Here is a 111,936-nt window from a genome sequence, read left to right as displayed (position 1 = left end):
GTTAAAATGCTGTGCTGCTTTTCGCACAGACATTTTATCTCTAGCCATAATTTCTATGACTTTGTCTTTAAAATCTTTTGAATATCCCATGTTTCTATTGTTCTATATTTTTGAGTATTTGGCTATAGGACTGCGGTTAAAAGGTCATCCACCTGGAGATATGGATGACCAGACCATGAAGCACGCTTCAATCAAAAGCGTCTGATCAATTTATCGGTCTAAATAGACCAAACAAGAAACATACAGCGCGATGTATCTTAAATTTATATATGTGGATGGTTTGCCTATTTTTCAAGGAAATTGAATTAAAAACAGACTATCCATTTTAAAAATAATTAAAAAATTATTCAATTATTTTAAATCCAGAATCTAAATACAACAAAAGAGCACCGAAGTGCTCTTTTGAGATGTTCTATGCTTAAAGCAGAGTAACTTGCTTAATGACGTGCGGCTTTGCCTGCTGCTACTGGCTTCACAATCGGTGCCTTGGTTAAAGGCTTAGGCATACTGGTCAGTGCCAAAGGCAAGATTTCATCAATGCTTTTCACAGCCTTGATTTCCAAACCTTCTTTGACATTGTCTGGAATTTCAGACAAGTCACGCACGTTTTCCTGTGGGATAAATACCAGTTTGATACCACCACGATGTGCCGCAAGAAGTTTCTCTTTCAAGCCACCAATGCGCATTGCACGACCACGTAAGCTGGTTTCGCCTGTCATGGCAATATCAGGACGAATTGGAATATCTGTAAATGCAGATACCAATGCCGTAGTCAATGCCAAACCTGCAGATGGACCATCTTTAGGTGTTGCACCTTCTGGCAAGTGTACGTGTACATCGGTTTCGGCAAATACATTGGCTTCAATGCCTAAACTGTCGGCACGGGTACGCACAACGGTCATCGCGGCTTTGATTGACTCTTGCATCACATCACCCAATGAACCTGTGGTGATGAAATTACCTTTGCCTTTCATGGTTGCCACTTCAATGGTGAGTAATTCACCACCCACTGAAGTCCAAGCCAAGCCATTTACACGACCCACTTCGGCTTCTTCTTCTGCCATACCATAGTCAAATTTGTGTGGACCAAGGTAGTCAGGCAAGTTTTGTGAAGTCACATCTACCTGTAGGTTTTTGGCTTTTTTGCTGACTGCTTCTTTCACCACCTTACGGGCAATTTTTGACACTTCACGTTCCAGACTACGCACACCTGCTTCACGTGTATAGCGCTGCACAATGTCACGAATCGCTTCTTCATGAACCGTCAATTCTTTAGCACGCAAGCCATTATTTTTGATGGCTTTAGGGACAAGATAGCGTTCTGCAATATTCACTTTTTCATCTTCGGTATAACCCGGTAGACGAATTACTTCCATACGATCTAACAGAGCTTCTGGAATATTCATGCTGTTGGCAGTACAAATGAACATCACTTCAGACAAGTCTAAGTCTAGATCTAAATAGTGATCATTAAACTTGTTGTTTTGTGATGGATCAAGTACTTCTAACAAAGCAGATGCAGGGTCGCCACGGTAATCCTGTGCCATTTTGTCAATTTCATCGAGCAAGAACAGTGGGTTCTTCACACCAACTTTAGTCAATGACTGCACAATTTTACCCGGCATCGCACCAATATAGGTACGGCGGTGACCGCGAATTTCCGCTTCATCACGTACGCCGCCTAGCGCCATGCGCACGAACTCACGTCCAGTGGCTTTTGCAACCGATTCACCCAGTGAGGTTTTACCTACACCCGGAGGACCGACTAAGCACAGAATTGGACCTTTGAGTTTTTTCACGCGCGACTGCACAGCAAGGTATTCCACAATACGGTCTTTGACTTCATCTAAACCGTAATGGTCGGCATCTAAAATTTCTTGTGCTTTCGCCAAGTTAATGCTGACTTTGCTGGCTTTGTTCCATGGCGTATCTAAAATTACTTCCAGATAGTTACGTACCACAGCCGCTTCGCTAGATGCAGGTTGCATGGCTTTTAGCTTACGGAACTCAGCTTCTGCTTTTTTGCGGACATGTTCTGGCAAGTCTGCTTCGGCCAGACGTTTTTCAATTTCAGCGACATCATCTTCCGCACCGCCGTTCATATCGGACAGTTCGCGTTGAATGACTTTCATCTTCTCATTCAAGAAGTATTCACGCTGATTTTTTTCCATCTGGCGTTTAACAGAGTCATGCAAGGTTTGCTCAATCTGCTGTTCTTCAGACTGTTGCAATAAATAAGTCATTAACTCGGTCAAGTGAGCTTCAAACTCATCGTGCTCAAGGAATTTTTGTTTGACATCAATATTCAATGGCACACGGGTTGCAACAAAGAACAACAACTGCAATAAATCTTCAATTTTATTGGCAGCAGCAATCAGTTCACGTGCATTGCGTAATTTTGCTTCTGCATATTGCGCAAATAAGGCACGTAATTCTTGCAAACGTGTTGCTTGGGTATTTTCATCCATCGCAACAGTCATTGGGCTCAAGCTGTGTTCTGCAGTCAAATACGCGTCTTCATCAATAATTTTTTCGAGTTTGGCGCGGTATAAGCCTTCAATCAGAACTTTGATACAGTTTTCATCATTTTCGTGATTCACAACTTGCACAATCTTCGCGACAGTACCGTATTGATATAAATTGTCGTGATCAATTTCTTCTGTAAGCGAATCTTTTTGCGCAACTACAAATACTAGATTGTCACTGTTACGAGCCACATCAACTGCATTGATCGATTTTTCACGACCTACAAATAGCGCGATTTGCATGTGTGGATAAACCACCACATCACGTAGCGCTAAAAGCGGTAATACACTTGGAACCTGAGGCTCTAAGGTTTCTTGATTCATAATAATTTCAGACATGGGCACTCCTAATGAGTGACAACGGTGTTGCCATGTTTTTAATAGTGATGGGTATTTTTTAAAATACAAGGGTAGGTCAACACAAATTGTTCAAAAAGTAGCTAAATATGTGATTTTAAATTGATCTATTCAGTCAAAATGATCAATTTAGCGTTTCAAGGTGCGTTTAAACTGTAAAAAATGTTGTGGAGTTAGTAAGGCATCTACAGGTTGATCCCAATTTTCACGTGGCAAGCGTGTATGAATTAGCTGAAAATCATGTGCAATCCCTAAGCGATAAGGATGCTGCGGGGCAGAGGCTAAAGTGCGGTCATAATAACCACCGCCCATTCCAATGCGGGTGCCATGCGTATCGCAAGCCAATAAGGGCATCAAGACTAAATCTAAATGGGAGATGTGTTTTCCGCGACTTGTTCTTGGTTCTTGCATCCCCAAACGATGATGGGCAAAGCGACGCTGACGATATTGTTGTGGGGTGATTTGTACCCACACCAAGTGTTGATTCATATTGCAAATCATGGGCAAATACACTTGTTTGCTATGCGCGAAGCAATATTCAATGATGCGGTGTGTATGAATTTCACCAAAAGCATGTAAATACATACCCACTTTTTTTGCGTACTGAAATTTTGGCAGTCGTATTAGCCGCTGCAAAACAGCTTGCTGTGCGTGTTGCTGTTGGGTGCGCGTGACCGCTCTGCGCTGTTGTCGAAGCTGTTTACGCAAGGTTTTAAGTTCCAACAACTGCATCTCGGCACATCCTTATATTCTTGAGTTTAAATGCTTGAATGGGTATGGGATTACTGTCATTTCATCGACAAAAACAAGCTTTTATCATACTTGGCATTTTAACAGGATGTGATGCTGTATTTCTGTTTATCTGAAAATTGACCTGCTATCGGATAGTCTAGCTCGAACCCTAGACGCAAAATTACAAAAACTCTTATGCTATTGCCCAATCAATGCCACGCCAACAATCTTCAAGATCGCTTCAAGATGGATTAGGCAGGCTTCAGTTAAAAACAACAAATATGTAAAAACACAAGCCAAAACAAAAACAACACTTTCATTTTGCTGTTCAGGGAGAACAAGAACATGAATTATTCCAACAAGGTGTTTAAACATCTACTTCAAGGCGTGCTGGCTTTAGGAAGTTGTGTCAGCGCACAAAGTTATGCAGATTCGACCTATTTACCGCAGCCACCGAATACCCAACAAGTCTTTTTTGTCGGCAATAACTGGGATGGCACAGTGACGGTGATTCACCCTTCACAAGACTTTGGCAAAGTGGGTGTGGTCAATATGATTCCTGACCGCAAAGAGCGTTTATTAGAAATTCATTTAAATCCAGTGAAATTGATTGCCTACACTTACATTCAACAAACTGCAGGTGAGGGCAATGACCAGTTGGTGGATGATATGTATTCCACGCCAGATGGACAGTCGATTGTGGCTTCACGTCCAAGTTTTGCCGATGTGGTATCCATCAACATTAAAACGGGCAAAATTAATTGGCGTACGCCAGTCGAAGGTTTCCGCGCAGACCACATGGCGGTTTCACCAGATGGACAACGTGTTGCTGTGTCGGCATCGTCAGGTAATGTGGTGCATGTTTTAGATATTCATACAGGTAAAGAATTGGGGCGTTTTGCAACAGGGGATAAGCCGCACGAAAATATTTACTTTGCAGGTGGAACGAAAATCTTAAACTCTGCGATTGGTAACGTAGAAACTTCGATGGATGCACAGTGGCAAGATTTTACCAAAGGTAAGCGCTTTATTACCATTGCCGATGCCAACAATTATAAAGTTCTGAAAAAAATTGATTTCCGACCTGCGTTAGATGCCTTTGGACGTAAGGATTTATCCAACTCAGTGCGTCCTATGGTGCTAAGTAAAGATGAAAGCAAACTTTATGCGCAGGTTTCATTTTTTAATGGTTTGGTGGAATACGACTTAAAAACCGATAAAGTCACGCGTATTGGACAATTACCGGGCAGCAGTACAATTCCAAAAGACCGCAGCAAATGGGTAAATGATTCACGTCATCATGGTTTATCCATCAGCGCAGATGGCGAAAAACTCTGTGTGGCAGGCACGATGGATGATTACGCGACCATTGTAGACCGTCAGAGTTTAAAAGCAGGCAAACTGATTCCTGCAGGTAAACCATATTGGGCAACCCGTAGCCCAGATGGAAAAAGCTGTGTGATTTCAGAAAGTGAAACCGATGTGGTAACGGTGATTGACTTTGCTACGGGAGAAAAAGTCCGCAGTGTGCCAGTGGGGAATCACCCACAGCGAGTGCGTTTGGGTTATGCACCAAGCGATTGGTCGACGCCGTAATTTTTAAGCCGATCATAACAGGCAAAGCATGCTAAGGCGCTCAAGACGATATTTGAATTGAGCGCATTTTAGGATGGTTTGCTTATGGAGCATGCACATGAATGGGACTCGATGGCTCGGTATTGGCTTTTTTGTTTTGGCGGTCGCGGTGTTGTTTACCGTGGTGTATGTGTTTCAACCACCGAATAAGACTGTTTCGGAAACAGTGTGGGTGAAACCGAACACGGCTTCCACAGAGATAGAAACAACGCAAAGTCTATATTCAGATGAATCTGAAAATGTACTGGAAACAAACGCTATGCTAGAGCGTGCTGCGGTATCTGCAGTTGAAATGCAGCAATTAATCCAGCAACGTGATCAGTTGTATTTAGGCTTTAAGCAAATTAGTACAGGTTTAAGCCAAGGGCAAAAGCCTGATTTAAACCGTGTACAAAGTATGTTGCTACAGCAGGAACAATTGGTACAAGCAGGCGTATTAAGAGCAGAAGATGCAATGAACTATAGCCAGTTTTTAAAGCAAATTTTACCTGAAATTGCAGGGCAAATTGATTTGCATATTTCGCGTTTAAAGCGCCTGAACGTGGTGACAGGTTAAGCCACAGTAAGGTGTGAGTTGCTGTTATAAATACACGATGACGCCATTGTTGCAGTCAATAATGGCGTTATTTTTTTGTCTAAAAAATTCTTTTAATCCACATGTTTTTAAGCCGAATAGCGGCCACTTGAGCTGAATTTATCCATGATTCCTTTGATCAAGCGTTCAATTCATCTTAGAAGAAAGCACACGTATTTTACTGTATTAGACGAAAGTTGTATAAGGCTGTGCCGAATAAATTTGGTTTTTCCTTCCTTTTAAAAACTACAGAAAAAACAAAGTTTAAATTTTTCTTCACCGTATTTTTTATGCTGCGAACAAAGATCATCTTTATTTAAATTGGTATGACCATTTAAATAAATAACCAGACCAATGTTGACATTTATTTGTATAAAACTATTATTTGTTGCAAATATTAAGAGTATTTTGATTTTTATCTTAATATTGGTCAGACCAAAATTAGAATTTTACCTCTATGCTTAGACCTATGTTTACGTTTGAGTGAGCATTTCAAGGAGATGACAATGCTTCAACATTGGCAACAGATCTACGATCCAATGGCAAATATTTGGATTTCGAGTCTTATTGCATTAATCCCGATTATCTTTTTCTTTCTGGCATTGGCTGTATTTCGCTTAAAAGGAAGTGTTGCGGGAACAATTACGGTTATTTTGGCGTTATTAGTGTCGTTATTTGCCTATGGCATGCCTGCACCAATGGCTTTTGCTTCATTGATCTATGGCTTTTTCTACGGTTTATGGCCAATCGCATGGATTATTATTGGCGCATTATTTTTATATAAAATCTCTGTAAAAACAGGGCAGTTTAACATTATTCGCTCATCTATTCTGTCAATTACAGAAGATCAGCGTCTCCAGATGCTACTAGTGGGCTTCGCGTTTGGCACATTTTTAGAAGGTGCAGCGGGCTTTGGGGCGCCAGTGGCAATTACTGCTGCTTTGTTGGTGGGTTTGGGTTTTAAACCTTTATACGCTGCGGGTTTATGTTTGATTGTGAACACCGCACCTGTTGCGTTTGGCGCAATGGGGATTCCAATTATTGTGGCGGGTCAGGTTTCGGGTGTAGAAACCATGGAAATTAGCCAGATGGTTGGGCGTCAGTTGCCATTTATGGTGCCTATTGTGCTGTTCTGGATTATGGCAATTATGGATGGCTGGCGCGGTGTGAAAGAAACTTGGCCTGCAGTGTTGGTGGGTGGTGGTGCTTTTGCGATTGCACAATACTTGACCTCTAACTTTGTTGGACCTGAGTTACCTGACATTACAGCCGCAATTGCCTCTTTGATTAGTTTAACGGTCTTATTTAAATTCTGGCAGCCAAAACACATTTTCCGTTTTAGCGATGCAGACACCAAAGTGGATGCCAACTTAGTTGCAGAACAACAGCAAAAATACAGCATCGGGCAGATTGTTAAAGCATGGTCACCTTTTGCAGTGTTAACGGTGATGGTCACTATTTGGAGCATCAAGCCGTTTAAAGATTTATTTGCCAAAGATGGCGCAATGCACGACTGGGTAATTTCCATCAAAGTGCCATTTTTACACCAACTGGTGCAAAAGATGCCGCCTGTGGTCGCTGATGTTAAAGACTATGATGCGATCTTTAAGTTCGATTGGCTTAGCGCAACTGGGACTGCGATTATGATTGCGGCCATCATCACCATCATTTATTTAAAAATGAAACCGCGTGAAGCTGTTAAAACTTTTGCTGAAACCATCAACGAGCTAAAAACACCAATTTATTCTATTGGGATGGTGTTGGCGTTTGCATTTATTGCCAATTATTCAGGTATGTCTGCGACTTTGGCACTGGCTTTGTCACACACAGGCAATGCTTTCACATTCTTCTCGCCATTTTTAGGCTGGATTGGGGTGTTCTTGACAGGTTCAGATACTTCAGCCAACGCCTTGTTTGCTGCCTTGCAAGCCACAACCGCACAGCAAATTGGTGTACCAGAAGTTCTGTTGGTTGCTGCCAATACCAGTGGTGGGGTAACAGGCAAAATGATTTCACCGCAATCTATTGCAATTGCCTGTGCGGCTGTTGGTTTAGTCGGTAAAGAATCGGATTTATTCCGCTTTACCGTGAAACACAGTATCACGTTCACCGTAATGATCGGTATTATTATCACTCTACAAGCTTATGTGTTCCCATGGATGATTCCATAACCACATGCACAAGAGGATAGCCGCATGAAAGTTTCCGACAAAGTTGTTCAAGACCTGCGCACACTGGTTGAAAAAAATCAGATGCAAGTCGGAGACCGATTGCCTGCCGAAAGAAAGTTATGTGAACAACTCGGGGTTTCCCGTTCCTCTTTGCGTGAGGCTATTCAGCAATTGACCAGTCAGGGCATGCTGGTCAGCAAAGTTGGAGCGGGTACTTTTTTGCAACAACTGCCTACCAATTGGTCGCAATATCAAATTGTGCAGCCTTTAAGTAACCTGATTGATGAAGATCCTGCTTATCGTTTTGATGTGCAGGAAGCACGAATGGTGCTTGAAGGTGGTACGGCATGGTATGCCGCACAGCGGGCAACTGCTGAGGATTTGAAAAACATCCGTGCCTGTTATGAGCAAATCGCCCATTTTCAAATTTTAGGTGATGACGGTCAGGCAGCAATTGCCGATGCCAAGTTTCATTTGGCAATTGCCGAAGCATCGCACAATTTGGTGCTCATTCAAATGATGCGCGGCTTATTTGATTTGTTGCAATACAACGTAGTTTTGGGCAGACGCAAAGTCTATACCGAAGCCCACCGTTTCGATCAGTTGCACGATCAACACTTTCAAGTGATGGATGCAATTGAACGCCAGGATCCAGAAGCTGCCCGTTCGGCAGTGTGTGGACATATTGAATTTGTAGTTCAACAAGTACGCATGATAGACGAGGAAGATGCGCGTCGTCAGCGTGCGAGTCGATTAAACAGGATAGCGCCATGATTATTTCTTCTGCGAATGATTACCGCGAAGCAGCCAAACGCCGTTTACCGCCATTTTTATTTCACTATATTGATGGAGGTGCGTACGCGGAACAAACGCTGAAAAGAAATGTGGAAGACCTTTCACAGATTGCCTTGCGCCAACGTGTTTTGAATGACATGTCGGCTTTGAGTTTAGAAACCACCTTATTTAATGAAACCTTGTCAATGCCTGTGGCTTTGGCACCTGTGGGTTTAACGGGCATGTATGCGCGCCGTGGTGAAGTGCAGGCTGCAGTTGCAGCTGACAAAAAAGGTATTCCGTTTACTTTATCTACCGTGTCGGTGTGCCCAATTGAAGAAGTGGTGCCTGCCATTTCACGCCCAATGTGGTTTCAATTATATGTATTACGTGACCGTGGTTTTATGCGCAATGCCTTGGAACGTGCCAAAGCAGCAGGCTGTTCAACCTTAGTCTTTACGGTAGATATGCCTGTGCCTGGCGCACGTTATCGTGATGCACATTCGGGCATGAGTGGTCCAAATGCTGCTATGCGCCGCTATATGCAGGCAGTGATGCATCCAAACTGGGCATGGGATGTTGGCTTACTAGGTCGTCCGCATGACTTGGGCAATATCTCTAAATACTTAGGCAAACCAACAGGACTTGAAGATTATATTGGCTGGTTAGGCAATAACTTTGACCCATCTATTTCATGGAAAGACTTGGAGTGGATTCGTGAATTCTGGGATGGCCCAATGGTCATTAAAGGCATTTTAGACCCAGAAGATGCTAAGGATGCTGTTCGTTTTGGGGCTGATGGAATTGTGGTGTCCAATCACGGTGGTCGTCAGTTAGATGGTGTGCTCTCGACTGCACGTGCTTTACCGCCAATAGCCGATGCAGTAAAAGGAGATCTAAAAATTCTAGTGGATTCAGGTATTCGTAATGGCCTAGATGTGGTGCGCATGTTGGCGATGGGTGCGGATACTTGTATGCTCGGACGTGCCTTTATTTATGCACTAGGTGCAGCAGGTGGGGCGGGTGTGAGTAATTTACTCGAATTGATTGATAAAGAAATGCGAGTCGCAATGACCTTAACGGGTGCTAAAAACATTCAAGCGATTAACTCAGATTGCTTGGTACAACTTGAGCGTGAACTGAAAGGCTAAATTGCCAACAGGAGCGATCAATCCATCAACCGATGCATTTGGCTGAATCGCTTAATTGTATTTTTCACCTTGTTTCAGGACTTGTACACTATGCCACAGACAATTTCTTCTGCAACACAATTTGATGCTGCAGCAACCCTCAAAAACTTGGTCGATATTGTGGGAAAAGCGCATGTATTGACTCATGAATCAGATACTCGTTTATATCGTCAAGGGCGACGTTTTGGCGAAGGACAGGTTTTTGCGGTGGTCACGCCAGGTTCTTTATTGCAGCAGTGGCAAGTGTTACAAGTGGCTGTGGCAGCAGATTGCATTATTATTATGCAAGCCGCCAATACTGGACTCACGGGTGGTTCTACCCCTTTTGGTGATGACTATGATCGTCCTGTAATTTTGATCAACACCCAACGTTTAAAAGGTATTCAGCTCATCAACGATGCCAAGCAAGTGATTTGCTTGCCTGGTGCAACATTGGATGCTTTGGAACAGCAATTGGCGCCGCATCAGCGTGAGCCACACTCAGTCATTGGTTCATCTTGTATTGGCGCTTCAGTGTTGGGCGGGGTATGTAATAATTCAGGTGGTGCATTGGTCAGACGTGGTCCTGCCTATACTGAGTTGGCCTTATATGCACAAGTCGATGCACTGGGCGAGTTGCAACTCATCAATCATTTGGGGGTGAATTTAGGGAACTCGCCAGAAGAAATTTTAACCAAACTTGAGCAACAACAATATCGCCCTGAAGATATTGAATATTCGGAACATTGTTGTGCTTCAGATCAGCGTTACGTGCATGATGTTGCCCAAGTCGATGCCGATACGCCTGCACGGTTTAATGCCGACCCGAGCCGTTTGTTTGAAGCTTCGGGTTCGGCAGGTAAAGTCTGTGTGTTTGCAGTGCGTTTGGATACATTTGAGAAAATTCCGAGTCAGGTGTTTTATATCGGCAGCAATCAGCAGGATGATTTAACCGCGATTCGCCGTTTTTTATTACGTGATTTGCCGCGTGTACCGATTGCTGGCGAGTATATTCATCGAGATGCCTATGACATTGGTGCAGAATATGGCAAAGACAGCTTCTTGTTTATCGAGAAGTTTGGCACCAGTAAAGTACCTGCAGCTTTTGCCATGAAAGACAAAGTTGATGGTTTTCTAACCCGTTGGGGCATGCGTGGATTGTCGGATAAAGTTTTGCAAATGTTCACGAAACTACTGCCAAATCATTTACCAGAACGCATGAACCAATTTCGTGATTTGTATGAACATCATTTTATTTTGCGCATTGAGCAGCAAGATGTTGCGGCAGTACAGCAGTTTTTAATGGATTATTTTATCACGCGCAATTCCGGCAGTTTTTTTCTATGTAATGAAGATGAAGGCCGTAAGGCTTTTCTGCATCGCTTTGCAGTGGCAGGTGCTGCAATTCGTTATCGTGATACACATCGAAATGAAGTGGAAGACATTGTTGCTTTAGATATTGCGTTAAGACGTAATGATCAGCAATGGGTTGAAACCTTGCCCGAAGAGTTGGAGCAGGCGATTATACATAAGTTGTATTATGGTCATTTTTTATGTCATGTCTTTCATCAGGACTATATTATTAAAAAAGGCGTAGACCCGTTGGCGATGGAACATCAAATGTGGTCATTGCTTGATGCACGTGGGGCAGAGTATCCTGCAGAGCATAATGTTGGGCATTTATATGTGGCGAAGCCTGCCTTAAAGCAGCATTATCAAAAATTGGATCCGACCAATTGTTTTAATGTGGGCATTGGGCATAGCTCTAAATTAAAAGCTTGGCGTTAAATAAGGATGAAAACTGAGCAGTGAAACTGATTCTAAGGAAAGATGGATATGTTTAAGTTAGATAGCAAACTGCTACAGATTTTTTACTATGTATATAAATTAAAAAATGTGTCTGCAGCAGCAGATGCATTGGGCATGAGTCAGCCTGCGGTTAGTAACTGTTTAAATAAAATTCGTCAGCATTTTAATGACCCATTATTTTTAAGGGTTGGCAATGAAATGTTGCCTACAGAGTTGGCGAAACAGATTTTTTCACCGATTAGTGAAATTATTAATAAAATTGAAACGGTCAATAATTTTAAAGTCGATTTTGATCCGACACATTCCGATCAATTATTTACCTTGGCAATGACCGATGTTTCGCATTTGGTTTTATTGCCAAAACTGACCAAGTTTTTAAAAAAATATGCACCTTCAGTGCGGATTAAAATTCGTCCTATTACCCGTGAAACCAGTTATCAAATGGCAAATGGTGAAATTGATTTTGCGATTGGTTTTTTACCTGAGTTAGAGCAGGGTTTTTATCAGCAGCAATTATTTTTACAATATTATGTGGTGATTAGTCGTAAAGATCATCCACGTATTTGTGAAAAAAGTTTAGATGTTGAAGCTTATATTCGTGAATCGCATGTCGATGTAGATACCAGTATAGGTCACTACCATATTGAAAATGAATTAAGCAATCGTGGTTTAAGACGTAATATTCTAATGAGTATCCCAAGTTATTTAGGGGTCGGTTTAATTGTGCAAGAAACCGATATGATTGCGACAGTGCCTTATTATTTAAGTGAGGTGTTATTGGCACGCGGGAATTTACAAGTAGTGAGTGCGCCTTTGAATTTTCCAACCTATCCTGTACGACAATATTGGCATACGTCTTGTCATCACCAAACCAGTCATCAGTGGTTAAGAAAAGTGATTTTTGATTTGTTTAGTCAGCATCCTTAATTAATCGTATTTAAAGTAAAATTTTTATAATTTTTTAAATTATCATTCGCTAATTCCCTCATCTTCAAAAGAGCAGGCTAGGCTGAGGGAATTAGTGATTCTTTTTTATAAGGCAATAAAACTAAATTTCTGCCCACGATTTTGATTGCAGCTATACATTTTCATTTTTCCATTATAAATATCTAAACATTTGCCTGTATCTGCACTACGAATACGCTGACCATCGAGATACCATTTTTGGTTACTTTGTCCATTACAGGTATAAGCAATTACTTCAGCACCATCATGTTTCTGTTTTCCTGCTACATCTAGACATTTACCTTGCACGGTAATGCTTTGATCAGGATGGAAAATAAAATGCTGATTGGTACCATCATGACAATGTGAAGTCTGAATGGAGCGTTGATTACTGCGACTAAAATCTACGCAGCGACCATCATAGGTTTTAATTTTGACTTTTTGTTGCCATGTTTGTGCAGGATAAGGCATAGGTGTTGGCATATAAATGGTTTGTTGTGCAGGACGTTCTACAGGTGTACTTGCTGGAATTTGAGGTTGAATGACGATATTGGGAATCTGCCCCGATGCTGTTCCGTCAACTACAATACATGCTGTTAAAAGTGAGCAACTGCTTATAGTGAAAAGTGTCTTAAACATAAGAGAAAACAATTTATTTATTAGGTGGATAGGATAAATTTAAAGCATGGAATAAATATTTATTTTTTGTAATTTTATGAGTAATTGACCCTAAAAATTTATCGAATAGACAAGGTTTTCAGCAAAAAATAAGAACGAAAAAATTCAAGTTGTCTTTATTTGTTATTAGTCGGTGCATTCTTAGGAAGTGTGTGGTAGAAATTGTATTTAGAGGATATATTTCTGATTTAGTTTGTGGTCAGCAACAAGCGAATTATCCAATTTGTTGAATTGAACATCAAAAATTCAACTATATTGCTTTAAAATTATGTGATTGAGTTGTAAAATTATGTGTTAAAGTTGGCAATTGTCACAGTTTTTGAATTTTTGGGGTAGGAACTGTTGAAACATTTTTTACTACGACTTGGATTGGATCTGCGTAAACTTATTTTAATTTCCACAATTTTAAGTGTATCAGGCTTATTTGTCGTAAGTATTTTTATTTTAAATTATGCAATTAAACAACAATTAATTCAAAATTCACTTTCAGTGAATGAAAAGTATGCAGAAAAAATTGCGACCAGTGCCAATCAGCATTTTACTGATATGTTAAAAGAATTAGAATATAGTGCTAAAGTATTAGAGAAAAATTTTTATAATATAGATGTAAGAAAATCTGAAGTAGAGCGTTTAAAGAATCAGTCTGATAACTTTAATAGTGTTTTAATTGTGGGTGAAAATAAGCATGTTTTGGCATTTGCACCCAGTAGTTTGAATTTTAATTTCGGTCAAGATTATAATTCATTGGGTATAGTAGAGTCAACTGAAAAAAAGAAAACTTATATTTCTACACCCTATTGGTCTGTAAAAAATAATCTTTTGGTCATGATGTCTCAGCCTGTTTATAATGGCAAAGATAATTATTTAGGGATGATCAGTGGTACGATTTATTTACAACGGAAAAACTTATTAAATACAATGCTGAATACACAATATGACTATAAAAAAAGTTATATGTATGTGATTGATCAACATAACCGTATTATTTTTCATCCAGATAAAAATCGTATTGGTGAAAAAATTATCAACAATACGGGGTTGGATTATATTAATCAGCATAAAAATGGCTCAATCCGTTTAAAAAATAGTTTAGGTATAGATAATTTGGCAGGTTTTGCACATATTCCAAGTGTAAATTGGATTGTGGTTTCTCAGCAGCCGACAGAGGATTTACTTGCACAAGCCAATACCTTGATTTTAAAAGTATCGGTTGGAATCTTTATTTTTTACTTATTTATTTTCTTATTGGTTTGGTATATCTCAAGCTTTATTTCTTCACCTTTGAACCGCTTGGCACGTATGGCAAGTATGCTGAATCAGGCTGAAATTCAAGATAAAATTAAAGAAGTCGACCCGTGGTATTTCGAGGTATTAAAGTTTAGAACCTCATTATTACTCAGTTCGGAAACCTTTAGTCATCGGATTGCGGAGTTAAAGCATCACGTCAATACTGATCCATTGACAGGTTTATATAACCGTCGTGGGATGCAATTATTTTTAAATGAGTTGGTCAAAACCCGAACTGAGTTTGCAGCATTGTCTATTGATATTGATTTCTTTAAGAAAGTTAATGATCACTATGGGCATGATCAAGGTGATATGGTACTGCAAACGCTCGCCCAAATAATGCAAACTAATTTTAGGGATCATGATATTTGTTGCCGTTCTGGGGGCGAAGAGTTTTTAGTGCTGATGACGACTGCCGACCCAAGTGTGGCATATAAAGCTGCGGAGCGTTTAAGAACGACCATGCAACAAACCAATATTAATGGTATGGGTGAAATTACCATCTCAATTGGTATCGCATTTTGGTTTAAAGATGCAGAGGATATTTCTGAAGTGCTTAAACTTGCAGATAATAAATTGTATGAAGCCAAACATGCTGGGCGGAATTGCACAAAGTCTACGGCTACATGAGAATTTGGATAGATTCCTATTCAGCTAACACAGAGGCATGCGATGGAAAAAGATCAAGATCCAACGATTGTGGTTGAAGACAGTCCTGAACAAGAAAAATATGAACTTCTGAAAGAAAAGCTGAAATACAAACAAGCGGAGCGCGAAAACTCTAAAAAGATTGATCATAAACAAGTACGGCTGAATATTCAGGCCGATGCCTTGCCAAGCAAAACCTTTTTTATAATGAATGCTTTGGCAGCTATTATTGCAGGCTATGGTTTATTGTCTAATTCAGCTGCAGTGGTGATTGGTGCAATGCTGGTTGCGATGATGCTTGGTCCCATTTCAGGTATGGCTTTAGCATTTATTGATAATCGATGGTTGTTTTTTAAAACAGCATTTAAAACCTTAGTTTTAGGTGTGTCGATGATTGTCAGTATTGGCATCATTTTAGGTCTTATCAATATTAACTTACCTATCACCCATGAAATTCTGTCTAGAACTCAGCCTACCATTATGGATTTAATGATTGCACTTGCGGGTGGTGCAGCAGGGGCATTTGCAGCCGTTTCACCACGTCTGTCTGTGGCTGTTGTTGGCGTTGCAGTTGCGACTGCTTTGGTACCGCCGCTGGTTGCAAGTGGCATATTAATTGCGCATCTGGAATGGAAACATGCAGCAAATGCTCTGCTGTTGGCACTGACCAATATTGTTGCTATTCAAATTAGTTCTTCACTGGTGTTATGGGCAGCTGGTTTTAGACGCGGTTCAGATGAAGAAGTAAATAGCACAGTAATTGAATTTATTAAAAGAAATATCGTGAGTCTTTTAGTACTTTTTGCGCTGGGTATCTATTTAAGCTTTAACTTTATGATGATGTTAAATAAACAGATGTATGAACATCAGGTAGAAAGCTTGATTGAAAGTCAATTTAATCAACATAATAATTTGATTGATACGGTGCAGTTTGATCGGCGTAAAGAGATGACTTTAATTCGCGTAGTCTTGCGTGGAGATATAGCGCCAAAACCTCAACAGATTTCTGCATTGAATCAAAAATTAGCACAAGACCCACGTGGAAAACCAAGTGTGGTTCAAGTGCGCTTTATTCCTGTGCAAATTATTCAAGCCAAAGAAAGTCCTGATTTTGATATTAAGCAAGTTGAAGCCGAGCAATTGATACAACCTTAGATTCAACAATAAGAAATTGATGGTATTTAGAGCTTACTTTAGATGGAGTCTTATTATTCAATAGGGCACTCATAATGTTACATATTACACCGATTTAATTTAATAGTCTCAAAAGGTTATAGTTAAGCCAATTTTAAGCTAAACCACTTAACATCCGATTTATTTCAAATCAGATTCACTATGCTTCCACGCTCTCCTTACAAAGGCACTTCTGGTTTACAACGGATTTTGAATGCCACAGGCTATTCTTTGGCAGGCTTTAAAGCCGCCTTTCAAAATGAAGCGGCATTTCGGCAAATCATTCTGATTAATTTACTGCTGATCCCGCTCAGTTTTTTCATGCCTGTCAGTCGTGTTGAACAAGTGCTCATGATTGTGGTGTGTTTACTTGCCATCATTGTCGAACTGATTAACTCTGCTATTGAAGCCGTGGTCGATCGTGTTTCGATGGAGCAACACCCCTTGTCTAAAAATGCCAAAGATATGGGCAGTGCAGCGCAATTTGTTGCTTTGGCAATTATCACATTGACTTGGGGCGCATGCCTGATTTCTGCTTAATTCTTCAAAAAAGCATAAGACAGACTTTAAAATAGATAGTGAGTTGAGTAATCCTCATGCGGCATCAGCATTCAAAATTTTTACTTCTTCAAGCAATTTTACTCCTTCTGAGTTTGCTGATATTGCTCAATTTTTTTAGCGTTGCAGGCACGCTAGATTTACACCTAATTCAACCTTTTATAGATGCACATGCAGAATTTCCACTGCGACAAAATTGGGCATTGGCTGAATTAAATCATCGTTATGTCAAATATATCCTGATTGCAGTATATCTGAGCTATTTGCTGGCTTGGTTGCTGTCTTTCAGATTTCAAAAATTACGTGCTCGTCGTTGGGAGTTTGGCTATTTCTTTTGGATGGCGGTGATTTCAACCAGTGTGATTGCAATACTTAAATCGCAGTCGGCACATGCTTGCCCGTGGGATATGAGCATTGCCACAGCGCATGGCGTTTGGTGGGATTTAAGTGCAACGGCAGGGCATTGTTTTCCTGGTGGGCATGCCTCAAGTGGTTTTGCTTTATTGGTAGGATATTTTGTTTATCGGGTTGCTCAACCTAAACGTGCTTATTTTTTCTTAATTGCAGCATGTATTTTAGGCATGGGGATGGGCTGGGCGCAAATGATGCGCGGGGCACATTTTTTTAGTCATAATCTTTGGACAGGCTGGATTACTTGGTGTTTGAATGTGGTTGCCTATGCATTCTTGGCGCATAAATTGCACACTCAAAATCTAACTTAAAACCCGATCTTAACGCATCGGAAATTTAACCTGCACACATAAACCACCTAAACTGGCACTTTTAGAAAACTCTAAACTTGCACCTAAGCGTTGGGTGGCTTTATCTACAATAGATAAACCTAAACCACTACCAATTTCCGCATGGTTATGAATACGGTAAAAACGCTGTCGAATTTGATTGAATAGTGCGGGGTCAATGCCTGCACCACTGTCTTCAATTTGCAAAATTGCATGTTGTTCTTGCTGAAAAATAGTCACATTAATCACGCCTTGTTTGGGGGTATATTTAATCGCATTATCAATTAAATTATAAATAATGGAATGCAAAGCAGAACTTTGTCCATGAATATTCAACTCTTGGCGTTGTTCGACACCTAAATCAATATCTTTTTGCAATGCCAATTGAATGAGCTGTTCCACACAGGCAATGGTCATTTGATTTAAAGATAGAGCTTGATCGCTTTCAATTAGACTATCTGAGGCATCTTGCTTGGCTAAGCTTAATAACTGATTGACCAAATGCTGTAAACGCAAAACCCCTTGGCTTAAATTATTGAGAGCATCACTATGTGGAAATTGCTGCAATAAAATTTGTACTTGTAAATTAAGTGCGGTGAGCGGGGTACGTAACTCATGTGCAGCATCGGCAACGAACTGGCGCTGTTCCTGCTGTGCGGCAGAAATTCGCGTAAATAACTGATTCATTTCCTGAATCGTGGGTGCAAGCTCGACAGGATAATCCAACATGTGAATCGGGCTGAGATCCTGCGCTTTACGACGTGCCAATTCGCTTTTAAAGTCATTGAGCGGTTGGAAATTATGACGAATGAGCCAACCCAAAGCCAAAAGGGCAAAGGGTAAAAATAGTGCGTAAGGAATAAACATATTTGCCGCTAACTCTAAAGCTAAATATTGGCGCACAGAGTTTTGCTGGCTAATTTGAATTTGTAGATTTTCCTGCGGCAAAATATATGTATGCCACAGTCCAGATTCAGTTTGATGATTATAAAACCCTGGTTTTTCTACGGGTTGTAGCAACACACCTTGAGGGTGTAATTGTGGTGTTGCATCGGTATAAGACCAAATATCGACAAATAAGTCTTCTTCACTATATCTCTGATTTAAATTGATTTGGCTTTGTGTAGGTTCTGGATGGTTTGCTGCAATGCGTTCCGCCAAACTTTGCATTTGTGCATCTAAAATTTCATTCATTTCTTCTAGGGCAATTCGATACGCTGCAAATACCAAAACGCAGCCCAACATGACACTAAAGATAGAAACATAAACAATCAGACGTTTTTGCAAAGAGTAGGATTGCATTAAATTTGCCCTAAACGGTAGCCCAAACCACGAATGGTACGAATAAAGTCCTTGCCAAGTTTGGCGCGTAAATGGTGAATATAGACTTCAATGGTGTTGCTGCTGACTTCACTGTCAAAATCATATAATTTATCTTCTAAATTACTTTTAGAGAAAATTTTATTAGGGTGGCTGACCAAAGCCATTAAAATTGCCCATTCACGATTCGACAATTCGATATATTCACCTTTGAATTTTGCCAAATGTTGTTCGGTATCTAAGACTAAATCGCCATAACTTAAAATATGTGCGGTATCGTTTACAGGATTTTGTGCGCCGCTACGTCTGAGCAGGGCATAAATTCGCGCCAGTAATTCATCAAATTCATAGGGTTTAATTAAATAATCATCTGCACCCTGATTTAAACCATCCACCCGTTGTTGCAATTGATCACGCGCAGAAATAATCAGCACGGGCAATTGTGGATGTAACTGGCGAATGTTTTTTAATACCTGCATGCCGTCCATCATGGGTAAGCCTAAGTCCAGCAACACCAACTGGATATCTTGCTGCTCTAATTGCTTTAAGCCATCAATCCCGTTGTTCCCCCAAGTAACATCAAATTGCTGTAACTTGAGCAAGGTTTGGGTCGATTCGGCAATCATAAAATCATCTTCAATGATTAATATTTTAGGCATGTGATGACTCGTGCTGCGGTTGAGTGGTAGATGGGGCAGAACATTGATTCAGCATATCATTTTTCGGATCAATCACTTGGCTTTTTACATCTAGTAAGCTCAATAAACTTGGGAAAAGATTGTCCTGACTCAATGCTGCTTGGCGTTGTGCTTTTAAGCAATTCACTTGCGCGGAATTTTGTTGTTGCCAAGCTTCTGAAAACCACATCAGCATCGGTACATGAGTTTGTTGAGTCGGTGCCATAGAATACGGTGCGCCGTGTAAATATAAACCATGCTCGCCTGTCGATTCACCATGATCAGATAAATACCAAAAACCAGTTTGATAGTGTTTTTGTTGCTCTAAAGTTTGAATCAACTGACTTAAAACATGGTCGGTATACACAATCGAGTTGTCATAGGTATTGCGTAAGGCATCGGCACTGCAACCCTGAATCGCATTGCTGTTACACGTCGGTTGGAAGGGTTGATAAGCTACGGTTGAGCGTTTGAAATAAGCAGGTCCATGACTGCCCATTTGGTGCAAGATAATTAAATGTGAACGTCTGTCTTTCGGGTCAAGCTGAGCAAGATAAGCCTGTAAACTGTCCACTAAAATTTCATCTAAACATTCACCGCTAGCATCACACCATTTTTGTTTTAGCGCTGCAGGAATTTGATATTGCTGCACCCGATCACAGGCACCTTTACAGCCTGAATTGTTATCAATCCAAGTGACTTGATAACCAGCATGCTGAGCAATATCCAGTAATCCTTCACGGTGACTTGCCAGTTGTTCATCATAATTTTGGCGTGGCATCCCCGAGAACATGCACGGCACAGAAACAGCCGTGGCTGTACCACAAGAGCTGACTTGAGTGAAATTAATCACAGGCAGCTTAGAGAGTTCAGGGTTGGTATTTTTTGCGTAGCCATTCAGCGAGAAGCTTTCAGCACGTGCAGTTTCACCAACCACCAACAGCATAATTTTGGGTGCTGTGCCTGTTTGCGCACGTTGAATTAAATGTGCATCTTCACCATAGCGCAGCAGCGGCAAATTCTGTTTGGGTGCTTTCTTTTTATAATACGATAGACTAGAGGCAATCGCATTTTGTGGAGAAAGCATGCCTTTTAAATCACGATGCTCGCGGAAGATTGCAGCATAATCCACATAAAAACAGAACAATAAACCCAAAATCAGCACAATCGAAACTACACTGCCTAAAGTCTTTTGCAGTAATTGACGGGCAAAATGAGTCGGCTGAATTTTAACAGACCACACCAAGACCAATGGCAATAGTACAAACAGCACACTCCAAACCACTAAGCGTACAGACAAAAGATCACGTACTTCACGTACATCGGTTTGCAGCATATTTTGAATTTGGTCTGCGGTAATCACTACGCCCAAGCTATTAACAAAATAAGCGCTGAATCCACCGACTACAATCAAAATACTGGCTAATATTTTGGCATTCCAACGCCAGTTTAGCCATTGCAGCAACAGATGATACGCCGATACGATGACGATCACAGTTGCAATCAATAAGCCTATGGCTTTAATGCCCTGATAAGGTGTGAATTGTTGAATTTTCTCATAAAATCCATAGTTCAATACCAAGCCTAACCATAGGGCAAGCAGTAGATTGAAATAGAATAAAGAAATCGGTTTTTGCCAAAAGCGTAGTCGGGCAAAGATAGATGGAGCAAGTGGTGATTCGGGCTGCTTAGACATTGTCAATGATTCAAAAGACTTTAAGATGCTTTAGTTTAAAATTTGAAACTTAAAACTGACTTAAAATTGTGGGCTGAATCTGTTGTAGTTTTATTTGATTAACTTTGAAGATAGAAGTTTTAGAGATATAAACTTTGCATGGATAAGCTGTTCATTCATGTTATTTCTGAAGCTTGCCCTATCTCTGAACATATTTTTATCCAAAGATAGGGCAGATTTTTATACTGAGTTTTCTAGATTTTAAGCCACAGCGACATGGAACATTGAACCAATCCACGCACTGAATACCATGGCGACAATACCCCAGATCATGACACGCAATGCACCTTTCCACATACTTGCGCCACCGACATAGCTGGCAAGCGCACCCATAACCCCTAGACTGATTACACCGACCAACATCACGCCTTTGTCTAACAGATGTTCAGGTAAGAGTAAAATAGACACCAACGGGAATAATGAACCTACAGTAAATGCCAATGCCGACGAAAAAGCTGCCATAAATGGCTGCGCTGAGGTGTGTTCTAAAATACCAATTTCGTCACGGGCATGAGCATCTAAAGCATTGTGTGCAGTCAGTTGTATGGCGACTTGTTCTGCCAATTCGGCATCTAAACCGCGAATCATATAAATATTGGTGAGTTCTTTTAGCTCATGCTCTGGATTGATTTTTAATTCGCGTGCTTCCATCGCAAGGTCATTTTGTTCAATGTCTTGTTGAGATTTCACCGAAATATATTCACCTGCTGCCATAGAAGCAGCGCCCGAAATTAAGCCTGCAATACAGGTAATTAACAATGTTTGAGAAGATGCACCACTGGCTGCCATCCCCACGACCAAACTGGTCACAGAAATGATCCCATCGTTCGCACCCAATACTGCAGCACGTAACCATCCAGACCGTTCAATATAGTGTTTTTCGAGGTGGTAAGAATGTGGCATAGATCAAACTCTCTTGTTATTCAATTTTCGTTTATTGATGTGTGATATAGCATAAATCATTCTAAAAAATTTATCGTTTAAAAATGAGAGGTATTTCACAAAATAGATGAAGTCGTAATGTGGTTTTTGAGTTTGAGCTTGGAGTTTTTTATAAAATTTCCTTAAATTTCAACCTTTAAATGCCTTAAAAAATGATCAATAGCTTGTAAGATGATAAAAGAGATTGATTCAATCAGGCTTGCAAGTAAATAGGAAATATCGTGATGTCTTTTCAGAATATTGTCGTACCTGTAGTGAGCGAAGTCAGTCTAAAAACCATTCATCGGTTGGGTGCAGGGTAAAGTATGCCTAAATTATCTCGTGACTTAGTATCGCCAGACGTATTTGACTTAAAGTCATTTATTTCTCCTCGCATTAGGGGTAGATGTCGCACTTGCAGAAGTCATACGTGGACACGGTACAATTTATGATGCAGAAGTCTGTGATGCTGCGGTTCGTTTAATTAATGAAAAAGGGTATGAATTACCGCGCTAAAATATGCGTAATGAATAGTGCTAAAACTTGATTGTTGTGCAGTTTATCGGAGAGATTCTTAAAAAGTGTTAAATTTATCTCGTAAATTGTTTAGAATATCTATCAATTCAAATTGTGTTTATATATAATACGCTCCCATAAAGTAACAGATATTCCAAGTTTCCCCCCACACTTCCCCAAAGTGTGAGTTTTTTTATGCTATGTATTAAAAAGATAGGGATGTAGATTTCCTAAGTTAAATTTAAGCTGACAGATACAACAATGGTTTCTAACAAGTGGATAACTGTCAGGTCTTGTTTGAATGGGGGAAGCTTAATTCCAAATCACTTCCCCAATTCAATATCTTTCAAAATCACACAATCTGCCTGTTCATCGCCAGAGCAATGATCTGCAGAGCTTTGCAACCAGTTCGCCATTTCCTGTAATTGCGTAATCTTCTGTTTTAAGGTTTCAATATGTTTAAGCGTGAGTTGCTTCACTTCTGCACTTTGTCGGTCAGCATTTTTCCATAAACCTAGCAATTCTTTCATTTGCTCAGAAGAAAACCCCAAATCCCGTGCATGCTTAATAAAAGACAAAGTTTTTAAATCTTGCTCAGAATAAATCCGATAACCCGAAGCAGAGCGTTTGGCGGTATCCAGTAAACCAATTTGCTCATAATAACGAATCATTTTGCTGGAAATACCCGATAGCTTAGAGGCTTGACCAATATTCATGTGACTTCTCTCATAAAAAGGGCGTAGAGCAATCTTCTAAACCCTTTTGTATGTTGCATTTAAATCTGTGCTGCTTGGAAATATTTTAAACGGAGCGCATTACCCAATACAAACACTGAAGATAATGCCATCGCGCCCGCAGCAAAAATAGGCGAGAGCAAAATACCTGCAAACGGGTATAGCACGCCTGCAGCAATTGGAATCAAGGCAATATTATAAATAAATGCCCAAAACAGATTTTGACGAATATTGCGGATAGTGGCTTTACTCAAAGCAATTGCATTGGGCACACCTTGTAAATTGCCCGACATCAATACAACTTCGGCTGCTTCAATCGCAACATCTGTACCTGTACCAATCGCAATTCCAACATCGGCTTGTGCCAAAGCAGGGGCATCATTAATACCATCACCCACAAAAGCCACACGTCCAAATTGCTGTTGTAATTCACGTACAACATCGACCTTGCCTTCAGGTAAAACCTCGGCCACCACATGATCAATCTGTAAACGTGCAGCAATTGCCTGAGCCGTATGTCGGTTATCTCCCGTAATCATCGCCACTTTTAAACCCAGTTGATGCAACGCCGCAATAGCAGCAAAAGTCGTGTCTTTAATTGGGTCTGCAACGGCAACAATGGCTGCCAGTTGTTGATCAATCGCCATATAAATGGGTGTTTTGCCTTCTTGTCCTAAACGTGCAGCTTCTGCATTAAAAGCGCTAACATCTAGCCCAATTTGTTGCATATAACGGTCTGCACCAATCTGAATACGTTGACCATTCACCAGTGCTTCAATACCTGAACCTGTGATGCTGTCAAACTCGGTCACAGGCAGTAAACTGACTTGCTTTTCTGTTGCAGCTTGCACAATCGCCAGTGCAATGGGATGCTCAGATTTCGCTTCTACCGATGCCAAAAGTGCAAAGACCTGATCTGCATCAAAACCCGATTGCACATGAAAATCGGTTAATATCGGTTTGCCTTCGGTGAGCGTTCCTGTTTTATCCACCGCGACCACTTTAACATCTTGCAAAAGCTGCAAAGCTTCGCCTTTACGAAACAGCACGCCCATTTCTGCGCCACGACCTGTTCCCACCATAATTGAAGTCGGTGTGGCTAAACCCATCGCACATGGGCAGGCAATAATTAGAACAGCGACTGCATTGACTAAACCAAAGGTTAGGGTAGGTTCTGGACCAAAAATAAACCACACAATAAAAGTAAGTGCAGCCAATAACATCACGGCAGGTACAAACCACATGGTCACTTTATCCACCAAGGCTTGAATAGGTAATTTAGAGCCTTGCGCTTGTTCGACCATACGAATAATTTGCGCCAACACCGAAGCTTCACCAATGGCAGTAGCACGAATATTTAGTGTGCCATTTTGGTTGATGGTACCGCCTACAACTTGATTGCCCACTTGTTTTGCCACAGGAACAGGTTCACCTGTAATCATCGATTCATCTATATAACTATGACCTTCGACTACTTCACCATCTACAGGAATACGTTCACCCGGGCGGATTTCGACAATGGTATTGGAACTGACTTCTGCCACAGGTACTTCAATGATTTGACCATCTCGATGAATACGCGCAGTTTTGGCTTGCATACCAATTAAATGCTGAATGGCTTGTGAAGTGCGACCTTTGGCTTTGGCTTCGAAATAGCGCCCTAGCAAAATTAAACTGACAATCACTGCCGCAGCTTCATAATAAACATGCACTGTGCCTTCTGGTAAAAGCTGCGGCATAAACGTTGCCACCAATGAAAAACTGTATGCAGCCAAAGTTCCTACCGCCACCAAAGAGTTCATATCAGGCGCAAAACGTAACAGCGCTGGAATCCCTTTTTGATAAAAACGACGTCCTGGTAACAGCAGCACCAATGTGGTTAAAGCAAATTGAATCAACCAACTTTGTTGTTGCCCAATATTGTGCATCACCCACATGTGAAAGGCAGGAATCATGTGTGATCCCATTTCCAGAATAAACACAGGCAAGGCTAAAATCAGTGAAATTACTAAATCACGTTTCAGTTGTTGCTGTTCCAGATTCTTTTTATCGTGTTGTTCGTTAGAGTCGTGTTGCAGCAGTTTGGCGTCATAACCTGCTTTTTGAATCGCTCGAATCAGGTCTTGGCTAGAAACAGTGGCATTCGGCTGAATCCATGCATGTTCAGTCGCCAAATTGACATTGGCTTGTTCTACACCAGGCACTTTCTTTAAGGCTTTTTCGACACGTGTTACACACGAAGCACAAGTCATGCCATCAATAGACAGTTCGATTGGTTGAATGGCAGCTACATCAAAACCTGCACGTTGCACTGCCTTAATGAGCAGTGCACGGTCTAAAGGTTGCGATGCGTGAATCAGTGCTTTTTCTGTTGCAAGATTCACTTCAGCTTTTTCTACACCATCGACTTTTTTTAAGGCTTTTTCGACACGCCCGACACATGAGGCACAGGTCATGCCTTCTATAGACAAAGTTTCCTGATAGGGAGAGGCATTTGGGTGTTTTGCGTCCATGGTCGTCTCTATAATTTGGAGGATGTGTTTAGCATATAGATTGACACGATGGTAAGGTCAAGTAAATTTTAGCCCAAAATAGGCTTGACCTTGCCAGCATGGTAAGCTTTAAACTACAGTTCAACAAAGGCAGAAGTGTGGAGTTCGCAATGAAACTATTGATTGAAAATATGACTTGTGGCGGTTGTGCACGTGGTGTCACGGCAACCATTCAAGATGTTGATCCTGCTGCAAAAGTTGAAGTCGATTTAGCGACTAAAATTGTGACCGTGGAAAGCACTGCAACTGTAGATCAAATTACGGCTGCATTGGCAGAAGATGATTTTCCTGCACAAGTTCAATAAAACTGCATCATCTAAGAAGCTCCAATGTGTGAGCTTATCGTAAGGTCAATTGGTCAACTGACGAATTGACCTATTTTTTTGCCTGCCGATTTTTTCTCGTTGTTTTTTGATGTGACCAACTGAATACATTTTGATCACGAAGATGCTAAACCAAGCCAATCAGAAGCTGAGATTTTCTAACTTCAAGCTGAGTTTCATTCATTCAGGGCTGAAATCTGCTGAATGAACTATGTGCTGTCCTCTAAAATATACTCTTCAATATTTATCGGAATAAAAATATTTTTTGGTTTTAACTTGTTGTTATTGAAATATTTATTTTAATTTTAAATTTAAGGGATAACAGAAAAACCATCATTTTTAGATGTTTTGCTGCATATTTTAAATTAAGGTGAATAAAATTCACTTTGGACTGAGGTTAAATCATTTTTATTCACTTTGTCGTTCCAGTATAAATACCCTCATTCAGAAATTTTAACTTTTTAAATTTGGGTAGTAGATCATCATGACAAAGCCATTCACCTGTTCAATTAAACGTATTCGTTTTGACGAAAACTATGAACCTGCTAACAACACGCGTTTAACCACCAATTTTGCAAATTTGGCGCGTGGTGAAAGCCGTCAGGAAAATTTACGCAGAACTTTAGCGATGATCAATAATCGTTTTAACTCGCTGGCATCTTGCGATAACCCAAAAGGTGATCGTTATTCGCTTGAAATCGACATTATTTCTGCAGAAATTGATATTGAAGGAAATGGCAAAACTTTTCCATTCATTGAAATGCTAAAAAGTACGATCACAGATCATCAAACAAATGAACGTATTGAAGGCATGATTGGCAACAGTTTTTCATCGTATGTTCGTGATTATGATTTTAGTGTGGTCTTGCCAGCATTAGGCTGCAAAGTAAATGAAAAGCCTGAAAGTTTTGGTGATTTACATGGCAAGCTTTATCAGCATTTGGTCAGTTCAGCAGTGTTCCAAGCTGAGTTTCAAAAACAACCTGTGATTTGCCTGAGCGTATCAACCACAAAAACTTATTATCGTACGACCAATGTGCATCCTGTCTTAGGTACAGAATATAAAAATGATGAATATTCACGAACCGATGACTATTTTGAAAAAATGGGTTTAACCGTGCGTTACTTCAAACCTGAAAATAGCAATGCACCGCTTGCGTTCTATTTTTCTGGCGATTTACTGCATGATTACACAGATTTTGAGTTGATCAGTGCCATCAGTACTATGGAAAGTTTCCAGAAAATTTATCGTCCTGAAATTTATAACACCAACTCACCTGCAGGCGAGGTCTATCAGCCAAGTTTGAATTATCAGGATTATTCATTAACCCAAGTTGTATATGACCGTGTTGAGCGAGGTCAGTTGGCAGTCAAGCAGGGCAAATGGACTGAAGAAAACTTTATCAAGCCTTATCAAGATATTCTTGAACAATGGGCTGCCAAGTTCGTGCCGCTACATGCTGCCAATCAAGAACGTGTTGCTTAACTTAAAATACAGATAGAAGATTCAAAATGGCTATTTTATTACCGACCTCAACGGCTGGCAGTTTACCTAAACCTTCGTGGCTCGCAGAACCTGAAAAGCTTTGGTCAGCTTGGAAATTAACAGGGCAAGAATTACTGGACGCAAAACAAGATGCGCTACGTCTATCACTGCATGAACAACAGCAAGCAGAGATTGATATTGTGAGTGATGGGGAGCAAACCCGTCAGCATTTTGTCACCACCTTTATTGAACACCTTGAAGGTGTCGATTTTGAAAAACGTGAAACAGTCAAAATTCGTGATCGTTATGATGCCAGTGTCCCTTCTGTGGTGGGTGCAGTTTCTAGGCAAAAACCAGTCTTTGTTGAAGATGCCAAATTCCTGCGTTCACTGACAGATCAACCCATCAAATGGGCGCTGCCTGGTCCTATGACCATGATTGATACTTTATACGATGCGCACTACAAGAGCCGTGAAAAACTGGCGTGGGAATTTGCCAAAATCCTGAATCAGGAAGCGCGTGAACTTGAAGCAGCAGGCGTGGATATCATCCAGTTTGATGAACCTGCGTTTAATGTGTTTTTTGATGAGGTGAATGACTGGGGCGTGGCAACATTAGAGCGCGCGTTAGAAGGTTTGAAATGTGAAACAGCCGTGCATATTTGCTATGGCTATGGCATTAAAGCCAATACCGATTGGAAAAAAACACTCGGCTCAGAATGGCGTCAATACGAAGCAGTTTTCCCAAAACTACAGCAGTCTAATTTGGATATTATCTCACTGGAATGTCACAACTCACGTGTTCCGATGGATTTGCTTGAACTTATCCGTGGTAAAAAGGTGATGGTGGGTGCGATTGATGTCGCAACGAATACGATTGAAACAGCCGATGAAGTTGCAGATACATTGCGCAAAGCATTGCAATTTGTCGATGCTAACAAGTTGTACCCATCGACTAACTGTGGAATGGCACCATTGAGTCGTCAGGTTGCACGAGGCAAGTTACAGGCTTTGGCTGCTGGTACGAAGATTATTCGCCAAGAATTATCTAGTTAAGCGTTCGATCAGGCGAAGTGAATTCAAGCCAAGTGAATTTAAGTTAAGTGAATCAGGGATGCTTTTTCAGGCAAAAAGCATCCTTTGAACTTTCTAAAAAAGTTGAGTGTTGGAATACGGTGATGGTTAAAGCAACAGACTTCAAAAATGCAATGTCTTTCTTATCAAGTGCAGTCAATGTAGTGACGACAATGGGAGATGCAGGACGTCATGGTTTTACTGCATCTGCGGTATGTAGCGTGACAGATACACCGCCAACATTATTGGTGTGTATGAACAAATCATCGCGTTCTCATCTCAGTTTTTTAGAGAATAAAGTGCTGTGTGTGAATGTGCTAAATGCAGAACAAGAACATCTTTCTAATGCATTTGCCTCATCAAAATTGAGTTCCGATGAGCGTTTTAAGCAGGCTGAATGGGCAGCTTTGGAAACAGGTGCTCCTATATTAAAAAATGCATTGGTCAGTTTTGATTGTGAAATTTCACAAATTCAAGAAGTGGGGACGCATACTATTTTTATTTGCCCAATTGTTGCTATTCAAAAAAATCAACAAGATCAGGCGTTGGTTTATTTTAATCGTCACTATCATCAAGTTGGTGAAACTGAGTTTGTTTAATTCGCTATAAAATATTGCAATATGCGATAATCAGTTTATACTTGATTTATAGCAAAATGCGATAAAATATTATGCATGTGATCACCCACGCTAGAATTATAGAGGCAATGCACAAGTGGCCACAGGCTGAAACAGCACTCGATGGTTGGTATCGAATTATTAAGGCAAATGATCCGAAAGACTTTGCCGAAATGAAGCAGTTATTTCCAGCAGTTGATAAAGTTGGAAAGTTTCATGTATTCGATATTGGTGGGAATAAGATTCGACTTATTGCTGTTGTGATGTATCAGGCAAAGCGTGTGTATATTCGTCATGTGTTATCCCATAAAGAATATGACAAAGGTCATTGGAAGGAGGATTAGTATGAACGCAATGATTAAACAGGCTGTAGATCACTGGCACTACGTTGCTCCTTTGCTGAGTAAACCAGAAAATGAAAAAGATTTTCATGCACTTGTCGAGGCTTTAGATGAGCTTTTAGATATTGTTGGTGATGATGAAACGCATCCTTTAATGGGGCTGATTCATCAACTCGGTGACTTGGTTTCTGTTTATGAAAATGAACACCTGCCTATTCCTCATGGAGATGGTCGTGCTGCTTTAGCTTTTTTGATGGCGCAACATGGATTAGGTCAATCTGACTTGGCAGAGGTTGCAACTCAATCTGTGATTTCGGAGATTTTAAGCGGCAAACGCCAGTTGAATATTCGTCATATTAAAGCGCTGTCTGAGCGGTTTAAGGTTTCTGCTGATACATTTTTCTAAACGATTTTATATTTTTTAGACATTTTATTTTTAGATATTTAAAAATAAATAGCTCCGAAGATGCCGCTGCATGTCGTTACCCTGAACCCGAAAAAGTTCAAGGCGGACGCGACGCATACTTGCTGGGTTTCCCATACGAGATGGGCATACGCTCTAAATATGCAGAACACAATCCTAAGATTAAAGTATCGGCAGGGATATAGACTCGCTGGCGAACACCTCAGAGTTAGAATTAGTATAACCCATCTAAGTTGCTTGGCAACTCATGTTCACGAATTAACTATAAAGATAGAGCTTGTTTGCATAGCCTTTATGCAAACTTAAGTCAAAAAAACACCACTTAAGTAAGGGCTTCAACTTCTTGCAAAATGGTGCTGAGTAAACGCTCACAATGCTCATAATGCTGCAAAGATTTATTCATAGAAAGAACCTCTTGCATCAACTCTAAAGCCACCACAATAATCAGTTTGCTCGGTTCCATATTGGGCGCTTTACGACGAAACTCATCATAGCGTTCATTCAATAATTGTGCCGCACGCTCTAAATCTTCTCTTTTTTCTTCAGTTGTGGCTAAACGGAAACTATGTCCTAAAACACGTAAATCAATTGGAATTTGAACTGACATATTAACCTTCCTCACTCACTTCGGCAGGGTGGGCAAGTTGTTGAATTTCTTGCGCATGATGATCTTGAGCTGTACCTAAAATTGCAAGACGCTGAATAATGGCTTCCACTTTGGCTTTTGCATGCTCATTTTTTTGTAACAATCTTTCACGTTCTTGTTTGAGTGTCTGAATTTCGTGCTGATTTAAACGCTGATCATTCAGCATTTTTTCTTTTAAAATGCGTAATTCATTGCGCTCAGCCAAAATTTCCTGAAAGCGGTTTTTCAAATCAGTACAGCTTTTTTCCAAACGACTGTAACGGTCTGCCAGTGCTGTCGCATCTTGATTTAACTGCTGTAATTGCGCTTGCGTGCTGCTTAATTGCTCAGTCAGATTCTCAATTTCATCTTGCTTGGCAGTAATGATGCCGTTTCTTTGAACAATTTGAGCATGATGCTGTTCCTCAGCAGTTTGCTTGGCTGTGCTGAGGGCGGCATTTTCACTTTCATAATGATTAATTCGTGTTTTTAAAACACCAATATACGCTTGTAGACGCTGTAATTCTTCTAACATATCGTGGTCGCACAGTATTGCAAACAAAGGTAATATATACGAAGTATAGAGATTGGATAAACGAATGCAAGACGATATTTCAGGTTGGTCGGAATGGTTCCGCAATTTTTCTAACATTGAAGAAATTTCAAGCCCAAGTGAGTTACATGGCTTGCTGACAGGTATAGTTTGTGTGACAAATGCACCAACCGAAACCGAATGGCAGCAGATTTTAGAAACTTTAAATGTGCCAGAATTAGAGCCAGCCGCACTCTCACTTTTAACCGATGAATCAGAAGATGTCGCACATGCCTTGTCTGAAGATGAGTTGGATCATTTGCCGTTGTTGCCAGATGATGAACATCTTTTACAAGAACGTGTGCAAGCTTTGGCGGATTGGTGTGCAGGCGTCGTGCTTGGGTTTGGTTTAGCTTCTGGGCATATTCGTTCAGATGAAATCGAACTGATTGAGCATTTACAAGATGTCGCTGCGGTTGAATTTGAAGATTCAGACAATGATGAAGAAGGCGAAGAAAGCTATCAGGAATTGTATGAATTTGTACGTTTGATTCCTGTGAGTTTATCTGTAGGACGTAAAAAAGTGCCTGTAGAAGAAAGCTCTTTATTGCAAAACTTACATGCTAAGTCGCGTCAACAAACCGTACAAACAACACAAAACGCAAGTGCTGTTGTTGAAATGTTTACGCCACACCGTCCGAGTTAATCGGGCGTTGTGTGCCTAAGTTAAGTCGGTGTAAGGTGCTTTAAGTCATTACAACAATCATATTTTCATCATTTTATATATGTAGACCGTATTTATGAAAAAACTGACTCAAGTCGAATTTAAAGAACGTCGTGATCAACTTGCAGAACTGATGGGACCCAATAGTGTCGCAATTATTGCAACCAGTCCTGTGGCAATGCGTAATCGTGATGCAGATTATAAATATCGTGCCGACAGCAGTTTTTTCTATTTAACAGGTTTTGCTGAACCTGAAGCAGTTGCGGTAATTGAAACCTATGAATCAATTGATGAAGGTTATACCTACACGTTGTTCTGCCGTGAACGTAACCGTGAAATGGAAATCTGGAATGGTTATCGCGCAGGTTTAGAAGGTGCAATTGAGCTGTTTGAGGCAGATGAGTCTTTTGCAATTGCGCAATTAGATGCAGAAATCATCGCCAAAATTGTCAATAAAGACACGTTGTACTATCGCTTGGGGCATCAGACTGAATTTGATGTACGTGTTGCGGCATGGAACCAACAAGCTGATGCACAACATCGTCAAGGCAATACTGCACCTGCCAAAATTGTTCAGTTAGATCGTTTGCTGGATGAAATGCGTTTGCATAAAACTGAGTCTGAATTGGAACTGATGCAAATTGCTTCAAATATTAGTGCAGAAGCACATACTCGTGCCATGCAAACAGTAAAAGCAGGCATGATGGAATATGAGCTAGAAGCTGAACTGAATTATATTTTTGGTAAAAATGGCTGCGTACCTGCCTATAACAGTATTGTCGGTGGTGGTGAAAATGCCTGCATTTTGCATTATGTCGAAAATGACAAAGTGCTTAAAGATGGCGATTTAGTCCTGATTGATGCAGCCTGTGAATATCAGTGCTATGCCTCAGATATTACCCGTACTTTTCCCGTGAATGGTCAATTCAGTCCAGAACAAAAAGCACTGTATAACATTGTATTGGATGCGCAAATTGCAGCAATTGAAGCTGTACAAATTGGTAACTCCTATAAAGAACCACACCATGTTGCGGTGCGTATTTTGGTGCAAGGTTTGCTTGATCTAGGCATTATGCAGGGCAATTTAGAAGAAATTATTGCTTCGGAAAGTTATCGCCAGTTTTATATGCACGGTACAGGGCATTGGTTGGGCATGGATGTGCATGATGTCGGCAGCTATAAACACGGTGAAGACTGGCGTGTTTATGAAGAAGGTATGGTGGTGACCGTTGAACCGGGTCTATACATTGCACCCGATGATGAAACGGTAGATGCTAAATGGCGTGGTATAGGTATCCGTATTGAAGATGATATTGTTGCGACTGCGAACGGGCCATTGAATCTGACTTCAAAAGTGGTGAAAACCGTAGAAGAGATTGAAGCATTGATGGCAAAAGCTAAATCTGCTTAATTGGGTCTAATCAAAGCTGGTCAAGTGATCAGCTTTTTTATTAGAAAGCGCGTGTAAATTTTGAGTATGTAAATAATTTTTAGTCTTTGATCCGCTTTTTTGCTTCATCATAAACAATGTTATCAGCACGCTTTCCAACGGTAATGAGCAAAATAACGACCTGATCATCTTTGACCTGATAAATAAGTCGGACACCCGCTTTTAATAATTTGATTTTATAGCAGCCAGCAAGATCACCTTTAAGCATGTTCTTTGGAATATGTGGCTGCTCAATGACTTTGGCTAATTTTTTCTTGAATTGGTCGCGGATAGCACTCGGAAGCTTTTCCCATTCTGCAGTGAAGTCCTTATGACGTAAAAGATTATAAGTCATCTAATGTGACTTCCTCGAACATCTCTTTAGGATCATTCATGCGTTTACGGACAAGTGCCAATAGTTCAGCATCTTCTTCTGAAAGCAACGCTTTCTGTACTGGAAGCTTTCCAGTCGTTGCCACATATTCAAGAATATTGGTAAAGAAATCGGTAGGTGAGATACCTTGTTCTTTAAGAATAGAATAAGATTTTTCTTTAAGGGCTTCATCGACCCTGAAATTAACAGTAGCCATCACTTCTCTCAGTTATTGAATGTATGGAAATATTGTAATGCAATATGCATTACAAAGATAGTTTGTATAATAACCATTATGTGAGATCATTTTTATCGTTGAGCTTATTCTAAAATCAATCATCAGCCATCAATAGTACTAAGTATGGAATATATCTTCTCTTGTGTCATGCATGGCTCGGAGCAAGAAGATGGGGGATTAATAATTATAGTTTGAATCGGACATTTGCAAGAAGTCTAATCATCTTCCATAGCTTCAATACTAATTTATTATAAAAATAAATGACTTTGCGGTAAGATAAAATCCATTACAGATTATACGTATTTCGATTGAATCTTTTGAAGTCGAATACCTCATAAAAAGGATCAAGGCATGCAACAAGAAGTGATCATTGTAGGCGGTGGTATGGTCGGGCTAAGCTTAGCCTTGATGTTGGCTAAGTCAAACATTGCAGTAAAGTTGCTAGAAGCGATTCAATACCCCAATTATGATGATGCTAACCTTGCGCCGTATCATTCCAGTTTTGATGCACGTAACAGTGCCTTGTCGCGTCGCAGCGTACAAATTTACCAAGAGCTAGGTTTATGGGATGCCTTGCAAGAACATGCTACGCCTATTTTAGAAGTTCAAATTACCGAACAAGGTAGTTTTGGCAAGGCACGTTTATTGGCCGAACAAGAAAAAGTCGAAAGCTTTGGTCAGGTGATTGAAAATGCATGGTTAGGTCGGGTGTTACTGACCGAAGTGCGTAAACAACCTTTGATTGAATTGATTGATGGTGTGCAGGTCACCAGTCTTAAACAAGATACAGATTTTGCCTATATTGAAGCCGTACGTGGTCAGGAACAATTACAGCTTGCTGCCAAACTACTGATTGCTGCCGATGGTCGTGATTCTTTCTGCCGTAAAGCCTTGGGCATTGGTGCATCGGAACATGATTATGACCAAGTAGCGATTGTGACCACAGTGCAAACCTCCAAGCCGCATGCGCATGTGGGTTTTGAGCGTTTTAGTCACTTAGGGCCTTTGGCGTTGCTGCCCCTGCCAGGTGAATATCGCCGTTCCGTGGTGTGGCCTGTGCCAAAAGGGACAGAACATGAATGGATGGGCGATGAAAATGATCAACACTTTTTAAATGCCTTGCAACAAGCCTATGGTGATCGTGCAGGGAAGTTTGAAAAAACAGGACGTCGTTTTAGTTTTCCATTGTCACAAGTTCTGGCAGAAAAACAGGCGGTTGGTCGCGTTGTACTGATGGGTAATGCAGCGCATACCATTCACCCAGTCGCAGGGCAGGGCTTTAACTTGTGTATGCGAGATGCTTACGTATTATTGCGTTATCTCACCGAACAGGCGGCACAGTCAGCAGATTTAGGCGATGCTGCAATGCTGCGTGACTATGAACAATCGCGTTTGAAAGATCAACAGCGAGTCATTAAATTCTGTGACAGCGTGGTACGTGGATTTAGCAATCAAAACCCAATCCTGAAATTTATGCGTAATACAGGCTTAGTCGCGTTTGATACCATTCCAGGCATTAAACCTTTGGTCGCCAATTATGCCATGGGGTTAAAAGCATGATCACAGCAAATCAACAAACGCAAGTGTTAGATGTCGTCATTATTGGTGGCGGCTTGGTGGGAGGCTTAACTGCACTTTTATTGGCACAAGGGGGTGTGCAGGCTACAGTTTTAGATGCCGCACCTATTTTAGATGCAGAGAAAACCCTTGCAGTTGCCAATCCGCGTGTATTGGCTTTAAGTCAGGCCACCATCCACCTGTTAAAAACAGTCAATGTCTGGTCTAAACTGGCGCGACATATGCCGTATAGCGGCATGCAGGTTTGGAATAAAAATGGCTATGGCGAAATTAACTTTGGGGCAAGTAACGAACGTACACCCGCTATTGAGCAGGCTCTGGGTTCAATGGTCGAGCCAAGCATTTTAAATCTAGCGATTCAGCAGCAAATGTTGCAACAAGTGCAAGATTATCGAACGCAAGTCAAAGTGACCCGTTTAGAGCGTGGTGTTGGCGTTTGGCACATTTATTTGGCCGATGGTACACAATTACAGACTAAGCTAGTCATTGGCGCAGATGGTGCTAACTCCTTTGTGCGCGAACAAGCCTTTATTGATTTTGATGTGTTGGATTATCGTCAGGCAGGTCTAACCTGTGCAATTCGTACTGCGCAGCCGCATCAGCATGTTGCACGTCAAATTTTCTTAGAAACTGGTCCTTTGGCCTATTTACCGATGGCAAGTTTACACGCCGAGCAGGAAGGGCATTGGCAGTCGATTGTTTGGACTTTGCCTGATGACTATGCCGAAGAATATGCCAAACTGAATGATGACGACTTTACCCAACTTTTGACTCGTGAAAGTCATCACATGCTTGGGGAAGTCTTAGAGGCAACCCCACGTGCTATTTTCCCACTGAAAGCACGTGCAGCGCAGCGTTATGTGCAAGATGGTTTGGCACTTATTGGTGATGCCGCGCATGTAATTCATCCGCTTGCAGGGCAGGGCGTGAATATTGGTTGTCTGGATGCAGCCGTACTGTGCGATGTGTTGTTGCATGATTTCAAACGTGGTGTTTGGGCGCATGAGCAAACTTTAAAGCGTTACGAGCATCGTCGTAAAGGACAAAATGATGCCATGATGCATAGTATGTCTGCGATTGGCTGGATGGAAACCACCACTTTATTCCCTGTGGTGTGGGCACGTAACTTTGGTTTAAAACAGGTGGAGCAGCTGCCTGCGTTAAAAGATGCCTTTATGTCACAAGCCAGTGGATTAAGCCTGCTTAAAGACACACGCTACGCGGTTTAAAGCAAAACAGTCGTTTTTTGTACGGTCATACATACCTGATTACGAATTTGGTTAAAAAAGATACGTTTTTTTTAATCTAGACTCTATGCGAAAGGCCAAGAGATTGCTAAATTTCATCGTAATTCATAACCAGTTTTCACTTGGACTAAATTGAAGTCATTTGTGGGGAGATTAAGATGACGGACATGAACGATTACGATGATGTAGAAGATTCAACTGTAGACGAAGATGAAGCGAAAGCGGCTGAAAAAGGTGCAGCAGAATCAGAAGAAGGTGCTGTAGATGGTGATCTTGCAGAAGCAGAAACTCTCACTGTAACTGCCAAACTAAAACAGCGTCAGGCATTGGAAGATGAAGTGGCTGCATTCTTGGCGCGTGGCGGAAAAATTACCGAAGTGCCACCAGATGAGTCTGCGCGCGACTAATCTGTTGAACGTGCTTGCTGAACTTGTTGATTGAATTTATTCGTTGAACTGTTGAGTGAGTTAGGGCGGGATGCTTACTATGCAGGCTGCTCTAATGTTTATCACTTCAAGATAAAAAAGCATCACCTTGTATAAAGGGTGATGCTTTTTTTATGCGCGATGATCGTCATCACAGTTATTGCTCAATCGGCTTATTCAGCTGCTTGGCTTAATTCCAACGCACGTTGATAGGCAATTTTCTTTTTAATCCCTGTTAGATCAGCCGCCAATTGTGATGCTGCTTTTACCGATAAATCTTGCAACAAACGCTGCAATAATTGATCTAATTTTTCTTGTTCCATGTCTTTTTCTTCGCTCGCTCCCCCCACCACCAATACAATTTCACCTTTTTGTTGATGATGATCTGCTGCGATAAATTCAGCCAATTCACCTAAAGTCATTTTTTTAATGGTTTCAAAGGTTTTGGTGATTTCACGGGCAAAGCCAACAGGGCGATCTGCACCAAACACGGCAGCCATATCTTTCACTGAATCTAAAATTCGATGTGGTGCTTCATAAAAAATCAGGGTTTGGGTTTCATTTTTTAGCTTTTCAAGTTGTTGTAATCGCTGTGACTGTTTAGAAGCGAGAAATCCCTGAAAACTAAAGCGATCACTTGGTAAGCCAACCGCACTGAGCGCTGCAATGGCTGCACATGCACCCGGCACAGGAATCACACGAATACCATTGGCTTGTGCTGCACGAACCAGTTTAAAACCTGGGTCGCTAATCAGTGGTGTACCTGCATCGCTAATGAGCGCCATGTCTTCGCCATTGAGTAATTTTTGGACTAAAATATCAATCTTGTTGCTTTCGTTGTGTTCATGGCAGGCTGTAAGCGGAGTTGAAATATTAAAATGTTTCATTAATTGTGCAGAGGTGCGGGTATCTTCAGCGGCAATTAGGCTGACCGATTTGAGCACATCAATTGCACGGTAGCTCATATCATCTAAGTGACCAATTGGGGTAGCAACAACAAATAACTGGGCACTCATTGAGTTTTCTCCGTGGGAAATAGCAAACTAAAATAAAAATGATGGAACACGAAACAACAGCAGTATTGGCTTGCGTCTGATACAAGTTACAGACCAAGCGCTTATTCTACCTGAATTGCAGTCGGGCGTGTGAAACTCGCGTCATCGCACTTCAGCGAATACTACGATTGCGCACCATAACAAAATAAAAAAAATCGGATATAGCATGAATCAAAAAACACTGCAGCAAAGCATTGGCACATGGGCAGAGCAGACGGCTTGGCAATATTTACATCAACACGGTTGGCGTATGCTGGAGCAGAATTATCACAGTGTTTTTGGTGAAATAGATGGTATTTTTATTCAAGCAGAACAACTGATTTTTGTAGAAGTTAAAGCGCGTTCGCAAACTGGCTATGGCAAAGCCTACGAAGTGGTGTCTGCATCTAAGCAGCGTAAAATTATGAAAACCGCCATGCAGTTTTTAACAGAATATCCACACTATTCAGAATATTATTGTCGTTTTGATGTGATTTGCTTTGATTTTTCTCAGCAATTTGCAAAAACAGTACAGCAAGACTTTTCCAAATTCCCGTATGATTTGCAATGGATTGAAAATGCTTTTACTTTTGATGCAGACTTGATTAATCTTTGAGTGAAATTTAAAGCAAAAGCATCAGTCGGTGTATTGTTGATTGTGCAAATCTAAGGATGAAATGCACAGCACAAGCCAGAATTGAAAGAAAATAATAGGAGTCTTGCTGAGTGTTCAAGCGTATTGCAGTGACCTTGCTGTGTGTAGCAAGTTTATCGGGTTGTGCAAGTTTTATTTCAAGTGGCACAGGCACTGCGCCAGTGGGTACAGAAAGTGGTGCACGCTCACTTGGGCAAGTGTTTATAGATAACTCTATTGAACGTACTGCAAAAATTAATTTATATAAACTGGATTCACGTTTTAAACAATCACGTGTCAATATAGAAAGTTTTCATGGCAATGTGTTGTTGACAGGGCAAGTGCCTGACGCGCATTTAAAACAGTTGGCAGAAGACAATGTGCGTGCCATGAGTGATGTAAAAACCATCCACAATTATATTACAGTGGGTAATCAAATCAGCTATAGCACCATTATGCAGGACACCACGGTTACTGCAAATACCCGTGGTTTGATTATGAAAGCACCTGTGGTGTCAGACAGCAAAGTGCGTATTCATACCGAAGATGGTGTGTTGTATGTGATGGGACGTTTAAACAATGCAGAATTGCAGGATTTAAACCAAGTGCTACAACAAGTGGGCAATGTCACTAAAATTATTACCCTGATTGATAATATTGAGCTACAACCGAGCAACAATGCGAACTTTGTCAGCCCAATGGTTGCTCCAGAAACACAAACGCCAGTCGCGATTGACCCAGATCAGGTTGAACCGACACATGTTCAATAATGTGGAACACTGGTTTAAACAACTGAATAAAACTTTAGAACAGGCGAAACGTATTTATGAAGAATTTCGCCTGTATAGTTTGGGCAGCTATGCGCTGAACCGTTTAACCCCACGTCAGGGTTATACCGTTCAAAGCAATATTGCTTATGGTTTACGTGCGCGACATCGTCTGGATTTGTACCGCACTACAACACCACGCCCGCAGTGTCCACTCATGGTGTTTGTGCATGGTGGGGCATGGTCACGTGGCGATAAGCAGGATTATCGTTTTGTGGGCGAAGCTTTTGCAAAAGAAGGCTTTGATGTTGCGGTGATGAACTATCAACTCGCGCCACAGCATATTTTTCCCACCTATATTGATGATTTAACCCTTGCACTGAATTACTTGACTCAGCAGCAACACAAACTGGGTATTTCTACGGCACAGGTGGTATTGATGGGACATTCGGCTGGGGCATTTAATGTGATGTCCTTGTTGTACCATCCCCAGCCCTATGCTTTAAGCTGTAAAGATCACATTCGTGCGATTATTGGTTTGGCAGGGCCTTATCATTTTGATTATAAGGATGATCCGCTATGTGCCGATGCCTTTGATCAAGAGGTGCCGTATCAGGATGTGATGCCGTATTATTTTGTGGAGCCGAATTCAGTCAAACACTATTTATTGGTGGCAGAAAAAGATCAAATTGTGGGGGCAAGTAATGCCACAGACTTCGACCACGTATTAAAGAAATATGGCAATCATAGTGAAATTATTGTCATTCCAAAAACAGGGCATGTCAGTGTTATGGCATCGGTGTCGAGTTTGTTTAGTCGTTTCTTTGCGACCAAACGCCAAATTATGCGTGCTTTAGATCAGGCACTTAAAGATGCGTGATGTTGATTGATCTTCTGTGGAAAATGGTAATTAAAAAAACCGTTGCAGCTTATGGGGTGCAACGGTTTTTTAAATGCAAGATTGCGAATTAGACTTATAGCCAAGCTTTGGTGTCATCTGCCACAGGCGTGCCTTGGGTCACATGCATAATCATGGCATGGGCGATACTGCCTTTAAATGGAATATCAGGCAGTTGATCAAACTTAAAGAACTGTGCATCACGAATTTCTTCTTCCTGTAACTGAATTTCACCGCCTGCATATTCAGCTTTAAAGGCGATCATTAAGTTACTTGGAAAAGGCCACGGCTGGCTGGCAAGATACTGAATATTTTTAAGTTGTACGCCAACTTCTTCAAAAGTTTCACGACGTACTGCTTCTTCGAGTGTTTCACCCACTTCAACAAAGCCTGCGATTAAACCGTAAATGGGCAGTTTATTGCGTGCATTACGCGCCAATAAGACTTCATCTTCACCACGAGTAATCACGGTAATGACACATGGATTTACGCGCGGATATTGGTGATAGCCACAAGCTGGGCAGACCATGGCATATTGAGTCGCATGGACTTCGGTTTTATGACCGCAATGGCTGCAGAATTTGTGGTTGCGACGCCATTCGAGTAACTGAATAGCACGGCTGGCTTGTTCAAACTGTTGGGTGTTCCAGACTTGTAAAAGTTGTCGGATAGGCACCAGTTGAAAGCCTTCAGGAATGGATTCATCTTCAAGCAGATCTCGGGCAATCACTTGATCACCCGAGCTAAAACTTAAATCACTTGCCAACTTTTCCACACGTGGTAATTGGAAGTTTTCATCGACCAAAAGTTGTTGTTGCTGAAAAATATATGCAAGTGAGAGTTCAGTCATTAGGCTACAGTTTTCAATTTTTCACTACTGTCCAATGCTACCTTAAACATGCTTTGTAGAACAGGTTGTTTGTTCTTTAAATTGTCAATCAGCATGTCTGCACTGGCAAGCGTATCTAAGATATTGTTGACTTGTTCAGCAGTTAAGTTTTGTCCTGCTTCGACTTGTGCATGCACAAAATCTGCAGATACTTTCAGTGCTTTTTGACCACTTTCAGCATTCAAGAACAACATTGCCCCTGCAACTTCACGAATTTGCGCTGAAGTATGCTCTAAATCTGCAACACTTTGAGTTTGTAGGTGCTGTGTCAGTGTTTGCGTGATTAAGTCAATCAGTAACTTGGTTTCAGTCAGCAAGGCTTCGTGTGCTTCATCTAAACGATCTAGCGAAATGTTCATGTTATTCACACGTAACTGCAAACGGCTAGAGGTGTGGTGACGTTCAAGCACACCGATTGAGTTCATGGCCGATAAAATCACGTTCATTAATTGCTGGGCAAAGTTTTCATCTTTGAGTAATTCAGGACGGCTTAATGATTCAGCTTGGCGTTGTAAGTCCAAATGCGCTTCATTTAAGTTCAAGACTTTAAACAAGTTTGCTAACTCTGTTAATTTGCCTTGTAATTCCAGCGTTTTTTCAGGACTCATGTTTTGATAGTTGTATTCAATATCATTGCGAATTTGTGTCATTTCTGTGGTGACCAAATCGCTAATGGTATGCATGGTGTCAAAATCTGGACCATATAAATGACGGCTGAATACTTGGAGCTGCATGTCGGTGAGTAAGTCTTCACCAATATTCATTTGACTGCGAATATGTTGAGAAATTTCATCTTCTTGACTAATACACAGGCTCAACACATTCGCAAGATCAGACAAGCTGGCGGTAAAGCTTTCTGGCGTAGCAAAGTATTGACGCATATTGTGCTCAATACTAATAAAAGTACGCAAACGTGGCTCATTCAACAACAAGTTATCAATATGGTTAAAGGCAACGTGTACTAAGCCCCAATATTGCTGACTCGGATGTTGTTCTGCCAAACCTGCCAAATACGTTCCTACCAGTTTAATCGCTTGAAGATCCATGGCAGATTCTTCTTGCTTGAGCAGCTTATGTAATGACAGTTTATATAAGCGATGCACATAAGCCGACTTTTCTAAAGAAGGCACTTGCGGCAATTGGAAACTTGGAGTGATGCAGTCCAATAAAGTTTCAATATGCTGACCTTCCTGAGTCAATGGTTTACCCAATGCCAATTCTAAACGGTTTAAAGTGTCGAGTAGGAATTGTGGAATTTTAACTTCACGTAGGCAAATAAACTCAATATAACGCTTGAGCATGGTGGTGCCTTCGCTAAGTGCAATGACTTCCAGCGTGTTGATATTGCTTGGATTCCCCATAATTTTACGCATCAGCTCTGCTGAGTATTGCGCAATTTTTGCCAAGCTTTCCATATCAATCAAGGCTAAAACCTGAGCACACTGTTCAAACTGATTCAGTGCATCATCAATCCCAAAAGGCAAAGTTTGATCTTCTGCTAAGGTGCTTACTGCGGATTCAACCAGTTTGATAGAATTATCAACCTCATTTTTTATTATCAGTAAGGCAGTTGGATCAAAATGTATAGAGGTTTGGTAAGACATGGATCTGCACCTTTCCTAGTGTTTTATCTGTTTGTTGGTTCTTTGCAAAATACACAAAGTCCTATTTGCTTTAACTATAACTGAACTGGCAAATCTTTAAATACATAAAATTACAAAACTCGTAGATTTTATTTGGCAAAAAAGCAAGGTTTACCGTGTTTTTCTTCAAATTGTTTGACCCAATTCTCATGTGCAGCCAATTCTTCTTCTGATGGCAGAATCACAGCAAGATCAATATCAATGCTTAAACGATCACTTTGACGTTGCTGTTCTTCGCTTGCAGACAGAGCATCCATATCAAAGGCGACTTGTCCGCCAGTCATTGCCAAGTAAACATCGGCTAGAATTTCAGCATCTAGTAATGCGCCGTGGAACGTACGGTCACGCGCAGGAATTTCATAGCGTCTGACGAGCGCATCGAGTGAGTTTTTTTGCCCAGGATGCTTACTTTTTGCCATGAGCAGTGAGTCGGTCACTTCGCATACTTCGGACAAATTGCCCAACCCCGCACGACTGAACTCCATATCTAAGAAGTTCATATCGAAGGTGGCGTTGTGCGCAATAATTTCTGCACCTTTAAGATATTGATACAGCACATCGGCAATTTCGGCAAACTTGGGTTTGTCTTTTAAGAACTCATCTGAAATACCGTGAATGTTTTCTGATTCACCGACCAGTTTTTCAGGCTGAATATAAATGTGGATGGAACTGCCCGTGAGTTTACGGTTAATCATTTCCAGCGCACCGACTTCAATAATTCGGTCACCATCTTGATAGTAAAAACCTGTGGTTTCGGTATCCAGAATCAGTTGGCGCGGGCCGTGTAGCTCCATTGTGGCAGGGGTGACCACAATATGCGGATGCAATTGAGTTGTGTTCACTGCGTCAACGCGAGCTGATGGATTGGTTTTTTCTGTTTCAGTTTCATCTGTAATGGTTGATTCAGTTGCAGGCACGTTGGTTTCTGCTTCAATGACATGAACAGATGCGCTGATTTCGAGTTCCGTGTCGGTTGCCTGATGAGCTTCCTGAAGCGTATTTTGCATATCTTCTGTTTCAACCTCGGCATCATCGCCCATTAAATCAAAACCAAACGGGTCATCGAGCAACCAGTCAGATTCCGCTTTTTTTTTATCATGTTCTGCTATGTCTACTGCCGATGTGATTAAGGTTGCATTGAGGGTTGGGTTTGAGTCTGCGGTTTTTAACATTTTGCTGACTTGATCTGCACCCACATTGGCGAGTTGATCTGCCATTTCATTGCCTACATGTCCTGCGTGACCTTTAATCCAGTGCCATTCAATTTCACGACCTTGACAGGTGGCATCTAATTTTTGCCAAAGGTCAGGGTTTTTTACATCTTTCCAGTTTTTCTTTTTCCAGCCGTGAATCCACTCGGTAATGCCTTGTTTGACGTAATTGGAGTCAGTCCAAATAATCAGCTTGGCATCCATTGGGCAAAATAAAATGCCTTCAATCGCTGCAGTCAATTCCATACGGTTATTGGTGGTTTGAGCTTCGCCACCATATAATTTATGTTCTTCTTGTTCAGTAACAATATACGCACCCCAGCCACCCAAGCCAGGATTACCACGACAAGCACCATCAACATATAAAGTGATTGTTTGAGACATAAATCAGATCCGCAGGTTGTGCAAAATAAATCAAAATGAAAAGCTATTGTATATCGCAAATTCGGTTTAGACGTGTAAATCCTGTCTATTTTTTAATTTCTTGTAACATTTATAGACGAAACGCGCTAAATTAATGCCTTGTGTCGTTGTCTAGCTCTACTACAATGGCAAGTCTAAAAAATAATTTATATACGAGTTGTTTGGATTTTTTTATGTATAAACCAACCACGCGCATGTGGCAGCCGACTTTACCTTCATTTTTAAAAATTACAGTTTTAGGTTCAGCATTGGCTGCCCTTGGCTTGATGACGGGCTGTAGCTCGACGCAGGGTGCGAGCAAGCCACTCACTTCAAGTCAGGTCGGTTCGGGTTATTTAGATGCCAGTACTTTAGATGGTCTGGAAGATTTACTCTCTGCAACCGATATGCGCGCGGTAGAAGGTGACCGTTTATTAATTTTAAAACACGGTGATGTCTGGAAGCGTATGACCGTTGGTTTCAAAATGGATTTAAACCATTGGAACCCACGTATTGAAGCGCAGCGAGGCTGGTTTATTTCACGTCAACCGTATTTGGATCGTTTAAGTGCGCGTGCGTCACGTTATTTGTATCACACGGTTAAAGAAGCTGAACGTCGTGGTATGCCAACTGAATTGGCGTTGTTACCTGTGATTGAAAGTTCCTATGACCCTGCAGCAACCAGTAGCGCAGCTGCCGCAGGTTTATGGCAGTTCATTCCAAGTACAGGGCGTATTTACGGCTTAAAACAAACTTCGATGTACGATGGTCGCCGAGATGTCGTGGAGTCGACTCGTGCTGCCTATGAGTTTTTGGGCAGTTTGTATAATCAGTTTGGTTCTTGGGAATTGGCATTGGCGGCTTATAACGCAGGCCCGGGTCGTATTCAACAAGCCATTAACCGCAATAAAGCTGCAGGTTTACCAACCGATTATTGGTCTTTAAAACTGCCGCAAGAAACCATGAACTATGTGCCGCGTTTCTTGGCGGTAGCACAAATTATTAAAAGCCCGCATGCTTATGGCGTGTCTTTACCCCCAATTGCCAACCGTCCACACTTCCGTGAAATTAATGTGGGCGCGGTGAATTTAAATGATGTGGCCAATATTACCGGTCTCAGCCGTGCCGAACTGTATTCGCTTAACCCTGGACATCGTGGGGATCGGATTGACACCCAAAGTCCAATGCGTATTTTGATTCCTGCAGATTTAAGCCCAACAGTCGATGCACGATTGAAAAAACTACAAGGTGGTGGCGGTTTATGGGCAAGCAATAGCAGCAACACACCATCGTTTTCATCTTCTGGTGTGACCATTACACCATCTAAATCTGAGCCACCTGCGTTAACGACCAGTACAACAACCAGAACGACTACAGGCAAGCCTGCTGCCTCTACGGCAGTCACAACTACCACTACACCAAGCACAGCATCGACTACAGCCAGTGTTTCAAAACCAGCAACGACTACGCCTACACGTTTGTCACGTACGCCACAAGGTTCGGACGCTTTGGCAGCATTTGCTGCGGGTAGCGATATTCCAAGTGCGCCGCGTATTCCTGTTGCTGTTACACCTGCTGCCAATATTCAGCCTGTGCGGATTGAACCACCAATTTCCAATACTGAGCGTGAGCAAATTCTTGCAGCAGTGCAGGCAGAAGGTAGCAATAAAACTGTAGAAGAAGTGTTGCAGCCTGTGGCTTCTAAAGCAGAACAAGAACAACTTGTGGCTGAGTTGAAACAAATTGCGCCTCAAGGCACTGAAATTGTTGATCCATACGATGGAAAAATTAAGCTGACCGCTATTCAGACCAGTCTGTCTGTTGCAGAGCAGCAAGGTAAAGAATTAACCAAAGGTTTTGCTTACCCGAAAAGTGTGGCAGAAAATACGCGCCTAGATTCAGAAGAAGCAAAGCGTAACCAAGGTAAGAATTATGTGCGTACGGAGTCTGAAGTGGTGGTCGTACCACCAAAAGGCAAACGTACCACGTACACCGTGTTAGCGGGGGACACCTTGGCCAGTATTGCCATGAAAAATGGCTTGAACTGGCGTGATATTGCCAAGTGGAACCAAATTGCTCCAGATGCAACTTTGTATGTGGGCACCAGTATTTATTTATACGACGCCAAGCCACAAGTACAGGCAGAGCCTGCTAAGCCAAAAACCATGCCTGAGCAATACGTGGTGCAAGCCAATGATACCTTAACAGGTGTCGCCAGTCAGTTTGGTTTAACTGTAAAACAATTGGCAGATTTTAATAACTTAAGCACCACCAGTGGCTTATTTGTAGGGCAGCGTCTAAGTTTAAAAGAAACGGCTGCATCTAAAGCCAAAGCAGAAGCCGACAAAAAAGCCGCAGAACAGGCTGCAAAAATCGCAACCAAAACTTACGTAGTGAAGCGTGGCGAATACTTAAAACTGATTGCAGACCGTTATGCCTTGTCAAATCAGGAATTGGCTGATTTAACTCCAGGTTTAAAAGCGAACAGTAGCTTATTGGTTGGGCAACGCATTAATGTGCCTGTAAATGAAGTGACTGCACAAAAAACGGAAGCGAGCAAAGCTGAAGCCAGTAAGTCAGAAACAAAAGCAGCAGAGCCAAACTATCCGACTGAAAACTACCAAGTACAGCGTGGTGATACTTTATCGAGCATTGCCAACCAAGCCAAAATTTCTTTGGCAGAGCTCGCCAGTTTAAATAATATAAGCACGCAAAGCGGTGTGCGCATTGGTCAAACCCTCAAAGTGCCTGCAGGTGTCAATGTGCCTGAGCGTTATACGGTACAACGTGGCGATACCTTATCGGCGATTTCGACAAAATATAATCTCAGCCAAGACTATATTGCAGACTTAAACAATCTAAGCCGTAACAGTGGTTTAAGAGCAGGACAAATTCTTAAACTCACGGGGGATGTTCCTGAGAAAAAAGCCCAAGTTGAAGCGGTGGCTGAAACCACCAATGATATTCACGTGGTCAAAGCAGGGGAAACTTTAAGCAGTATTGCGCGCCAATATAAATTGCAATTGAATTATTTGGCAGAGCTGAATGATCTTTCACGTACTGCCAATGTCCGCATTGGACAACGCTTAAAAGTCGATGCCAGCGCTGCAAAAAATGAAGTAAAAACAGAGGTCGTAAGTGCTGCGAAAAGCAGCAGTAGTAAAGCCACCGAAACTTATACCGTTAAAAGTGGTGAGTCTTTAAATTCGATTGCCAGCCGTGTGGGTGTGTCGGTTGCAGAATTGGCGAGTTTAAATAACTTAACGCCACGTTCAGGTTTACGCATTGGACAAAATATTCAAGTTCCCAAAACCGTAACTGAATATAAAGTGAAACGTGGGGATACGCTGATTGGCTTATCCAGTCGTTATGGCATCGACACCAAAGCATTGGCAGATTTAAATGATATGCAGCCAAATACTCAATTGCGTATTGGCGATGTGATTAAAGTCCCGAATCTGTAAAGTTTAATCCTGAGGATGTCATGTTTTGACGGCATCCTCAGGAATACTGCACAAGGAGCTGTGTGCATGTCATTTGCCATAAAAAAGACACATCAATATCTGGGCTGTATTTTAGGTTGTGTGGTCTTGCCGCAGTTTGGATGGGCTGCGTTACAAACCACGCCCTATATTGCCGTACATAGCCAGCCTCAGTATGTGGGGCGCTCGGCTATGCCTTATGCCAACCCGCAAGCGCCCAAAGGTGGCGATTTAATTCGTGCCAGTAATGGCACTTTTGATAATTTAAATGACATGAATGGCAAGGGCAGCTCAACCGATGGGGTGAGTTTTATATTCGATTCACTCATGAGCAGTTCTTTAGATGAGCCAGGGGTGATGTATCCCTTATTGGCAGAAAAAGTCAGCTATGACCCCAAGCAAACTGCATTTGTCATTTTTCATTTAAATCCTAAAGCTAAATTTAGTGATGGCAGCCCAGTTACAGCAGATGATGTGAAATTCAGTTTTGATGCTTTTCAGACCAAGTCTAATCCAGGTTTGCAAATGTATTTATCCGATTTAGATAAAACCACGGTCTTGTCTAAGCATCAGGTTAAAGTCAGTTTTAAATCCACTAACAATGCAGAAATGCCGCTGATTTTGTCGCAAATGCCAATCTATTCTAAAAAAGACTGGCAAAAGCGTGACTTTACCCGCATCACACTAGAACCGATTTTAGGTTCAGGGCCGTATCTTATTGAGCGGATTGATGCAGGGCGCAGCATTACTTATAAGCGTAATCCAAATTATTGGGGCAAAGATTTACCCGTAAATAAAGGGCGCTATAATTTTGACCGCCTGAAGTATGTTTATTATCGCAATCTGGATATTGCCTTCGAAGGGTTTAAGTCGGGGCAATACACGTTGCATGAAGAATATACCGCACGAAAATGGGTCACTGAATATCGTTTTCCTGCTGTGAATGCGGGCATGGTGGTCAAGCATAAATTTCAGCACCAAAACCCAATTCCGACCCAAAGTTTTGTTTTTAATACCCGCAGACATGCGTTTCAGGATATTCGTTTTAGGCAGGCTTTAACCTACGCTTATGATTTTGAATGGCAAAACAAGGCCTTGTTTTATGGGCAATATCGCCGTTTGCAAAGTTATTTTTCTAACAGTGAATTAGAAGCCAAAGGCACACCTTCAGCCGCAGAATTGTCTGTTTTAAAACCCTATTTGGCCAAGCTGCATCCTATTCAACGCCAAGGCGTATTGCAAAATTGGCAGTATCCTGTGACTGATGCCAGTGGCTTTAACCGTAACGGCTTGCTTAAAGCCCGTGAATTGCTTTTGAAAGCGGGTTATCGTTTTCAGCAAGGTAAATTGGTCGATGCCAAAGGCAAAGCCATTCAAATTGAATTTTTAATTCATCAGGATGGTTTGCAACGCACATTAGTGCCTTTTGTGCGCAATATGAAACGTCTGGGCGTTACGGTAAATATTCGGCATGTCGATGTGCCGCAATATATTGAACGCATGCGCCGTGCCGATTTTGATATGACCACCAGTGTCATGCCGCAATCTTTAAGTCCAGGCAATGAGCAAGCACAGCTTTGGAGTAGTGCTGCCGCAGATCAACCAGGAAACTATAATTACGCAGGCATTAAAAACCCAGTAATTGATGAAGTGGTACAACAGTTGATTCGTGCGCCTAATCGTGAACAATTGATTGTGCGTACCAAAGTTTTGGATCGTTTATTGCGTGCGGGGTATTATCAAATTCCAACCTATGGCAAAGGTGAAAACTGGTATGCCTATTGGAATATGTATCGTCAGCCCGCCATCAAACCTAAACTATCGGCAGGAATTGATTATTGGTGGAGTGATGCTGCCCAAGCCAAGAAAGTTGCACATTATTTACGTCAACAATAACGATTTTAAAACTCAAGCATGACAGTGTTTGCGATAAACCAGAACATTGCCAAAAGGTAAGTACATGGGCACATACATACTCAAAAGATTGCTCCTGATTATTCCAACCTTGTTTTTCATTTTATTGATTAACTTTGTGGTGATTCAAATTGCACCGGGCGGTCCAGTCGAACAGGCGATTCAGCAAGCCGAAGCCTTTCAGGGCATGGGGGCGACAGGCGGTGAAACTGCTGCAACCTCCAATAGCAGCAATTATCAAGGTGCTAAAGGTTTAAGTGATGAAATGGTTGCAAAAATCGAAGCGCAATATGGATTCGATAAACCTGCACATGAACGCTTTTGGCAAATGCTCACCAGCTATGTGCAGTTCGATTTTGGCACCAGCTTTTTTAAAGATAAACCTGTGACCCAATTGTTATGGGAAAAATTACCTGTATCGCTATCTTTAGGTTTATGGAGCACCTTGCTGATTTATTTAATTTCTATTCCTTTAGGCATTAAAAAAGCCCGTCAGCATGGCTTGTTGTTTGATAAAGCCACTTCTATTTTGTTGGCAGTCGGTTATGCCATTCCTGCGTTTGCCTTTGCTATTTTGCTGATTGTATTTTTTGCGGGTGGTTCATATTTTCAGTGGTTCCCCTTACAGGGTTTGGTGTCTGAGAACTTTGCACAATTAAGTCTGTGGGGAAAAATTACCGATTATTTTTGGCACATAACTTTGCCTTTATTGGCGATGGTGATTGGTGGTTTTGCAGGGCTGACTTATCTCACCAAATACTCGTTTATGGAAGAATTAAACAAGCAGTATGTGTTGGCGGCACGTTCTAAAGGTCTAACCGAATCGCGTGTGTTATATGGGCATGTGTTTCGTAATGCCATGCTAATTGTAATTGCAGGTTTGCCCGAAGCGTTGGTGGGTATTTTCTTTGTCGGGAACTTGTTCATCGAAATTATTTTTAATTTGGATGGATTAGGCCTGCTTGGTTTTGAGGCGATTGTACAGCGTGATTATCCTGTAATTTTTGGCACTTTGTTTATTTTTACCTTATTGGGCTTAATTCTACGCTTAATCAGCGATGTGTTATATCAGGTGATTGACCCACGTATTAGTTTTGAATCGCGAGGGGCAAAATAATGTCACCGATCATGCAGGCGCGTGTGCAGCGTTTTAAACAGAATAAATTGGGTTTGGGTTGTTTCATTGTCTTTATCATTATTTTTGTGTTGTCTTTGGCGGCAGAACTGATTGCCAATGATAAACCGTTATTGGTCAAATATGAGCAATCTTTATATCTGCCAGTGTTCAAGGCTTATCCTGAAACGACCTTTGGCGGTGTATTTGAAACCGAAGCAGATTATAAAGACCCAGTGGTGCAACAACTGATTGCAGACCGAGGATGGGCAGTTTGGCCGCTCATTGAGTTTTCTTACCAGACCCCGAATTTAGATTTGGCCGTTCCTGTACCTTCTGCACCAACTGCACAAAATTGGCTAGGTACAGATGACCAAGGGCGCGATGTGTTGGCGCGAATTTTATATGGCTTGCGTGTATCGTTGTTATTTGGCTTTGCATTGACTTTTGCATCGGCAGCTTTGGGCATTTTGGTCGGGGCAATTCAGGGCTACTATGGCGGCTGGGTCGATTTAATTGGTCAGCGCGTTTTAGAGGTGTGGGGCGGTTTACCGATGCTGTTCATGGTGATGATTTTGGTCAGCATGTTTACCCCAAGTGTGTATTGGCTATTTGTGATTATGCTGTTATTTGGCTGGACGACACTGGTCGGCTTGGTTCGAGCAGAATTTTTACGCGCCCGAAATTTTGACTATGTCCGTGCAGCGCGAAGTTTAGGCGTAACCGATCGTACCATTATGTTTCGGCATATTTTACCCAATGCCATGAGTTCGAGTTTGTCGCAGTTGCCATTTATGCTAACCGCCAATATTACAGCTTTAACCGCACTGGATTTTTTAGGTTACGGCTTATCGCCCGATGCAGCATCTTTAGGGGAGTTGTTGTTACAAGGTAAAAATAATTTAAATGCACCGTGGTTGGCATTGTCAGGCTTTTTTACCTTAGCAATTGTGCTGTCCTTGTTAATTTATATTGGGGAGGCGACCCGTGATGCATTCGATCCAAGACGTTAATTCTTCAACTGCATCACAGCCTGCAGTATTGCTAACAGTCAGTCATCTGCGTATTCAGCAGCAACAGGTTTTATTGCACGATTTAAACTTTGAGCTGCATGCAGGCGAAACCATTGCTTTGGTTGGTGAAAGTGGTTCTGGAAAATCTATTAGTAGTTTGGCATTGCTGGGTTTATTGCCCGAACATTTACAGGTGCAAGGTCAGGCAGTCTTTGCAGAACAAGATTTACTTCGCCTTAAACCGCAACAATTGCGACAAGTTCGTGGTCAAAAAATTGCCATGATTTTTCAGGAACCAATGACGGCTTTAAATCCGTTGCATCGAGTGGAAAAAATTATTGGTGAAAGTTTATTACTCCAAGGTTGGAGCAAAGAAAAAACGCGTGCCCGGGTGCTGCAATTACTTGCAGATGTCGGCATTCCACAGCCTGAAGAAAAACTAAAGCGTTATCCACATGAATTATCTGGGGGGCAACGTCAGCGAGTGATGATCGCAATGGCGTTGGCACTCGATCCCGATATTTTAATTGCTGATGAACCAACTACGGCTTTAGATGTGACTTTGCAGGCGCAGATTTTGGATTTATTAAAAAGCCTGCAAGTGCGTCGTAATATGGCCATGATTTTGATCAGCCACGATTTGAATTTAGTCAAACACTATGCAGATCGGGTAATTGTAATGAATCAGGGGCGGGTCGAAGAACAGGGCAGTGTGGCAGATATTTTTAATAGACCGCAGCAAGCCTATACCCAAAACTTGTTGAATCATGATTTTGGTGAAGCTTTGCAGGTTGATGAGTTGCCGACCATTTTGGAGTTGGAGCAGGTTGCTGTGAAATTCCCGATTAAACAAGGCTTGCTGAATCGGGTTAAAGATTATGTGGTTGCGGTTGAGCCGTTAAGCTTGCAACTTCCGCAAGGTCAATCTATTGGTATTGTCGGTGAAAGTGGTTCGGGTAAAAGTTCATTGGCACTTGCAATTGCACGATTGATTGAAAGTGAGGGAAAAATTGAACTACTTGGGCAAGATCTGAATCAACTGAATGAACGCCAATTGCGTCCCTTACGTCAGCAGTTTCAAATTGTATTTCAAGACCCGTTTAGCAGCTTAAATCCACGTTTAAATGTGGAGCAAACCATTGGTGAGGGTTTGGCATTGCAACAATTGTCCAAGCCTGAAATCATCCAGCGCATTGATGAAGCTCTAAGCAAAGTGGAATTGCCTGTGAGTTTTAAACAACGCTATCCGCATGAATTGTCGGGTGGGCAACGTCAACGGATTGCATTAGCACGCGCGTTGGTGCTGCGTCCTAAACTGTTAATTATGGATGAGCCGACTTCTGCCTTAGACAGTACCACGCAACGTGCTGTCGTGCAGCTGTTACGCCGTTTGCAGCAGCAAGAACAGATGAGCTATTTGTTTATTAGCCACGATTTGCAAGTGGTGAAAGCACTGTGTCAAAAAGTGTTGGTGCTGCATCAAGCGAAAGTCATGGAATTTCAAGATACTGTACAGTTATTTAGCCATCCGCAAACAGAATATACCCGTCAATTGATTGCTGCCAGTGAGTATTAAACCTTCAATATTTTTAAACAGCTATTTCGGCTGGCTGACTTGTTTTACCATTTTGACAATAAGATTTGTCAAAATGGCATTGACCTGTTCCGAAAAATCTTTAGAGTAAAAAAGACCAATAAAACACAATACGGAACAGTGTATGAGCCATCTTGCCGAAACAATTCAGATTCGTAATACCATGTTTAAAAATCGCATCATTAAAGGCGCGATGAGTGAGGCGCTTGCCAACACGGCAGGGCAGCCGAATAGCCTGCATTTAGGTCTATATGAAGCATGGGCAAAAGGTGGTTTGGGCTGTGCCATCACTGGCAACGTAATGGTCGATTTACGTGCCAAAAATGAACCGGGTGTTGTGGGAATTGAATCAGACCGAGATATAGAAAAGCTCAAACAGTGGGCAGAAGTTGGTAAACGTTATGGCATGGTGCAATTGGTACAGTTGTCACATCCTGGGCGGCAATGTCCGAAAGGTTTGAATAAAGAAACGGTTGCACCTTCGGCTGTGCCTTTTAGTCCAAGTTTAGCTTTGAGTTTTGGTACACCACGTGAACTACATGAAGATGAAATCCTCGATATTATTCAGCGTTTTGCCAAAGCTGCACAGATTTGTGAGCAAGCGGGCTTTGAAGGGATTCAACTGCATGGTGCGCATGGCTATTTGATCAGCCAGTTTTTATCGCCACTGACCAATAAACGCCAAGACCAATGGGGCGGCAATATTGAAAACCGTATGCGCTTTTTGATGCAAATTTATCAAGCGGTACGTGCAGCGACCTCAGACAATTTTATTGTATCAGTCAAACTAAACTCTGCAGATTTTCAACGTGGCGGCATCACTGAAGAAGAAGTGATTAGCGTGTTTAAAGCCATGGATGAAGCAGGTATAGATATGATTGAAATTTCAGGTGGTACTTATGAAGCACCCGCGATGGCAGGCTCTAAAGCTGATAAACGTAAACCAAGTACCATTGCCCGTGAAGCCTATTTTTTATCTTTTGCGGAATTGATTCGCAGTCAGGTGAAATGCCACTTAATGGTGACAGGTGGTTTTAGAACGGTAGTTGCCATGAATGCTGCTTTGGACAGTGGTGCATGTGACTTTATTGGGATCGCCCGACCATTTGCGGTAGAAACCGATTTAGCCAACCGTTTGTTGGCGGGTCAAGATGTACGTTACGGGGTCGATAAAATTAAAACTGGTATCCCGATGATTGATAAAATGGCAATTATGGAAATTATTTGGTATGCCGCGCAGTTCAAAGCAATTGCACAAGGCAAGCGTCCAAACCCGAAACTCTCGCCTTTAAAAGTCTTTTTCAAATATTTAAAAGGCAATTTAACTGCGGTGATTAAAGGACAGGTCAACTCACGTAAATCAGCTTGATTCGTATTTTTCAAACCTCAGTGGACGGATTCAAAGCTTAAACTATGGTTTTTGAATCAGTCCGCACAGATTGAAATATAAAACTAATGCGTTAGATAGCAAAAAGCCCAAGTCATATTGATTGGGCTTTTTGTTGAGATGTAAACATCTCGAATATGGCGTCCCTACGGGGATTCGAACCCCGGTTACCGCCGTGAAAGGGCGATGTCCTAGGCCTCTAGACGATAGGGACAAATAGAAGTTTATATTTTTAAACCATGTAACAACCAATGCAGTTGTTGAGAATATTGGCGTCCCTACGGGGATTCGAACCCCGGTTACCGCCGTGAAAGGGCGATGTCCTAGGCCTCTAGACGATAGGGACTTAAAAAAATATCTACTTCTGAAATTGGCGTCCCTACGGGGATTCGAACCCCGGTTACCGCCGTGAAAGGGCGATGTCCTAGGCCTCTAGACGATAGGGACGTTTCAGAGGTGGGCGTATAATAGGGCGTATAAGGGGGGGTGTCAAACGCTTTTCTGCAATAATTCTGAAAAAAATGTTCAACTGAATAAAATTAAAACTATTCTGCTGTCGTGATACGTTTGAAGCGGTAAAAATCATGCTTTTCAAGTTATTTTTAAATGGACACATTTATTAGAGCAGCATGATTTTCTTTGTATTTTGCAGTATTCATTGCTAATCAACACAACTCAAAAAACAAGGCAATCCGAAGATCGCCCCTATTGTTTTACATCATCGCTAAAAAAGCATTATGATTTTTTGTGATAAATCATGTAATAACTGAGATAGCACAACACAATAAAAATCATACAGCCAATAAAACCTGCCAGCATTTCAGGGTCAAACACCATACTTAAGCAAGTAATAAAACAGAACACAAAACCTAAAATAGGCACTATTGGAAATAGCGGTGCAGCAAAACCTAAGTCCTGCACGGTTTTACCTTGTTTATACCATTGGCGACGGAAGTTAAACTGGCTTAAACAAATGCTCATCCAGACCACGACCATGGTAAATGCAGCCACACCCAAGAGGTTTTTAAAGATGGTTTCAGGCGCAAATTGTTCAGACAATAAACCTGGCATTGCACCGAGCATGGTGACCATGACTGCAATATAAGGAATACCACGCGCATTCACCTTAGAAAAAATCTGTGGTAATTGCTTTTGGTGTGAGAGCGACCACATCATTCGTGAAGCTGCAAATAAACCTGAGTTCGCTGCAGAGAGTAACGCTGTGATAATCACAAAACGAATAATATCTTCCGCATAAGGAATACCAATCTGATTAAACACCGTTACAAAAGGACTGCTGCTTACACCTTCTGCAGCCAAACCTGCAGCCTGATGTGGTAGCAAGGCACTAATCACCACAATGGTACCTACAAAGAAAATCAACAGACGGAAAATTGCGGTATTGATTGCTTTAGGCACGTTTTTGGCAGGGTCTTTGGTTTCACCTGCGGCAACACCAATCAACTCTGTACCTGAAAAGGCGAAATTAACAATTAACATGGTTGCAAAAATAGGGAATAGCCCTTCAGGAAACCAACCTTGTGCGGTTAAATTGCTAAATAAAGGTGCAGAGGTATAACCTTGATAAGACACAGCACCTAAAATTGCCATTAAACCCAAAACGATAAAGGCAATGACAGTCACGACTTTGACCAAAGATAGCCAAAACTCAGATTCTGCAAACAAGCGCGTGGAAATCATATTCAAACCAAATACAACGCCACCAAAAATCAGTGTCCAAATCCACATGGAAATATGCGGGAACCATTCCTGCATTAGCAACGCAGCGGCGGTAAATTCTGTGCCTAAAGTGACCGACCACGTGAGCCAATATAACCAAGTGATGGTATAGCCCGTGCCAGGTCCAATATATTGTTTGGCGTATGCCCCAAATGAACCTGAAACAGGCATGTGTACGGCAAGCTCGCCCAAACACAGCATCACCATATAGGCAATTAAACCACCAAAAATATAAGCGATGATGGCGCCAACGGGGCCTGTTTGTGCAATGACTTCACCTGAGCCTAAAAATAGACCTGTGCCAATAGCACCGCCCAGTGAAATCATAACCAAATGTCGAGTGCTCATCGCACGTTTTAAAGGCATAGTATTGCCTTGATGCACAGCATCATTTTGATGATTCGATGACGGCATAAGTGATAGGAGAAAAAATGAAATGAAGCGAAGTATTGTAGAGAAAAACTACAAATCTGCAATCTTGAAATAATAAATTTGGATTAGAAATGATCGTATAGCACGATAAATGGCGTCCCTACGGGGATTCGAACCCCGGTTACCGCCGTGAAAGGGCGATGTCCTAGGCCTCTAGACGATAGGGACGTTGCGAGGTGATGCGTATATTATGAATTTTTAGCGACAGTGTCAAACCTGAATCTAAAAAAACTGCCGCACTATTTGTTATTTGCTTAAAAAATAATACATCTTTAAAAATAAATCAGTGCATGTAAATTTGAATACGGTGCATCATTTTAATGATCAGGGGTTTGATATTGCTTTTCAGTGGTTGTTGTTTGTGTGGCTGCGGGTTGAGTGCTTGGTTTAGGTTGAGCAGGCTCACGATTCACAATATAAAGATACAACGCAGAAGGCGCGAGAATGACCAAAACCAAGACAATTTTTTTCAACATGGCAGAATCAATAACACAAATTGGAATATTGCCATTATAACCAAAGCCAGCTCAAAAGACTGCATGCATAAAAGCTGATTCGCAGTAAAAATCATTTTGATGCTCAGTCTTGTGGTTGAAAAGCACGAATCAAAACCACAACACTAAAAAGAAAACAGGACGACAAACGCAGTCTGTCATCCTGTAAACATCTCAATGTTCGAGTACAAATCGTATTATTGATCTGGGTTGAGTAAGTTCTCTACCATGTGCGGCGCAAGTTTATTTAGAATAAAACAAAACAGCTCTGCAGTTTTTTGCGTATCGTATAAAGCTGAATGAGCTTCTTTGCCATCAAACTCAATACCTGCCTGAATGCATGATTTTGCCAGCACCGTTTGACCAAACATCACCGCACTTAAAGTCACTGTATCAAACACTGAAAAGCTGTGGAATGGGTTTTGGTTTTTCGTGCCTGTGCGGGCAATGGCTGCTTGTACAAAGCCTAAATCGAAATGCGCATTGTGACCGACCAAAATGGCATGGGTACAATTCTGTTGGCGACGCACTTCATTGACTGATTTGAAAATCCGTTTTAATGCGGTTTTTTCATCTTCAGCCATAGCCATACGCATAGGGTTGAAAGGATCAATCCCAATAAAGTCCAACGAACGACGGTCTAAATTTGCCCCTTCAAACGGGTTGATATGCGCATGATACGCTTCACCTGGTACAAATTTGCCATCCGCATCATAAATAATTGGAATGGCAGCAATTTCCAACAAAGCATCGGTTTGGGCATTAAAGCCTGCGGTTTCCACATCAACCACCACAGGCAAAAAACCACGAAAACGTTGCCCCATCACGGGCAAAGTTGTATCTGTCACACTTTTCTCCATTGAATGGTTTTACCCGCATATAACGGAATAATTTGTTCACCATCCAAGTAGTCTAAACTGGTTGGAATGATTTGCTCTTCTTTCACCAAAGTAATGGTGTTGGTATTACGCGGCAAACCATAAAAATCTGCACCAAAGAAGCTTGCAAAGCCTTCTAAGCGGTCAATACGTCCAACTTGATCAAAAGCTTGTGCATAAAGCTCAATTGCCGTAGGCGCACTATAGCAGCCTGCACAGCCACATGCATTTTCTTTGGCATTTTTTGAGTGCGGTGCGCTATCTGTCCCTAAGAAAAATTTAGGATTTCCGCTAGTTGCGACTTCTAATAAGGTTTGTTGATGGGTTTGACGCTTTAAAATAGGCAAACAATAGAAATGCGGTTTTACGCCACCTACTAACATATCATTACGGTTAAATAATAAATGTTGTGGGGTAATGGTTGCTGCGACATTACGGCCTTGTTCTAAAACAAATTGCGCTGCTTCAGAGGTCGTAATGTGTTCAAGCACCAATTTTAAGTTTGGAAATTGTTGTAATAATGGTGAAAGCACTTCATCTAAGAAACGTTTTTCACGGTCAAAAATATCGACATGATTGTGCGTGACTTCGCCGTGCAGTAATAATGGCACTTGTTGTTCTTCAAGTTGCTCAATCACCGCATATACTTTACGAATGTCGCTCACCCCATTGTCTGAATTGGTGGTCGCGCCAGCAGGGTAAAGTTTAATGGCATTCACATGCGCAGAGGCTTTAATTTTCTTGACTTCTTCGGGAGAGGTTTGATCGGTAAAATACAACACCATACGCGGATCAAAATTTACACCTTCAGGGACGTGTGCCATGATGCGTTCACGATACGCTTCCGCTTCTTCTACCGTTTTTACTGGTGGAACAAGGTTAGGCATACAAATTGCGCGTGAAAATTGCTTGGCAAGATCGGGAACAGTACGTTGTAGTGCTAAACCATCACGTAAATGAGCATGCCAGTCATCTGGCTGGATAAGAGTAATCGTATTCAAGGCGCTGCCAGTCTGAAAAATAAAACAGATGATAATCTATAAATGTTAAAATGGTAACGTCGAAAGCCATAAAAAATAGAAATGCCTGAATTAATTGTTTCGACATTGTGTTATTTTTAAACCACTAAAAAAATTATATTCAGGTTGTTACAGTTTTGCTGTGCAACAATCGTGATTAAATGGAATTTAAAGCATCCATGGAATACAAATATAAGTTAGCCAAGCTACAGTACGACAAAGAAAAAAATGAAGAGTTGATTAAACGTCAACGTAAACGTGCGGGGCAGGTTTTTCCGAAACAACTGGAAGTTGAGTTTTGGCAACAGCATCTTGAACAAGCTCGGCACAACATTAACCAATATTTTTGGTCGGGCGTACTCATCTACTTTATTATCACCGTGCTGATGATTACTGGGGATTATTGGATTATTGATCGTAATTTTTTTAAACACGATTTTATCCACTCTTTACTAGGCTTGGTCAATGGCGCGTTTTGCTTACTGACCCTGTTCTTTTTTGCCCATTATAAAATTTTGCGCCCGTATTATGCCTATGCCGCCATGGCTATGATTTTTTGGGCCATTGTGTCGATGACCTGGCTGACCATGACGGTGCATACCGAAGTGTTTAGACACCAAGCCATGATGATCATCAGCATGATTTATATTATGGGTTTTGTACTGACGGGGGTGAAGCCGTTTCACATGCTGCTGACTGGGTTAATGGCGGCTATGGTTGCCATGATTATGCTATTAACCTTGTATATTCCAATTGATGTGATGGTGATGGGGCGGGTGTTGGTTGGCAGTACGGTAGTGGGTTTTTTAATCAGTAAAATGCTGTGTACCCGTGAGCGGATGATTTTTTTGGTCATGCACCAAGCCCGACTTAGTGAAAAAATTAACCGTATTCATGCTGAAGAATTGTTGCATTTAAGTCAGCATGACGCGCTGACTAAAGTATCCAACAGACGTACTTTTGATGAAATGCTGGACAGCTATTTCGAACAGGCACGGCATGATGAAGTGCCATTGTCTTTACTTTTTATCGATGTCGATTTTTTTAAAAAATATAACGATCATTATGGGCATCAAAAGGGAGATGAAGTCATTTCAGCGATTGCCAAATCCATTAAAGACTCAATTCGTCACATGGATTTTGTTGCGCGTTATGGTGGTGAAGAATTTGTGGTGTTATTGCCAGAAACCGATGCGCATGGTGCGTATGCTGTGGCTTCCAATATTTTTAAAGCGGTTGAGCGTTTAGCGATTCCACATAGTCAATCTTTGGTTGACAGTAATGTCACCATCAGTTTGGGCTTTACCGTCTATAAAGGTGAGGCGGACATTTTTAAAAGCGATTTCTTACAACGTGCAGACCAAGCCTTGTACCGTGCGAAACAGTTGGGACGTAATCAAATTTATTACCACACTTTGCAGGTGGAAGAAGTGCTGTAAATTTTTCTATTGCAGCTTTCATTTAGTATGAATTGTTTAGTCCTCATGTTTAAACAAACATAAAAAAGCCGCTCAATTTGAGCGGCTTTCGATTTCACAAAATCATCACCAAGTGATTATTTGTTTTTGTCTTTCAATTGTGGCACTGCAGAACCTGAACCAATCGACAATAAGCCAGAATTGGTATAAAGACCCAATTTAGCGCGTGTATCGGTAATGTCTAGGTTACGCATAGTTAACTGACCAATACGATCCATTGGCGTAAACATTGAATCACCTTTCTCCATAGTTAAACGCTCAGCTTCATAAGTGAGGTTCGGAGATTCAGTGTTCATAATGGTATAGTCATTACCACGACGTAATTCTAAAGTCACTGTACCAGTAATTGCTTTAGCCACCCAACGCTGCGCAGTTTCACGTAACATTAACGCTTGAGAATCGAACCAACGACCTTGATACAATAAACGACCTAAACGTAAACCGTTAATGCGGTATTGTTCAATAGTATCTTCGTTGTGAATACCCGTAACCAAACGCTCATAAGCAATGTGCAATAACGCCATGCCTGGTGCTTCATAAATACCGCGAGATTTTGCTTCAATAATACGGTTTTCGATTTGGTCAGACATCCCCAAACCATGACGACCACCAATACGGTTCGCTTCAAGAATCAACTCAACAGGGTTTTCAAAACGCTGACCGTTTAATGCAACTGGCATACCTTCTTCAAAGGTAACCGACACTTCTTCGGCTTTAACTTCAACGTCATCTTTCCAGAACGCCACGCCCATGATTGGATCAACGATTTTGATGCCAGCATCTAGGTACTCAAGGTCTTTCGCTTCGTGTGTTGCACCTAGCATGTTTGAGTCAGTTGAATAAGCTTTTTCTTTTGACATTTTATAGTCAAAACCATTGTCGATAAGGAATTGTGACATTTCCGCACGACCGCCTAATTCATCAATAAAGGTTTGGTCTAACCACGGCTTATAAATTTTAAGCGCAGGATTAGTCAATAAACCATAACGATAGAAACGCTCAATATCGTTACCTTTATAGGTTGAACCATCACCCCAGATGTTTACGTCATCTTCTTTCATGGCAGTCACTAGCATTGTACCTGTTACTGCACGACCAAGCGGGGTGGTGTTAAAGTAAGGTATACCGCCTGTGCTGATATGGAATGCACCACATTGGATGGCAGCAATACCTTCCAAAGCCAACTGCATACGGCAGTCAACCAAGACTGCTTTTACCGCACCGTATTCTTCGGCTTTCTTTGGAATGGCATCATAGTCATCTTCATCTGGCTGACCCAAGTTTGCGGTATACGCATATGGTTCAGCGCCTTTTTGCTTCATCCACAATAAAGCAGCTGAAGTATCTAGACCACCAGAAAAGGCGATACCGACTTTTTTGCCTACTGGTACATTCTGCAAGATAGTTGCATTATCAGTCATTGCTAGTCCTAACTTTTTTAAAATAGGCACCACATTTGGTGGCCAAGGAGAATTCTAAACTGCAAATTATAGCACTCTTTAAAATGCTTGTTTTCGTTAAAAAAGCGCATTTGATAAAAAAATCAGGTTCAGGCTTAAATTTTCATTTAGAAATGGCAAACTTGGTATAGATGTTGAAGATCAAAACCTGCAATTGGGATGGTGCAGAATAAAATCACTTTTACTTTTGGGCGGTTTTATATCAAGTTTATATCAAGAATAGTTAGGGTCTATTGCCAAGTTTCATAACGCAATCTGAGAAAGTTTTAGCCACATGAGCAAGAACAAAGCACTGCTTTGTTTGCTGCGCAAGGGGACAAGCATATTTTTTGCTGCTATTGCGTTATGAGTCAGTCATTTAGAATGATTAAATTTCCTGCCTCATGCCTTATATCAGCTAAAAAACCTTGCGAGATATATCTCTCACGTCGCAAACATAGAAGAAGTGTCAACAGACCCTATAAATTGACGTTTGCGCCACACAGTCGAACTTTAGAGTCATAAACAGTTTATAAAAATCGGTTAAAGTATTCATGCAACAAGTTGCAAAGCTCATTATATAAGGACTCATCATGACAACTCGCTATGCAAATATTCTAAAACCATTACATTTAGGATTTACCACCATTAAAAACCGTGTCGTGATGGGTTCAATGCACACGGGTTTGGAAGATCGTTTTTATAATTATCCAAAACTGGCTGCTTATTTTGGCGAACGTGCCAAAGGTGGCGTGGGTTTAATTATTACAGGTGGTATTTCACCTAACCGTCAAGGCTGGTTATTGCCTGCGGGCGGTACTATGAATACATTGGGCGATGTTGCACCACATCGATTAGTGACACATGCCGTACATAAGCATGGTGCGAAAATTTTAATGCAAATTCTGCATTCAGGACGCTATGGTTATCAACCATTTGTGGTGTCTGCAAGTCCGATTAAATCTCCAATTTCACCATTTAAACCACGTAAAATGAGTGAAAGACAAATTTTAAATACCATTGAAGATTATGCGAAAACAGCTAGTTTAGCCAAAATGGCAGGCTACGATGGTGTCGAAATTATGGGTTCGGAAGGCTATTTACTGAATCAGTTTTTAAGCCGTCATGTGAATCAGCGTGAAGACCAATGGGGCGGTACGATTGAAAACCGTATGCGTTTTGCTTTAGAAGTAGTCAAAGCCATTCGCGCCGAAGTGGGTGAAAAATTTATTATCTGCTTCCGCTTGTCGATGCTGGATTTAGTCCACGATGGCAATACCATGCACGAAGTGATTACCGTTGCCAAAGCCTTAGAGCATGCGGGTGTGAACTTGCTCAATACAGGGATTGGCTGGCATGAAGCGCGCATTCCAACCATCGTGACTTCTGTGCCACGCGCAGCTTTTGTTGATTACACCGCAGAAGTGAAAAAACACGTTGAGATTCCTGTAATTGCATCCAACCGTATTAATATGCCTGATACTGCAGAAGAAATATTGGCAGCGGGTAAAGCTGATATGATTCAAATGGCACGACCATTGTTGGCAGATGCGTTTTGGGTCAATAAAACTGCGACCAATCGTGTCAATGAAATTAACACCTGTATTGCCTGTAACCAAGCGTGTTTAGATCATACCTTTAAAAATCAGCGTGCGACTTGTTTGGTCAATCCGCGTGCAGCCTATGAAACTGAATTGGTCTATGAAAAAACCAAGCAACCGAAGCGTATTGCAGTTGTCGGTGGTGGTGTTGCGGGAATGTCTGCTGCTACAGTTGCTGCTAGTCGTGGGCACCATGTGACTTTATTTGAAGCCAGCAACGAAGTGGGCGGTCAATTCAACTTGGCAAAAGTCGTGCCGGGCAAAGAAGAATTTCACGAAACCATTCGCTACTTTAAAGTGCAAATTGAAAAAACTGGGGTCGATTTGCGTTTAAATACCAAAGTCAACCGCGAGCAACTCGAACGTGAAGGTTTTGATGAAGTGGTCATTGCAACAGGTGTAGTACCACGTGCTTTAAAAATTGAAGGCAGCGATGCACCGCAAGTATTGTCTTATGCAGAAGTATTACGTGGTGCACCTGTTGGACAAAAAGTCGCTGTGATTGGTGCAGGCGGTATCGGTTTTGATGTGTCGGAGTTTTTACTGAAACCTGAACATCAGCCACAACCGCAGCCTTTGGCAGATTGGCAGCGTGAGTGGGGAGTCGATCCGAATCCTAACTATGTGACTGAAGGTGGTATGCTTGCTCCAGAAGTTCATCCCCCAGTCCGTGAAATTTATTTATTGCAACGTAAGACGACAGCTTTAGGTGCAGGTTTGGGTAAAACTTCAGGATGGGTACATCGTGCACAGTTGAAAAAACATGCGGTGCGTATGCTACGTGGTGTGCAATATAAAGCCATCAGCAATGAAGGCTTGTGGATTGAAATGGCAGGTCAAGACCAATTGTTACGTGTAGATAGCATTGTAGTCTGTGCAGGGCAGGAGTCGGTTAAAGATTTAATGCCTGCGGCAGATGAAAATAATTTGGCTAACTATCATATTATTGGTGGTGCAAAGCTTGCTGCAGAGTTAGATGCAAAACGTGCGATTCGTGAAGGGGCTGAATTGGCTGCTAAACTTTAAAAAGTGAGGTGGCTATGCTGTTGTTTTGATGAACTTTAGCGCTGATTTGGTGAAACAATATTCACTTGAGTGCTTGAGTGGTATTTTTTACTTGTCATCAAATCAAAAGCTTCGTATCATGGCCCACATGGAAGCGTGGCAGAGCGGTTTAATGCACCGGTCTTGAAAACCGACGAGGGCGCGAGTCCTCCGTGAGTTCGAATCTCACCGCTTCCGCCAAATATCAATGACTTAGCCCTGACATATTCAGGGCTTTGTTGTTTCTAGGGTTATGCAACGTAAGCCTGTAGTAAGCAAAAAATATTTAATTTTGAAATACTAATTATCAAATTGCTTGAATTGTTTCTAATATATAAGATGTGCTTATCTTCAGAACAACAATTTAGAAGTTAAGTTATGGACATTTTTGAGTTTGTTAGTAGTTACAAGAATCACCCAGTTTTATTTGTGGGTACTGGTCTAAGTCTTCGATATTTAAATAACTCTTTTAATTGGGAAGGGCTTTTGAAGTATGTAGCTATTGATCTCTATGGCACCGATGAAAAATTTTATGATATGAAGAACAAGGTGCATAAGACCCATGATGGCATACGCGCCAACTTAAGGCTTAAATTGTTGAAATATATTATAATTATCGCTTGAAAAATAAAAAAGGTGGTTGTATTTATTAATGCGCTAACACAAAACACAACTACCGTGGCGTATCATGATTCATTTTCAACAGTTATTACAAGTACTTCCTTCAAATATTGAACAAATGGCGATCAATTGTAATGCTTTTCAACGGGCTAGAAAAATTAAATGTAAGCGTCCGCTGAACCCCATGCCTATTTTTTAATTTGAGTTGGATTTCCAGCGATGTGGCAGTAATTCTTCTATTTGGGTCGCTTTATGCGTCGGCAGCCTTTTCAGTACAGTAAGCATCCGCTGAACCCCATAGCTTTTTTTAATTCGATTCAGGTTTCCAGCGGTGCGGCAGCAATTCTTCAATTTGGGTCACTTTATGTGTCGGCAGCCTTTTCAGCACATCACTTAAATAGGCATACGGATCCAAGCCATTCAGCTTTGCTGACTGGATTAAAGTCATGATATTCGCCGCTCGCTGACCACTGCGCAGCGAACCTGCAAACAGCCAGTTCTTGCGCCCCAACGCCCAGGGACGCATCTGATTCTCTACCCAATTGTTGCATATCGGTAGATTGCCATCATCCAGATAACGGCTTAAGGCTGGCCAACGCTTCAGAGTGTAATTGATGGCCTTGGCGGTGGGAGAACTCGATGGCACCGTCAGATGATGTTGGTTGAGCCATTCATATAGTTGTTGCATCACCGGTTGGCTATGCTGTTGTCGGTATTCGCGGCGGTCTTCCGCTGTACCATCCGTCTTTTTCCTGAGTTCTGCTTCTATGGCATACAGTTTCTGAATCAGCACTAATGCCTGTTCAGCGACCTGACTTTTCCCGGTCACATGCAGTTCATGGAATTTACGACGTGCATGGGCCATGCAGCCCACCTCAATGACCTGGCCTGATTTGAAGCGTGCTTTATAACCACTGTAATCATCACAGACTAGATAGCCCTGCCAGCCTTTCAAGAACTCTGTCAACGGCAATTTAAAACTGACCCCTTTGATCTCGTATTAAGTTTCAACCTGTGGCTGAATCCCTATTCTTTTTTTATCCTTCAAACGATAACTCTCACCCGATGGAATTTAAAACCTTAAAGCCAGCATTAAAAAGTTTTATTGGTACTTTATTTGAAGATAATCCGTATCAATTCCAACCTGTTTTTCGAGGTTTTTATTTTACCAGTGCTTTACAGGAATGCAGCATCGAAAGCCCGATGACAGAAAGTATTGCACAAGAATTTCAACTGCAGCAGCTTGCAAGCCCTTTTCAGGACGAAGAAAAAAGTTCGATTGCCCCAAATCATGGTTATTTTTTACAAGGTTTGTTTTCCAATGTGATTTTGCGTGATCAACATTTGGTGAAACAACATATTAATCCTGCGAAAAAACGTCAGCGATATATGGCGTTTACTGCTGCATTACTTGGTGTTGGATTGTTGCTCAGTGTTTGGGTGTGGTCATATCGTCATAACCAACAACTCATTGCCGATGTTCAGGCAGACTTAGATCAAGTTATACGACTGGAAAAAACTTTTGGACAGGTTTTATCCACACAACTCGAAAGCTTATTAATTTTACAAGCACGTCTGCAACAGTTGGATGGGTTTTCCGAACAACGTCCACTTAAGTTCAGTTTTGGCTTATATCAGGGCAAGAAGTTACGCGAACAGCTCAAAGTTGAATATCTAAAAGGCGTTCAGCAGATTGTATTGTTGCCAACCCAGCAAAATATCGCGCAATACTTACAGCGTGTCCAACAAGATGCGGCAACACTCAAAGCGCATCATATACATGCAAAAACGCAGCAAGTTGCGAAAACTCAACCATATTTAGAGCCTTCCGTGCAAAATCTGCAAGATGCTTATAATGCGTTAAAGGCTTATTTAATGCTGACGAATCCTGAATATCGGGAGAGCAGTCATTTAAGTGATCAGATTTCACGTTTTTGGCGCACTTGGTTGGATGCCCATCGTGGAGAAATGCCACGTACGGACATGATTCAGCAGGCAGAAAAAATCCTGTCTTATGCCATGACACTCGCTCATCAGGACGATTTTCCTGTACTGGAAAGCGATGCACAAATGGTCGATCAAACTCGTCAAGTGCTGTTGTCGGTCATTCAGGGAATGCCTGCACGAGATCGGGTATATAACGAAATAAAAATGCGTGCAGCAGTACGTTTTCCTGCACTTACGGTCAGTCAAATTGTGGGGGAGCAACACAGTCGCATTGTTTTAGGCAGTCATGCTTTGCCTGGTATTTTTACGCAGCAGGCGTGGAATGAATATGTCGAACAAGCCATTGATCAGGTAGCCAATCAGCCAACGGACAGCAAAGATTGGGTGCTCAATAGTCATCAGTCGGATGATCTAACTTTTTCAGGAAGTCCTGAACAAATCCGTAAACAATTGCTGAGCTTGTATCAGCAAGAATATGTGAGTGAATGGAAGAAATTTCTAAATGGCATCCATTATGCAAAAACAGATCAGTTCAATCAGCAAGTGAAACAGCTTGATCTGTTGGGAGAGCCGCAAAACTCGCCAATTCGCAAGTTATTGCAACGTATTGCAGTGGAAACCAATTGGGATAATCCAATTGTGCAAGCTGAACTTGCTGTGCCTGAACAAGGATTTATGGCGTGGTTTAAAGACAAAGTGCTGCGTCAATCTAATGACAAAGCTGCAGCGCAGGCAGCTCTAAAAGCGCAAGGTGCGATTTCTCAAGAATACCAAATGTTTTATCAACTGCTGCGTAAACGTGACGATTTACAGGATCAATCTCTGTTTGATGTGTATATGAACAACCTTGCACAGGTGCGCAGCAAGTTAAATGATCTTCAAACGGCAGGGGAAATTGGACCAAGTGCAATGGCATTGTTCAAACAAACCATCCATGATCAAAACTCGGTCTTTAATACAACGCAAAAATATGTCGATGAAAAAATGATGGTGGGTTTAAAAGAGGCTGACCAACAATTATTACAAAAACTGTTGATGACACCGCTAACTCAATCTTTTGCAAGTTTAATTGTACCGACACAAGATGAAATTAATAAATTATGGCGTATTCAAGCCTATCAACCGTTTGCAACACATTTAGGTCAGAAATATCCATTTCATTCAGGGGGGACTTTACAGGCAACCAGTCAGGAAATGGGACAAATTTTTGGTGAAACAGGAAGTATTGCTGGCTTTGTCAAAGACACTTTAGATCCGTTGTTGATTCGTCGTGGTTATGTCTTAACTTCAAAAACATGGAAAGATTTAGGCTTAAATTTAAATCCTCAGTTTGTGATGGCATTTCCGCAATATGTTGCGCCAATTCATGGTATGGCAACAGGACGTTTAGATCAGCCTGCAACATCTGCTGTTTCAAATCAATCCAATTTCCAATTTTATCCATTACAGCACCCACAATTTTTATCGTATAGCATCGATATTGATGGTCAGCGAATGCAGTTTGAAAATGGAATTCAACAATGGGTCAACTTTGTGTGGCCCAATCCAGGCGCAATTCCCGGCGTGCGTATTCGTGCACTCGATTTAAAAGGTCAGTCGCATACTATTTTTGAAGCACCGGGCGAATATGGCATTAACCGTTTAATTGATGCTGCACAGCGCAAAGAGCAAAACGGTCACTTTGAAATGACTTGGGTCAGTAAAACGGAACCATCTTTATCTTTAAAAGTGAATTTCCGACTCATTAGCGGACATAGCTCGGGCAATATTGGTTCAAGTCGTGGTTATGTGGGGTTGCAGTTGGTCGATCAAGTCACCACGACCAAAGCACTTCTTGTGGTTGCTGCACAAACGACAGCAATGAGTCCCGCACAAACAGCGGCTACGCAGTCTAAAACTACAATGTCTGCACAAGTGGGAGGCGTTCCGCAATGATCAAGAGAAATAACACTTGGCAAAAGGCGTGGTGGGTATGCAAGCAGTAAAAACCGTACCTTTATATTATGGAAAAATACCTGCCCGTGGTGATTTTATAAAGTCTAAAGGGCAATCGGAACTCATTCAGCAGCTCGATCAGTGGATTAGTAATGCAATGGAACATGCCATGCAGAGCGCAGATTTTAAACAGCGTTATGCAACTTTGCCTGCTTTAGATTTTTTGATTGCCCATCCAGCAGAACCAATGTTTTTAGCTGTTAATTTAAAGGCGAGCCAAGATAGCTCGGGGCGGGCATTTCCAATGCTACTGGGTCAGTTGTTTGAGGTCGGAAATCCCAGTCAAAATTTGTTATTTGCGCCATTTTCTTACAAAGCTATTTGGACTGATTTATTGCAACGCAATCAGGTCTTAAGCAATATCTGTGATCCCAATATGTCATTTGAACTGTTGAATCAATTGCCGAATAGGGTTCAACTTTTGAGTGCAGAAGAATACCAAGACTTTTATGAAAAACACAGCACGCATTCATTGGCACAATTAATGAAAATCAGTGTCAATGACTTGGCTCAGAGTATGATTGGGTTGGGACTTTTACTGCAACCCGTCCTCAAAAATGGCACTCGTCGTTTAAACAAAGTGATGATTTTACCGCTGAATCATCCGCGATATTGCTTTGAAATCGCAGCATTTTGGATGGGCATGATCGGGCGGTTTTTAGGCGCGCATCATACTGAAATTTTGCTGGGGATACTACATTTTGAGGCACCCATTTTGATCATTGATTTTCAGGGGGCTGATGTCATGACGCTGCGCGATCTATTTATTCAAAATATGCAGGGTGAACATTGGGTTTCTCTAATTCAAGCCACTTGGATTGATGCTTATTTAGAACAAAATGCAGGTCTTGCAACATTGGAACAATTACTTTGTCAGCGGCAGTTAAATCTTAACCAAGCATTAAAGCTGTTTAGAAAAATTTTTTTAGATGAATAAATATGAAAAATAATCAAAAACGTATTCGCGTAAGTCTACTTATTGGCTTGTGTTTTTTAGTCCAAAGTCATTTGATCTATGCAGCGCCCATTGTTATAGAAGGTGTGGTGCCAAACGAAGCAAGTAAACAAGCCATTTTGGCGAAAATGCAAGCTGTGTATGGTGAATCGCAGGTGTTAGATAAAATTCAAGTCCGTGCAGTTGCTGCACCGAATGGTTGGGATGATTCAGTCACTCGTATGATTACAGCAGAGTTAAAAAAGATTTCTCAAGGGCAGTTACGTGTGAAAGGGACTCAAGTTGATTTGAAAGGAAAAGTGAATGCTGCTCATCAAATTCAAGCCACGACAGCAAATTTTCAGGCTTTGGTACAGCAGCCTTATCGTTTGAACACACAGCTTTCGGGGAGTCAGTATGAACAAAAAATGCTGGATGCTGCGCTCAAAAACAGGATTGTTGAGTTTGAATCGGGCAGTGCAATTTTGACTGACGTAGGGCAAAAAATTCTGGATGAAATGGCTGTGGCATTGAAGCAAGTTGGCACCAAAAAAGTGAAAATTGTTGGACATACAGACAGTTCGGGCGATGCGCATAAAAATATAGTGTTAAGCCAATCACGTGCAGGCGCGGTAAAAAATTATTTGATCGATAAAGGTATTGCGATAACGCATTTAAGCACCGAAGGTCAAGGTTCTAATCAGCCTGTCGCAGACAATACAACGCCACAAGGACGTAAGAAAAATCGACGTATTGAATTTGAGGTGCTTTGATTAGTTGATATTGAGCAAGGCGGAAGTTGAGCGTCATGTCCTGATCTTTAGAGCATCTGTGTGTAAACAGATGGCATAGAAAATAAAAACAGCATCAATCATTCAGTAATTTCCACAGTGAGAGTGCTTTGTGCAATTTAAAGCACGAATCTTGAATACATTGATCTGAAATAGAGGCTTTAAATCAACATTCGGAAGTTTTACTGCCGAAACGCGCCAAGAAAACCATTTTCCATCTAGCTGATTATGGCATTTCACAGTAGAATATGCGCTCTCTTCAAGTCACATTGTGGCATGGTCCAAAAGATCAGCCCGTGGAGCCAAAATCAGCATGTTTATCGTTGCCGGTGCACCTGCACATTCATCTTTTAAGAAAACTCAACTCTTAAACCGTTTAGCGTCAATGAGTTCTGTTCAATCTTTCGATAGCCAATGGGTTTATTTATTTGACCAAGCGCTCGACGAGCAACAACAGCAATCTGCTTTACAGCTTTTAAACGATGGTGCATCTTTTGAATTACGCCAAGCTGCAAGTGATGAAGTTCAAATTTTAGTGACACCACGTGTGGGCACAATTTCTCCTTGGTCATCAAAAGCAACCGATATTTTTGCCAACTGTAATACGCCTGTACACCGCCTAGAACGCGGTGTTTTGTTTACCTTAAAAGGTATTACAGACGTTTCAAACGAAGTAAAACAAGTATTGCATGACCGCATGACCGAAAGTGTGTTTAACCACATTAACGATGCTGCAGCGTTATTTGTTGAAACTGAACCAAAACCTTTAAATAGCATTGATATTTTGGGTGAAGGCAAAGCGGCATTGGTAAAAGCCAACAGTGAGTTTGGTTTTGCCTTGTCTGATGAAGAAATTGATTATTTAACCGAAGCATTTATCAAGTTAGGCCGTAATCCGCATGACATTGAATTGATGATGTTTGCACAAGCCAACTCTGAGCACTGCCGTCACAAAATCTTTGGTTCTGAATGGACAATTGATGGCGAAGTACAGCCATTGTCATTGTTCCAAATGATCAAAAATACTTATAAAGAATCACCAACAGACGTATTGTCGGCTTACAAAGACAACGCTTCGGTGATTGTTGGTTTTGATACGCAGCGTTTCTATCCGAAAAAAGATGCTGCAACAGGTCACTACGTTTATAAATATAAGAGCCAAGCTGCCCACATTCTTATGAAAGTGGAAACACACAACCACCCAACTGCAATTGCACCATTTGCAGGTGCTGCGACAGGTTCGGGTGGTGAAATCCGTGATGAAGGCGCGACAGGTCGTGGTGGTAAACCAAAAGCAGGTTTAACAGGCTTTACAGTATCGAATTTAAATATTCCTGGTTTTGAACAGCCTTGGGAAGAAAACTATGGCAAGCCTTCACGTATGGCATCGCCATTACAAATTATGATTGAAGGCCCATTGGGCGGTGCAGCGTTTAACAACGAATTTGGTCGTCCTGCGTTAAATGGTTACTTCCGTACTTTCGAGCAAAACGTGAATGGTGAAGTAAAAGGCTTCCATAAACCAATCATGATTGCAGGTGGTTACGGCAACATTCGTCCAGACCATGTCGAAAAAGACCCAATTCAGCCAGGCGATTTATTAATCGTTTTAGGCGGCCCTGCGATGTTGATCGGTTTAGGCGGTGGCGCTGCATCTTCTGTAGATAGCGGAACCATGGGTGAAAATCTTGACTTCGCTTCAGTACAACGTGAAAACCCAGAAATGGAACGCCGTTGCCAAGAAGTGATTGATACATGCTGGCGTTTGGAAGATGCTAACCCAATCGTATCAGTGCATGACGTGGGTGCAGGTGGTATTTCGAACGCAATGCCTGAGTTGGTGAATGATCACGAACTAGGTGCTGTACTTGATTTGCGTAAGATTCCATCTTTAGAACCAGGCATGTCACCAATGGAAATTTGGTCAAACGAAGCGCAAGAGCGTTATGTATTGGCCATCCGTCCAAGTTCTTTAGAATTATTTGAATCAATCTGTGCGCGTGAGCGTTGTCCGTTTGCAGTATTGGGTGAAGCGACAGAAGCGCGTCATTTAACGGTTGAAGATCCACTGTTCAATAACAAAGCTGTAGATATGCCAATGCAGGTCTTGTTAGGTGGTACGCCACGCATGAGCCGTTCTTATGAAAGCATTGAGCGTCAAGGTGATGATTTTGATGCAGCTCAAGTTACTGATCTGAAAGATGCGATTTACCGTGTCATCAAGAATCCAACTGTTGCTTCTAAATCATTCCTAATCACGATTGGTGACCGTTCAATTACAGGTATGGTTGCACGTGATCAGTTGGTTGGCCCATGGCAGGTGCCTGTTGCAGATGCAGCAGTAACCACTACCAGCTTGCAAGGCTTTACAGGTGAAGCAATGGCGATGGGTGAACGTCCACCTGTAGCTTTATTAAACCCTGCAGCATCTGCGCGTTTGGCAGTGGCAGAATCTATTTCCAATATCATGTCAGCCAAAATTGACCAGATCAGCGACATTAAGTTATCTGCAAACTGGATGGCAGCAGCAGGTCAAAAAGGCGAAGACCAAGCTTTGTTTGAAGGTGTAAAAGCCATTGGTATGGAAATGTGTCCTGCGCTAGGAATTGCAATTCCAGTAGGTAAAGACTCATTGTCTATGCGTACCACTTGGAATGACGAAGGTGTTGATAAATCTGTAACTTCACCAATGTCAGGTGTAATTACTGCATTTGCACCAGTGACCGATGCACGTAAAACACTAACCCCTGAATTGAAAAATACCGATTCAGTATTGGTACGTATTGACTTGTCTAAAGGTCAGTTCCGTTTAGGCGGTTCAATTTTAGCGCAAGTGTATAAAGCTATTGGTTCAGTAACACCAGATGTCGATAACTTTGACGAATTCAAAGCATTCTTTGCTTTGGTACAAGACTGGAATAACCGTGGCTTGATTCAAGCTTATCACGACATTGGTGATGGTGGTTTATTGGCAACTGTAACAGAAATGATGTTCGCTTCACGTTTAGGTGTGGCGTTAGAAGATCAATCTGTTGCGGCATTGTTTGCTGAAGAAATTGGTGCAGTACTACAAATCTCTAAAGCAGACTGGGCTAACTTAGCTGCTGAAGTTGCTGCATCTACTTTGAAAGATGCGATTTCGGTAGTCGGTACAGTTAATAGCACAGACCAACTTGCTGTAAATGGCTTGGTGCTTGAACGTGCTGATTTGCAAGCGGCTTGGAGTGAAGTATCACACCAAATCCAGCGTTTACGTGACAACTCAGAAACTGCTGATCAAGAATTTGCTTTGATCACAGACAAAAACCACAAAGGCTTAATTGCTCAACCGACATTTGACTTAAATGAGCCAGTTGAAGCGCCATACATCAACACACGTCGTCCTAACATGGTGATTTTACGTGAACAAGGCGTAAACGGTCATGTAGAAATGGCGGCAGCATTTGACAAAGTCGGCTTTAACACCGTTGACGTACACATGAGTGACTTGCTTGCAGGGCGTGTCGATTTAGACGACTTTGAAGGCTTAGTGGCGTGTGGTGGTTTCTCTTACGGTGACGTATTAGGTGCTGGCGGTGGCTGGGCGAAGTCAGTCTTGTTCAACCCGAAATTACGCGACCAGTTTGAGAAATTCTTTAACCGTCAAGAAACGTTCTCACTGGGTATCTGTAACGGTTGTCAAATGTTGTCACAATTAGCACCACTCATTCCAGGTGCAGAAGCGTGGCCACGTTTCCATCGCAATACTTCAGAAGTGTTTGAAGCGCGTAGCGTTAACGTCCGTGTGGAAAAATCAAATTCTGTATTATTGCAAGATATGGAAGGCTCGATTTTACCAATCGCAGTAGCACATGGTGAAGGTCGCGTCGTTGCACCAGAAGCTAATTTGGCAGCCTTGAACGCAGGCAACCAAGTGATTTTACGTTATGTCGATAGCCACGGAAATGCGACTCAACATTATCCAATGAACCCGAATGGTTCGCCAGAAGGTATTTCAGGCGTAACTTCAAAAGATGGTCGAGCAACAATTATGATGCCGCACCCTGAACGTAATTTCCGTGCGCTTCAACATTCTTGGAAACCTGAAGAATGGACTGAAGATGGTGCATGGTTACGTATGTTCCGCAATGCGCGTAAATTTATTGGTTAAGATTTAACTCGCTTAATCTATAGCAGTCAGCCACCTTCGGGTGGCTGATTTTTTTGCTGTGAATATGCAACTTTTATATAGACGTGCATGTTTCCACCTAAATGAATCGTCGGCTTGCTGTTCAACAATTCTGCATTAATCTCAACAATCATAGTCATCCTAGACAACTCAAGCTATCATAAACAAGCAAACACACATGGGATGGCGTTATGAAAATCATTGCAGATGAAAATCTGGCATATACCGATTATTTCTTTGCAGATTTGGCAGAAATAGAGCACAAGGCTGGACGCTGTCTAACGCATCAAGATGTGCAAGATGCTGATGCGCTGCTAGTTCGTTCCGTCACCCAAGTGAATGCAGCATTGATTCAACAGACCGCGCTTCAATTTATTGGCAGCGCGACCATTGGCACAGACCACCTTGATATCCCAGCCATCGAGCAGCAGGGCATTGCATGGTCAAATGCGGCAGGTTGTAATGCGCAGGCGGTGAGTGAGTATGTGATTACCGCATTGCTTCATCTCGAGCCTGAATTACTACATGCCAATCAAAACTTTAAACTTGGCATTATTGGACTGGGCAATGTCGGCTCGCGCTTGGTCAAAATGGCACAATTATTAGGTTGGGATGTCATCGCATACGATCCATTTGTGCAGTTGCCCAATGTGCAGCAATGTGACTTAGATGCACTATTACAACAGGCAGATGCAATTTCCATTCATGTGCCATTAACAGAAACTGGTGAACATCCTACTCATCATTTAATTAATGCAGCGCGTTTGGCATGTATGAAGCCTCAAGCCATTCTGATTAATTCAGCGCGTGGGCCAGTGGTAGAAGAAGCGGCTTTAATGCAGGATATTCAACATACTCAGCGTTTAGTGGTATTAGATGTTTTTGAATATGAACCTGAAATCTCTGCAGAATTATTAGATTTGCTTGCTTTGGCAACCCCGCATATTGCAGGGTATAGCCTAGAAGGCAAGGCACGCGGCACACAAATGATTTATCAGGCTTTTTGTGAAAATTTTGGTTTAGATGCCACAAAACAATTTGAAACTCAATTGCCAAGCTGCGCGCAATATTTCAAAACCCAAGATTTGAAAAATAGTCTGCATGCACATTTAAGTCAAATTTATGATATTGCACAGGATGATGCCAATTTACGTGCCTGTGTCAAAGCGGGCAAAGTTGAGCAGCAGGCTTTTGATCATTTAAGAAAAACCTATCCTCTGCGTCGTGAATGGGCAGCACACGGAGGCCCGCAAGCATGAGTTCAAATCTCCAATATCAACCAACTTGCGACTTAAACAGCATGCGCGCACGTGCACAATTGTATGCACAAATACGCCATTTTTTTGCGGAACGTGAAGTACTTGAAGTTGAAACGCCAATTTTGTCACAGGCAGGAGTGACAGATGTGCATTTGGCTTCAGTGCAAGCACAGCGCCATGTGCAGGGCAAATTGCATACGCACTATTTACAGACCTCACCTGAATTTGCCATGAAGCGTTTATTGGCCAGTGGTAGTGGTGCTATTTATCAAATTTGCAAAGTCTTTCGTGATGATGAGCATGGACGTAAACACAACAGCGAATTTACCATGTTGGAATGGTATCGTCCCGAATTTAGCCTGAAAGAGCTTATGTTTGAGGTGACAGATTTACTTAATCTGACGTTAAAACAACGCTTTGGCGAAGTACGTCCAACAGTGTTGAGTTATAAACACGCATTTATGGATCGTTTGGATTTAAATCCTTTACAGGCAAGTCTGCAACAATTGAAAGACTGCTGTCATCGTGTGGGTTTGCATCTGGATTTGGGTGATGACCGTCTAGGCTACATCGACCTATTGTTTTCACATTTTGTAGAACCAAGTTTGGGCTTTGATGCTCCTGTATTTTTAACCGATTTTCCACCTGAATTAGCATCTTTGGCTAAAACCAGAACAGATGATGATGGGGAATTGGTCGCAGCCCGTTTTGAGCTATATATCGAAGGTTTAGAGCTTGCCAATGCCTATGATGAATTGATTGATGCTACTGTGCTGCGTTCTCGTTTTGAAGCCGATAATGCAGAACGCGCACAACTTGGTTTACATGTGATGCCAATTGATGAATATTTATTGGCTGCGTTGCCGAACATGCCTGAATGTTCAGGTATCGCCTTGGGCATAGATCGCTTATTGATGATTGCAACTGAGCAGATGCGTTTAGAGCAAGTGATTAGCTTTCCTGCGCAGCTTGCCTAAAAGCAAAAGACAGTTTCTTATTTCAAGAAGGATTTATTTGAGCTAAAAAGCCGTAGCTTCTATATTTTAGAAGATTACGGCTTTTCGATCAGAAATTTAGGCTGACTTAAATAGGTTAAGAATGATAGATCAAAGAACGCATGTAATGACGTTCTATAGACTTAAATAGCCTAAGCAGTAGCAGCCAAGTGACGTGCCTTTAATTGCTCAATCGCTTTAATGCGTCGTTCAATCAGCATTTCACCAATATCGGGGCCTTGGACATCGGCAGGTAAGTCTTGCGCCTTAATGCTGCGTACCACTTGAATCGCTTCCAAAATATAGCTCGCTTGCGGATAGTCACGATCTTCCAAACCTAAACGCCCACGAGAGTCACATTCACAGGCTTGTACAAAGGCTTCTACACGCTCAGGACGACGCAAGACATCCAAACGCTGTAATAAGCGCCATAACGTGCCAGGCTTTAAGCTCAATGCTTGGTGGCATTTTAAATGCTCTTTACATACAGCAAGTGCAAGTTGTTTGGTATTGGTCGGTACGCGCAGGCGTTCACACACTTCCGTTACAGGTCGAATCCCACGTTCTTCATGCATAATGTGCCGTGGTAATTCATCGGCAGGGGTCAAGGCCTTGCCTAAATCATGCAATAACACTGCAAAGCGTACATCGAGTGAGTAATTGGCACGACAGGCTTGTTGTAGTGACATCATGGTGTGCACACCACTGTCAATTTCAGGGTGATATTCAGGACGCTGTGGAATACCGAATAAAGCATCTAATTCAGGAAATAAAACTTTTAAAGCACCACAGGCACGCAATGTTTCAAAATAAACATCGGCACGTGCTTCCATTAAGGCACGTGAAGTTTCTTTCCATACGCGTTCAGGTGTCAGCGCATGTAACTCACCAGATTCTGCCAACTCTTGCATTAATAACAAGGTTTCAGGTGCAACCACAAAGCCTAAAGCATGATAACGTGCTGCAAAACGAGCAATACGCAGCACCCGTAACGGGTCTTCTACAAAAGCATTGGAAACATGGCGCAGCACTTTATTGCACAGATCTTGCTGTCCACCGTAAGGGTCGTAGACATTGCCATCACTATCCATTGCCATGGCGTTAATGGTTAAATCACGACGGATTAAATCTTCTTCTAAGGTCACGCTTGGGTCGGTATGAAATTCAAAACCGTGATAACCGTGTCCAGATTTGCGCTCAGTGCGAGCAAGTGCATATTCATCTTTGGTTTCAGGATGAAGAAAAACAGGGAAGTCTTTGCCCACAGGTTGAAAGCCTTGAGCCAAAAGTTGTTCGGGCGTTGCGCCAACGACAACATAATCTTTTTCGTGATAGGGATGCCCGAGTAAGTGATCTCGAACTGCACCGCCTACTAAATAAACTTGCATGAAAAAACCTCTATTCTTCAAGCAATCATGCTACAGAATAGAGGTTTTCTCAAGTCTATAATTCTGAGTCAGTCACTCAGAAATATAGGTTTATGCTTTAACTTGTGCTGTTTGTTGAATTTCAGCAACAGTGAGGGCAGTCATATTCACAACACGACGTGTCGTTGCAGTCGGAGTCAAAATATGTACAGGTTTTGCTGCACCTAACAAGATAGGGCCAATCGTAACATTGTTACCTGAAGTCGATTTCAACAAGTTAAATGAAATATTGGCAGCATCTAAGTTCGGCATAATCAACAAGTTTGCAGAACCTTTGAAGCGTGAGTTCGGGAAAGCAAAATGACGGATATTTTCGTCTAATGCTGCATCACCGTGCATTTCACCTTCAACTTCAAGCTCAGGTGCAATCTCACTCAAGATTTCAAAGACTTTACGCATTTTTTGTGCGCTAGAGTCTTGTTGGTCAGAACCAAAACTTGAGTGAGAAAGTAGAGCAACGCGTGGTGTCATACCAAAACGGCGTACTTCTTCAGCCGCTAAAAGTGTCATTTCAGCCAACTGTTCAGCAGTTGGGTTTGTGTTGACATAAGTGTCGGCAATGAACAAGTTGCGATCTTCAAGCATCAATGCGTTAAGGGTAAAGAAGTTAGTACGACCTTCTTTTAGACCAATCACATTTTTTACGAAATCAAGGTGAATGTCGTAGCTTGAATAAGTACCACATAACATACCATCGGCTAAACCATGCTTCACTAACATTGCTGCAATGAGGGTAGAGCGACGACGTGCTTCACGCTGCGCGTATTCAGGTGTAACGCCTTTACGCTGCATGATGGTGTAGTAATCATCTGCAAATTTTTCGTAGTTAGGGTTGTTTTCCTGGTCTACTATTTCCATATTCACGCCATGTTCAAGACGTAAACCTAACTTTTTGATGTTCGCTTCAATTACTGAGGTACGACCTACAAGGATTGGTTTAGCCAAGCCTTCATCCACTGCAATTTGTACTGCGCGAAGGACGCGTAAGTCTTCACCTTCTGCATAAGCAATACGTTTAGGATCATTTTTTGCTTGAGCAAAAATAGGCTTCATCATAAATGCCGAGTTATATACAAACTCAGACAAACGCTGACGGTATGCAGAGAAGTCTTGAATTGGACGACTTGCTACACCTGAATCCATTGCTGCCTGAGCAACTGCAGGTGCAATTTCAAGAATTAAACGCTGATCAAGTGGGCGTGGAATTAAATAGTCACGACCAAATGATGCAGATTTTTCACCATAAGTTGCTGCATCTGCTTCAATGTGTGCCATGCGTGCAATTGCGTGTACACAAGCAATTTTCATTTCTTCGTTGATGGTAGTTGCGCCAACATCTAATGCACCACGGAAAATATACGGGAAGCAAAGTGCGTTGTTAACTTGGTTCGGATAATCCGAACGACCTGTTGCCATAATCACATCTGGACGTACTTCATGCGCATGTTCAGGCAAGATTTCTGGGTCTGGGTTAGCCAAAGCAAAGATAATTGGATTTTCAGCCATTTCTTTGACCATAGCTTTGGTCAAGATACCCGCTGCAGAAAGACCAAGGAACATATCCGCACCGCTAATTACATCAGCAAGTTGCGTTCCTTCAATGTCTTGCATATAGCGTTTTTTCGAGTCATCCAAACCTTCACGTTTGGTGGTGATTAGACCACGCGAATCCGCAACAATGATATTTTCTTTTTTCGCGCCCAATGCACATAACAGGTCTAAACAAGACAGTGCGGCTGCACCTGCACCTGAAGCAACGATTTTGATTTCTTCAATTTTCTTGCCGTTAAGTAACAAGGCATTGAGTAGGGCAGAACCTACAATGATTGACGTACCGTGTTGGTCATCGTGGAACACAGGAATATTCATGCGTTCACGAAGTTTTTGCTCAATGTAGAAACATTCTGGCGCCTTGATGTCTTCAAGGTTGATACCACCAAAAGTTGGTTCTAATGCTGCAACAATATCTACAATTTTGTCTGGATCATTTTCAGCAATTTCGATGTCAAATACATCGACACCAGCAAACTTTTTAAAGAGTACGCCTTTACCTTCCATCACAGGTTTAGACGCCAAAGGACCGATATTACCTAAACCTAATACTGCTGTACCGTTACTAACGACAGCAACCAAGTTACCGCGAGCGGTATAAAGTGCAGCTGTTGAAGGATCACGTTCAATCTCTAAACATGGTGCTGCGACACCTGGTGAGTAAGCGAGCGCTAAGTCACGTTGGTTGACCAGCTGCTTACTTGGAGTAACGCTGATTTTTCCTGGTGTTGGAAATTCGTGATAGTAAAGTGCCTGCTGTTTTAATGATTGATCGTCCATCTGAATCTCGTGTGTGACAAGTTGGCCAGCGATGCTGGTGGTTTTTTTATGAATCTTATCGAATATACCATTACTTGCCCCCTTAGCACAGACGTCACTGTTTATTTTTAGAACAAACTTAGAGCTTTTGGGTCTAGTTTCAGATTAAGGAGCGATAAGCGCGCGATACTAAATTGGCTTTTAGAAATTGGGTCGCTTCACTTTCAGGCAAAGGCCTAGAGAATAAATACCCCTGCGCAATATCACAATTTAAATTCTGCAAATATTGCAGTTGTTGCTCAGTTTCAATCCCTTCAGCCACCACACTCATGCCCATGGCTTTGCCCATAGCAATCATGGCACTAACAATGGCTTCTTGTTTGGTATTCCCAATTTTAGAAACAAAGCTACGGTCTATTTTTAAACTGTCAATTGGGAAGTCTGTTAAGTAAGAAAGTGAAGAATAGCCTGTACCAAAATCATCTAAGGCGATATGAATATCACGTTGTTTAATTTCATCTAATAAAGACTTCACGGTTGTGGAGTTTTCCACTAAAGAGGATTCGGTAATTTCTAATTCTAAGCTTGCACCTGAAATTTGATAGGTATTAATCGCATCATCTAAATCTTGCAGCAATTGACCACGTTGCAGTTGTTGTGCAACTACATTAACCGATACTTGGATATGATCAAAACCTAACAGATTCCATTCACGAATTTGCTTGGCAGTTTGTTGAATTACAACCCGACCAATATCGGAAATTAAACTGGTTTGTTCCGCAATAGGAATAAATAGGTTCGGTGGAATAATGCCTTTGGTTGGATGTTTCCAGCGCACCAATGCTTCAAACCCAACTACCTGATAATTATGGAAATCAATTTTAGGTTGATAATATACAATTAATTCATCATTTTTAATGGCTTGGCGTAATTCACGCTCTAAATGCACATCTTGTTCTAGCAGTTTGGTGTTGTCTAAAGCGTAATATTTAACGGTATTACCACCCAAACGCTTGGCTTCAGACAAGGCTTGTTCTGCACAATTATTCAGATAATCCAGCTGGCGTCCATGTTCAGGATAGAGGGAAACCCCCATCGACAGGGTAATAATATGTTCTTGTCCCTGCACATTAAACGGCAAATTAAAGGCTTTGGCGATGCGTTCACAGTGCTGCTGTATAGAAGGGCGAATATGAGAAATTTCATACACAATTGCAAAATCATCGCCATTTAAGTGCGCGACAAACAGCGCTTCGGCATTGGTGATGCGTAAACGCTGCGCCACTTGACGGAGTAATTCATCGCCACCATTATTGCTTAAATATTCATTTAAAGGTCTGAAACGGTCAATATTGAGTCGAATGACCGCCAATTGCTGCAATGAATCTTGCTGCGAAATAAGATATTGATGTAGTTGATAATTATAGTAAAAGCGATTAGGCAAGTCGGTCAGTGGGTCGTAATTTTCTAAATAGGATAGACGCTGTTCTTGTAATTTATGTTCGGTTAAATCAGACACAATCCCAATATAATTAATAATGCGGTTTTGCTCATCTTTGACTGCATTGATATGCAAACGAACTTCTAATTCTTTTCCTGAGCGGAATTTTATACTCTTTTCAGTATGATATTCACCCTTGTTGAGCAATTGTTGAACAATTTCCTCTTGTGTCATGCGTGGATTTGCTTTGTTGGATTTGACTAAATCAAACAGATATTTGCCTAAAATATGGTCGCGTTTAAATCCGCTCATTTGAGCATAGAATGGGTTGGCTTCAATATAACGTAAGTTTTCATCTAAAATAAAAATACCTTCGGCTGCCTGTTCAAGTACGCTGGCAGTGAGTTTTAAGCGCTCTTGTCCAATTCGTTCTTGGTGAATGTCACGGCGAATCCCCACCATGCGCAAAGGTTTATTGGTGACAGGATCACGCTCAATCACCCGACCAATATCATGCACCCAATACCATTGACCTGAACTATGTTGTACGCGATATGTGGCTTGATAGCGTTCAGTTAGACCCCGTAAATGTTGTTTCATGGTTTGGTGAAAGTGCGGAATATCATCAGGGTGAATCAGTTGCTGTAATTTATTCCGATGCTGTTTGGTATTCTCTAAACGAGTTTGCTGTGCGCCACTACCAAAGACAATACTGCGTTGCCGTATATTCCAGTCCCATGCTTTTAGACCTGCGGCTTCATGCGCTAAAATTAAACTATGTTGTTGATTGATTAAATCTTGGTGCGTTTGTTCTAAGTCAAAGGTACGTTCTCTTACTTTTTGTTCTAGCATTTGATTGTTAAATTGCAGTTGAAGTTCAATATCTTTGGACTTGTTCATTTCAACTTGTAATTGTTGGCAGAGTTGATCTGTCCAGCCGACTTGTTGCTCTGCGGCTTTTTTGAGTTGGTCGTTCTTAAAATAGACGCTCGATAAACGACGATGCATGTGCATTGAAGTATTGGCACAAATCAGTAAGGTAATTAAGGCAAAATTTGTCGCGAGAAAAAAGAAAGCGGAAGTTTCGGAGTGAACTAAAAACTGTGCGACAATATAGGGTGTAATCACTGGAATGAATACCCAGCAAAAATAACTCAAGCGCTGCGTTAAAAAGGTGAGGGCAAAGGTTTGACTCACAATAATTAATAAGGCCGCTAAAATAATCGCTTCATAGTTGCTCAGTTCAGGGTTTTGCTGAGGTAAAAAGTAATACAGTAAACTTACCCCAACCGCGATTGCTGTTCCGATCAAGAAACACACCAATTTTAACCAACGATGTGCTTGTTGGAGTTGATATTGTCCCACTTTAAAGTGAATTGCTGTGAGCAGTAAACACGAACCAATGGTCAGTTCAGTGAGAATAAACCAGATATTGAAGTAAGGTGATGAATGTGAGAAAGAAATTTGATAAATAAAAAACACATACAGGCAAACAATCAGGATGCTGACCAAAAAGAATCGAATAAGCCGAATGGTATTGGTGATTTGCGCAGCATCTAAGTATTGCTGCAACAATTCATCTTGAGCGTCTGACATACTTCCCCAAAATCTAGTTAAATGATTCCAACATTTATATTTTCTTAAATAACATCACGTTCATGCATAAAATATTGCTGTTTTGTGTTTAAATTTTATGCAAATTTTTTAATATATTGTTCGAGATTAATCCTGTACTTTATAAATTGCAATGTTATTGGCAATCGATTTCTGTAAAAACGGATAAATTACTCAGCCAAGCGATAATTTAAGATAGCTAAAGCAACCACAGGGGCGGTTTCAGTGCGTAATACCCGAGAGCCAATACACCAGTTTTGAAAGCCAACGGCATTGGCAGCACTAATTTCTGCTTCGCTTAAACCACCTTCAGGCCCAATTAATAAAGCTAAATCTTTACTGGCATTGTTTAGTACATCTGCTTGATCTTTATTCGGTGCTAACACTAGTTTGGTGGCAGGAAGGTCGCTATTCAGCCAGTCCTCTAAACGTAGTGGGGCTAAAATTTTCGGTACGATATTCATGCCACATTGTTCACAGGCTGCAATGGCAATGCTTTGCCAATAATCTAATTTTTTTTGATCGCGGTCATATTTTAAGCGCATTTCACAGCGTTCAGAGGTGAGCAACTGAATGTTAGTCACGCCAAGCTCTACCGCTTTTTGAATCGCATAATCCATACGATCGCCTTTGCTCATTACTTGTCCTAATAAGGCGCTAAAGCTTGGGATGCGATTGTCTGGATTAAAACTTTTAATCTGCACTTGCGCTGTTTTTTTGGTAACTTCAACCAGTTCCACTTCATATTCACCACCTTGCCCATTGAACAAGGTGGCGGTTTCACCGACTTGTGCGCGTAGTACTTTCACCCAGTGATGAAATACTGTTTCAGTCAGTTCAACTTGCGTATCTACTGCTAATTCAGCCTCAATATAAAAACGGGGCATAGGGATTACTCGTTCAAGTCAATAAATATGAAAAATACAGCTTAAGCCAAACCAAGATCTGTCACTAATTGACGAGTCGGTTCGGTGTTGTTCATGGTGTAAAAATGCAAACTTGGTGCACCACCTGCAATCAGGCGTTCGCACAGTTTAATAATCACTTCATGACCAAAGGCTTTGATTGAAGCTGTGTCATCACCATAGGTTGCTAATTGCTTACGAATCCAGCGTGGAATTTCTGCACCTGTACCATCTGCAAAGCGAATTAAATTGCTGGCATTGGTAATCGGCATAATGCCAGGCGCAACAGGAATATTCACCCCTTGCTTTTGAATACGTTCTACAAAGTAAAAGTACGCATCTGGATTAAAAAAGAACTGGGTGATGGCAGCATTGGCACCAGCATTTACTTTGGTGACAAAGTTTTTAATGTCTTGATCAAAGTGGTCTGCTTGTGGATGCATTTCAGGATAAGCCGCAACTTCAATGTGAAAATGATCACCTGAATGTTCACGAATAAAACGCACCAAGTCAGACGCATACGGCAATTCGCCTAAACCAACTTGACCTGAAGGTAAATCACCACGCAAAGCCACAATGCGGTCAATGCCTTGTGCTTTATAAATATCAAGCAATTCAGCAATACGCGCTTTGTCATCACCAATACAAGACAGGTGCGGCGCTACAGGTGTGCCTTTGCCATTGAAGTCGCTAATGGTCGATAAAGTACGTTCACGAGTAGAACCACCTGCACCATAAGTGATAGAAAAAAACTCTGGATTTAAAAGTTGTAATTCTTGATGCACAACTTTGAGTTTTTCTGCACCTACATCGGTTTTAGATGGGAAAAATTCAAATGAAATAGGAACTTGTTTGGTCATGATTAAATCCTTGTTATAAATACTTATTTATATTTTTTCACCTCTCCTAAATCCTCTCTTGCGCTGGGTTTAAAAGCAGTGCTTTAAACTTGCTCAGGAGAGGACTTACCCTCGAATACATTCATTAAACAATGAATCATTCCCTCTCCCTATGAGAGAGGGTTAGGGAGAAGGATTAAAAACTTAGTATTTATAAGCATCCGATTTAAACGGACCTTCAACAGCTACACCTAAGTAGTCCGCTTGTACTTGAGTCAATTGTGTTAATACACCACCAAAACCAGCAACCATTGCAGCAGCAACTTCTTCGTCTAGTTTTTTCGGTAAGATTTCAACACGAATTGCCGCTTGTTTTTGATCGGCAGGAAGATCGGCAAATTTCTCTGCAAATAAGTGCATTTGTGCCAATACTTGGTTAGCAAATGAACCATCCATAATACGTGATGGGTGACCTGTTGCGTTACCCAAGTTCACTAAACGACCTTCAGAAAGCAAGATTAAATAATCGTTTTCGTTTTCTGAACGATACACTTGGTGTACTTGTGGCTTCACTTCAACCCACTTATAACCACGTAAGTAGTTGGTGTCGATTTCAGTATCGAAGTGACCAATGTTGCATACAACAGCGCCTGCTTTAAGTGTATCTAGCATTGCTGCGTCACACACGTGATAGTTACCTGTTGTAGTCACAATCAAGTCAGTATTTTCTAAAAGCTCTAGGTTCACGTCTGCTTTATTGCCTGTTTGTACGCCATTCTTGTACGGAGATACAACTTCGTAACCATCCATACATGCTTGCATTGCACAAATTGGGTCAATTTCAGAAACACGAACAATCATGCCTTCTTGACGTAAAGATTGTGCAGAACCTTTACCTACATCACCATAACCAATAACCAATGCACGACGACCAGACAATAACATGTCTGTACCACGTTTAATCGCATCGTTGAGTGAGTGACGGCAACCGTATTTATTGTCGTTTTTAGATTTAGTCACAGAGTCGTTGACGTTAATTGCAGGCACTTTTAAAGAACCATCTTTCCACATTTCAATTAGACGTTGTACGCCCGTAGTGGTTTCTTCAGTAATACCGTGAATGCGCTCTAATAATGCAGGATATTTCTCGTGAACAAGTGCAGTTAAGTCACCGCCATCGTCCAAAATCATGTTGGCATCCCATGGTGTGCCATTTACATTAATTTGTTGTTCAAGACACCATACATATTCTTCTTCAGTTTCGCCTTTCCAAGCAAAAACAGGCACACCTGAAGCAGCAATTGCTGCAGCAGCGTGGTCTTGAGTAGAGAAAATGTTACAAGAAGTCCAACGAACTTCTGCGCCCAATTCAACTAGCGTTTCAATTAAAACAGCAGTTTGAATGGTCATGTGGATACAGCCGAGAATTTTCGCGCCTGCAAGAGGTTTTGCAGCTGAGTAGCGCTTACGCAAACCCATAAGGGCTGGCATTTCTGCTTCTGCAAGTTTGATTTCTTTACGACCAAAATCAGCTAGTGTGATATCGGCAACTTTATAATCTGTAAATGAAGCATTAACCGCGTTCATCACGATCTCCTTATAAAAAACAATTGATCATTCAGTTCGCGGATGCCGTTTCTTGCATAGCAAACGCATTGCTATGCTGGTCGAGCCTGGCGATTTTACATTTCGTGCCTGTAAAACGTCGCAGCATCCCTCGACTAGCGCGATATTGTACTTGGAAATTGATTCAGTTCCAATCATGTTTTGTTTATTATCACTACAAACATATTTTTGAGATTGAATGATGGCTTTAGAGCTTCCTCAAGAGTTGGCAAATTTAGAAGCCAACGGCGGGATTTACGCAGTGTGGATGTTGCTACGACACTTAGGAATTGATGCCGATATTCAACAATTGATTGAAGTGTGTGGTTATACGCCAGAGCAGGGCACAACCACAATTGGCTTGGCTGTTGGACTGAAAAAGTTTGGCTTTAATGTGCAGTTTTATACTGACCCTGACCCAGATTTACAAGATGCAGAAAAGTTAAGTTATGCCGAAGCTAAACAGCTTAAATTGCCTGTATTGGCGGCAATCGGCTATCAGCAAATTCAGCACGCATTTGATGAAAATAAATTTATAATTGTCTATTACGACACTTTAGAAGGCGTGGGCAATCACTCATTGCTATATTCAATTGATGATGCTGAAATTTGTTTCTTTGACAGTTTTGAGCCGATGCCTGCGGCTGTGTTTGAACAACAGCGTCAGCAAGAGGGCATTTGCAGACAAGTAATTGTGGTCGAAGTCTAAGTGTTATTCAAAGTCTAAGCTTTATTCAATGACGATTCGAGTCATGCAAAAAATTGTCTAGCCCATCAATTGATTGGCTAGACAAAGGGATTACTCCGCTGCGTCTGCTTTTTGTGTCCAATATTCAGCTTTATTTTCGTCAGCATCTACACCCAAAGCATTTGCATAAATAAAAGCAAGGTCTCGCATGGCTTGTACTTCGCCCAATTCTGCTGCTTGCTGTACCAATGCCACAGAGCGAGCGACATCTTGTTCAACCACATCACCACGACGGTAGTAGCCTGCCAACTCTAAAATAGCGGCAGGGTGTTGTGCATCACTGGCTTTTTTGAGCCAGACAAAAGCATCTTCAAAATGTTGTTTGGCATCTTCAGGGTCATCTTCTAGAACATCTTTGGCATATACGGTATAGCCTTCACCAAGCCAATACATGGCTTCGATATGTCCGTTTGCGGCAGCTTTGAGCGCCCATTGTTCGGCAAGTTCAATATCTTCATTAAAATCGCTTTGCATATACAGCACCGCCACTTCAAATTGGGCATCGGCTTGTCCTGCAATGGCGCGGTTCATTAGCGCAGGGGAGATTGAAACAGATTCTGACATAATGTCATCCAGCAAAATTACAACATAAGATTGTGCGATAGCCTAAAAGGTCTGCTGGGAAAAAGCCATCTTCGGTGTGATTTTTTTTAAAAAATTAGGGTTAATTGATCATGCGTTTATGCAGACAATAACAAAAAATCACTTGAGCCATATCGTCAAGTTTCAATATGCTGAATGTTAAACATGGTCATAATGAGAACAATAAGATGGCAAATTTTTTAACTGCTGAACAAGCAAAAGTTTATTCAGATCATGCCAAGCTAGATATTGAATTATATAAGCAGCGTTTGGCGTCTTTAATCGAAGAGAATGCCAAGCAGGGCAATACCGCAGTTTTTACTGTGCTGCCAAAACATTTACCTTTAGAAGATATTCGAAATTTATCGGCACAGCTGACTGATTTGGGTTATCAGGTGCGCTTTGAGTTAAATGAGTTCTTTTATAGCTTTAATGTGTATTGGATTTAAAACTCAACTCTACCGACATTTCACCAAATAGTTTTAGTGAAATGTCGAGCGTTTATATTTTTTGATTTAGATTGCGTTTAAGTATTTGCAGTATGTTCTGCCAAAACTTCCAAAGCTGCGCGAAAAGCTTCCTGAGTTGCAGGTGCGCCACAATAAGGCAAGCTGTGTAACAAGACTTCCTGAATTTCTTCGACACTTGCCCCGTTATTTAGCGCACCACGAATATGTCCTTTAAGCTCTGTCGGGCTTTTTAAAGCAGTTAAAAAGGCGATAGTAATTAAGGAACGATATTTGCGTGGTAACACACCTTCACGTTGCCAAGTTGAACCCCATGCATGTTCATTAATCCAGTCCTGCAAAGGTTGGGTAAATGGTACAGTGTTGTCCTGTGCGCGTTTTACAAAGCTTTCGCCCATGACTTCAGTGCGAACTTTTAAGCCATTGTCATAGTCTTGTTGTGACATTTTACTATCCCTGTTTTATTGTTTGAGCTCGGTGTATAGATTAAGTGCATAGATTAACAATTTATGGCGATGACACCATGCGCACTTGGTCGTAGACCATCAAAAAATATTCACATCTATCTATTTTTAATATATCCACAAGGTATAAAAAAACCCGAACATAAAGTCGGGGCTGTTTTAGCTTTATCGCAAATTTTGAAATAAGCGAGTGTTAAGCTTCAATGGTTTGCACGCTAATTTTTTTAGCAGGGTCGGCTTTACGACGTACTGTTGGTACAGGTTCACCATAATATTGACGGTCTGCAAAATAACTTGAACGTACCATTGGCGCAGCCCAAATATTTTTAAAACCTAACTTTTGACCATGCGCTGTATAACGCTCAAATTCTTCAGGTGTTACAAAGCGGTCAATTGGCGAATGTTCTTTAGATGGCTGTAAATATTGACCAATGGTCACATAATCTACATCGTGCGCTTTAAGATCATCTAACAGTGCAATAACTTCTTCTTCAGATTCTCCAATACCTACCATCAAACCGCATTTGGTTGGAATATCTGGGCAATATTCTTTAAACATTTTCAGCAAGTTCAAAGAGTGCTGATAGTCTGAACCCGGACGCATGGCTTTATATAAGCGTGGCACAGTTTCAATGTTGTGGTTAAAAACATCTGGCGGACATTCGGTCATAATGCGTAGTGCAATATCCATACGACCACGGAAGTCTGGTACCAAAATTTCTAACAACGTATTTGGGCTTAAAGAGCGGGCTTCTTTAATACAATCGACAAAATGTTGTGCACCACCATCTAACAAGTCATCACGGTCTACAGAGGTGATCACGGCATATTTTAAGCCTAAGTTGGCAATGGTTTCTGCCATGTGACGAGGTTCTTCAGGATCTAGTGCATTTGGACGACCATGCGCAACATCACAGAACGGGCAGCGACGGGTACAAATATCACCCATGATCATAAAGGTTGCTGTACCACCACCAAAGCATTCTGGAAGGTTTGGACAAGCGGCTTCTTCACAAACGGTGTGCAATTTTTGCTGACGCAAAGTGGTTTTAATACGTTGAACTTCTTCTGGTGCCGTCATTTTGACCCGAATCCAGTCAGGTTTACGAGGCGTTTCAACCGTAGGAACAACTTTTACAGGAATACGTGCGACTTTTTCAGCACCACGAAGTTTGACACCCTGTTCTGGTTTACGGTTTGCAGACATATTCAACTTTTCCACTGTTTTTGAAAGGGGAGAGATTTAGTGTAGGCTAGATTTTACGTGAAATAGAGTCTGATTAAACCGAATCTAAGTGCAAAAGTAAAATGTCACCTTAACTTCATCATAAGACGGTTATTATAACGAAATTGTGCTTAAATTGGGTAAAAACGATATTCATATAAAAAATGTGGTTATCACGTAATATATGCACAGTAAATACAGAAAATTCAAAAGATTTACGTCATAATATAGCCCATTGAAAAGACAGATTTAAAGAAAAGGAGCGTTGAATGCCACGTAAAAAAGAGGTCGTTAGTGGAACTTTCGTGAAGTACGATGCGGTTGTTCTCGGTTCAGGCCCTGCGGGTGAAGGCGCGGCAATGAAACTTGCCAAATCTGGTAAGCGTGTTGCGATTGTAGATGTTCGTGAGCAGCTTGGCGGTAACTGTACCCATGTGGGTACCATTCCAAGTAAAGCATTGCGTCAGACAGTGTCGAATATTATCCGTTATCGCCGTGACCCAATGTTTAAAAAAATGGGCGATTGGCGTCAGTTCACCATGAAGCAAGTGTTGCAAAGTGCGCATAAAGTTATTCAGCAGCAAGTTGAAACGCACTCTCGCTTTTATGACCGTAATGAAATTGCGATTTATCATGGTCGTGCTTATATCCAAGATAAAAATACGGTCTTGGTATTTGGTGCAGATGGCATTAAAGAAACCATTATGTGTCAGCAAATTGTGATTGCGACAGGTAGCCGTCCATATCGTCCAGAAATGTTGGATTTCAACCATCCACGTGTATTTGATTCAGACAAAATTTTGGATTTGGATTTCTCGATTCAAAAAATTATTATTTATGGCGCGGGTGTGATTGGTTGTGAATATGCATCCATCTTCATTGGTTTAGATCATAAAGTTGATTTGATTAATACTCAGCACAAATTGCTCAGCTATTTGGATGATGAAATTTCAGATGCCTTGTCATATCACTTGCGTGCGCAAGGGGTGCTGATTCGCCACAATGAGCAAATTGATCATTTAGAAACTTTTGATGATCACGTGGTTTTATATTTGCAAAGTGGCAAGAAAATCAAAGCTGATGCGATTTTGTGGTGTAACGGACGTTCAGGTAATACCGATGGTTTAGGTTTAGAAAACGTAGAACTTAAACCAAACAGCCGTGGTCAATTAACGGTGAATGATCAATATCAAACCGAAGTAGAGAATATTTATGCTGCGGGCGATGTGATTGGTTGGCCTTCGTTGGCATCTGCTGCCTATGACCAAGGTCGTTGCGCGGGTGCAAATATGAGCGGCGAAGAAAATGTTGCGCCTGTGACCGATATTCCAACAGGTATTTATACCATTCCAGAAATTTCTTCGATTGGTAAAACTGAACAGGAATTGACGGAAGAAAAAATTCCTTATGAAGTTGGTCAGGCATCTTTCCGTCATTTGGCACGTGCGCAAATTACGGGTGATACAGTGGGTGAATTGAAGATTTTATTCCACCGTGACACTTTAGAAGTATTGGGCGTGCATTGCTTTGGTAATAATGCGGCAGAAATTATCCACATTGGTCAGGCGGTGATGAACAGCCCGAACAATACCATTAAGTATTTTGTGGAAACCACATTCAACTATCCAACCATGGCGGAAGCGTATCGTGTGGCGACCTTGAATGGGATGAATCGTTTGTTTTAAGTGATTCTGCTGACTGTAAAATAGAAAATTTAAAACACCCCATAAGATCATTCTTGTGGGGTATTTTTTTATTGACTTGCTGTAAGGAAATTTATGCATTGAGGGAAAGTTGATTTGTGGAACATTGAGCGTTAAATATCAATTATGACTGATGCCGCACTGCGTGGCGCTTCGCCATGAAAGACAGCTTCAATATTGTTACCATCAGGATCAAGTACATAAGCTGCATAATAACCAGGATGATAAGCACGTTCATTAGGTTTGCCATTGCACTTGCCGCCATGTGCCAATGCTGCAAGATAGAAAGCATTGACCATTTCACGATTTTTAGCTTGAAAGGCGAGATGATGACGCCCAGTGAGTATGCCTTGTGCGGCAGGACTTTTTACTGAGGAGATAAAAAGTTCATCTGCCCAAAAGTGATCATTGGCTGTTCCCATAACTGGAATATCCAACACTGCCAAGATGGCGGTATAAAATGCTCGACTTGCTTCAAGGTCACTCACCACAAGATGAATATGGTCAATCAGTCTTCCACGATGCAATTGAATCTGCATAAGACGCTCCATGTCTAAAGCGGAATTTTGAATAGCAAAATAGACTTAATATTTTAGAGATTGGGTTTTAATGCGCACAAAACGCCTGATTAAAATATTCAAACAGTTGTGGCGTTTGCATCCATAAAAAAATCGACAAGCCAAAAAGGGCAGTGATTGCGAGTGTGAGCAATACTTTAAAATTCAATAAAGAATTAATCATGAATGACGTGCTCCTCATCTACCCAAAAATGTACCAAGACCGCAAACGCACTTAAAGCAATAGAAACAATCCAGATAACATTATAGTTACCTGTCAGGTCGTGATTTAAACCGCCAAGCCATCCACCAAAAAAAGAGCCGACTTGGTGTGTGAAAAACACAATGCCACTGAGCATGGTCAGGTATTTAATTCCAAACATATTTGCCACAATACCATTGGTTAAAGGCACTGTAGATAACCACAATAAGCCCATAATGATCCCGAATGCATAAATTGTCCAGATGCTTAAAGGCAGGATTAAAAAGACGATAATGGCAATACCGCGTAGTCCGTAAAGCCACATCAGCAAGTGCGGTTTCGAATAGCGACCGCCTAACCAACCTGCGGTATAGGTGCCTACAATATTAAATAAACCCACGAGTGCTAGAAAAACTGTGCCTGTGGTTGCATTAAAGCCATGATCGATTAAGTAGCTAGGTAAGTGAATCCCGATAAACACCACTTGAAAACCACAGACAAAAAAGCCCAAAGCTAAAAACCAAAAGGGTTTATGGTTTTTGGCAATCACCAAAACTTGTTTAAAGCCTAAAGCGGGTTGGCTGACTGAACTTGCATTAGGGTTTTGATACATGGGTGCTTTGAGCATCCATGCCAAAGGAACAATCAAGACAATTAAAATCGCACTGACAATTAATGCGCCCGACCAACCTACACTTTGTAATAACAATAAGGTCGATGGCAACATGATAAATTGCCCAAACGAGCCTGCAGCACTGGCAATACCCATTGCAAGGCTACGCTTTTCTGGAGGAGCAGCGCGACCTACTGCAGAAAGTAGCACAGGGAAAGAGGTTGCAGAAAGTGCCAAACCTAAAATTAAACCCACACTTAAATTTAGCAATAAGCCTGTCGAGCTGACGGCCATGAGCAATAAGCCGAGTGCATACAGTGCGCCACCAACTGCAACTACAATTTTACTACCGTATTTGTCTGCAAAAGCACCTGTGATGGGTTGGACTGCACCCCAAATTAGGTTTTGCATGGCAATGGCTAAACTAAAGACATTATGTCCCCAGCCAAATTCATGGCTCATAGGCACCAAATACAAACCAAATGCATGCCGAACCCCAAGCGATAATGCCAAAATAATGGCACTTCCAATTAACATATAAATTAGAGGTTTGGAAAATTGAGCATTCGACATAAGGCATCCACGTATGGCTAACAGCTTGTTATGGTAGTCGATTCAGCCGCAGATCGCGATAAAATAAAATTCATCAAATGATAAAATTTGGTTATAGATATTAGTTTGAATATTCTAAGCAAAAAATGATCATGAGCTACAAGCCAAATGGATATTGAAAAATCCTTCTCCCTGTGGGAGAAGGATTAAGTGAAGGGGATTATCGTCTTAAATAGGACTGATCAAAGACTGCTATTAATGCTTAAAAACGCATACCAAAACCTGCATAGGCAATCACTGGATTCACTTCAATATCTGCTTTAGAGTGAATTAATTCGCCGTGTTTGGCATCGGTCACCGTAATGGTGGTTTCATTTTTAAGGTGTGCATAAGATAGTGAGCCAACTGCAAACCATTTTTCATTGAAGTCATAGGTAAAACCTACAGTCGCAACTGGCGCAAACGCATCGGTCGCATCTAACTCAACTTTAGGATTGGCTGCACTTGGTGTGCCTTCTAAAGATGCGCCCGCTTTTCCTTCTTTAATATTGGCAATCATGTGACCCGCAGCAATCAAGTGCTGCTCAGTACGTGGATTAATTTCTAACTCATTGAAATAGGCATACATCAAACCGACGCCAACATAGGGGCGGAACTTATTTACGCCTGTTTTGCCAAAGTGATATTGAAACTCAAATGCAGGTGTCCATGCTCGGGCAGAAGCAGCAGGGCCATGTGCTGCTAAATCGGTAATGAGAATATCATTTTGTAATTCTAGCTCACCCAACGCACCGCCTAATGGACGTGCAATTGCGGAGAAGGGAGCATAAATTTTCCCTTTGCCTTGCAAATCAACTTTAGGTGGAATACCGCCTTTAACTTCAAAGGAAATATTATCGGTAAAGAAATAGTTGCTGATAATACCCAGTGTGGTGACATCATCTGCTTCTAAACCTGTGCCGGGATTATCCCATTGCTCCAAACCTGAAATTGTGGCTTGTCCACTCATGTTGGCAGGTACGGTAGGCAGTAAATTTAATGCTCCGCTTAATAATACGGGTGGCTCAAAACCGTCACGTAAATTATCTCTTACAGTTTGAGATTGAACCTCACCGACATCCGCTGTGTAGCCATTGTGGATGGCTGTATTGACCCGAAAAGGTTGTGCTTTACCTTGTGGCATAACGTGCAGCGCACCTACCGAAACAGAAAAGCGTTTAAAACCATCACCATCTTTTAAACTAAAATAAGGTGAGTTGGCATAACTGATGACTGGCAAACTACTCAGTGCCAAACAGCATAGTGTTTTTTTCATTGTGGAACTCCATGTCCAATTTTGCTTGTTGTTATTTACGGCATTGTTATGCAAGGCATTATGAAATGGACTGGAAAAATAAAACTGTTGTTTTTACAAGATATTTTTTTAAACTTTTGTGAATAACTGGAAAAGTGTGCAGATGTTTTGTTAAATCCAAAACTGTTGAATACGTGAAAATGCTTGTTTTATTAGATGGCTTTAAAGTTCTATTGGTTTGAAATAAAAAGATTTTATAGAAATTGTATGCGTTGAAATTAATAAAAAAGACCAGTCGGAACTGATCTTTTTGACATACGGGTTAAATTTTTAGCCAATGACAGATTTTGGCTGCAAACACGTTATGCAGTAAAGCGTGATAAATCTTCATCAGGGCGGGCAGTCAGCACTTCCAAGCCATCTTTGGTGACCAAAATGGTGTGTTCAAACTGTGCCGATAATTTGTGGTCTTTGGTCACCACTGTCCATTTATCGCCAAGTAATTTGGTTTGCCATACGCCTGCATTGACCATTGGTTCAATGGTAAAAGTCATACCTTCTTCTAAAATCATGCCTGTGTTGGCTTGACCATAGTGCAATACTTGTGGCTCATCGTGGAAGGTCGTCCCAATACCATGACCGCAATATTCACGCACGACACTAAAGCGTTCAGATTCAACATATTTTTGAATCGCATGACCAATATCACCAATGGTTGAACCGGGTTTAACGGTTGCCATACCGCGATACATCGCTTCTTGGGCAACTTTGCATAAACGATTGGCTAAAATGGAAGTTTCACCGCCCACGATATACATCATATTGGTATCGCCGTGGAAACCATCTTTAATGACTGTGACATCAATATTTAAAATATCGCCTTTCTTCAGCACTTTACTTTCTGACGGAATACCGTGACAAACCACATGGTTAACCGATGTGCAAATGGTGTGTTGGAATGCTGGACGACCCGGAGCAGCACCATAACCTAAGCAGGCAGGAATAGCTTGTTGTTGATTGACAATATAGTCATGGCAAATCGTATCCAGTTCGAGCGTAGTAACGCCTGGTTTAACGTGTGCTTTGATCATCTCCAAAACTTCTGCCGCCAGTCGTCCTGCCACGCGCATTTTTTCAATATCTTCTGCGGTTTTGATGAGTCGACGAGGTGCTTGATAAGTTGTGTTCATGATCTTTAAAAACTTTTGGAAATTTGTGTGTGACTATGGTATAAATAGCCGCCCATTTTATCAAATGCTTTTTATGAATATGTTTCAAAGAGCTTGGTAAAAGGGAAATTAAAAATCCGCACATATATCGTCACATTACTCTGGGTGCCCTTTGGGGTGGAGAATGCGGATATATGGAGGCCTAACCCAAACATTTAAGGTAAAGAAAATGGCAGATTACAACGTAAGCATGCGCGACCTTCTTCAAGCTGGCGCACACTTTGGTCACCAAACACGTTTCTGGAACCCAAAGATGCGTCAATACATCTTTGGTGCGCGTAACAAAATTCACATCATCAACCTTGAACACACTGTTCCTGCGTTAAATGATGCTTTGAACTTTGCAAACCAATTGGCTAGCAAAAAGAACAAAGTTTTGTTCGTTGGTACAAAACGTGCTGCTTCTGCAATCATCCGTGAACAAGCTCAACGCGCTGGTCAACCGTATGTAGATCACCGTTGGTTAGGTGGTATGTTGACGAACTGGAAAACACTTCGCCAATCTATCAGCCGTTTAAAAGATCTTCAAGTTCAGTCTACTGACGGTACTTTTGCTAAGCTTACTAAACGTGAAGCTTTAGAGCGTAGCCGTGAAATGGAAAAACTTGAGCGCGCTTTAGGCGGTGTGAAAAACATGGGTGGTTTACCTGACGCATTATTCGTAATTGACGTTGATCACGAAGCAATTGCAATTAAAGAAGCGAAAAACTTAGGTATTCCTGTAATCGGTATCGTTGATACAAACTCTAACCCAGACAACGTAGACTACGTTATTCCGGGTAACGACGATGCGATCCGTGCAGTAACACTTTACGCTTCTTCAATGGCTGATGCGATCATTGCTGGTAAAGAATACGCTCAAACTCAAGCCAATGCTCAAGCAAAAGGCGAAGAAGCTCCTGCTTCTGAGGCTTAATGCGTTTTGACGTAAGCTTGTCATTTTTGCGACATGTGATGGTGGCAAAGTAAGCGTCATGTATGCAGACGGCCCAAGAGACACCCTCTGGGCCGTTTCTGTTAAAAAAAGAATTCATTTTCTACCGATTTTAGGAGATAAACATGACTGCAGTTACAGCAAGCATGGTTAAAGAATTGCGTGATCGTACTGGTCTAGCAATGATGGAATGTAAAAAAGCATTAACAGAAGCGGGCGGTGACATCGAATTAGCGATTGACAACCTTCGTAAATCTGGTCAAGCAAAAGCTGCTAAAAAAGCAGGTAACATTGCTGCTGACGGTGCAATCACAATCGTTCAAGAAGGCAACAAAGCGATTCTTTTAGAAGTAAACTGTCAAACTGACTTCGTTGCAAAAGACGAAAACTTTGCTGGTTTCTCTGCGAAAGTTGCTGCTGCTGCTCTTGCTGCAAACGAAACTGATGCTGCTAAAATTGCTGAACTTAAACTTGAAGATGGCGCAACTGTTGAAGAAACACGTGTTGCACTTGTTCAAAAAATTGGTGAAAACATCCAAGTTCGTCGTGCACAAATCGTTGAAGGTGAAAACCTTGCTGTGTACAAGCACGGTTTAAAAATCGGTGTTGTGGTTTCTTACACAGGTGATGCTGCGACTGGTAAAGGTATTGCAATGCACGTTGCTGCATTCAACCCAGTTGCTGTTACTGCTGAACAAGTTCCTGCTGATCTTATCGCTAAAGAGAAAGAAATTGCAGAAGCGAAAGCAGTTGAATCTGGTAAGCCTGCAAACATCGTAGAGAAGATGGTAACTGGTTCAGTTGAAAAATACTTGAACGAAGTTGCGCTTGATCGTCAAATGTACGTAATTGACAACGAGAAGAAAGTTGCTGAAGTATTAAAAGCAACTGGTACAACTGTTGCTCAATTCGTTCGTTTCGAAGTAGGCGAAGGTATTGAGAAAAAAGCAGAAATGAGCTTCGCTGAAGAAGTTGCTGCTGCTCAAGCTGCTGCAAAATAATTTTTACTTAAGGTAAAATATTTTGTAAGGAAAGCCCCAATTTATTTTGGGGCTTTTTTGTGAATATAGATTTTGGCAATATGCAATCGTGGCATAAATATTGAGATGAAGATTAAAGATATTAATTTTAAATCAGTATGTTACGAATAATTGACTTAATCGTATAGGGTGGAATCAGAACAAGAAGGTTATATGGCAAATAAAAAGAATTTAAGCATCGGCGCAATTATTGTAGTGCTAATTGCTGCATTTTTTGGCATAGATTTACAGCAGTTTCAGTCTGAAACATCAAATGCACCATCTACAAGTACTGCTCGCACATCGCAAACTGAAAAAGAGCAGTTAGACGTACAGCGAGATGCGCTGCAAGATGATGCTCAGGGTGTTCAGCTGATTGAACGTGCGTTTGAGCGCAAACAGAGCGATTTACAAGTCCGTGCGAGTGGGCAGGTCATTGCAGTGTTAGCGGATGACAACGAAGGCTCACGTCATCAAAAATTTATTTTAAAACTGAATAATGGGCAAACTGTATTGGTTGCACATAATATTGATCTTGCACCACGAATTACCAATATTGCAAAAGGTGATACTGTTGAGTTTTTTGGTGAATATGAATACTCAGATAAGGGTGGGGTGATTCACTGGACGCATCATGATCCAGCAAATAAACACGTGGGCGGATGGTTAAAACATCAAGGAAGAACCTATCAATAACGGTTCTTCCGATAACGAAAATAGGATATAGCGTTTAAATGCTCATAATGCTGTTTTTACGACGTGTTTTCCAAGAGGGTAGGATTTTACCTAAATAGGCATCCATGCACCAAATTGGGCCAATGAGAAGGAATTGGAGGTCTTTGAAGAATGAAGGCTTTTTCCCTTCAACTTTGTGACCATAAAACTGCCCAATCCACGCCAAAACAAAAATTGCGATATAAAAACCCATTCCAACAGGCAAAACATAAATCAGCCATGCCATTACCAGCATTAATGCTGCCATTGCAACTGCAAGAACCAAGTCTAAACGTGCATAAAAAATAAAACTGAGCACCAGAAGTAATGTTGTTAGTAAAGCGCTGAAATGCGCCAAGATGCCGACAATCGAAAAAAAGATCGTAGGTACGCACACCCAGTGAATTAATTTATTGGTTTTATTTTGATGGCTCTCGCTGTATTCATCTAGCCACTCGCTTACTGTCTTCATGTGCTACTCCTGTAGACCGATCATCCGTTGTTATTGTTTGACTGTCTAAAATATAACTGAGAACAGTGAGGCGGTCAAAACAGTATTCATATTTTCAAAATGAAGTGGCAACAAAATTTGTGTGGATCATCTTTGTGCAGACATGCATGGGATGACTGTAAATCTTACAGGCATTAAAAAAGCCACATTGCTGTGGCTTTCAAGTCAAATGTGAAGTCGTGTAAGCGAATCTTAAGAGTTTGGACCGTCAATACGCTCAATGCTTACTTTGGCAGTACCTGCATTGGTGATGCCCAATTGTTTTGCAGCGCCGTAAGAAAGATCAAGTACACGGTTGCCATGGAACGGACCACGGTCATTTACTTTTACAACAACGCTTTTGCCGTTGTTTTTATTGGTCACGCGAATATAACAGTTGAGCGGTAGGCTACGGTGTGCTGCGGTCATTGCATTCATATCGAATGTTTCACCGCTTGCAGTTTTACGACCGTGGAATTGACGACCATACCAAGACGCCATACCTGTTTGGCTAAATTTACGTACAGTATTTGAAGCCACAGTGTTTAACTTCTCAATCACTGAAGGCTCTTCTGCAGGAATTTCAATTTTCGCTGCAATCGTTTGACGACGAATTTGGTCGCCTGAACGTTCGGTGATTGAAAGGCTGTTTAAATTTGAGAAATGTGAATTAAAACTTTGAGCTTCTTTATTGAGTACACGTGCAGCAAGGCTAGATGACTCATTATCATTATTGAATGATGATTGCACCATTTCAGCTTGCGACTGACTTAGGGCAACAGCTGCAGAAAGTGCAAGTAAGTATTTAAGTGAACTATGCATGGTTTGAACTCCTGAAGACAGAATTTTTAACTTATTTCGCTCTTAACTGATTGAAATAGTGGTAATCCTGTCTGTAATTTCACTTTTTTGACTACATTTGACGAAATGGATAATATTCATCCCTTACCAAAGGTGTCTAGTCTTTATACGAAAATAATGACAAAAGTACCAAAAAACAACTTTGTTTGATTAAAAAATAATCAATATTGTAACAATATATTTAAAAAGATGATTTTGTGATCAAATTGTTAAAAATATTTCTTGACTTTACTTGTTTGGTTTGGGTGTGGGGTTTATCGGCTGGCAATTTCAGTACCGAGTAACCATAACGCAGTTGCATACATACGGCTGCGGTTATAGGTCGTAATCACCTGAAAATTTGGGTAAGTAATATAGTAAATTGGCCCATAATTCTCTTGCAATTGAATGACATTCACCAAATCCAGATCATCTATTTGCACAATTGGATTCATTGGCATCACGCCTTGCGATTTTAAAACCCCATAAGGTGTTGGCAGGGTCAAATCTTTGGCAATGACACTGTCAGGATTGTTGCCTGTATATCGTGCAGCAAATGCAATGGGTTGATTGCGCTGCCAGCCATGTTGTGCCAAGTAGTTTGCAATGGAGCCAATGGCATCGACTGCCGAGTTGCGTAGATCAATATGTCCGTTGCCGTCATAATCGACCCCAAATTTTGGAATATTGCTAGGCATAAACTGCGGATAACCAACAGCACCTGCATAAGAACCAACAATTGAAGAAGTTGGCACACCATCTTTATATGACCATGCGATCAGTGCTGCGAGTTCATCTTTAAAGTATTCCGCGCGACGTTCATAACCAAAGCCTAAGGTGGCAAGGGCATCACGGGTTACAAAAGAGCCCTTATTGCTTCCAAAACCTGTTTCTACACCCAGAATCCCTAAAATAATGGATTGCGGTACACCAAATTGCTGTTCAGCACGATTGAGCGTGTCTGCATATTGTTGTTTAAAGCGCACACCGCGCTGAATAGTGCTTTCTGCAAGGAAATTGGTTTTATAGTCGTACCAAGGCTTACTTTCGCCTGGGCGGTTCATGATGTTGATGATATTGGGTAAGTTTTTAGAGCCTTCCATCGCCCAATCGACTTGTGCTGCACTCAAGCCATAGGTCTGCATGGTTTTTTGTTTAAAACTGGCATAAGACGGATGATTTTGGAAATCATTGGCCTGACAAAAACTGGTGATAGAAAATGCACCAATGAGTAAAGAAAGACGTTTTAGTTTGTTATAAAAATCAAGTTTGAACATATTGAGGAAAATTCCAAATTGATGATTTACACAACTTATTTATATGCAGTAAATAAGTTGCTACTTATATATGAAGAATAAGCCACTATTGGGGCCAAACTGCGAAAGCGAAGTAAGCGGCTAAGATAGCATTCATGCGTGACTGGTTTGCAAAAACTTATACAAAAATAGACAAAGAATGTGTAAAAAGCGCGCAGGATTTGTAACAAAATTCAATCTAGGTGCAAAAAGTTATTCTTGATTGTGCAAAAGTTGCAGACATATCCTGATATTGCATTGCATATAAAAATGCCTGATCAAAATCAGGCATTTTGCACTTAACATGCAACAAAAGGGCTTAAAACGCATTATGAGTTAAACCCACTGATATTAATGATGGAATAAGGTGTCGTGATATTCCGCTAAAACCAAGAGTTCCTCTTTGGTTAAATTTGGGATGATTTTATCCACCGCAATATGGACAGCTTTAATTACCGCTGCTGCGCCAATATCTGCTGCTTTACGCTTAATCATGCCCAAATCGAGGGTTTTGTTAAAGTCGCTCATAAAGTGGCGTACCGTCGCTTCTGCAAACTGTTTATATAGTTCGGTTAAAGCAGCTTTGTTCACTTCATTGCCTGCTTGAATTTCGGCATAGTTGTGTTTCAGGTTGGTCACTAAACTTGCATCGAGCGTTTCACCTACACGTGCATTGCCTGCTGCATCTTTAAAGCTACTGCGCTCAGAAAATTCAATCGATTGTTTCACGACATCATTTGGCGCTTTGCTTAATAATTGTTTTAGGAGTACTGCAACGGTAGATTTGACATAGCCCGCAAGTTTTTCGGCAGTGTCGCGTTTATCGCTGGCAGGAAAACGACGTACCAACTCGGTTAAAATGGCATCAATGATTTCTTCATTAATCATTAATGCGGTTTTGTCGCGCAGTGGGTACAGCGGCTCACTTGAATTTTTTTTCTGTTGTGCAGTTTCAATCGTATTTAATAATTCTGCAGATGGAATGAATCCAAAAAATGGCATTGTTCAACCTCAATGTTGTTATTGTCGCGCTAAACGAATAGGGCGAGGCATCCATGTTAAGTCCGATACACGGCAAGGGTTAATGTCTAAACCACCACGACGTGTATAGGTTGCATATACCATCAGTTTTTCTGGTGCGAATTTTTGCCAGATGTCTGCAAACATCTGTTCCACACATTGTTCATGGAAACCATTATGCTGACGATAAGAAATAATATAAGCCAAAATACTGCGATAACAAGGTTTTTTGCCTTGATAACGGATAAAAACCGTGCCCCAGTCAGGTTGTCCTGTGACAGGACAATTGCTGCGTAATAAATGTGAGAAAAGTTGTACCTCTATATCTTCCGCTTGTTCTAAATCGAATTGCAATAAACTTGGGTCAGGATGCTGCTCTAAACGCTCAGGCGTGAGCTGATCAATACAAATACCTTCAGGTTGGCTAATTGCCAAATCATCAACCTTAAATAAAGTTAGCGTAACAGGTGCTTGTGCTGCAGCCGTTAAATCATGCTCAACAGTTTCAATGAAATTGGCTTCAGACTGAAAGCGAGTAAAGTTCATACTATTAAAGTAGAGCTTTAATGATTTTGATTCGATCAGGTTGGGGGATGAGGCAGGTAGCGTAATCCGACCAATCGCAACCTGTGGAACACCTGCGGCATTCAACCACGAAATTTCAAAAACGTGCCACCAGTCTTGCCCGAGTTGAATTCCCTCAACATCTGCATATTTTTCACGTGCAGCAGCACGTGAAATAGGGAACAAAATATCGGGTTGATATTCTGTAGGATAATTGGTGTCTTTACCAAGAAGAGATTGTTCAACACTCATTATTCACGCATTCCTGAACCACGAGAAAGTAAATGATAGGCAATACCATAAAGCACTGCGCAGCATAGTGTAATCACAGATAATGAAATCGTCACGTTGACATCACTATGTCCTAAAATGCCGTAACGGAAAGCATTAACCATATACACCACAGGGTTAATTAAAGAGAGATTTTGCCAAAAAGGGCTTAAGGCACTAATGGCATAGAATACACCACCTAAATAAGTCAGTGGAGTCAGTACAAAAGTTGGAATAATAGAAATATCATCAAATGATTTGGCATAAACAGCATTAATAAAACCGCCTAATGAAAATAAAAAGGACGTAATTAATACGGTATAAATGGTAACAAACCAATTGGTAATATAAAGGTCGGTAAAGAATAGACTCATGGTGGTGACAATAATACCGACCAATACGCCACGACTAACACCACCCAAAACATAGCCCCATAAAATGGCATGCAAAGGTACAGGGCTCATGATTAGTTCTTCAATGCTTTTCTGGAATTTTGCACTAAAAAAACTTGAAGATACGTTGGCATAGCTGTTGGTAATGACTGCCATCATAATTAAGCCGGGCACAATAAATTGCATATAGCTAAAGCCGCCCATTTCACCAATACGCGAACCGACCAAATTACCAAAAATCACAAAGTACAAACTCATGGTGATGGCTGGCGGGAGCAAGGTTTGAGGCCATATGCGCATAAAACGACGAACTTCTTTATGCACTAAGGTATAGAGTGCAATCCGTAGTTGGGTAAAATTCATTGCGCAGCTCCATCTAAATTCTTTTCGACCATTTTGACAAATAACTCTTCTAGACGGTTGGACTTATTACGCATACTGCGCACGCGAATGCCTTGTGCTTCTAAAAGTTGGAATAAATCATTTAAGGTGTGAGCTTTATCCATAGTGACTTCTAGGGTCACTGCATCAATTAAGTTGAAACGTACACCAATAATATCTAAATGAATGGGTTGAATCGGTTCAGCTAAATCGAAAATAAAAGATTCTTCACTTAACTGGTTTAAGAAGTTTTTCATGGAAGTGTCTTCTTTAATCACACCACGATCAATAATCGCGATACGACGACACAACATTTCGGCTTCTTCTAAATAGTGGGTAGTGAGAATGATTGAGGTGCCTTTATCATTCATCTCTGTTAAAAAATCCCACATTGAACGACGCAGCTCAATATCTACACCTGCAGTGGGTTCATCCAAAATAAGTAGTTTCGGTTCGTGCATCATGGCACGTGCAATCATTAAACGACGCTTCATGCCGCCAGACAGCATTCGCGCTTGAGTGGCACGTTTATCCCACAAACCCAGTTTTTCTAAATATTCTTCGGCACGTTGTTCGGCAATTTTTTTAGGGATACCGTAATAGCCTGCTTGTGTGACCAAAATATCAAACGTCTTTTCAAACTGACCGAAGTTAAATTCTTGCGGCACAACTCCTAAGCACTGCTTGGCTTGAGATGGTTGTGTATCCAGATTGTGCCCAAAAATTTCTACCGTGCCTGCCGTTTTTTTGGTGAGAGAACTGATGATGCTAATGGTTGTAGATTTACCTGCACCATTGGGTCCAAGTAGGGCATAAAACTCGCCTTCAGGAACGGTCAAATTAATTCCTTTCAGTGCTTGGAAACCATTTCGATAGGTCTTTGACACGTCCCTTAACGTCAATGCATCAGTCATGAAATTCTCACTTGAGGAATAGAGCCACTATTGTGAGCGATCTGCGCCAATAAACCAAGTAAGTTAGATGGAATTCTATGTTGCAAGTTTGGAACATTGTTTAAAGCATAAGCATAAAAATACGTAACTTATATATAGTTGCTTTACCTTCAGCAATTTTTTGTTATGATGTGCAGCGCGCGCTCATAGCTCAACTGGATAGAGTACAGGTCTCCGAAGCCTGTGGCGTGGGTTCGAGTCCCGCTGAGCGCACCATTTCCTTGTTTTATCCCTTCCGATATTGTCTTAAAATCATTTAAAATAAATAACTTACGTAACTGGGTTGTCCGATACTATCCAAAGGCGTTTTAGGATACCGTAATCTTTTACGGTATTTTTTACGGTACATTCCATTTCTGACAAAAATATACCGTAAAAATGCCTAAATTAGTTATCAGTCTGACTGACTCAAAAATTAAGTCTGCAATATCAATGCAAAAGAAATCATTTGAAAAGAATATTAAGCTTTCAGATGGTGGTGGCCTTTATCTATTGTTAGATAGAAAAGGTAGGGCATATTGGCGTTTTGATTATATTCGCCCAATCTCTAAGAAAAGAGCCACTATAGCTATCGGTATTTATCCAAGTTGTACATTGGCCAGAGCTCGCGCAAAACGAAGTGAGTTTAGAGAACTGCTTGCGCAGAATATTGACCCAGCAATTCAAAAGCAAGATAAACAGTCCCAATGTCGAAATAATAGTTTTAGATCAGTAGCAGATGAATACCGTAAGACTGAAGAGCTGGAACCAAGTACACAACGTCGGAATCAGTTTATCTGGGATAAGCTTTATGTTGCTATTGGTGAGTTCCCCATTGATTCGATAACAGCCACTCAAATTTTGGAAGTATGCCGTCTTTATGAAAGACAAGGTAAGACTGACTCAGCAAAGCGAATGAGAAGTAAAGCATCTCAGGTGTTTCGGTATGCGATTGCTTTGGGTTTATGTCAATTTAACGTTGCTGACCAAATTAGCGGTATTTTGAAGGTGGGTAAAACTAAGCATCGAGCGGCTATTACTGATGAGCAAAAGCTAGGACAACTATTAAAGAATATTAATACACATGCAGGTCGTGGGGATATTGCTATTGATTATGCAGTCAAAATCTTACCCCATGTATTTGTGCGTCCTGGAGAATTACGTGCAGCAAAATGGGCAGATATCGATTTTAAAAATAGAACATGGAGTTATACACCGCCAAAGACCAAAAATCAGACAGCCCTACAACATATTGTTCCTTTGTCTGATCAAGTCTTGAAGCTGTTCCAAGAATTGTATTGCATTACTGGATATACCGAATATTGTTTTGTGTCTATGCGAGATAAAACGAAAACCATCAGTGAATCAACTATTAATAAACGATTGAAACAATATGGTTTTGAAAATGGTGAGACAACAGGGCATGGCTTTAGAGCTACGGCAAGAACTTTATTAGATGAAGTTTTAAAATTTCCTATTGAGCGTATAGAGCAGCAGCTTGCTCATCAGGTTAGGGATATGCACGGAAGGGCATACAACCGTGCAAAGTATTTGGAAGAGCGCAAAGGCATGATGCAAGCATGGTCTGATTATTTAGATCGGTTGATGCATAGGACTATGGATTGATTAGTAAGCTTGCACCTGTGCGACAAAAACAACATTCATGCTGCATATAACCGAGCACAGTATTGGGATGAACGAGTAATGATTATGGAGTGGTATGGGGAGAAGGTGCAGGAATGGATGAAGTAAGTCACTCAGTATATGTAAAAAAACCACGCCTGATGGCGTGGTTTTTTATACCTAACATTTCTGTATTGCTTAATTATTAGTGTATTAATAAATATATTTATTGCTTATTTGCTATGTGTGAAAAATGATTTAATTTACCTAAAATATATGTGATAAACCTGTTTTAAAGTGTTTTTATAATTTATATTATCAACAACTTAGATTATTGAAATAGTTGTATTTATAGTATGAAGCTTTCAAATTACAATAAATTATTAGGTTACATGTATTCTAAATCTATGAAGGATACGTTCTCCTCTCAAGAACCCAAGGCAGGTTGTGCATATAAAGAAACAATTAATTTATTGGTAAATATTTTGCAGTGGTGTGAACAGATCGAAACGGAGTTTCGGCACTTACATTGCGGTGAGCAAACGAATCAAGTAGGCCGATATAGAAGTCAGCAGCTTCTATTGGGTATAGGAAAAGCGCTAGATCAACTTTATGTAATGCCTAACTTTGATCAGCTACAAATGGGTCTAAAAAATAAAAGACTAACTGAATTCGGTCGAATCTTTGATAGTTTTGTCCATAGGACTGCTAAATCAACAAATCTAAAACAGCAGCAACATTTCCTGAGGCAGGAACAATTCAGACAATTTTATGCTGGGAGTTGGCAGAATGATTTCTTGAAAATATGGTATGAACATTACATTGATAATTTAAGACGATATGGCATACCAGCTGAAAAATTCTCAGAAACGAAAAGTTTAATACTAAGTGATTTAGACGAGCTGCTTAAGATAGGTAAAAAATTACATGTTTTAAGTACTGTAATTCGAATTGATAGCAATAATGCAGATGATGAAATTGCAAAACTTCATAGCAAGAGATATGAGCTTTTAGGGCAGATCTCAGTTGAGGGGTTATTACGTAATTATTATATTTGCTTGAATGGTCACAATAATGGCTTAGACTACTTCTGTATATGGGTATTTGAAACAACATCTGATTACACGGAACATAGAACAATAAGTGAGATCAAAACACAGTGCCATGAGCTTCTAAAATCATATGACTTGAATATTGATGTCAGTATTATGAATTGGAATGATAACTTTAATTCAAGTAGTGAAGTCTTCAATAAGCAATTTAATCTATGCCTTTACGATGAAAAGAATAAAGCTATATTCATTGAGAATTGTTTAGATTTTCTTGTGAGATTGGATCAGGACTTTATGTTCAAGTCTACAAGTGATGACATTATTGGGCGGGAAAATCACGAAATTAATTTTAATGAAAACGTGCATATCATTATACAAAAGTTCAAAAAGCACCCTAATCCACATCGTGTATTAGGTGATTTAACTCAATATGCTTTATTCGACTTGTGTTGGGTACAAAATCATTTAAATGCTCATAGTAAAGACTATTTAAAGAATATTATTTTGCAATATCAAGAAAACTTGTCATCTTACGCAACATTTAAGCTAACGGAAGAAGAACTTAAGCTTCTAGAAAAAATTGAAATTTTTATGTTATCGGTCAAATATTCGCGATCCTTGCAGTCTAATGAAATGCGAGCGCAGCAAATAGTTGAAAGAACGCTATTTCAATTTGTAGATTTGCTTATGCAACATGATTCTATTATTACGTTGGCAACTCGAATTGGGGGCGTTTATCGGTCAAGGCTATTGCATTATTTTTTCGAGCAGTTTGGAAATTATGACTATCAGGATTTTTTGTCATTTCCTTTTGATCATACACGAGCCAATTTTTATAAATCTAAAATTGAAGACTTTAAGTACTATGGGGGATTATTTCAAACAATGCATAGTCCCATAGCTATTACGTTAGGGCAAAATAAGCATATCAATATTCCAAGGCATGAGCAGCGAGTCGAGAAAATCCAAAATTATTTGAGAGGGGCTTTTAAGCGCGATTGCGTTTTAATTAGATGCTCACTTAGCTGTGAGATGAAGAACGGCTTCATGAAACAAAAAGGGCTAAGTTCTGCTTTATATCAGATGTTGCATGCGGGGAAACGGAGAGCACCATTATCTAAGCTCAGGGCGTATGTAGGGGCATGGGTTGAAAATGATACAAGCCAAGTGTCAGATAAAAGACGATTCTTTGCCGATATTGTTTTTGTATTTGATCGTGAAGTACTGAATAATTATTCCAATTTAGCGGATGTCATTAGTGAAAGATGGCAGGAAACGCTCACGAAGGCTAGTGAGGCATTTCAACCGCCATTAGATTTAAAGGCTTCGTGCCGAGTTAAAAAAATATTTAATTCCGTAGAAGAGTTGGCATATCAAGAGTTGCTAGTAGAATCAATTGATAAACCACTAAAAGATATTATTATCAATAACTTGGCTCCCTACATAGTATATAAAGATCTGTTAGATAATACATTTTATTCAGATACTCCTAAATGGCTTATCAGAGGTACGTTACCTCGTAAAAAAAAGCGAAAGCCTAGCACTAAATCAAATAAAGCTGATGCTTGATACTCACCGCATAACTTTTTTCAAAAGTAGGCTCTATCGATTATGCTTGTAGATCAATAGAGCTTTAAATATTGTGAAAAAAATTGAAAATACTGGTTGAACATGTTGTTTGGCTAACAAATATTCAAATTTTTAATGGCAGGTTATTAATATTATTAAATATATATCATATAGAGATTAATAATCTTAGTAATCACAAGCATATAGATTAAAGTGCAATCTAGCTAGAATTTATATTTATACAGTTTACCCATGTCATATGGAGCTATTTCCATATTGAGTATTAAACATGAGTAAACCAATTAACGAGTCTAAATTAACAATTCAACTAGAAGTTGTAACTGAGCTTTGGATTAGAGCAGAGAATCAACCTCTAGATTTCTACGAGGAGTTTGCAGAGTTAGTAATACAGTTTGATGAGATTTATCGTACAGGCTCTCAGTACTTTGGTTATATAGAGATGGATCCGGAAATTTGAACAACTCCTATAAGTGATACTCTGCTCCTCAAATGATGTTATAAACATCAATATATGGAGTATTTTATGGCACGTAGACCAAGAAGAAATCATTCAAACGACTT

At 41.2% G+C, this 111,936-nt stretch carries 91 protein-coding genes, 6 tRNA genes, 1 other RNA gene and 2 pseudogenes; 50 read left to right on the top strand and 50 right to left on the bottom strand.

Annotated features, from left to right (window positions below; genetic code table 11):
* Positions 1 to 437 precede the first annotated feature (437 nt).
* Both lon and FTV52_RS07200 read right to left on the bottom strand, forming a co-directional pair.
* Entirely contained in the window at positions 438 to 2,864 is a 2,427-nt protein-coding gene (gene lon / locus FTV52_RS07205; protein WP_131260796.1) for an endopeptidase La, read from the bottom strand.
* A gap of 147 nt (positions 2,865 to 3,011) precedes the next feature.
* Complete coding sequence (locus tag FTV52_RS07200) at positions 3,012 to 3,608, bottom strand: 5-formyltetrahydrofolate cyclo-ligase (RefSeq protein WP_026438444.1); 597 nt, start codon at positions 3,606 to 3,608, stop codon at positions 3,012 to 3,014.
* Positions 3,609 to 3,959: 351 nt separating this feature from the next.
* On the opposite strand from FTV52_RS07200, the gene FTV52_RS07195 reads away from it, so the two are divergent.
* The 7 genes from FTV52_RS07195 (at position 3,960) to FTV52_RS07165 (ending at position 12,673) form a co-directional block, all read left to right on the top strand.
* Positions 3,960 to 5,210 (top strand): YncE family protein, encoded by a 1,251-nt coding sequence (locus FTV52_RS07195; RefSeq protein ID WP_096902747.1) that lies wholly within the window; start codon positions 3,960 to 3,962, stop codon positions 5,208 to 5,210.
* Between the two features lie 97 nt (positions 5,211 to 5,307).
* Complete coding sequence (locus tag FTV52_RS07190) at positions 5,308 to 5,805, top strand: hypothetical protein (protein WP_004970693.1); 498 nt, start codon at positions 5,308 to 5,310, stop codon at positions 5,803 to 5,805.
* A gap of 518 nt (positions 5,806 to 6,323) precedes the next feature.
* Entirely contained in the window at positions 6,324 to 7,994 is a 1,671-nt protein-coding gene (gene lldP, locus FTV52_RS07185; protein WP_179988566.1) for an L-lactate permease, read from the top strand.
* 24 nt (positions 7,995 to 8,018) lie between these two features.
* Entirely contained in the window at positions 8,019 to 8,768 is a 750-nt protein-coding gene (lldR, locus tag FTV52_RS07180) for a transcriptional regulator LldR (RefSeq protein WP_179990357.1), read from the top strand.
* Complete coding sequence (lldD, locus tag FTV52_RS07175) at positions 8,765 to 9,919, top strand: FMN-dependent L-lactate dehydrogenase LldD (protein WP_016659249.1); 1,155 nt, start codon at positions 8,765 to 8,767, stop codon at positions 9,917 to 9,919. The genes lldR and lldD overlap by 4 nt, the downstream gene beginning before the upstream one ends.
* 90 nt (positions 9,920 to 10,009) lie before the next feature.
* Complete coding sequence (gene dld, locus FTV52_RS07170) at positions 10,010 to 11,725, top strand: D-lactate dehydrogenase (RefSeq protein WP_179990356.1); 1,716 nt, start codon at positions 10,010 to 10,012, stop codon at positions 11,723 to 11,725.
* 48 nt (positions 11,726 to 11,773) lie between these two features.
* Positions 11,774 to 12,673, top strand: a complete 900-nt coding sequence (locus FTV52_RS07165) for a LysR family transcriptional regulator (RefSeq protein WP_004970549.1) — start codon at positions 11,774 to 11,776, stop codon at positions 12,671 to 12,673.
* Between the two features lie 105 nt (positions 12,674 to 12,778).
* On the opposite strand, the gene FTV52_RS07160 is transcribed toward FTV52_RS07165, so the two are convergent.
* Positions 12,779 to 13,330 (bottom strand): ricin-type beta-trefoil lectin domain protein, encoded by a 552-nt coding sequence (locus tag FTV52_RS07160; protein ID WP_019837853.1) that lies wholly within the window; start codon positions 13,328 to 13,330, stop codon positions 12,779 to 12,781.
* Positions 13,331 to 13,711: 381 nt separating this feature from the next.
* Between FTV52_RS07160 and FTV52_RS07155 the strand changes: the two genes are divergently transcribed.
* The 4 genes from FTV52_RS07155 to FTV52_RS07140 all read left to right on the top strand — a co-directional run bounded on the left by FTV52_RS07155 (position 13,712) and on the right by FTV52_RS07140 (position 17,757).
* On the top strand, positions 13,712 to 15,286 hold the full coding sequence (locus tag FTV52_RS07155; protein WP_179990354.1) for a sensor domain-containing diguanylate cyclase: 1,575 nt from the start codon (positions 13,712 to 13,714) through the stop codon (positions 15,284 to 15,286).
* A 42-nt stretch (positions 15,287 to 15,328) separates the two neighbouring features.
* Positions 15,329 to 16,459, top strand: coding sequence for a TIGR00341 family protein (locus tag FTV52_RS07150; RefSeq protein WP_004970544.1), 1,131 nt, complete (start codon positions 15,329 to 15,331; stop codon positions 16,457 to 16,459).
* Between the two features lie 180 nt (positions 16,460 to 16,639).
* A complete protein-coding gene (locus FTV52_RS07145) occupies positions 16,640 to 17,017 on the top strand; it encodes a diacylglycerol kinase (protein ID WP_179990352.1) in 378 nt (125 codons plus the stop codon).
* A 56-nt stretch (positions 17,018 to 17,073) separates the two neighbouring features.
* On the top strand, positions 17,074 to 17,757 hold the full coding sequence (locus FTV52_RS07140; RefSeq protein ID WP_004970540.1) for a phosphatase PAP2 family protein: 684 nt from the start codon (positions 17,074 to 17,076) through the stop codon (positions 17,755 to 17,757).
* 9 nt (positions 17,758 to 17,766) lie between these two features.
* Here FTV52_RS07140 and FTV52_RS07135 read toward each other — a convergent pair whose 3' ends face one another.
* The 6 genes from FTV52_RS07135 to FTV52_RS07110 all read right to left on the bottom strand — a co-directional run bounded on the left by FTV52_RS07135 (position 17,767) and on the right by FTV52_RS07110 (position 26,191).
* On the bottom strand, positions 17,767 to 19,077 hold the full coding sequence (locus FTV52_RS07135; protein ID WP_179990350.1) for an ATP-binding protein: 1,311 nt from the start codon (positions 19,075 to 19,077) through the stop codon (positions 17,767 to 17,769).
* Complete coding sequence (locus FTV52_RS07130) at positions 19,077 to 19,754, bottom strand: response regulator transcription factor (protein WP_179988912.1); 678 nt, start codon at positions 19,752 to 19,754, stop codon at positions 19,077 to 19,079. The genes FTV52_RS07135 and FTV52_RS07130 overlap by 1 nt, the downstream gene beginning before the upstream one ends.
* The gene (locus tag FTV52_RS07125; protein WP_179988913.1) at positions 19,747 to 21,468 is read right to left on the bottom strand and encodes a phosphoethanolamine transferase; all 1,722 of its coding nucleotides are present in this window, start codon (positions 21,466 to 21,468) and stop codon (positions 19,747 to 19,749) included. The genes FTV52_RS07130 and FTV52_RS07125 overlap by 8 nt, the downstream gene beginning before the upstream one ends.
* Before the next feature lie 240 nt (positions 21,469 to 21,708).
* Positions 21,709 to 22,410 (bottom strand): VIT family protein, encoded by a 702-nt coding sequence (locus tag FTV52_RS07120; RefSeq protein WP_179990348.1) that lies wholly within the window; start codon positions 22,408 to 22,410, stop codon positions 21,709 to 21,711.
* An 857-nt stretch (positions 22,411 to 23,267) separates the two neighbouring features.
* A complete protein-coding gene (gene cueR / locus FTV52_RS07115; protein ID WP_004970532.1) occupies positions 23,268 to 23,660 on the bottom strand; it encodes a Cu(I)-responsive transcriptional regulator in 393 nt (130 codons plus the stop codon).
* A gap of 59 nt (positions 23,661 to 23,719) precedes the next feature.
* The gene (locus tag FTV52_RS07110; RefSeq protein ID WP_179990346.1) at positions 23,720 to 26,191 is read right to left on the bottom strand and encodes a heavy metal translocating P-type ATPase; all 2,472 of its coding nucleotides are present in this window, start codon (positions 26,189 to 26,191) and stop codon (positions 23,720 to 23,722) included.
* 149 nt (positions 26,192 to 26,340) lie between these two features.
* On the opposite strand from FTV52_RS07110, the gene FTV52_RS07105 reads away from it, so the two are divergent.
* The 6 genes from FTV52_RS07105 to FTV52_RS07080 all read left to right on the top strand — a co-directional run bounded on the left by FTV52_RS07105 (position 26,341) and on the right by FTV52_RS07080 (position 30,476).
* A complete protein-coding gene (locus FTV52_RS07105) occupies positions 26,341 to 26,535 on the top strand; it encodes a heavy-metal-associated domain-containing protein (protein WP_004970528.1) in 195 nt (64 codons plus the stop codon).
* Positions 26,536 to 27,037: 502 nt separating this feature from the next.
* Complete coding sequence (locus FTV52_RS07100) at positions 27,038 to 28,039, top strand: putative oxygenase MesX (RefSeq protein ID WP_154320486.1); 1,002 nt, start codon at positions 27,038 to 27,040, stop codon at positions 28,037 to 28,039.
* Between the two features lie 26 nt (positions 28,040 to 28,065).
* Entirely contained in the window at positions 28,066 to 29,094 is a 1,029-nt protein-coding gene (locus FTV52_RS07095; protein WP_179988915.1) for a methionine synthase, read from the top strand.
* Positions 29,095 to 29,216: 122 nt separating this feature from the next.
* On the top strand, positions 29,217 to 29,711 hold the full coding sequence (locus FTV52_RS07090) for a flavin reductase (protein ID WP_004970523.1): 495 nt from the start codon (positions 29,217 to 29,219) through the stop codon (positions 29,709 to 29,711).
* Positions 29,712 to 29,782: 71 nt separating this feature from the next.
* Positions 29,783 to 30,073, top strand: coding sequence for a type II toxin-antitoxin system HigB family toxin (locus tag FTV52_RS07085; protein WP_019836372.1), 291 nt, complete (start codon positions 29,783 to 29,785; stop codon positions 30,071 to 30,073).
* Between the two features lies 1 nt (position 30,074).
* Complete coding sequence (locus tag FTV52_RS07080; RefSeq protein WP_004970519.1) at positions 30,075 to 30,476, top strand: type II toxin-antitoxin system HigA family antitoxin; 402 nt, start codon at positions 30,075 to 30,077, stop codon at positions 30,474 to 30,476.
* 47 nt (positions 30,477 to 30,523) lie between these two features.
* Here FTV52_RS07080 and ssrS read toward each other — a convergent pair.
* From ssrS to FTV52_RS07065, 3 genes are all read right to left on the bottom strand, one after another.
* A non-coding RNA gene (gene ssrS / locus FTV52_RS07075) (6S RNA) lies at positions 30,524 to 30,706 on the bottom strand.
* Between the two features lie 110 nt (positions 30,707 to 30,816).
* Complete coding sequence (locus tag FTV52_RS07070) at positions 30,817 to 31,101, bottom strand: cell division protein ZapA (protein WP_004970518.1); 285 nt, start codon at positions 31,099 to 31,101, stop codon at positions 30,817 to 30,819.
* A 1-nt stretch (position 31,102) separates the two neighbouring features.
* A complete protein-coding gene (locus FTV52_RS07065; RefSeq protein ID WP_154320487.1) occupies positions 31,103 to 31,654 on the bottom strand; it encodes a hypothetical protein in 552 nt (183 codons plus the stop codon).
* Between the two features lie 64 nt (positions 31,655 to 31,718).
* Between FTV52_RS07065 and FTV52_RS07060 the strand changes: the two genes are divergently transcribed.
* Entirely contained in the window at positions 31,719 to 32,357 is a 639-nt protein-coding gene (locus tag FTV52_RS07060; RefSeq protein ID WP_179990344.1) for a UPF0149 family protein, read from the top strand.
* Between the two features lie 94 nt (positions 32,358 to 32,451).
* On the top strand, positions 32,452 to 33,786 hold the full coding sequence (gene pepP, locus FTV52_RS07055; protein ID WP_154320488.1) for a Xaa-Pro aminopeptidase: 1,335 nt from the start codon (positions 32,452 to 32,454) through the stop codon (positions 33,784 to 33,786).
* Between the two features lie 79 nt (positions 33,787 to 33,865).
* On the opposite strand, the gene FTV52_RS07050 is transcribed toward pepP, so the two are convergent.
* On the bottom strand, positions 33,866 to 34,159 hold the full coding sequence (locus FTV52_RS07050; RefSeq protein ID WP_004970510.1) for a type II toxin-antitoxin system RelE/ParE family toxin: 294 nt from the start codon (positions 34,157 to 34,159) through the stop codon (positions 33,866 to 33,868).
* On the bottom strand, positions 34,149 to 34,394 hold the full coding sequence (locus FTV52_RS07045; protein ID WP_004970507.1) for a type II toxin-antitoxin system RelB/DinJ family antitoxin: 246 nt from the start codon (positions 34,392 to 34,394) through the stop codon (positions 34,149 to 34,151). The genes FTV52_RS07050 and FTV52_RS07045 overlap by 11 nt, the downstream gene beginning before the upstream one ends.
* Positions 34,395 to 34,766: 372 nt before the next feature.
* On the opposite strand from FTV52_RS07045, the gene ubiH reads away from it, so the two are divergent.
* From ubiH to FTV52_RS07030, 3 genes are all read left to right on the top strand, one after another.
* A complete protein-coding gene (ubiH, locus tag FTV52_RS07040; RefSeq protein WP_179990342.1) occupies positions 34,767 to 35,975 on the top strand; it encodes a 2-octaprenyl-6-methoxyphenyl hydroxylase in 1,209 nt (402 codons plus the stop codon).
* Entirely contained in the window at positions 35,972 to 37,222 is a 1,251-nt protein-coding gene (locus FTV52_RS07035) for an FAD-dependent monooxygenase (protein ID WP_154320491.1), read from the top strand. Before ubiH ends, FTV52_RS07035 begins: the two co-directional genes overlap by 4 nt.
* Before the next feature lie 176 nt (positions 37,223 to 37,398).
* Complete coding sequence (locus tag FTV52_RS07030) at positions 37,399 to 37,647, top strand: hypothetical protein (protein ID WP_004972644.1); 249 nt, start codon at positions 37,399 to 37,401, stop codon at positions 37,645 to 37,647.
* 191 nt (positions 37,648 to 37,838) lie between these two features.
* Here FTV52_RS07030 and rsmI read toward each other — a convergent pair whose 3' ends face one another.
* Positions 37,839 to 38,681 (bottom strand): 16S rRNA (cytidine(1402)-2'-O)-methyltransferase, encoded by an 843-nt coding sequence (gene rsmI, locus FTV52_RS07025; RefSeq protein WP_179990340.1) that lies wholly within the window; start codon positions 38,679 to 38,681, stop codon positions 37,839 to 37,841.
* A gap of 205 nt (positions 38,682 to 38,886) precedes the next feature.
* Here rsmI and FTV52_RS07020 point away from each other — a divergent pair, with 205 nt between their 5' ends.
* The 3 genes from FTV52_RS07020 to FTV52_RS07010 all read left to right on the top strand — a co-directional run bounded on the left by FTV52_RS07020 (position 38,887) and on the right by FTV52_RS07010 (position 40,980).
* On the top strand, positions 38,887 to 39,315 hold the full coding sequence (locus FTV52_RS07020) for a YraN family protein (RefSeq protein WP_004972647.1): 429 nt from the start codon (positions 38,887 to 38,889) through the stop codon (positions 39,313 to 39,315).
* Positions 39,316 to 39,425: 110 nt separating this feature from the next.
* Positions 39,426 to 40,103: a BON domain-containing protein gene (locus FTV52_RS07015; RefSeq protein ID WP_004972649.1), complete on the top strand. Its 678-nt coding sequence runs from the start codon at positions 39,426 to 39,428 to the stop codon at positions 40,101 to 40,103.
* Positions 40,093 to 40,980 carry an alpha/beta hydrolase gene (locus FTV52_RS07010; protein WP_104852296.1) on the top strand — a complete coding sequence of 296 codons (888 nt, stop codon included), beginning with the start codon at positions 40,093 to 40,095 and terminating at the stop codon, positions 40,978 to 40,980. The genes FTV52_RS07015 and FTV52_RS07010 overlap by 11 nt, the downstream gene beginning before the upstream one ends.
* A gap of 94 nt (positions 40,981 to 41,074) precedes the next feature.
* On the opposite strand, the gene nudC is transcribed toward FTV52_RS07010, so the two are convergent.
* From nudC to dnaQ, 3 genes are all read right to left on the bottom strand, one after another.
* Positions 41,075 to 41,848 (bottom strand): NAD(+) diphosphatase, encoded by a 774-nt coding sequence (gene nudC, locus FTV52_RS07005; protein WP_096902169.1) that lies wholly within the window; start codon positions 41,846 to 41,848, stop codon positions 41,075 to 41,077.
* On the bottom strand, positions 41,848 to 43,491 hold the full coding sequence (locus tag FTV52_RS07000) for a chemotaxis protein (protein ID WP_096902171.1): 1,644 nt from the start codon (positions 43,489 to 43,491) through the stop codon (positions 41,848 to 41,850). The genes nudC and FTV52_RS07000 overlap by 1 nt, the downstream gene beginning before the upstream one ends.
* 128 nt (positions 43,492 to 43,619) lie before the next feature.
* A complete protein-coding gene (gene dnaQ / locus FTV52_RS06995) occupies positions 43,620 to 45,125 on the bottom strand; it encodes a DNA polymerase III subunit epsilon (protein ID WP_179990338.1) in 1,506 nt (501 codons plus the stop codon).
* Positions 45,126 to 45,337: 212 nt separating this feature from the next.
* Between dnaQ and FTV52_RS06990 the strand changes: the two genes are divergently transcribed.
* The 6 genes from FTV52_RS06990 to FTV52_RS06965 all read left to right on the top strand — a co-directional run bounded on the left by FTV52_RS06990 (position 45,338) and on the right by FTV52_RS06965 (position 55,629).
* On the top strand, positions 45,338 to 48,607 hold the full coding sequence (locus FTV52_RS06990) for a LysM peptidoglycan-binding domain-containing protein (protein ID WP_179990336.1): 3,270 nt from the start codon (positions 45,338 to 45,340) through the stop codon (positions 48,605 to 48,607).
* Positions 48,608 to 48,673: 66 nt separating this feature from the next.
* The gene (locus FTV52_RS06985; RefSeq protein ID WP_004972660.1) at positions 48,674 to 50,521 is read left to right on the top strand and encodes an extracellular solute-binding protein; all 1,848 of its coding nucleotides are present in this window, start codon (positions 48,674 to 48,676) and stop codon (positions 50,519 to 50,521) included.
* Positions 50,522 to 50,585: 64 nt separating this feature from the next.
* Entirely contained in the window at positions 50,586 to 51,656 is a 1,071-nt protein-coding gene (locus FTV52_RS06980) for a microcin C ABC transporter permease YejB (RefSeq protein WP_096902176.1), read from the top strand.
* Positions 51,656 to 52,666: an ABC transporter permease gene (locus FTV52_RS06975; protein WP_179988923.1), complete on the top strand. Its 1,011-nt coding sequence runs from the start codon at positions 51,656 to 51,658 to the stop codon at positions 52,664 to 52,666. Before FTV52_RS06980 ends, FTV52_RS06975 begins: the two co-directional genes overlap by 1 nt.
* The gene (locus FTV52_RS06970) at positions 52,644 to 54,242 is read left to right on the top strand and encodes an ABC transporter ATP-binding protein (RefSeq protein ID WP_179990359.1); all 1,599 of its coding nucleotides are present in this window, start codon (positions 52,644 to 52,646) and stop codon (positions 54,240 to 54,242) included. The genes FTV52_RS06975 and FTV52_RS06970 overlap by 23 nt, the downstream gene beginning before the upstream one ends.
* A 142-nt stretch (positions 54,243 to 54,384) precedes the next feature.
* Complete coding sequence (locus FTV52_RS06965; protein WP_004972669.1) at positions 54,385 to 55,629, top strand: NADH:flavin oxidoreductase/NADH oxidase family protein; 1,245 nt, start codon at positions 54,385 to 54,387, stop codon at positions 55,627 to 55,629.
* A 156-nt stretch (positions 55,630 to 55,785) separates the two neighbouring features.
* Here FTV52_RS06965 and FTV52_RS06960 read toward each other — a convergent pair.
* The 8 genes from FTV52_RS06960 to pyrC form a co-directional block, all read right to left on the bottom strand.
* Positions 55,786 to 55,861 (bottom strand) — tRNA-Glu (locus FTV52_RS06960).
* A gap of 56 nt (positions 55,862 to 55,917) precedes the next feature.
* Positions 55,918 to 55,993, bottom strand: a tRNA-Glu gene (locus FTV52_RS06955).
* 25 nt (positions 55,994 to 56,018) lie between these two features.
* Positions 56,019 to 56,094, bottom strand: a tRNA-Glu gene (locus FTV52_RS06950).
* Positions 56,095 to 56,382: 288 nt separating this feature from the next.
* Positions 56,383 to 57,801: an amino acid permease gene (locus tag FTV52_RS06945; RefSeq protein WP_026438458.1), complete on the bottom strand. Its 1,419-nt coding sequence runs from the start codon at positions 57,799 to 57,801 to the stop codon at positions 56,383 to 56,385.
* 110 nt (positions 57,802 to 57,911) lie between these two features.
* Positions 57,912 to 57,987, bottom strand: a tRNA-Glu gene (locus FTV52_RS06940).
* A gap of 149 nt (positions 57,988 to 58,136) precedes the next feature.
* Positions 58,137 to 58,295 carry a hypothetical protein gene (locus tag FTV52_RS06935; RefSeq protein WP_004972674.1) on the bottom strand — a complete coding sequence of 53 codons (159 nt, stop codon included), beginning with the start codon at positions 58,293 to 58,295 and terminating at the stop codon, positions 58,137 to 58,139.
* 215 nt (positions 58,296 to 58,510) lie between these two features.
* The gene (gene rnt, locus FTV52_RS06930; protein WP_131261730.1) at positions 58,511 to 59,173 is read right to left on the bottom strand and encodes a ribonuclease T; all 663 of its coding nucleotides are present in this window, start codon (positions 59,171 to 59,173) and stop codon (positions 58,511 to 58,513) included.
* Positions 59,158 to 60,192 carry a dihydroorotase gene (gene pyrC, locus FTV52_RS06925; protein WP_004972678.1) on the bottom strand — a complete coding sequence of 345 codons (1,035 nt, stop codon included), beginning with the start codon at positions 60,190 to 60,192 and terminating at the stop codon, positions 59,158 to 59,160. Before pyrC ends, rnt begins: the two co-directional genes overlap by 16 nt.
* Before the next feature lie 197 nt (positions 60,193 to 60,389).
* Here pyrC and FTV52_RS06920 point away from each other — a divergent pair, with 197 nt between their 5' ends.
* Positions 60,390 to 61,649, top strand: a complete 1,260-nt coding sequence (locus tag FTV52_RS06920) for a GGDEF domain-containing protein (protein ID WP_179990334.1) — start codon at positions 60,390 to 60,392, stop codon at positions 61,647 to 61,649.
* A 116-nt stretch (positions 61,650 to 61,765) separates the two neighbouring features.
* On the opposite strand, the gene argG is transcribed toward FTV52_RS06920, so the two are convergent.
* Positions 61,766 to 63,109 (bottom strand): argininosuccinate synthase, encoded by a 1,344-nt coding sequence (gene argG, locus FTV52_RS06915; protein ID WP_004972682.1) that lies wholly within the window; start codon positions 63,107 to 63,109, stop codon positions 61,766 to 61,768.
* Positions 63,110 to 63,720: 611 nt separating this feature from the next.
* Here argG and FTV52_RS06910 point away from each other — a divergent pair.
* Entirely contained in the window at positions 63,721 to 65,754 is a 2,034-nt protein-coding gene (locus FTV52_RS06910) for an NADPH-dependent 2,4-dienoyl-CoA reductase (RefSeq protein ID WP_179990332.1), read from the top strand.
* A 129-nt stretch (positions 65,755 to 65,883) separates the two neighbouring features.
* Positions 65,884 to 65,973: transfer RNA gene (locus tag FTV52_RS06905), tRNA-Ser, on the top strand.
* A gap of 727 nt (positions 65,974 to 66,700) precedes the next feature.
* Here the strand turns inward: FTV52_RS06905 and FTV52_RS06900 are convergent.
* Positions 66,701 to 67,354: pseudogene (locus tag FTV52_RS06900) on the bottom strand (IS66-like element ISAba25 family transposase); the annotation flags it as partial.
* A gap of 101 nt (positions 67,355 to 67,455) precedes the next feature.
* On the opposite strand from FTV52_RS06900, the pseudogene FTV52_RS06890 reads away from it, so the two are divergent.
* The 4 genes and pseudogenes from FTV52_RS06890 to purL form a co-directional block, all read left to right on the top strand.
* Positions 67,456 to 70,275 (top strand): annotated as a pseudogene (locus FTV52_RS06890) (ImcF-related family protein); the annotation flags it as partial.
* Positions 70,276 to 70,312: 37 nt separating this feature from the next.
* Positions 70,313 to 71,272, top strand: a complete 960-nt coding sequence (tagF, locus tag FTV52_RS06885) for a type VI secretion system-associated protein TagF (protein ID WP_179990330.1) — start codon at positions 70,313 to 70,315, stop codon at positions 71,270 to 71,272.
* Between the two features lie 2 nt (positions 71,273 to 71,274).
* Entirely contained in the window at positions 71,275 to 72,042 is a 768-nt protein-coding gene (locus FTV52_RS06880) for an OmpA family protein (RefSeq protein ID WP_154320504.1), read from the top strand.
* A gap of 331 nt (positions 72,043 to 72,373) precedes the next feature.
* On the top strand, positions 72,374 to 76,210 hold the full coding sequence (gene purL, locus FTV52_RS06875) for a phosphoribosylformylglycinamidine synthase (RefSeq protein WP_179990328.1): 3,837 nt from the start codon (positions 72,374 to 72,376) through the stop codon (positions 76,208 to 76,210).
* 26 nt (positions 76,211 to 76,236) lie between these two features.
* Here the strand turns inward: purL and FTV52_RS14705 are convergent, their stop codons facing one another.
* Complete coding sequence (locus FTV52_RS14705; protein WP_256732322.1) at positions 76,237 to 76,368, bottom strand: hypothetical protein; 132 nt, start codon at positions 76,366 to 76,368, stop codon at positions 76,237 to 76,239.
* A gap of 51 nt (positions 76,369 to 76,419) precedes the next feature.
* Here FTV52_RS14705 and FTV52_RS06870 point away from each other — a divergent pair, with 51 nt between their 5' ends.
* Together FTV52_RS06870 and epmA are read left to right on the top strand one after the other, a co-directional pair.
* Positions 76,420 to 77,487, top strand: coding sequence for a 4-phosphoerythronate dehydrogenase (locus FTV52_RS06870; RefSeq protein WP_179990326.1), 1,068 nt, complete (start codon positions 76,420 to 76,422; stop codon positions 77,485 to 77,487).
* On the top strand, positions 77,484 to 78,464 hold the full coding sequence (gene epmA, locus FTV52_RS06865) for an EF-P lysine aminoacylase EpmA (RefSeq protein ID WP_167846121.1): 981 nt from the start codon (positions 77,484 to 77,486) through the stop codon (positions 78,462 to 78,464). The genes FTV52_RS06870 and epmA overlap by 4 nt, the downstream gene beginning before the upstream one ends.
* A gap of 170 nt (positions 78,465 to 78,634) precedes the next feature.
* On the opposite strand, the gene FTV52_RS06860 is transcribed toward epmA, so the two are convergent.
* From FTV52_RS06860 to ahcY, 6 genes are all read right to left on the bottom strand, one after another.
* Positions 78,635 to 79,870, bottom strand: a complete 1,236-nt coding sequence (locus FTV52_RS06860) for a multifunctional CCA addition/repair protein (RefSeq protein ID WP_004972751.1) — start codon at positions 79,868 to 79,870, stop codon at positions 78,635 to 78,637.
* A 90-nt stretch (positions 79,871 to 79,960) separates the two neighbouring features.
* Positions 79,961 to 82,240, bottom strand: a complete 2,280-nt coding sequence (locus FTV52_RS06855) for an NADP-dependent malic enzyme (protein ID WP_179990325.1) — start codon at positions 82,238 to 82,240, stop codon at positions 79,961 to 79,963.
* A gap of 139 nt (positions 82,241 to 82,379) precedes the next feature.
* Positions 82,380 to 85,256, bottom strand: a complete 2,877-nt coding sequence (locus FTV52_RS06850) for a bifunctional diguanylate cyclase/phosphodiesterase (RefSeq protein ID WP_179990323.1) — start codon at positions 85,254 to 85,256, stop codon at positions 82,380 to 82,382.
* A 188-nt stretch (positions 85,257 to 85,444) separates the two neighbouring features.
* Positions 85,445 to 86,161: a 16S rRNA (uracil(1498)-N(3))-methyltransferase gene (locus FTV52_RS06845; protein WP_179990321.1), complete on the bottom strand. Its 717-nt coding sequence runs from the start codon at positions 86,159 to 86,161 to the stop codon at positions 85,445 to 85,447.
* Between the two features lie 41 nt (positions 86,162 to 86,202).
* Positions 86,203 to 87,039: a methylenetetrahydrofolate reductase [NAD(P)H] gene (gene metF / locus FTV52_RS06840; RefSeq protein WP_004972760.1), complete on the bottom strand. Its 837-nt coding sequence runs from the start codon at positions 87,037 to 87,039 to the stop codon at positions 86,203 to 86,205.
* A gap of 183 nt (positions 87,040 to 87,222) precedes the next feature.
* The gene (gene ahcY, locus FTV52_RS06835; RefSeq protein ID WP_004972762.1) at positions 87,223 to 88,605 is read right to left on the bottom strand and encodes an adenosylhomocysteinase; all 1,383 of its coding nucleotides are present in this window, start codon (positions 88,603 to 88,605) and stop codon (positions 87,223 to 87,225) included.
* A gap of 220 nt (positions 88,606 to 88,825) precedes the next feature.
* Between ahcY and FTV52_RS06830 the strand changes: the two genes are divergently transcribed.
* Positions 88,826 to 89,332 carry a cysteine peptidase family C39 domain-containing protein gene (locus tag FTV52_RS06830; RefSeq protein ID WP_096902396.1) on the top strand — a complete coding sequence of 169 codons (507 nt, stop codon included), beginning with the start codon at positions 88,826 to 88,828 and terminating at the stop codon, positions 89,330 to 89,332.
* Positions 89,333 to 89,422: 90 nt separating this feature from the next.
* Here FTV52_RS06830 and FTV52_RS06825 read toward each other — a convergent pair whose 3' ends face one another.
* Positions 89,423 to 89,935: a tetratricopeptide repeat protein gene (locus tag FTV52_RS06825; RefSeq protein ID WP_131261573.1), complete on the bottom strand. Its 513-nt coding sequence runs from the start codon at positions 89,933 to 89,935 to the stop codon at positions 89,423 to 89,425.
* A 206-nt stretch (positions 89,936 to 90,141) separates the two neighbouring features.
* Here FTV52_RS06825 and FTV52_RS06820 point away from each other — a divergent pair, with 206 nt between their 5' ends.
* Complete coding sequence (locus tag FTV52_RS06820) at positions 90,142 to 90,402, top strand: hypothetical protein (RefSeq protein ID WP_004972768.1); 261 nt, start codon at positions 90,142 to 90,144, stop codon at positions 90,400 to 90,402.
* Between the two features lie 77 nt (positions 90,403 to 90,479).
* Here the strand turns inward: FTV52_RS06820 and FTV52_RS06815 are convergent, their stop codons facing one another.
* Both FTV52_RS06815 and lipA read right to left on the bottom strand, forming a co-directional pair.
* Positions 90,480 to 90,866 carry a carboxymuconolactone decarboxylase family protein gene (locus tag FTV52_RS06815; RefSeq protein ID WP_004972770.1) on the bottom strand — a complete coding sequence of 129 codons (387 nt, stop codon included), beginning with the start codon at positions 90,864 to 90,866 and terminating at the stop codon, positions 90,480 to 90,482.
* A gap of 211 nt (positions 90,867 to 91,077) precedes the next feature.
* A complete protein-coding gene (gene lipA / locus FTV52_RS06810; RefSeq protein WP_179990319.1) occupies positions 91,078 to 92,091 on the bottom strand; it encodes a lipoyl synthase in 1,014 nt (337 codons plus the stop codon).
* 287 nt (positions 92,092 to 92,378) lie between these two features.
* Here lipA and sthA point away from each other — a divergent pair, with 287 nt between their 5' ends.
* Complete coding sequence (gene sthA / locus FTV52_RS06805) at positions 92,379 to 93,794, top strand: Si-specific NAD(P)(+) transhydrogenase (protein WP_042068765.1); 1,416 nt, start codon at positions 92,379 to 92,381, stop codon at positions 93,792 to 93,794.
* 131 nt (positions 93,795 to 93,925) lie between these two features.
* On the opposite strand, the gene FTV52_RS06800 is transcribed toward sthA, so the two are convergent.
* The 5 genes from FTV52_RS06800 to map form a co-directional block, all read right to left on the bottom strand.
* Entirely contained in the window at positions 93,926 to 94,351 is a 426-nt protein-coding gene (locus FTV52_RS06800; RefSeq protein WP_179990317.1) for a VOC family protein, read from the bottom strand.
* Between the two features lie 67 nt (positions 94,352 to 94,418).
* On the bottom strand, positions 94,419 to 94,553 hold the full coding sequence (locus FTV52_RS14700; protein ID WP_019836563.1) for a hypothetical protein: 135 nt from the start codon (positions 94,551 to 94,553) through the stop codon (positions 94,419 to 94,421).
* Positions 94,546 to 95,757, bottom strand: coding sequence for an MFS transporter (locus FTV52_RS06795; protein ID WP_136144687.1), 1,212 nt, complete (start codon positions 95,755 to 95,757; stop codon positions 94,546 to 94,548). The genes FTV52_RS14700 and FTV52_RS06795 overlap by 8 nt, the downstream gene beginning before the upstream one ends.
* 241 nt (positions 95,758 to 95,998) lie before the next feature.
* Positions 95,999 to 97,051, bottom strand: coding sequence for an OmpW family protein (locus tag FTV52_RS06790; RefSeq protein ID WP_179990315.1), 1,053 nt, complete (start codon positions 97,049 to 97,051; stop codon positions 95,999 to 96,001).
* A 341-nt stretch (positions 97,052 to 97,392) separates the two neighbouring features.
* Positions 97,393 to 98,220, bottom strand: coding sequence for a type I methionyl aminopeptidase (map, locus tag FTV52_RS06785; protein WP_004972787.1), 828 nt, complete (start codon positions 98,218 to 98,220; stop codon positions 97,393 to 97,395).
* Between the two features lie 208 nt (positions 98,221 to 98,428).
* On the opposite strand from map, the gene rpsB reads away from it, so the two are divergent.
* The 3 genes from rpsB to FTV52_RS06770 all read left to right on the top strand — a co-directional run bounded on the left by rpsB (position 98,429) and on the right by FTV52_RS06770 (position 100,908).
* Positions 98,429 to 99,175, top strand: a complete 747-nt coding sequence (rpsB, locus tag FTV52_RS06780) for a 30S ribosomal protein S2 (protein ID WP_004972791.1) — start codon at positions 98,429 to 98,431, stop codon at positions 99,173 to 99,175.
* A 143-nt stretch (positions 99,176 to 99,318) separates the two neighbouring features.
* Positions 99,319 to 100,194 carry a translation elongation factor Ts gene (tsf, locus tag FTV52_RS06775; RefSeq protein WP_004972793.1) on the top strand — a complete coding sequence of 292 codons (876 nt, stop codon included), beginning with the start codon at positions 99,319 to 99,321 and terminating at the stop codon, positions 100,192 to 100,194.
* A gap of 192 nt (positions 100,195 to 100,386) precedes the next feature.
* Positions 100,387 to 100,908 (top strand): DUF3465 domain-containing protein, encoded by a 522-nt coding sequence (locus tag FTV52_RS06770; protein WP_004972795.1) that lies wholly within the window; start codon positions 100,387 to 100,389, stop codon positions 100,906 to 100,908.
* Positions 100,909 to 100,942: 34 nt separating this feature from the next.
* On the opposite strand, the gene FTV52_RS06765 is transcribed toward FTV52_RS06770, so the two are convergent.
* From FTV52_RS06765 to FTV52_RS06735, 7 genes are all read right to left on the bottom strand, one after another.
* A complete protein-coding gene (locus FTV52_RS06765; RefSeq protein WP_004972797.1) occupies positions 100,943 to 101,398 on the bottom strand; it encodes a DUF962 domain-containing protein in 456 nt (151 codons plus the stop codon).
* A 231-nt stretch (positions 101,399 to 101,629) separates the two neighbouring features.
* On the bottom strand, positions 101,630 to 102,238 hold the full coding sequence (locus FTV52_RS06760; RefSeq protein ID WP_004972798.1) for a septal ring lytic transglycosylase RlpA family protein: 609 nt from the start codon (positions 102,236 to 102,238) through the stop codon (positions 101,630 to 101,632).
* A 293-nt stretch (positions 102,239 to 102,531) separates the two neighbouring features.
* On the bottom strand, positions 102,532 to 103,533 hold the full coding sequence (gene mltB, locus FTV52_RS06755; protein WP_179990313.1) for a lytic murein transglycosylase B: 1,002 nt from the start codon (positions 103,531 to 103,533) through the stop codon (positions 102,532 to 102,534).
* 369 nt (positions 103,534 to 103,902) lie between these two features.
* Positions 103,903 to 104,553, bottom strand: coding sequence for a hypothetical protein (locus FTV52_RS06750; protein WP_070152374.1), 651 nt, complete (start codon positions 104,551 to 104,553; stop codon positions 103,903 to 103,905).
* 18 nt (positions 104,554 to 104,571) lie between these two features.
* Positions 104,572 to 105,387 carry an NADPH-dependent 7-cyano-7-deazaguanine reductase QueF gene (gene queF, locus FTV52_RS06745; RefSeq protein WP_004972810.1) on the bottom strand — a complete coding sequence of 272 codons (816 nt, stop codon included), beginning with the start codon at positions 105,385 to 105,387 and terminating at the stop codon, positions 104,572 to 104,574.
* Positions 105,387 to 106,160: an ABC transporter permease gene (locus tag FTV52_RS06740; RefSeq protein WP_096902393.1), complete on the bottom strand. Its 774-nt coding sequence runs from the start codon at positions 106,158 to 106,160 to the stop codon at positions 105,387 to 105,389. The genes queF and FTV52_RS06740 overlap by 1 nt, the downstream gene beginning before the upstream one ends.
* Positions 106,157 to 107,092 (bottom strand): ABC transporter ATP-binding protein, encoded by a 936-nt coding sequence (locus tag FTV52_RS06735; protein ID WP_154320519.1) that lies wholly within the window; start codon positions 107,090 to 107,092, stop codon positions 106,157 to 106,159. Before FTV52_RS06735 ends, FTV52_RS06740 begins: the two co-directional genes overlap by 4 nt.
* Before the next feature lie 179 nt (positions 107,093 to 107,271).
* Between FTV52_RS06735 and FTV52_RS06730 the strand changes: the two genes are divergently transcribed.
* From FTV52_RS06730 to FTV52_RS06715, 4 genes are all read left to right on the top strand, one after another.
* A tRNA-Arg gene (locus FTV52_RS06730) sits at positions 107,272 to 107,347 on the top strand.
* Between the two features lie 162 nt (positions 107,348 to 107,509).
* Positions 107,510 to 108,736 (top strand): integrase arm-type DNA-binding domain-containing protein, encoded by a 1,227-nt coding sequence (locus FTV52_RS06725; RefSeq protein ID WP_179990311.1) that lies wholly within the window; start codon positions 107,510 to 107,512, stop codon positions 108,734 to 108,736.
* A gap of 353 nt (positions 108,737 to 109,089) precedes the next feature.
* Entirely contained in the window at positions 109,090 to 111,354 is a 2,265-nt protein-coding gene (locus tag FTV52_RS06720) for a hypothetical protein (RefSeq protein WP_179990309.1), read from the top strand.
* Positions 111,355 to 111,643: 289 nt separating this feature from the next.
* Complete coding sequence (locus FTV52_RS06715; protein ID WP_179990307.1) at positions 111,644 to 111,832, top strand: hypothetical protein; 189 nt, start codon at positions 111,644 to 111,646, stop codon at positions 111,830 to 111,832.
* The last annotated feature ends 104 nt before the right edge of the window (positions 111,833 to 111,936 follow it).

The organism is Acinetobacter sp. YH1901141, from assembly GCF_013416935.1.
Lineage (GTDB): Bacteria > Pseudomonadota > Gammaproteobacteria > Pseudomonadales > Moraxellaceae > Acinetobacter > Acinetobacter towneri.
This window is presented reverse-complemented; position numbering and strand designations above follow the sequence as displayed.

Excerpts from the sequence above, each read along its gene's own strand:
- lon (WP_131260796.1), bottom strand. The coding sequence starts at position 2,864 with ATGTCTGAAATTATTATGAATCAAGAAACCTTAGAGCCTCAGGTTCCA.
- FTV52_RS07195 (WP_096902747.1), top strand. The coding sequence starts at position 3,960 with ATGAATTATTCCAACAAGGTGTTTAAACATCTACTTCAAGGCGTGCTG.
- FTV52_RS07190 (WP_004970693.1), top strand. The coding sequence starts at position 5,308 with ATGAATGGGACTCGATGGCTCGGTATTGGCTTTTTTGTTTTGGCGGTC.
- lldP (WP_179988566.1), top strand. The coding sequence starts at position 6,324 with ATGACAATGCTTCAACATTGGCAACAGATCTACGATCCAATGGCAAAT.
- lldR (WP_179990357.1), top strand. The coding sequence starts at position 8,019 with ATGAAAGTTTCCGACAAAGTTGTTCAAGACCTGCGCACACTGGTTGAA.
- lldD (WP_016659249.1), top strand. The coding sequence starts at position 8,765 with ATGATTATTTCTTCTGCGAATGATTACCGCGAAGCAGCCAAACGCCGT.
- dld (WP_179990356.1), top strand. The coding sequence starts at position 10,010 with ATGCCACAGACAATTTCTTCTGCAACACAATTTGATGCTGCAGCAACC.
- FTV52_RS07165 (WP_004970549.1), top strand. The coding sequence starts at position 11,774 with ATGTTTAAGTTAGATAGCAAACTGCTACAGATTTTTTACTATGTATAT.
- FTV52_RS07160 (WP_019837853.1), bottom strand. The coding sequence starts at position 13,330 with ATGTTTAAGACACTTTTCACTATAAGCAGTTGCTCACTTTTAACAGCA.
- FTV52_RS07150 (WP_004970544.1), top strand. The coding sequence starts at position 15,329 with ATGGAAAAAGATCAAGATCCAACGATTGTGGTTGAAGACAGTCCTGAA.
- FTV52_RS07145 (WP_179990352.1), top strand. The coding sequence starts at position 16,640 with ATGCTTCCACGCTCTCCTTACAAAGGCACTTCTGGTTTACAACGGATT.
- FTV52_RS07140 (WP_004970540.1), top strand. The coding sequence starts at position 17,074 with ATGCGGCATCAGCATTCAAAATTTTTACTTCTTCAAGCAATTTTACTC.
- FTV52_RS07135 (WP_179990350.1), bottom strand. The coding sequence starts at position 19,077 with ATGCAATCCTACTCTTTGCAAAAACGTCTGATTGTTTATGTTTCTATC.
- FTV52_RS07130 (WP_179988912.1), bottom strand. The coding sequence starts at position 19,754 with ATGCCTAAAATATTAATCATTGAAGATGATTTTATGATTGCCGAATCG.
- FTV52_RS07125 (WP_179988913.1), bottom strand. The coding sequence starts at position 21,468 with ATGTCTAAGCAGCCCGAATCACCACTTGCTCCATCTATCTTTGCCCGA.
- FTV52_RS07120 (WP_179990348.1), bottom strand. The coding sequence starts at position 22,410 with ATGCCACATTCTTACCACCTCGAAAAACACTATATTGAACGGTCTGGA.
- cueR (WP_004970532.1), bottom strand. The coding sequence starts at position 23,660 with ATGAATATTGGTCAAGCCTCTAAGCTATCGGGTATTTCCAGCAAAATG.
- FTV52_RS07110 (WP_179990346.1), bottom strand. The coding sequence starts at position 26,191 with ATGGACGCAAAACACCCAAATGCCTCTCCCTATCAGGAAACTTTGTCT.
- FTV52_RS07105 (WP_004970528.1), top strand. The coding sequence starts at position 26,341 with ATGAAACTATTGATTGAAAATATGACTTGTGGCGGTTGTGCACGTGGT.
- FTV52_RS07100 (WP_154320486.1), top strand. The coding sequence starts at position 27,038 with ATGACAAAGCCATTCACCTGTTCAATTAAACGTATTCGTTTTGACGAA.
- FTV52_RS07095 (WP_179988915.1), top strand. The coding sequence starts at position 28,066 with ATGGCTATTTTATTACCGACCTCAACGGCTGGCAGTTTACCTAAACCT.
- FTV52_RS07090 (WP_004970523.1), top strand. The coding sequence starts at position 29,217 with ATGGTTAAAGCAACAGACTTCAAAAATGCAATGTCTTTCTTATCAAGT.
- FTV52_RS07085 (WP_019836372.1), top strand. The coding sequence starts at position 29,783 with ATGCATGTGATCACCCACGCTAGAATTATAGAGGCAATGCACAAGTGG.
- FTV52_RS07080 (WP_004970519.1), top strand. The coding sequence starts at position 30,075 with ATGAACGCAATGATTAAACAGGCTGTAGATCACTGGCACTACGTTGCT.
- FTV52_RS07070 (WP_004970518.1), bottom strand. The coding sequence starts at position 31,101 with ATGTCAGTTCAAATTCCAATTGATTTACGTGTTTTAGGACATAGTTTC.
- FTV52_RS07065 (WP_154320487.1), bottom strand. The coding sequence starts at position 31,654 with ATGTTAGAAGAATTACAGCGTCTACAAGCGTATATTGGTGTTTTAAAA.
- FTV52_RS07060 (WP_179990344.1), top strand. The coding sequence starts at position 31,719 with ATGCAAGACGATATTTCAGGTTGGTCGGAATGGTTCCGCAATTTTTCT.
- pepP (WP_154320488.1), top strand. The coding sequence starts at position 32,452 with ATGAAAAAACTGACTCAAGTCGAATTTAAAGAACGTCGTGATCAACTT.
- FTV52_RS07050 (WP_004970510.1), bottom strand. The coding sequence starts at position 34,159 with ATGACTTATAATCTTTTACGTCATAAGGACTTCACTGCAGAATGGGAA.
- FTV52_RS07045 (WP_004970507.1), bottom strand. The coding sequence starts at position 34,394 with ATGGCTACTGTTAATTTCAGGGTCGATGAAGCCCTTAAAGAAAAATCT.
- ubiH (WP_179990342.1), top strand. The coding sequence starts at position 34,767 with ATGCAACAAGAAGTGATCATTGTAGGCGGTGGTATGGTCGGGCTAAGC.
- FTV52_RS07035 (WP_154320491.1), top strand. The coding sequence starts at position 35,972 with ATGATCACAGCAAATCAACAAACGCAAGTGTTAGATGTCGTCATTATT.
- FTV52_RS07030 (WP_004972644.1), top strand. The coding sequence starts at position 37,399 with ATGACGGACATGAACGATTACGATGATGTAGAAGATTCAACTGTAGAC.
- rsmI (WP_179990340.1), bottom strand. The coding sequence starts at position 38,681 with ATGAGTGCCCAGTTATTTGTTGTTGCTACCCCAATTGGTCACTTAGAT.
- FTV52_RS07020 (WP_004972647.1), top strand. The coding sequence starts at position 38,887 with ATGAATCAAAAAACACTGCAGCAAAGCATTGGCACATGGGCAGAGCAG.
- FTV52_RS07010 (WP_104852296.1), top strand. The coding sequence starts at position 40,093 with ATGTTCAATAATGTGGAACACTGGTTTAAACAACTGAATAAAACTTTA.
- nudC (WP_096902169.1), bottom strand. The coding sequence starts at position 41,848 with ATGACTGAACTCTCACTTGCATATATTTTTCAGCAACAACAACTTTTG.
- FTV52_RS07000 (WP_096902171.1), bottom strand. The coding sequence starts at position 43,491 with ATGTCTTACCAAACCTCTATACATTTTGATCCAACTGCCTTACTGATA.
- dnaQ (WP_179990338.1), bottom strand. The coding sequence starts at position 45,125 with ATGTCTCAAACAATCACTTTATATGTTGATGGTGCTTGTCGTGGTAAT.
- FTV52_RS06990 (WP_179990336.1), top strand. The coding sequence starts at position 45,338 with ATGTATAAACCAACCACGCGCATGTGGCAGCCGACTTTACCTTCATTT.
- FTV52_RS06985 (WP_004972660.1), top strand. The coding sequence starts at position 48,674 with ATGTCATTTGCCATAAAAAAGACACATCAATATCTGGGCTGTATTTTA.
- FTV52_RS06980 (WP_096902176.1), top strand. The coding sequence starts at position 50,586 with ATGGGCACATACATACTCAAAAGATTGCTCCTGATTATTCCAACCTTG.
- FTV52_RS06975 (WP_179988923.1), top strand. The coding sequence starts at position 51,656 with ATGTCACCGATCATGCAGGCGCGTGTGCAGCGTTTTAAACAGAATAAA.
- FTV52_RS06970 (WP_179990359.1), top strand. The coding sequence starts at position 52,644 with ATGCATTCGATCCAAGACGTTAATTCTTCAACTGCATCACAGCCTGCA.
- FTV52_RS06965 (WP_004972669.1), top strand. The coding sequence starts at position 54,385 with ATGAGCCATCTTGCCGAAACAATTCAGATTCGTAATACCATGTTTAAA.
- FTV52_RS06945 (WP_026438458.1), bottom strand. The coding sequence starts at position 57,801 with ATGCCGTCATCGAATCATCAAAATGATGCTGTGCATCAAGGCAATACT.
- FTV52_RS06935 (WP_004972674.1), bottom strand. The coding sequence starts at position 58,295 with ATGTTGAAAAAAATTGTCTTGGTTTTGGTCATTCTCGCGCCTTCTGCG.
- rnt (WP_131261730.1), bottom strand. The coding sequence starts at position 59,173 with ATGGAGAAAAGTGTGACAGATACAACTTTGCCCGTGATGGGGCAACGT.
- FTV52_RS06920 (WP_179990334.1), top strand. The coding sequence starts at position 60,390 with ATGGAATACAAATATAAGTTAGCCAAGCTACAGTACGACAAAGAAAAA.
- argG (WP_004972682.1), bottom strand. The coding sequence starts at position 63,109 with ATGACTGATAATGCAACTATCTTGCAGAATGTACCAGTAGGCAAAAAA.
- FTV52_RS06910 (WP_179990332.1), top strand. The coding sequence starts at position 63,721 with ATGACAACTCGCTATGCAAATATTCTAAAACCATTACATTTAGGATTT.
- tagF (WP_179990330.1), top strand. The coding sequence starts at position 70,313 with ATGCAAGCAGTAAAAACCGTACCTTTATATTATGGAAAAATACCTGCC.
- FTV52_RS06880 (WP_154320504.1), top strand. The coding sequence starts at position 71,275 with ATGAAAAATAATCAAAAACGTATTCGCGTAAGTCTACTTATTGGCTTG.
- purL (WP_179990328.1), top strand. The coding sequence starts at position 72,374 with ATGTTTATCGTTGCCGGTGCACCTGCACATTCATCTTTTAAGAAAACT.
- FTV52_RS14705 (WP_256732322.1), bottom strand. The coding sequence starts at position 76,368 with ATGACTATGATTGTTGAGATTAATGCAGAATTGTTGAACAGCAAGCCG.
- FTV52_RS06870 (WP_179990326.1), top strand. The coding sequence starts at position 76,420 with ATGAAAATCATTGCAGATGAAAATCTGGCATATACCGATTATTTCTTT.
- epmA (WP_167846121.1), top strand. The coding sequence starts at position 77,484 with ATGAGTTCAAATCTCCAATATCAACCAACTTGCGACTTAAACAGCATG.
- FTV52_RS06860 (WP_004972751.1), bottom strand. The coding sequence starts at position 79,870 with ATGCAAGTTTATTTAGTAGGCGGTGCAGTTCGAGATCACTTACTCGGG.
- FTV52_RS06855 (WP_179990325.1), bottom strand. The coding sequence starts at position 82,240 with ATGGACGATCAATCATTAAAACAGCAGGCACTTTACTATCACGAATTT.
- FTV52_RS06850 (WP_179990323.1), bottom strand. The coding sequence starts at position 85,256 with ATGTCAGACGCTCAAGATGAATTGTTGCAGCAATACTTAGATGCTGCG.
- FTV52_RS06845 (WP_179990321.1), bottom strand. The coding sequence starts at position 86,161 with ATGCCCCGTTTTTATATTGAGGCTGAATTAGCAGTAGATACGCAAGTT.
- metF (WP_004972760.1), bottom strand. The coding sequence starts at position 87,039 with ATGACCAAACAAGTTCCTATTTCATTTGAATTTTTCCCATCTAAAACC.
- ahcY (WP_004972762.1), bottom strand. The coding sequence starts at position 88,605 with ATGAACGCGGTTAATGCTTCATTTACAGATTATAAAGTTGCCGATATC.
- FTV52_RS06830 (WP_096902396.1), top strand. The coding sequence starts at position 88,826 with ATGGCTTTAGAGCTTCCTCAAGAGTTGGCAAATTTAGAAGCCAACGGC.
- FTV52_RS06825 (WP_131261573.1), bottom strand. The coding sequence starts at position 89,935 with ATGTCAGAATCTGTTTCAATCTCCCCTGCGCTAATGAACCGCGCCATT.
- FTV52_RS06820 (WP_004972768.1), top strand. The coding sequence starts at position 90,142 with ATGGCAAATTTTTTAACTGCTGAACAAGCAAAAGTTTATTCAGATCAT.
- FTV52_RS06815 (WP_004972770.1), bottom strand. The coding sequence starts at position 90,866 with ATGTCACAACAAGACTATGACAATGGCTTAAAAGTTCGCACTGAAGTC.
- lipA (WP_179990319.1), bottom strand. The coding sequence starts at position 92,091 with ATGTCTGCAAACCGTAAACCAGAACAGGGTGTCAAACTTCGTGGTGCT.
- sthA (WP_042068765.1), top strand. The coding sequence starts at position 92,379 with ATGCCACGTAAAAAAGAGGTCGTTAGTGGAACTTTCGTGAAGTACGAT.
- FTV52_RS06800 (WP_179990317.1), bottom strand. The coding sequence starts at position 94,351 with ATGCAGATTCAATTGCATCGTGGAAGACTGATTGACCATATTCATCTT.
- FTV52_RS14700 (WP_019836563.1), bottom strand. The coding sequence starts at position 94,553 with ATGATTAATTCTTTATTGAATTTTAAAGTATTGCTCACACTCGCAATC.
- FTV52_RS06795 (WP_136144687.1), bottom strand. The coding sequence starts at position 95,757 with ATGTCGAATGCTCAATTTTCCAAACCTCTAATTTATATGTTAATTGGA.
- FTV52_RS06790 (WP_179990315.1), bottom strand. The coding sequence starts at position 97,051 with ATGAAAAAAACACTATGCTGTTTGGCACTGAGTAGTTTGCCAGTCATC.
- map (WP_004972787.1), bottom strand. The coding sequence starts at position 98,220 with ATGAACACAACTTATCAAGCACCTCGTCGACTCATCAAAACCGCAGAA.
- rpsB (WP_004972791.1), top strand. The coding sequence starts at position 98,429 with ATGGCAGATTACAACGTAAGCATGCGCGACCTTCTTCAAGCTGGCGCA.
- tsf (WP_004972793.1), top strand. The coding sequence starts at position 99,319 with ATGACTGCAGTTACAGCAAGCATGGTTAAAGAATTGCGTGATCGTACT.
- FTV52_RS06770 (WP_004972795.1), top strand. The coding sequence starts at position 100,387 with ATGGCAAATAAAAAGAATTTAAGCATCGGCGCAATTATTGTAGTGCTA.
- FTV52_RS06765 (WP_004972797.1), bottom strand. The coding sequence starts at position 101,398 with ATGAAGACAGTAAGCGAGTGGCTAGATGAATACAGCGAGAGCCATCAA.
- FTV52_RS06760 (WP_004972798.1), bottom strand. The coding sequence starts at position 102,238 with ATGCATAGTTCACTTAAATACTTACTTGCACTTTCTGCAGCTGTTGCC.
- mltB (WP_179990313.1), bottom strand. The coding sequence starts at position 103,533 with ATGTTCAAACTTGATTTTTATAACAAACTAAAACGTCTTTCTTTACTC.
- FTV52_RS06750 (WP_070152374.1), bottom strand. The coding sequence starts at position 104,553 with ATGCCATTTTTTGGATTCATTCCATCTGCAGAATTATTAAATACGATT.
- queF (WP_004972810.1), bottom strand. The coding sequence starts at position 105,387 with ATGAGTGTTGAACAATCTCTTCTTGGTAAAGACACCAATTATCCTACA.
- FTV52_RS06740 (WP_096902393.1), bottom strand. The coding sequence starts at position 106,160 with ATGAATTTTACCCAACTACGGATTGCACTCTATACCTTAGTGCATAAA.
- FTV52_RS06735 (WP_154320519.1), bottom strand. The coding sequence starts at position 107,092 with ATGACTGATGCATTGACGTTAAGGGACGTGTCAAAGACCTATCGAAAT.
- FTV52_RS06725 (WP_179990311.1), top strand. The coding sequence starts at position 107,510 with ATGCCTAAATTAGTTATCAGTCTGACTGACTCAAAAATTAAGTCTGCA.
- FTV52_RS06720 (WP_179990309.1), top strand. The coding sequence starts at position 109,090 with ATGAAGCTTTCAAATTACAATAAATTATTAGGTTACATGTATTCTAAA.
- FTV52_RS06715 (WP_179990307.1), top strand. The coding sequence starts at position 111,644 with ATGAGTAAACCAATTAACGAGTCTAAATTAACAATTCAACTAGAAGTT.